The sequence below is a fragment of the Paenibacillus tianjinensis genome (genome assembly GCF_017086365.1).
Taxonomy (GTDB): domain Bacteria; phylum Bacillota; class Bacilli; order Paenibacillales; family Paenibacillaceae; genus Paenibacillus_AQ; species Paenibacillus_AQ tianjinensis.
Genome location: NZ_CP070969.1, coordinates 5,592,173 through 5,707,515, shown reverse-complemented (window position 1 = coordinate 5,707,515; position 115,343 = coordinate 5,592,173). Strand labels below are relative to the sequence as shown.

General features: G+C 47.3%; 113 protein-coding genes, 1 tRNA gene, 3 rRNA genes, 3 pseudogenes and 1 other annotated feature (2 of these 121 running past the window's edge). Of the genes and pseudogenes, 108 read left to right on the top strand and 12 right to left on the bottom strand.

Going from position 1 to position 115,343, the window contains the following annotated elements; all coding sequences use genetic code 11:
- Positions 1–852 carry the 3' portion of a UTP--glucose-1-phosphate uridylyltransferase GalU gene (galU, locus tag JRJ22_RS26600; protein ID WP_206102207.1) on the top strand. 39 nt of this gene lie to the left of the window's left edge, so 852 of the gene's 891 nt are visible here — the last part of the coding sequence; the start codon falls outside the window, past its left edge; the stop codon is at positions 850–852.
- A 119-nt stretch (positions 853–971) separates the two neighbouring features.
- On the opposite strand, the gene JRJ22_RS26595 is transcribed toward galU, so the two are convergent.
- The 4 genes from JRJ22_RS26595 to JRJ22_RS26580 all read right to left on the bottom strand — a co-directional run bounded on the left by JRJ22_RS26595 (position 972) and on the right by JRJ22_RS26580 (position 6,777).
- Entirely contained in the window at positions 972–3,428 is a 2,457-nt protein-coding gene (locus JRJ22_RS26595; protein ID WP_206102206.1) for an O-antigen ligase family protein, read from the bottom strand.
- Between the two features lie 191 nt (positions 3,429–3,619).
- Positions 3,620–4,174, bottom strand: coding sequence for a dTDP-4-dehydrorhamnose 3,5-epimerase (rfbC, locus tag JRJ22_RS26590; RefSeq protein WP_206102205.1), 555 nt, complete (start codon positions 4,172–4,174; stop codon positions 3,620–3,622).
- Positions 4,175–4,195: 21 nt separating this feature from the next.
- Positions 4,196–5,074, bottom strand: coding sequence for a glucose-1-phosphate thymidylyltransferase RfbA (gene rfbA / locus JRJ22_RS26585; RefSeq protein WP_206102204.1), 879 nt, complete (start codon positions 5,072–5,074; stop codon positions 4,196–4,198).
- A 407-nt stretch (positions 5,075–5,481) separates the two neighbouring features.
- Positions 5,482–6,777 carry an IS110 family RNA-guided transposase gene (locus tag JRJ22_RS26580; RefSeq protein WP_054940686.1) on the bottom strand — a complete coding sequence of 432 codons (1,296 nt, stop codon included), beginning with the start codon at positions 6,775–6,777 and terminating at the stop codon, positions 5,482–5,484.
- A gap of 547 nt (positions 6,778–7,324) precedes the next feature.
- On the opposite strand from JRJ22_RS26580, the gene JRJ22_RS26575 reads away from it, so the two are divergent.
- The 27 genes and pseudogenes from JRJ22_RS26575 to JRJ22_RS26445 all read left to right on the top strand — a co-directional run bounded on the left by JRJ22_RS26575 (position 7,325) and on the right by JRJ22_RS26445 (position 40,578).
- Positions 7,325–8,689 carry an ABC transporter permease gene (locus JRJ22_RS26575; RefSeq protein ID WP_206102203.1) on the top strand — a complete coding sequence of 455 codons (1,365 nt, stop codon included), beginning with the start codon at positions 7,325–7,327 and terminating at the stop codon, positions 8,687–8,689.
- 16 nt (positions 8,690–8,705) lie between these two features.
- A complete protein-coding gene (locus JRJ22_RS26570) occupies positions 8,706–9,929 on the top strand; it encodes an ABC transporter ATP-binding protein (RefSeq protein WP_206102202.1) in 1,224 nt (407 codons plus the stop codon).
- Positions 9,930–9,962: 33 nt separating this feature from the next.
- Positions 9,963–12,944: a glycosyltransferase gene (locus JRJ22_RS26565; protein WP_206102201.1), complete on the top strand. Its 2,982-nt coding sequence runs from the start codon at positions 9,963–9,965 to the stop codon at positions 12,942–12,944.
- A 4-nt stretch (positions 12,945–12,948) separates the two neighbouring features.
- Positions 12,949–14,211 carry a rhamnosyltransferase WsaF family glycosyltransferase gene (locus JRJ22_RS26560; RefSeq protein WP_206102200.1) on the top strand — a complete coding sequence of 421 codons (1,263 nt, stop codon included), beginning with the start codon at positions 12,949–12,951 and terminating at the stop codon, positions 14,209–14,211.
- 24 nt (positions 14,212–14,235) lie between these two features.
- Positions 14,236–15,975: a hypothetical protein gene (locus tag JRJ22_RS26555; protein ID WP_206102199.1), complete on the top strand. Its 1,740-nt coding sequence runs from the start codon at positions 14,236–14,238 to the stop codon at positions 15,973–15,975.
- A gap of 24 nt (positions 15,976–15,999) precedes the next feature.
- On the top strand, positions 16,000–16,383 hold the full coding sequence (locus JRJ22_RS26550) for a GtrA family protein (RefSeq protein ID WP_206102198.1): 384 nt from the start codon (positions 16,000–16,002) through the stop codon (positions 16,381–16,383).
- A 10-nt stretch (positions 16,384–16,393) separates the two neighbouring features.
- Entirely contained in the window at positions 16,394–17,959 is a 1,566-nt protein-coding gene (gene rfbH, locus JRJ22_RS26545) for a lipopolysaccharide biosynthesis protein RfbH (protein ID WP_206102197.1), read from the top strand.
- A gap of 16 nt (positions 17,960–17,975) precedes the next feature.
- Positions 17,976–18,773, top strand: coding sequence for a glucose-1-phosphate cytidylyltransferase (gene rfbF / locus JRJ22_RS26540; protein ID WP_206102196.1), 798 nt, complete (start codon positions 17,976–17,978; stop codon positions 18,771–18,773).
- Entirely contained in the window at positions 18,746–19,849 is a 1,104-nt protein-coding gene (rfbG, locus tag JRJ22_RS26535; protein WP_232380962.1) for a CDP-glucose 4,6-dehydratase, read from the top strand. Before rfbF ends, rfbG begins: the two co-directional genes overlap by 28 nt.
- A 49-nt stretch (positions 19,850–19,898) precedes the next feature.
- A complete protein-coding gene (locus JRJ22_RS26530; RefSeq protein WP_206102195.1) occupies positions 19,899–20,768 on the top strand; it encodes an NAD-dependent epimerase/dehydratase family protein in 870 nt (289 codons plus the stop codon).
- Positions 20,769–20,782: 14 nt separating this feature from the next.
- A complete protein-coding gene (locus JRJ22_RS26525) occupies positions 20,783–21,571 on the top strand; it encodes a transketolase (RefSeq protein WP_206102194.1) in 789 nt (262 codons plus the stop codon).
- A complete protein-coding gene (locus tag JRJ22_RS26520) occupies positions 21,568–22,479 on the top strand; it encodes a transketolase family protein (protein ID WP_206102193.1) in 912 nt (303 codons plus the stop codon). Before JRJ22_RS26525 ends, JRJ22_RS26520 begins: the two co-directional genes overlap by 4 nt.
- 23 nt (positions 22,480–22,502) lie before the next feature.
- Positions 22,503–23,432, top strand: a complete 930-nt coding sequence (locus JRJ22_RS29835) for a glycosyltransferase family 2 protein (protein ID WP_206102192.1) — start codon at positions 22,503–22,505, stop codon at positions 23,430–23,432.
- A gap of 3 nt (positions 23,433–23,435) precedes the next feature.
- Positions 23,436–23,594: pseudogene (locus JRJ22_RS26510) on the top strand (dTDP-4-dehydrorhamnose 3,5-epimerase family protein); the annotation flags it as partial.
- Between the two features lie 35 nt (positions 23,595–23,629).
- A complete protein-coding gene (rfbB, locus tag JRJ22_RS26505; RefSeq protein ID WP_206102191.1) occupies positions 23,630–24,652 on the top strand; it encodes a dTDP-glucose 4,6-dehydratase in 1,023 nt (340 codons plus the stop codon).
- A gap of 8 nt (positions 24,653–24,660) precedes the next feature.
- Positions 24,661–25,524: a dTDP-4-dehydrorhamnose reductase gene (rfbD, locus tag JRJ22_RS26500; RefSeq protein WP_206105318.1), complete on the top strand. Its 864-nt coding sequence runs from the start codon at positions 24,661–24,663 to the stop codon at positions 25,522–25,524.
- Positions 25,525–25,740: 216 nt separating this feature from the next.
- Positions 25,741–26,781: a glycosyltransferase family 2 protein gene (locus JRJ22_RS26495; protein ID WP_332461351.1), complete on the top strand. Its 1,041-nt coding sequence runs from the start codon at positions 25,741–25,743 to the stop codon at positions 26,779–26,781.
- Between the two features lie 163 nt (positions 26,782–26,944).
- Positions 26,945–27,898 carry a glycosyltransferase family 2 protein gene (locus JRJ22_RS26490; RefSeq protein WP_206102190.1) on the top strand — a complete coding sequence of 318 codons (954 nt, stop codon included), beginning with the start codon at positions 26,945–26,947 and terminating at the stop codon, positions 27,896–27,898.
- Entirely contained in the window at positions 27,895–29,295 is a 1,401-nt protein-coding gene (locus tag JRJ22_RS26485) for an undecaprenyl-phosphate glucose phosphotransferase (RefSeq protein ID WP_206102189.1), read from the top strand. The genes JRJ22_RS26490 and JRJ22_RS26485 overlap by 4 nt, the downstream gene beginning before the upstream one ends.
- Before the next feature lie 96 nt (positions 29,296–29,391).
- Positions 29,392–30,258, top strand: coding sequence for a phosphatidylinositol-specific phospholipase C/glycerophosphodiester phosphodiesterase family protein (locus JRJ22_RS26480; protein ID WP_206102188.1), 867 nt, complete (start codon positions 29,392–29,394; stop codon positions 30,256–30,258).
- A gap of 165 nt (positions 30,259–30,423) precedes the next feature.
- The gene (gene pcrB / locus JRJ22_RS26475) at positions 30,424–31,134 is read left to right on the top strand and encodes a heptaprenylglyceryl phosphate synthase (RefSeq protein ID WP_456299723.1); all 711 of its coding nucleotides are present in this window, start codon (positions 30,424–30,426) and stop codon (positions 31,132–31,134) included.
- 37 nt (positions 31,135–31,171) lie between these two features.
- Positions 31,172–33,532, top strand: a complete 2,361-nt coding sequence (gene pcrA / locus JRJ22_RS26470; RefSeq protein ID WP_206102186.1) for a DNA helicase PcrA — start codon at positions 31,172–31,174, stop codon at positions 33,530–33,532.
- Positions 33,533–33,692: 160 nt separating this feature from the next.
- The gene (gene ligA, locus JRJ22_RS26465) at positions 33,693–35,705 is read left to right on the top strand and encodes an NAD-dependent DNA ligase LigA (protein ID WP_206102185.1); all 2,013 of its coding nucleotides are present in this window, start codon (positions 33,693–33,695) and stop codon (positions 35,703–35,705) included.
- Positions 35,706–35,935: 230 nt separating this feature from the next.
- A complete protein-coding gene (locus tag JRJ22_RS26460; RefSeq protein ID WP_206102184.1) occupies positions 35,936–37,657 on the top strand; it encodes an alkaline phosphatase in 1,722 nt (573 codons plus the stop codon).
- Between the two features lie 29 nt (positions 37,658–37,686).
- Complete coding sequence (locus tag JRJ22_RS26455; RefSeq protein ID WP_232380961.1) at positions 37,687–38,388, top strand: ABC transporter ATP-binding protein; 702 nt, start codon at positions 37,687–37,689, stop codon at positions 38,386–38,388.
- A complete protein-coding gene (locus tag JRJ22_RS26450; RefSeq protein WP_206102182.1) occupies positions 38,385–39,632 on the top strand; it encodes an ABC transporter permease in 1,248 nt (415 codons plus the stop codon). The genes JRJ22_RS26455 and JRJ22_RS26450 overlap by 4 nt, the downstream gene beginning before the upstream one ends.
- A 13-nt stretch (positions 39,633–39,645) precedes the next feature.
- Positions 39,646–40,578 (top strand): hypothetical protein, encoded by a 933-nt coding sequence (locus tag JRJ22_RS26445; protein WP_232380960.1) that lies wholly within the window; start codon positions 39,646–39,648, stop codon positions 40,576–40,578.
- 82 nt (positions 40,579–40,660) lie between these two features.
- On the opposite strand, the pseudogene JRJ22_RS26440 reads toward JRJ22_RS26445, so the two are convergent.
- Positions 40,661–41,935, bottom strand: a pseudogene (locus tag JRJ22_RS26440) (molybdopterin-dependent oxidoreductase).
- A gap of 200 nt (positions 41,936–42,135) precedes the next feature.
- A pseudogene (locus JRJ22_RS26435) lies at positions 42,136–43,399 on the bottom strand (MFS transporter).
- Between the two features lie 458 nt (positions 43,400–43,857).
- On the opposite strand from JRJ22_RS26435, the gene JRJ22_RS26430 reads away from it, so the two are divergent.
- The 12 genes from JRJ22_RS26430 (at position 43,858) to pssA (ending at position 59,051) form a co-directional block, all read left to right on the top strand.
- Positions 43,858–45,405: ribosomal RNA gene (locus tag JRJ22_RS26430) — 16S ribosomal RNA — on the top strand.
- A 100-nt stretch (positions 45,406–45,505) separates the two neighbouring features.
- Positions 45,506–45,581, top strand: a tRNA-Ala gene (locus JRJ22_RS26425).
- Positions 45,582–45,777: 196 nt separating this feature from the next.
- A 23S ribosomal RNA gene (locus JRJ22_RS26420) occupies positions 45,778–48,703 on the top strand.
- 140 nt (positions 48,704–48,843) lie between these two features.
- Positions 48,844–48,960 (top strand): 5S ribosomal RNA (rrf, locus tag JRJ22_RS26415).
- Together the 16S, 23S and 5S rRNA genes with 1 tRNA gene alongside form the textbook arrangement of a ribosomal RNA operon.
- Positions 48,961–49,377: 417 nt before the next feature.
- Entirely contained in the window at positions 49,378–50,550 is a 1,173-nt protein-coding gene (locus tag JRJ22_RS26410; protein ID WP_206102181.1) for a GNAT family N-acetyltransferase, read from the top strand.
- A 406-nt stretch (positions 50,551–50,956) separates the two neighbouring features.
- On the top strand, positions 50,957–51,418 hold the full coding sequence (locus JRJ22_RS26405; protein ID WP_054943944.1) for a CtsR family transcriptional regulator: 462 nt from the start codon (positions 50,957–50,959) through the stop codon (positions 51,416–51,418).
- Between the two features lie 28 nt (positions 51,419–51,446).
- Positions 51,447–51,971, top strand: coding sequence for a protein-arginine kinase activator protein McsA (locus JRJ22_RS26400; protein WP_206102180.1), 525 nt, complete (start codon positions 51,447–51,449; stop codon positions 51,969–51,971).
- 28 nt (positions 51,972–51,999) lie between these two features.
- A complete protein-coding gene (locus tag JRJ22_RS26395; protein WP_206102179.1) occupies positions 52,000–53,064 on the top strand; it encodes a protein-arginine kinase McsB in 1,065 nt (354 codons plus the stop codon).
- Positions 53,065–53,100: 36 nt separating this feature from the next.
- Positions 53,101–55,572 carry an ATP-dependent protease ATP-binding subunit ClpC gene (gene clpC / locus JRJ22_RS26390; RefSeq protein WP_206102178.1) on the top strand — a complete coding sequence of 824 codons (2,472 nt, stop codon included), beginning with the start codon at positions 53,101–53,103 and terminating at the stop codon, positions 55,570–55,572.
- Positions 55,573–55,790: 218 nt separating this feature from the next.
- A complete protein-coding gene (radA, locus tag JRJ22_RS26385; RefSeq protein WP_054943948.1) occupies positions 55,791–57,158 on the top strand; it encodes a DNA repair protein RadA in 1,368 nt (455 codons plus the stop codon).
- 13 nt (positions 57,159–57,171) lie between these two features.
- Positions 57,172–58,248, top strand: coding sequence for a DNA integrity scanning diadenylate cyclase DisA (gene disA, locus JRJ22_RS26380; RefSeq protein WP_206102177.1), 1,077 nt, complete (start codon positions 57,172–57,174; stop codon positions 58,246–58,248).
- 65 nt (positions 58,249–58,313) lie between these two features.
- On the top strand, positions 58,314–59,051 hold the full coding sequence (gene pssA / locus JRJ22_RS26375; RefSeq protein WP_054943950.1) for a CDP-diacylglycerol--serine O-phosphatidyltransferase: 738 nt from the start codon (positions 58,314–58,316) through the stop codon (positions 59,049–59,051).
- A gap of 95 nt (positions 59,052–59,146) precedes the next feature.
- Here pssA and JRJ22_RS26370 read toward each other — a convergent pair whose 3' ends face one another.
- A complete protein-coding gene (locus JRJ22_RS26370) occupies positions 59,147–59,542 on the bottom strand; it encodes a nucleoside triphosphate pyrophosphohydrolase family protein (RefSeq protein ID WP_054943951.1) in 396 nt (131 codons plus the stop codon).
- Positions 59,543–59,754: 212 nt separating this feature from the next.
- Here JRJ22_RS26370 and JRJ22_RS26365 point away from each other — a divergent pair, with 212 nt between their 5' ends.
- The 25 genes from JRJ22_RS26365 to tuf all read left to right on the top strand — a co-directional run bounded on the left by JRJ22_RS26365 (position 59,755) and on the right by tuf (position 85,973).
- Positions 59,755–60,843, top strand: a complete 1,089-nt coding sequence (locus JRJ22_RS26365; RefSeq protein WP_206102176.1) for a PIN/TRAM domain-containing protein — start codon at positions 59,755–59,757, stop codon at positions 60,841–60,843.
- 97 nt (positions 60,844–60,940) lie between these two features.
- Complete coding sequence (ispD, locus tag JRJ22_RS26360; protein WP_206102175.1) at positions 60,941–61,633, top strand: 2-C-methyl-D-erythritol 4-phosphate cytidylyltransferase; 693 nt, start codon at positions 60,941–60,943, stop codon at positions 61,631–61,633.
- Between the two features lie 3 nt (positions 61,634–61,636).
- Entirely contained in the window at positions 61,637–62,125 is a 489-nt protein-coding gene (gene ispF, locus JRJ22_RS26355) for a 2-C-methyl-D-erythritol 2,4-cyclodiphosphate synthase (protein WP_206102174.1), read from the top strand.
- A gap of 50 nt (positions 62,126–62,175) precedes the next feature.
- Positions 62,176–63,639, top strand: a complete 1,464-nt coding sequence (gltX, locus tag JRJ22_RS26350; RefSeq protein ID WP_206102173.1) for a glutamate--tRNA ligase — start codon at positions 62,176–62,178, stop codon at positions 63,637–63,639.
- 497 nt (positions 63,640–64,136) lie between these two features.
- Positions 64,137–64,829: a serine O-acetyltransferase gene (gene cysE, locus JRJ22_RS26345; protein ID WP_206105315.1), complete on the top strand. Its 693-nt coding sequence runs from the start codon at positions 64,137–64,139 to the stop codon at positions 64,827–64,829.
- Positions 64,830–64,881: 52 nt separating this feature from the next.
- Positions 64,882–66,288 (top strand): cysteine--tRNA ligase, encoded by a 1,407-nt coding sequence (cysS, locus tag JRJ22_RS26340; protein WP_206102172.1) that lies wholly within the window; start codon positions 64,882–64,884, stop codon positions 66,286–66,288.
- Positions 66,285–66,722, top strand: a complete 438-nt coding sequence (locus JRJ22_RS26335; RefSeq protein WP_206102171.1) for a Mini-ribonuclease 3 — start codon at positions 66,285–66,287, stop codon at positions 66,720–66,722. Before cysS ends, JRJ22_RS26335 begins: the two co-directional genes overlap by 4 nt.
- 32 nt (positions 66,723–66,754) lie before the next feature.
- Positions 66,755–67,516 (top strand): 23S rRNA (guanosine(2251)-2'-O)-methyltransferase RlmB, encoded by a 762-nt coding sequence (gene rlmB / locus JRJ22_RS26330; RefSeq protein WP_054943957.1) that lies wholly within the window; start codon positions 66,755–66,757, stop codon positions 67,514–67,516.
- A 2-nt stretch (positions 67,517–67,518) separates the two neighbouring features.
- A complete protein-coding gene (locus JRJ22_RS26325) occupies positions 67,519–68,040 on the top strand; it encodes an NYN domain-containing protein (protein ID WP_206102170.1) in 522 nt (173 codons plus the stop codon).
- Positions 68,041–68,206: 166 nt separating this feature from the next.
- Positions 68,207–68,851, top strand: coding sequence for an RNA polymerase sporulation sigma factor SigH (gene sigH / locus JRJ22_RS26320; RefSeq protein WP_019908203.1), 645 nt, complete (start codon positions 68,207–68,209; stop codon positions 68,849–68,851).
- A 368-nt stretch (positions 68,852–69,219) separates the two neighbouring features.
- On the top strand, positions 69,220–69,369 hold the full coding sequence (gene rpmG / locus JRJ22_RS26315; protein ID WP_074086515.1) for a 50S ribosomal protein L33: 150 nt from the start codon (positions 69,220–69,222) through the stop codon (positions 69,367–69,369).
- Between the two features lie 20 nt (positions 69,370–69,389).
- Positions 69,390–69,581 carry a preprotein translocase subunit SecE gene (gene secE, locus JRJ22_RS26310; protein WP_189030943.1) on the top strand — a complete coding sequence of 64 codons (192 nt, stop codon included), beginning with the start codon at positions 69,390–69,392 and terminating at the stop codon, positions 69,579–69,581.
- A gap of 21 nt (positions 69,582–69,602) precedes the next feature.
- The gene (gene nusG / locus JRJ22_RS26305; RefSeq protein ID WP_020427084.1) at positions 69,603–70,136 is read left to right on the top strand and encodes a transcription termination/antitermination protein NusG; all 534 of its coding nucleotides are present in this window, start codon (positions 69,603–69,605) and stop codon (positions 70,134–70,136) included.
- Positions 70,137–70,210: 74 nt separating this feature from the next.
- On the top strand, positions 70,211–70,636 hold the full coding sequence (gene rplK, locus JRJ22_RS26300) for a 50S ribosomal protein L11 (protein ID WP_020427083.1): 426 nt from the start codon (positions 70,211–70,213) through the stop codon (positions 70,634–70,636).
- Between the two features lie 81 nt (positions 70,637–70,717).
- Positions 70,718–71,410 carry a 50S ribosomal protein L1 gene (gene rplA / locus JRJ22_RS26295; RefSeq protein ID WP_054943960.1) on the top strand — a complete coding sequence of 231 codons (693 nt, stop codon included), beginning with the start codon at positions 70,718–70,720 and terminating at the stop codon, positions 71,408–71,410.
- Positions 71,411–71,478: 68 nt separating this feature from the next.
- Positions 71,479–71,633: a sequence feature (ribosomal protein L10 leader region), on the top strand.
- 64 nt (positions 71,634–71,697) lie between these two features.
- Entirely contained in the window at positions 71,698–72,201 is a 504-nt protein-coding gene (gene rplJ / locus JRJ22_RS26290; protein WP_206102169.1) for a 50S ribosomal protein L10, read from the top strand.
- A gap of 65 nt (positions 72,202–72,266) precedes the next feature.
- The gene (rplL, locus tag JRJ22_RS26285) at positions 72,267–72,626 is read left to right on the top strand and encodes a 50S ribosomal protein L7/L12 (RefSeq protein WP_206102168.1); all 360 of its coding nucleotides are present in this window, start codon (positions 72,267–72,269) and stop codon (positions 72,624–72,626) included.
- A gap of 125 nt (positions 72,627–72,751) precedes the next feature.
- The gene (locus JRJ22_RS26280; protein WP_206102167.1) at positions 72,752–73,357 is read left to right on the top strand and encodes a class I SAM-dependent methyltransferase; all 606 of its coding nucleotides are present in this window, start codon (positions 72,752–72,754) and stop codon (positions 73,355–73,357) included.
- A 412-nt stretch (positions 73,358–73,769) separates the two neighbouring features.
- Entirely contained in the window at positions 73,770–77,315 is a 3,546-nt protein-coding gene (gene rpoB, locus JRJ22_RS26275; protein ID WP_206102166.1) for a DNA-directed RNA polymerase subunit beta, read from the top strand.
- Positions 77,316–77,429: 114 nt separating this feature from the next.
- Positions 77,430–81,041 (top strand): DNA-directed RNA polymerase subunit beta', encoded by a 3,612-nt coding sequence (gene rpoC / locus JRJ22_RS26270; RefSeq protein ID WP_206102165.1) that lies wholly within the window; start codon positions 77,430–77,432, stop codon positions 81,039–81,041.
- Positions 81,042–81,224: 183 nt separating this feature from the next.
- Positions 81,225–81,476, top strand: a complete 252-nt coding sequence (locus JRJ22_RS26265) for a ribosomal L7Ae/L30e/S12e/Gadd45 family protein (protein WP_206102164.1) — start codon at positions 81,225–81,227, stop codon at positions 81,474–81,476.
- Positions 81,477–81,610: 134 nt separating this feature from the next.
- Positions 81,611–82,030 carry a 30S ribosomal protein S12 gene (rpsL, locus tag JRJ22_RS26260; RefSeq protein ID WP_020427075.1) on the top strand — a complete coding sequence of 140 codons (420 nt, stop codon included), beginning with the start codon at positions 81,611–81,613 and terminating at the stop codon, positions 82,028–82,030.
- A 45-nt stretch (positions 82,031–82,075) separates the two neighbouring features.
- Positions 82,076–82,546, top strand: a complete 471-nt coding sequence (gene rpsG / locus JRJ22_RS26255; RefSeq protein ID WP_036652908.1) for a 30S ribosomal protein S7 — start codon at positions 82,076–82,078, stop codon at positions 82,544–82,546.
- Positions 82,547–82,594: 48 nt separating this feature from the next.
- Entirely contained in the window at positions 82,595–84,673 is a 2,079-nt protein-coding gene (fusA, locus tag JRJ22_RS26250; protein WP_206102163.1) for an elongation factor G, read from the top strand.
- Positions 84,674–84,782: 109 nt separating this feature from the next.
- Positions 84,783–85,973, top strand: coding sequence for an elongation factor Tu (gene tuf, locus JRJ22_RS26245; RefSeq protein WP_019908221.1), 1,191 nt, complete (start codon positions 84,783–84,785; stop codon positions 85,971–85,973).
- Positions 85,974–86,110: 137 nt separating this feature from the next.
- Here tuf and JRJ22_RS26240 read toward each other — a convergent pair whose 3' ends face one another.
- Positions 86,111–86,452 (bottom strand): cupin domain-containing protein, encoded by a 342-nt coding sequence (locus tag JRJ22_RS26240; protein ID WP_232380959.1) that lies wholly within the window; start codon positions 86,450–86,452, stop codon positions 86,111–86,113.
- 40 nt (positions 86,453–86,492) lie between these two features.
- The gene (locus JRJ22_RS26235; protein ID WP_232380958.1) at positions 86,493–86,909 is read right to left on the bottom strand and encodes a 4-vinyl reductase; all 417 of its coding nucleotides are present in this window, start codon (positions 86,907–86,909) and stop codon (positions 86,493–86,495) included.
- Positions 86,910–87,173: 264 nt separating this feature from the next.
- Here JRJ22_RS26235 and JRJ22_RS26230 point away from each other — a divergent pair, with 264 nt between their 5' ends.
- The 36 genes from JRJ22_RS26230 (at position 87,174) to rpsI (ending at position 106,874) form a co-directional block, all read left to right on the top strand.
- Positions 87,174–87,821 (top strand): Crp/Fnr family transcriptional regulator, encoded by a 648-nt coding sequence (locus JRJ22_RS26230; protein ID WP_206102162.1) that lies wholly within the window; start codon positions 87,174–87,176, stop codon positions 87,819–87,821.
- 208 nt (positions 87,822–88,029) lie between these two features.
- A complete protein-coding gene (locus JRJ22_RS26225; protein WP_206102161.1) occupies positions 88,030–89,355 on the top strand; it encodes a globin-coupled sensor protein in 1,326 nt (441 codons plus the stop codon).
- A gap of 236 nt (positions 89,356–89,591) precedes the next feature.
- Positions 89,592–89,900: a 30S ribosomal protein S10 gene (gene rpsJ / locus JRJ22_RS26220; protein WP_017692074.1), complete on the top strand. Its 309-nt coding sequence runs from the start codon at positions 89,592–89,594 to the stop codon at positions 89,898–89,900.
- A gap of 42 nt (positions 89,901–89,942) precedes the next feature.
- Positions 89,943–90,566: a 50S ribosomal protein L3 gene (gene rplC / locus JRJ22_RS26215; protein ID WP_074113289.1), complete on the top strand. Its 624-nt coding sequence runs from the start codon at positions 89,943–89,945 to the stop codon at positions 90,564–90,566.
- A 25-nt stretch (positions 90,567–90,591) separates the two neighbouring features.
- Positions 90,592–91,215, top strand: coding sequence for a 50S ribosomal protein L4 (rplD, locus tag JRJ22_RS26210; protein ID WP_042217906.1), 624 nt, complete (start codon positions 90,592–90,594; stop codon positions 91,213–91,215).
- Complete coding sequence (gene rplW, locus JRJ22_RS26205; protein WP_019908225.1) at positions 91,215–91,508, top strand: 50S ribosomal protein L23; 294 nt, start codon at positions 91,215–91,217, stop codon at positions 91,506–91,508. Before rplD ends, rplW begins: the two co-directional genes overlap by 1 nt.
- A gap of 27 nt (positions 91,509–91,535) precedes the next feature.
- Complete coding sequence (rplB, locus tag JRJ22_RS26200) at positions 91,536–92,366, top strand: 50S ribosomal protein L2 (protein ID WP_074113288.1); 831 nt, start codon at positions 91,536–91,538, stop codon at positions 92,364–92,366.
- Between the two features lie 75 nt (positions 92,367–92,441).
- The gene (gene rpsS / locus JRJ22_RS26195) at positions 92,442–92,720 is read left to right on the top strand and encodes a 30S ribosomal protein S19 (RefSeq protein ID WP_054943975.1); all 279 of its coding nucleotides are present in this window, start codon (positions 92,442–92,444) and stop codon (positions 92,718–92,720) included.
- Between the two features lie 35 nt (positions 92,721–92,755).
- Complete coding sequence (gene rplV / locus JRJ22_RS26190) at positions 92,756–93,088, top strand: 50S ribosomal protein L22 (RefSeq protein ID WP_019908228.1); 333 nt, start codon at positions 92,756–92,758, stop codon at positions 93,086–93,088.
- 14 nt (positions 93,089–93,102) lie between these two features.
- Positions 93,103–93,768, top strand: coding sequence for a 30S ribosomal protein S3 (rpsC, locus tag JRJ22_RS26185; RefSeq protein WP_054943976.1), 666 nt, complete (start codon positions 93,103–93,105; stop codon positions 93,766–93,768).
- 2 nt (positions 93,769–93,770) lie between these two features.
- Complete coding sequence (rplP, locus tag JRJ22_RS26180) at positions 93,771–94,205, top strand: 50S ribosomal protein L16 (protein ID WP_020427064.1); 435 nt, start codon at positions 93,771–93,773, stop codon at positions 94,203–94,205.
- Positions 94,195–94,392 (top strand): 50S ribosomal protein L29, encoded by a 198-nt coding sequence (rpmC, locus tag JRJ22_RS26175; RefSeq protein ID WP_019908232.1) that lies wholly within the window; start codon positions 94,195–94,197, stop codon positions 94,390–94,392. The genes rplP and rpmC overlap by 11 nt, the downstream gene beginning before the upstream one ends.
- 44 nt (positions 94,393–94,436) lie before the next feature.
- On the top strand, positions 94,437–94,703 hold the full coding sequence (rpsQ, locus tag JRJ22_RS26170) for a 30S ribosomal protein S17 (RefSeq protein ID WP_054943977.1): 267 nt from the start codon (positions 94,437–94,439) through the stop codon (positions 94,701–94,703).
- Positions 94,704–94,741: 38 nt separating this feature from the next.
- On the top strand, positions 94,742–95,110 hold the full coding sequence (gene rplN, locus JRJ22_RS26165; RefSeq protein WP_020427062.1) for a 50S ribosomal protein L14: 369 nt from the start codon (positions 94,742–94,744) through the stop codon (positions 95,108–95,110).
- A 59-nt stretch (positions 95,111–95,169) separates the two neighbouring features.
- Positions 95,170–95,523, top strand: a complete 354-nt coding sequence (rplX, locus tag JRJ22_RS26160; RefSeq protein WP_019908235.1) for a 50S ribosomal protein L24 — start codon at positions 95,170–95,172, stop codon at positions 95,521–95,523.
- Between the two features lie 29 nt (positions 95,524–95,552).
- Complete coding sequence (gene rplE / locus JRJ22_RS26155; protein WP_038597061.1) at positions 95,553–96,095, top strand: 50S ribosomal protein L5; 543 nt, start codon at positions 95,553–95,555, stop codon at positions 96,093–96,095.
- A 45-nt stretch (positions 96,096–96,140) separates the two neighbouring features.
- Entirely contained in the window at positions 96,141–96,326 is a 186-nt protein-coding gene (locus tag JRJ22_RS26150) for a type Z 30S ribosomal protein S14 (RefSeq protein ID WP_206102160.1), read from the top strand.
- A gap of 32 nt (positions 96,327–96,358) precedes the next feature.
- A complete protein-coding gene (gene rpsH, locus JRJ22_RS26145; protein WP_019908239.1) occupies positions 96,359–96,757 on the top strand; it encodes a 30S ribosomal protein S8 in 399 nt (132 codons plus the stop codon).
- Positions 96,758–96,787: 30 nt separating this feature from the next.
- A complete protein-coding gene (rplF, locus tag JRJ22_RS26140) occupies positions 96,788–97,330 on the top strand; it encodes a 50S ribosomal protein L6 (protein WP_039877389.1) in 543 nt (180 codons plus the stop codon).
- Positions 97,331–97,418: 88 nt separating this feature from the next.
- Positions 97,419–97,787: a 50S ribosomal protein L18 gene (gene rplR, locus JRJ22_RS26135; protein ID WP_206105312.1), complete on the top strand. Its 369-nt coding sequence runs from the start codon at positions 97,419–97,421 to the stop codon at positions 97,785–97,787.
- A 27-nt stretch (positions 97,788–97,814) separates the two neighbouring features.
- Complete coding sequence (rpsE, locus tag JRJ22_RS26130; protein ID WP_036652980.1) at positions 97,815–98,312, top strand: 30S ribosomal protein S5; 498 nt, start codon at positions 97,815–97,817, stop codon at positions 98,310–98,312.
- A gap of 14 nt (positions 98,313–98,326) precedes the next feature.
- Complete coding sequence (gene rpmD, locus JRJ22_RS26125; protein WP_019908243.1) at positions 98,327–98,512, top strand: 50S ribosomal protein L30; 186 nt, start codon at positions 98,327–98,329, stop codon at positions 98,510–98,512.
- A 40-nt stretch (positions 98,513–98,552) separates the two neighbouring features.
- Entirely contained in the window at positions 98,553–98,993 is a 441-nt protein-coding gene (rplO, locus tag JRJ22_RS26120) for a 50S ribosomal protein L15 (protein ID WP_020427058.1), read from the top strand.
- On the top strand, positions 98,993–100,291 hold the full coding sequence (gene secY, locus JRJ22_RS26115; RefSeq protein ID WP_206102159.1) for a preprotein translocase subunit SecY: 1,299 nt from the start codon (positions 98,993–98,995) through the stop codon (positions 100,289–100,291). Before rplO ends, secY begins: the two co-directional genes overlap by 1 nt.
- A gap of 98 nt (positions 100,292–100,389) precedes the next feature.
- On the top strand, positions 100,390–101,034 hold the full coding sequence (locus JRJ22_RS26110) for an adenylate kinase (protein ID WP_206102158.1): 645 nt from the start codon (positions 100,390–100,392) through the stop codon (positions 101,032–101,034).
- A gap of 4 nt (positions 101,035–101,038) precedes the next feature.
- Positions 101,039–101,791, top strand: coding sequence for a type I methionyl aminopeptidase (gene map / locus JRJ22_RS26105; RefSeq protein ID WP_206102157.1), 753 nt, complete (start codon positions 101,039–101,041; stop codon positions 101,789–101,791).
- 11 nt (positions 101,792–101,802) lie between these two features.
- Positions 101,803–102,111, top strand: a complete 309-nt coding sequence (locus tag JRJ22_RS26100) for a KOW domain-containing RNA-binding protein (protein WP_054943982.1) — start codon at positions 101,803–101,805, stop codon at positions 102,109–102,111.
- Between the two features lie 2 nt (positions 102,112–102,113).
- Positions 102,114–102,329 (top strand): translation initiation factor IF-1, encoded by a 216-nt coding sequence (infA, locus tag JRJ22_RS26095; RefSeq protein ID WP_018753971.1) that lies wholly within the window; start codon positions 102,114–102,116, stop codon positions 102,327–102,329.
- 53 nt (positions 102,330–102,382) lie between these two features.
- Complete coding sequence (rpmJ, locus tag JRJ22_RS26090; protein WP_003322638.1) at positions 102,383–102,496, top strand: 50S ribosomal protein L36; 114 nt, start codon at positions 102,383–102,385, stop codon at positions 102,494–102,496.
- A 19-nt stretch (positions 102,497–102,515) separates the two neighbouring features.
- On the top strand, positions 102,516–102,884 hold the full coding sequence (gene rpsM, locus JRJ22_RS26085; RefSeq protein ID WP_020427053.1) for a 30S ribosomal protein S13: 369 nt from the start codon (positions 102,516–102,518) through the stop codon (positions 102,882–102,884).
- A gap of 19 nt (positions 102,885–102,903) precedes the next feature.
- Positions 102,904–103,299 (top strand): 30S ribosomal protein S11, encoded by a 396-nt coding sequence (gene rpsK / locus JRJ22_RS26080; RefSeq protein ID WP_020427052.1) that lies wholly within the window; start codon positions 102,904–102,906, stop codon positions 103,297–103,299.
- Positions 103,300–103,430: 131 nt separating this feature from the next.
- Entirely contained in the window at positions 103,431–104,375 is a 945-nt protein-coding gene (locus tag JRJ22_RS26075) for a DNA-directed RNA polymerase subunit alpha (RefSeq protein WP_054943983.1), read from the top strand.
- Positions 104,376–104,417: 42 nt separating this feature from the next.
- Positions 104,418–104,783 carry a 50S ribosomal protein L17 gene (gene rplQ / locus JRJ22_RS26070; RefSeq protein ID WP_019908254.1) on the top strand — a complete coding sequence of 122 codons (366 nt, stop codon included), beginning with the start codon at positions 104,418–104,420 and terminating at the stop codon, positions 104,781–104,783.
- 225 nt (positions 104,784–105,008) lie between these two features.
- Positions 105,009–105,788 carry a tRNA pseudouridine(38-40) synthase TruA gene (gene truA, locus JRJ22_RS26065; RefSeq protein ID WP_206102156.1) on the top strand — a complete coding sequence of 260 codons (780 nt, stop codon included), beginning with the start codon at positions 105,009–105,011 and terminating at the stop codon, positions 105,786–105,788.
- A 235-nt stretch (positions 105,789–106,023) separates the two neighbouring features.
- Entirely contained in the window at positions 106,024–106,461 is a 438-nt protein-coding gene (rplM, locus tag JRJ22_RS26060; protein ID WP_042140128.1) for a 50S ribosomal protein L13, read from the top strand.
- 20 nt (positions 106,462–106,481) lie between these two features.
- Positions 106,482–106,874 carry a 30S ribosomal protein S9 gene (gene rpsI / locus JRJ22_RS26055; protein WP_206102155.1) on the top strand — a complete coding sequence of 131 codons (393 nt, stop codon included), beginning with the start codon at positions 106,482–106,484 and terminating at the stop codon, positions 106,872–106,874.
- 69 nt (positions 106,875–106,943) lie between these two features.
- Here the strand turns inward: rpsI and JRJ22_RS26050 are convergent, their stop codons facing one another.
- Complete coding sequence (locus JRJ22_RS26050) at positions 106,944–107,792, bottom strand: ImmA/IrrE family metallo-endopeptidase (RefSeq protein WP_206102154.1); 849 nt, start codon at positions 107,790–107,792, stop codon at positions 106,944–106,946.
- A gap of 132 nt (positions 107,793–107,924) precedes the next feature.
- Complete coding sequence (locus tag JRJ22_RS29365; RefSeq protein ID WP_232380957.1) at positions 107,925–108,311, bottom strand: helix-turn-helix domain-containing protein; 387 nt, start codon at positions 108,309–108,311, stop codon at positions 107,925–107,927.
- A 317-nt stretch (positions 108,312–108,628) separates the two neighbouring features.
- Between JRJ22_RS29365 and JRJ22_RS26040 the strand changes: the two genes are divergently transcribed.
- From JRJ22_RS26040 to JRJ22_RS26020, 5 genes are all read left to right on the top strand, one after another.
- Positions 108,629–108,985 carry a hypothetical protein gene (locus tag JRJ22_RS26040; protein ID WP_206102153.1) on the top strand — a complete coding sequence of 119 codons (357 nt, stop codon included), beginning with the start codon at positions 108,629–108,631 and terminating at the stop codon, positions 108,983–108,985.
- A gap of 150 nt (positions 108,986–109,135) precedes the next feature.
- Positions 109,136–109,828, top strand: a complete 693-nt coding sequence (locus JRJ22_RS26035; protein WP_206102152.1) for a phosphoadenylyl-sulfate reductase — start codon at positions 109,136–109,138, stop codon at positions 109,826–109,828.
- Positions 109,829–109,874: 46 nt separating this feature from the next.
- Entirely contained in the window at positions 109,875–111,047 is a 1,173-nt protein-coding gene (gene sat, locus JRJ22_RS26030) for a sulfate adenylyltransferase (protein WP_206102151.1), read from the top strand.
- An 83-nt stretch (positions 111,048–111,130) separates the two neighbouring features.
- Positions 111,131–111,877, top strand: a complete 747-nt coding sequence (gene cwlD / locus JRJ22_RS26025; RefSeq protein ID WP_206102150.1) for an N-acetylmuramoyl-L-alanine amidase CwlD — start codon at positions 111,131–111,133, stop codon at positions 111,875–111,877.
- A 90-nt stretch (positions 111,878–111,967) separates the two neighbouring features.
- Positions 111,968–113,077: an Mrp/NBP35 family ATP-binding protein gene (locus tag JRJ22_RS26020; RefSeq protein WP_206102149.1), complete on the top strand. Its 1,110-nt coding sequence runs from the start codon at positions 111,968–111,970 to the stop codon at positions 113,075–113,077.
- A 58-nt stretch (positions 113,078–113,135) separates the two neighbouring features.
- Here JRJ22_RS26020 and gerD read toward each other — a convergent pair whose 3' ends face one another.
- Positions 113,136–113,825: a spore germination lipoprotein GerD gene (gene gerD / locus JRJ22_RS26015; RefSeq protein WP_206102148.1), complete on the bottom strand. Its 690-nt coding sequence runs from the start codon at positions 113,823–113,825 to the stop codon at positions 113,136–113,138.
- A gap of 126 nt (positions 113,826–113,951) precedes the next feature.
- Between gerD and JRJ22_RS26010 the strand changes: the two genes are divergently transcribed.
- Positions 113,952–114,545 (top strand): KinB-signaling pathway activation protein, encoded by a 594-nt coding sequence (locus JRJ22_RS26010; RefSeq protein WP_206105311.1) that lies wholly within the window; start codon positions 113,952–113,954, stop codon positions 114,543–114,545.
- A gap of 200 nt (positions 114,546–114,745) precedes the next feature.
- Positions 114,746–115,343, top strand: the 5' portion of a protein-coding gene (locus JRJ22_RS26005; protein WP_206102147.1) for a PPK2 family polyphosphate kinase. The gene runs 224 nt beyond the window's last position; 598 of the gene's 822 nt are visible here — the first part of the coding sequence; it begins with the start codon at positions 114,746–114,748; its stop codon lies beyond the right edge, outside the window.

Genomic DNA, 115,343 nt, shown 5'->3' with positions numbered 1-115,343 from the left:
GGTACCCGCTTCCTGCCCGCCACTAAAGCGATGCCTAAGGAAATGCTGCCGATTGTAGACAAACCGACAATTCAATATATTGTCGAAGAAGCTGTTGCCTCCGGAATCGAGGATATTATCATCGTAACCGGGAAGGGCAAGCGCGCGATTGAAGACCATTTCGATAATTCGTTTGAGCTGGAGTTCAACCTGGCGGAGAAACAGAAGTGGGAACTGCTCGAATCTGTGCGCAAATCCTCCGAGATGGCCGACATCCATTACATCCGGCAAAAGGAACCCCGCGGTCTGGGACATGCCATCTGGTGTGCCCGCAAATTTATCGGCAATGAACCCTTTGCGGTTCTGCTGGGTGACGATATCGTCGAATCAGGCAAGCCATGCCTCAAACAGATGATTGAGGTCTATGACCAATATAAATCCTCCATCGTGGGTGTTCAGCCAGTGCCTTGGGAAGAGGTATCCCGTTACGGGCTGGTGGACGGCGCTGCCCTGGCAGACCGTGTCTACAAAGCTAACCGGCTGGTAGAAAAGCCAAAACGTGAGGATGCACCGTCCAACCTGGCTATCCTGGGACGTTATATCTTAACCCCGCGTATTTTTGATATGCTAGGTGAGCAGCAGGTGGGGGTAGGCGGAGAAATCCAGCTTACAGATGCCATCGCACGGCTAAGCGAAGTGGAACGGATCATCGCATATGATTTTGAAGGCAGACGCCATGACGTCGGCGAGAAAATGGGCTTTATCCAGACCACCATTCATTATGCGCTGCAGCATGAGGAACTTAAGGAAGGTCTGCTGGATTATCTTAAAGAGATTATTAACAGTGAGGCCGGTAAAGCCGCGAAGCTGTAAGACTGGAATAATAAACGGCATCCATTCAAGTGTACCGACTCATACCAAAAAGGGATCAGCTGCATTTCTCGCGGCTGATCCCTTTTGTGATTGTGTATAAGTTGTAGCGTAAAAGTCTTTTAGAATTGCTGCGCAACAATCGCATCAATCTGTGCCGCTTCCGCAGCATCAGCTGCAATCAGCAGATCGTATACAGCTTGATCCTGGCCTCCACTGCGTTTCAGTGCAGCCAGATACCACCGGGCAATCTCGCGGTTAGTGGCGTCTGTATAATCTTCAGTCAGACCGGTTTTTAGAGTAGCTGCCGCAGCTTCGTTATCGCCCGACATCAGCTGGAGTTTGCCGGCATTCAGTGCGATGCTAGGTGTAACGGAGAACGGACGTCCCTGCAGCTGTTCAGGAGGCAGAGTCTTCAGATGCTCAACTCCATCAACCACATGCTTGTAAGCCTCAAGGCCTGCTGCAAGATACTCCTGCTTCTTGGCATCATCCTTCTGATCATGGGCGGCGTATGCTAGTGCAAAGGAGCGGCTGATCAGAACGTCATACCATTCGATATCCCAGTTGAACTTATCCGCATTATCACGGTACACGGCATAGCTAAGATCACTTTGGCCCTTTAGATCATAGTAACCTACCAATTGCTTCAAAAGCTCTTTATTATAAGGTTCGTCCTCAAGCGCACGTGATACAACACTATAGGCTTCCTCAAGGTATTGCTCATCCTTCGTCTGATTAAATACCTGCTGGTCCATAGAGGAAAGGTAAAGCGCCGATTCCGGATGGAAAGGACGGTCCTTCAACGCTTCTACCAGAGGAGCTTTGATCTCCTCGTAAGACTGGCTCACACCGATCAGGTTCTTGGCTTTCATTGCAGCGTTGCTTGATCCGAGGTAGCCGATGGTCAGGAACAGCAGGAACAGAGTGCCAGCTGCAAGGATGGCGAAGTAGCCAATCCGCAGGCTTGATTTATTCCAGTTCCGGCGCAAGGGTCTGCTGTCCATCGCTACACTCATACCGGCAAGGCTGAGGAAGACCAGAATGCCCATAAAAGCATAACTCAAGTTGAAATCCAGCAAGCTGTGTACCAGGATGGACAACGCAATAATATAGAAGAAGTAGCCATTCGCAAAGTCGTCCTTGTCACGTTTCAGGTAACCGCGGATGTACTTGTAGAAAACATATCCGATAAAGCCGATAAACACGATAAAACCGACAATCCCAACCTCGATCAGATACTGCAGGAAAAAGTTATGCGCTTGGCGGCTTGTGTACGGGTTATTCTGATAGTGCTCATATAGCGATGCCCAGCCGCCGCCGCCGGCGCCGAGAATCGGATAATCCTTAACAACCTTTAAGGCATCTTTATAAAAAGTGAAGCGTTCCAGTACACTGTGCTGCTTAAAGTTGATGTTCTCGAGCCGGGTTTCGATGTTGGCAGGCAAAATACTGCGCACGCTTGTCCCAATCAGCAGGAAAGCAATAATACCGACTAGCACTAGTGAACCGAGCGGAAGCCACAGTCCAGTAAGCTTGCGGGAGCCCCAAGGACCAAGCTTTTGTTCCAGCCAAGGGGCTACAAACCGTTGTACCGCCCATCCAAGTCCTGCTACTACAATAGAAGCAATAATCAGGTAAGCCCAGCCTTTAACAGCAGCACCAGAGGTGAAGGCTGTATTGAGCTCCGTACCGAGAGTAGTCAGCGGGTTAGTGACTGCCAGAGCGGCAATGCCGGCAAGTGCCAAATGAATTATCCAGAGAATCTGCTGAGCGGGCTTAAGCAGGATCAATAGCAGGATGAAGACCACCGGCAGCATGACAAGTCCGCCACGGGACAAGGTCAGCAGCAGCGATACGATAATCGGTACCAGCATAAAGCCGTGCGTCAGTGTCCCGTACCACTTTTTGGAGCGGATCAGGGCAAAGACAGCAACAAACAGAAATGCCATCAGAAAGGCGGCATATGTATTCGCATATTGGAAAACAGAAGTCAGGCGCAGACCGTTAGAGTCTGTCATCACGGCATCTAAATATTTGCTGTCGCGCACGGTGTTAGAGAACCAGCCAACCAGAGCACCGGCAAATTTCGCCCCGCCAAGCCAGTTAATCAGCCCGAAAGCGACAATAAAATAAGAAACCGCAAGAATTGCGTTTTGAATGACAACATTTAGTTGCTTTTGCTTGAGCAGATATAACGCTATAATGAATATTGCGATATACATGGTCTGAATCAACAGCAGATTCATCGCCATATAATGCGAAGCCGCGCCAAAGAGCGACAAAGCATACGTGATGGGCAGCAGCAGAGATGCGACAACAACCAGGTCGCGCTGCTCCTCCAGCTTGAACTTTTTATAGTACAAGCCCATCCAGACCAGAAGTATAATGCCGCTAAGCAGGGAGGATACATAAATCGGCTTTTCAAAGTCCAGCTGCTGTCCGTTAAACAATGCCACCTGGAACGGTGTCCAGATCAAAAACAGGATGAACGCAGCAACCAATGCCCACACCGGGCTGGATATTTTTTCAACATTTCTCGACTGAGCTGCATTTTTACCGTATACTGGTTTCGACACGTTTTAATCTCCTTTTCCAAAAATACAAGAACTAAGAGTTATTTTAGCATACATTTATTAGCATAGTCTTGCGTTTATTAGAAGTAACACTTGCCAACGAAGTATTAATATAAGGAATACAAATATATTTGGCCTATGTCCTAAGTTCCATTACGGAGCCCTCAGGGACATAGGCCAATTTTTTAATGAATTCAGTAGATGAAATTTAAGATGGCATCCTTCAAAAGAGGAGCATGTTCATCTTTGGCAGATAATACCGGAACTACATCAATAGGCCACTCGATCCCGATATCAGGGTCGTTCCACAGAATTCCACCATCACATTCCGGTGCATACAGTTCATCACATTTATATTGAACTTCGACATCCTCAACCAGCGTCATGAATCCATGGGCAAAGCCCTTTGGAATCAATAATTGTTTTTTATTTTCCGCAGTTAATTCAATGCCAAACCATTGTCCGTAATTTGGACTCCCTTTGCGGATATCAACAGCAACATCGAAAATTGCCCCTTTAGTGCAGCGGACAAGCTTGCTTTGGGCTTTAGGATTTAGTTGATAATGAAGTCCACGAAGTGTTCCTTTGGTTGCGGAATAGGACTGGTTATCCTGCACGAAATTTAGATTAATGCCCTGTTCCTTGAATTTGCTGTCACTGTAAGTCTCCATAAACCAGCCCCGGTGATCACCGAAAACCTTAGGTTCAATTACCCAAACACCCGCTAACGCAGTTTCTGTGAATTTCATTGTTCCCACACTTTCTGTCATTTAATATTGAATCTTACCTGAGGCAACCTTCATAAGATATTGGCCGTAACCCGTTTTACTTAATTTTTGTCCACATTCCCATAGATGCTCTTTTGAGATCCATCCGTTAATATATGCAATTTCCTCCAAAGCTGCAATCTTGATGCCTTGGTGGTCTTCTATTGTTCTTACAAAGTTGGTGGCATCAACTAAACTCTGATGAGTCCCCGTATCCAGCCAAGTAAAACCACGGCCTAAAAGTTCAACATCCAATTCACCTAGTTCCAGGTATGCCTCGTTAATTGAGGTGATTTCAAGTTCTCCGCGGACAGATGGCTTCACATTTTTGGCGATATCAACTACACGGTTATCATAGAAATAAAGCCCAGTAATAGCGTAGTTGGATTTAGGCTGGGCGGGCTTTTCCTCTACACTAAGCACTTTGCCATCCGCATTAAATTCCACAACTCCAAAACGTTCTGGGTCTTGTACATGATAGCCAAATACTGTTGCACCCGCTTCCTTACTTGAAGCTCGTTGTAGCATTTTGCGAATACCGTTTCCATAATAGATATTGTCGCCGAGAATCATGGCAACTGAATCATTTCCGATAAAGGACTCACCTAGTATGAAAGCTTGTGCCAGGCCATCTGGACTGGGTTGGACAATATATTCAAGTGAAATCCCGAACTGTGATCCATCCCCGAGTAAATTAGAGAATCTAGGGGTGTCCTCTGGGGTGGAGATGATCAGAATTTCTTTGATTCCTGCTAACATTAAGGTTGATAGAGGATAGTAAATCATCGGTTTATCGTAAATCGGAAGCAACTGCTTACTGGTAACCATGGTCAAGGGGTACAAACGTGTCCCGCTGCCGCCTGCTAGTATTATGCCCTTCATTGTTTATTCCAACTCTCCCACTATAAATTAATATTTTCTCTCGTTTACTCACTCGTTCTTAGATTTTCAGCCATTGACTTGATGAGGGCTGGAGAAGTCATGTAAGGATGACAATATTTTCTGGTGGAGCCGGTGGCGGGAATAGAGATTGGGGAACCTTGTCCCCAGCCCATGGATACTTCCACTGATCGCACTTTGGATATCCACACCTTCTTTTGACGGCTTACCCTCCCATGTCACGCGGGGTCGTTGCCCTTACATTCCTTCGTTCTGCCTCTCAAAAGGTGGACGCCGTTTCTTGCTCCTTTACAGGGTCTTTGCCCTTATGGTGAAAAACCTACGGCTGCTCCGTGCTTCCATTGTCTTTGGTCATTTCAGTCCGGTGAGAAACGTGATTTCGGTTTTTCTTAAGCTGCCATCTGTAACTGGGCCTGACGTACCGGCCCTAAAACGTCGTTTGCATCGTACGGAATTTGCTTGGTGCCCAGCGTATGCAGGACACGTATGAGTTTCCCACACAACGCCACAATGGATTGCTTTTTCTTCAGTGGATTCTGACTTCGTTTGGTGAAGTACTGGTGCAGCGCCTTAAACTCGGCGTTCTTTGCTACCATGGGCATCACTGCCCGGAACAGCAGGGCCCTTAGCCTTGCGCGTCCACGTTTGGTAATGCTGGATTTGCCTTTTTTCTTTCCTGAACTGTTCTCTTTGAGATTCAGTCCGGCGAGCCGAATAATCTGCTGTCCATGCTCGTAACCGCTCAGATCCCCGACTTCCGCCAGGAACCCCGCCAAGGTGACCACGGCCACGCCCGGCACGGTGAGCATCTCCTCCGTTCCTGGGATTTGAGAAAGTAGACGCTCCACCTCGGCCAGAATCTCTTCGAGTTGTCTTGCGAACATTTCGTACTGTTCCAGAAGCATTTTAATCTCTATTTTTGCTGCAGGAAGTCCTTCGGTTAGACCGATGGAACTTCTCGCCGTTTCCATGAGGTACTGAGCTCGTTTGGCTCCTACGGCTCGTTTCACGTCTTTCTTCCACCGCTGTACAATGGCCTCTGTGCCCATCTCTACGACTTCACCTGGCGTTGGAAACTCGCCAAGCGTAATGCGTGAAGCCTTGCCTTCCCAGTCTTTAAATACCTGCGTGTACTCCGGAAAAAAGCGATCCAGCCAGTTCTGCACCCGCCTTTGCACCTGTCCGAAGTTCACCATGATTTTCTCCCGAAGATTCATGAGAATCCGCAGGTCGGCGTAAACGCTCGTCGGCAGTTTAGGTTCGCTGTACTTCCCGTTTCGCACCAAATCAGCAATGACTTTGGCATCTTTATAGTCGTTTTTGGTGGGTGAATTGTCTTCAAGTTCTTTACTTTTGTGTACGTGATGGGGATTCACAATGACCAAAGGAATGCCCTGCCGCCCTAAATATTCCGCCAGTGTAAACCAGTAGTGTCCGGTGGGCTCAATGCCGAAGAGGACGTCGCTCTTGGCATGCTCCCGCTGAAGCTCCTTCATCCACTGAACCAGTTGCTCTAGCCCGGTACGGGTATTGGAGAACACACAATCCTTCCCCAGTTCAATCCCGCGAAAATCGATAGCGCGGGCCACATGGGTTTCTTTGGCGATATCTGCGCCGACCACAAGGGTATTTTCGGAAATTCGAATGATTCGTTGATTCTGTTTCTTCGATTGTTTATACTTCATAGTGAGCGTACTCCTTTTAATTCGGGCATGAATGTGACTGCATTCGAGACCCAGCATACAGGAGGCGCTTTTTTTGTTCAAACCTCAATTTAATTCATTACAGGAATGGCTCCCTTTGTGAATAATGAATGTTATAATTAATGCTTGCTATGTAAACGAGGTAAAAGTAAACAAGGCTAGTTACATTTTACTCTGATTGGCAATAGCCTGTCTATTTACCCTTCGTCTTCGTCTTGGTATTTGCATTTTTATTTATTGATATTTCTTTTCAAAATTCATATTCCAATTTATGTTACTATAACCAATGGATATTATGTGATCGTGTTATAATCATTAAATGTGGAGTGTACATCAGGTATGTATATTATTCGTTAAATAATCCCACTTGTAAGGGACTGCTTACTGTAAATAGAATATAACCAACGAGTGATGCTAATTGAAAGGGGTATCTTTCCAACATTTCTCGACTGCATAGTATTTTTACCGTATACTGGATTCGACAATGTATTATAGACAAAAGCAGATGAATGAAGGGATCGTTTAATTAATGAAACACAAAAAAATAGTACTTGCTCTACTTTTAATAGCTTTTTCTTATATTTTCTTCGGTTTTGTGGAGTATTATCAAACTGGTAATACAAGAATTAATTTGAGTTTTCAAGTGAAATCGGATATTGCTGATGATTATCAGCTGTTCTATTCAACTACTCCTGAAGAAAGCTGGTCTGAGGGACAGTCAGTCCTTGTGGCGTACACTAAACCACAAGAATGGGAAACAGTAAAGCTTGCCTTACCTAATGCGACATCGGATTTGAGATTGGATTTTGGCACAAAGGCTGCGACTATTGAGATTAAGAATCTTAAGTTAATTGGAAATTCGACTGTAAAGCTAGATCCCAATTTATTCACATATAAAGAAAACCAATTATCAATTTCTGATAAGGATCAAATATCTTTAGTGCTTAAGACCGAGGAAGGGGATCCCTTTATTTCCTTTTCGGCTAGAACGTTAATAGGTGAGTCGATGGAAGGTACATCTGCTTTGAGATTTGGTATGAATATTGTACTGAGTTGTTTACTGGGTCTTCTAGTAAGCTTTGTTATGGTGTCAATTAAGGATATGCTTCAGTTTTTAAAGACTATTGTGTTAGGCAGAAACATGATTGTTAACCTGGCGAAAAATGATTTCAAGACAAAATATGCGTCTTCATATTTAGGAATAACATGGGGCTTTATTCAGCCTCTTATAACTATTGCTACGTATTGGTTTGTTTTTCAGGTAGGCTTAAGAAGCGGGAATATTTCGGATACACCGTTTATCCTGTGGCTATTAGTTGCCATCGTACCCTGGTTCTTTTTTTCAGAGGCTTTTTCCAGCGCTACAAATGTTTTTTCGGAGTATAGCTATCTTGTGAAAAAGGTCGTATTTAAAATCGAACTACTGCCGATGGTTAAAATTATGTCAGCCTTTTTCGTTCATTTATTCTTTTTACTATTTATATTTATAATTTACAGTATTTATGGATATTATCCTTCTATATTTAATTTGCAAATTTTATACTACGTCCTTTGCTCTATGGCTTTGGTAGTATCTTTGAGTATCCTTACTTCTGCACTGGTTCTTTTTTTCAAGGATTTAAATCAAATCATTATAATTATACTTCAAATCGGCTTCTGGTTTACTCCAATAGGCTGGTCCTATACTATGCTGCCTTCATTCTGGGCATATGTATTTAAACTGAATCCGATGTTTTATATTGTGGAAGGTTTCAGAGACACTTTCATTTCGCACATTGCCTTTTATAATCATCCATATCAGACCTTTTATTTCTGGTTATTTTGTTGTGTAACATTTGCCATTGGTGTAAAAACCTTTGGGAAATTGAAACCCCATTTTGCTGATGTCATATAAGAAGGGGAATTGAGTAATGAGCATCATGATTGAAGTTAAAGATGTTGTTAAGACATATAAGTTATATAGAAAACCTACAGACCGGTTAAAAGAGTCTGTCTTTCCTACGAAAAAACAGTATCATGAAAATTTCAATGCGCTAAATGGTATTTCCTTTGAAATCAATAAAGGTGATGCTCTTGGAATATTGGGGAGAAATGGCTCCGGTAAATCTACACTTTTGAAGCTAATAACAGGTGTATTATCGGCATCCAGCGGAACAATTAAGGTGAATGGAAGAATGTCGGCCATTTTGGAACTGGGCGCAGGCTTTAACCCCGAGTATACAGGTAGAGAAAATATATATCTGAACGGTCTTATGATAGGTTTAAACCGAAGTGAAATTGATACGAAAATGGATGGAATCATTGAGTTTGCTGATATCGGTTCGTTTATCGATCAACCCGTTAAGATTTATTCAAGCGGTATGTTTGCAAGATTGGCGTTTGCTGTAGCTATTAATGTTGATCCGGATATCTTGATTGTTGATGAGGCTTTGGCGGTTGGCGATGTACGCTTTCAAATGAAGTGTATAGAGAAGATGAAAGAACTTAAGGCAGGCGGAACTACGATTCTTTTTGTGTCTCATGCCACTGAACAAGTGAAAAGATTTTGTAATAGAGCGGTCTGGCTAAAAGATGGAGTAATTGAAGCTATTGGAGAATCTAGTGAAATTGTGGATTTGTACGAAGATTATATGAAATACAACAGTGGAGACAACGGAGAAAGCAATATGAAAACTGCAGACTCCAAAGTTAACGACGAAATTGATCCGGATATGATCCTTCCGAGCAATCCTGATATTGTTGCTTCAATTACAAAAGTAAATATTAATGAAACTAAATTCAAGACGTTCGATCAAGTGGAAGTACAGGTGGATTATGAGATTTACGATAAGATCATTCATGGATTGTTAATTGGCGTGGCCCTTTATACGCCTGACAGACAATATATTTTCGGGCCAAATACCTACCTGGAGAAAATTAATGTTCCAAATACGCATGGGAGACACCAAGTGAAATATGTAATTCCGAGGCTGCCTTTGCTTGGGGGCACATATAATATCGACGTTGGATTATTCAATAATGAAGGTATCGTATGCTTGGATTATAAACAGGAAGCTGCTGGATTTACGGTTGTTAACAAGTATTTTTCTGAAGGGCTTGTTTATATTGAGCATAATTGGGAAGTTTTACGCTAGACTTCACTGTACTAAGAATTGGAGTTGTTAAAGATGATAATACCATTTGACCAATACCAAAGATATATGCATGCTACAGACCTAATCAATGCGGTTCGTGAAGAGGGCCAAGTGTTTTCAATTCTGGAAGTAGGGGCCAATGAGCATAAAAACTTGGAGCGTTTTTTACTTAATGATAGAGTTACGTACTTAGATATTGTAGTGCCTGAGCATCTGAAACATGATCCTTCATATATTGAAGGGGACGCGACGAACATGCCTCTTGAAGATAATAAATTTGACTTTATTATTGCCCTTGATGTTTTTGAACATATTAGCGACCCGCTTAGAGGTGCTTTTGTTTCTGAATTAATGAGAGTTTCCAAATACGGCTTCATACTTGCCGCACCGTTTAATACACCAGGAGTTGAAGAATCTGAAATCAGAGCCAATAAATACTTTGAGACTATGTATGGTTTTAACTATCAGTGGCTTGAAGAGCACCGCGAAAATGGACTCCCTGAAATTCAAAAGCTGGTTAGCTTTTTAGAAGATAATCAATGGTCTTATTTAAATTTTTCACATGGTAGTCTTAAGGTATGGGAAAAGATGATTAAAATTCATTTTTTAGCTGCCGGTAGATCATCACTCTATGATTACCGTGCAACCATCGATGACTATTACAACAATTATATCTATAATGTAGATTATGATGAACCAAGCTACCGAAATTTCTTCTTTGTAAGTTCTAACCTTGAAAAATTGGCAAAGGCCAAAGCCTTTGTTACTGGACGCAGTAATCAAGGACTGGATCCTGCAGTATTTGATAAGCTTTCACAGCTTGAAAATGATCTGATTAATTTAAGCAGTTATGACTTGACTCATAGAGAATATATGGCTAAAAATGATGAACTGATTCAAAAGGAGAAACAAATAAACAGTATTAAAGATGAACTTAATATTCAAGTCAAAAGGGTAGAAGAGTTAAACGGAGAAGTTGAACGGCTTAGTCGGGAATTAGCTAATTCAGTTCGCGCTTTAAGAGCTGAAGAGGAGCAGAATACAATTAGTGTTAATACTGCCCAGCAAGAAATTGCTGGCTTGCAGGAGGAAGTGTCTAGCTTACAACAGTCATTAGCAGCTAGGGATAATTATATTGCTCAATTGGAGCATATTTCTCAACAACTGCGGATAAAGAACAGGGTGAAAAAATTAGTTCCTCAAGCAATCAGATCAAAGGCTAAGCTCAGTTTATCAATTATCAGAAAGCTGAAGCAGAACCCTTCACTGGCTAAAAAGGGAATTCGAGAAATCCGTCACAGTGGATTACGCTCGCTTAATAATAAAATCCAATCTGTAGTCACAGTTGAAGAATTAACCTCGGAATATGTATCTCAAGAAATCAGCATTGAGGATACTCAATATATGAAAGCTGAAATAGAACTGTTTCACAAAAAGCCGCTAATTTCTATTGTGATTCCTGTATACAACGTAGCTCCTAAGTGGCTGGATTTAGCGATTGAATCTGTTAAGAATCAAATCTATCCTTACTGGGAAATTTGCATAACCGATGATTGTTCAACCAATGAAGAAACTATACAATATCTGGAAGGTGTAGAAGATTCCCGCATAAACATAGTTAGACTAGAGCGAAATTCTGGAATCTCTAATGCTTCTAACAAGGCCGTTTCTATCGGGACAGGGGAGTACATTGCACTACTGGACAATGATGATGAGATTGCTGCAAATGCATTATTTGAGGTAGTGAGAGCGATAAACGAATGTGACGCTGATATTTTGTACTCCGATGAAGATAAAGTAGATATTCATGGCATTAAAAAAAATCCACTCCATAAACCGGATTGGTCTCCCGATCTGTTGAGATCGCAAATGTATATTGGACATTTCCTTGTATTTACAAGAGATTTATTCAATAAAGTGGGAGGATTTAGAGCGGAGTTCAACGGCAGTCAGGATTATGATCTTGTATTAAGAATGACTGAAATTGCCCGACAGATTCATCATATTCCAAAGGTACTCTATTCGTGGAGAGAACTTGATACTTCTACAGCCGCGAATCCATATGCTAAACCATATGCACACACTGCAGGTTTAGCGGCGCTGAATGAACATCTGACAAGAGTATTTGGCCCTGGGAATGCGTACGCGACTGAGGATGAGTATCTCTTCGTATATGACACCAGATATAGATCGGAATTGGTAAAAGTAAGTATTATTATTCCGACGAAAGATAAAGTTGAATTGTTAGAGCCATGCATATCAAGTATATTGCAGAAGACCAGCTACCCTGATTATGAAATTCTGATTATCAATAATAACTCAATAGAGAAAGAAACCTTTGATTGGTTTGAGCAGCAAAAATCCAGACCAGCTGTCCGTATCATTGATGCAAATTATGAATTCAACTGGTCCAAACTTAACAATCATGGAATCCGAGAGGCTGCCGGTGATGTTTATGTTTTCTTAAATAATGATACGTTAATAATTAGTGAAGACTGGCTAGAGCGATTAGTGGAAAAGACCCAGCGTGAGGATGTTGGGACTGTTGGCGGATTGCTTCTTTATGAGGACCATACCATTCAGCATGCGGGTGTTGTTATTGGGCTGGGCGGCTGGGCCGATCATATCTTTAAGGGGATGAAGCCCAACCATTTCGGATCCCCATATATATCGCCAATGGTTACTAGAAATGTTACGGCCTCTACAGGAGCTTGCCTTGCAATTTCCCAAAAGGCTTTAGATAAGATCGGATTGTTCAATGAAGAATTTATCATATGTGGAAGCGATGTTGAAATTTCCCTGCGCTCGCTTGAACATGGTCTTGTTAACATCTACGACCCTCATGTCAAATTATTTCATCTAGAATCTAAGTCGAGGTCTTCCTATATTCCGCCGATTGATTTTGAATTGTCCAAGTTCTTCTATGGTCCTTATTTGGAAAAAGGCGATCCGTATTTCAATAAGAACTTGAGTTTAAACAGTCTTGCACCAAAGTTATCTCAAGGAGATCGATAAGAAAATGTCTAAATTTATAGAGTTTATCGCGAGAAAAGCAAAAAATAATAAGACAATAAAAAAGGCATACCAATCTACGGTAAACTCATATTTGAACACACATATCGGAGAAATCACCCCATTTAATGCCAGAATCTCTGAAAACAGTGAGAGAAGAATCAATCTGCTTGTTCCATCCATAAATCAAGAGCATTTATTTGGCGGTATTTCCACAGCTCTTCATTTTTTTGATCGGTTCTACGAGTTGGATGAGAAAGCTGCAAGACGGATTATTACCACAGATGCTTCGCCGGGGAATGAAGATTTGAATAAATTTGGTGACTACACTGTAGTCTCATCCGAAGAGGATAGTAGGATAGAATCCCAAATTGTCCCGTTCAATGACAGATACAACAAAACGCTCCCTATTGGAAAAGAGGATGTATTTATTGCGACCTCCTGGTGGACAGCCTACTTTGCTCAAAGAATTGTCCGCTGGCAAGCTGAAGCCTATAATCAGATGCCCAAAAAAGTTATATATTTTATACAGGATTTTGAACCTGGATTCTATTCTTGGTCGAGTCAATATTCTTTAGCTTTAAGTACCTATCTTTATAAAGGCGAACAGTTGGCTGTGTTTAATTCCAGTTTGTTAAAAGAGTTTTTTAATAACCATGGTTTTAAGTTTTCTGAAGAATATTGCTTCGAGCCGAAGCTTAATGCTTCCTTGAAACAACATCTAGCGCCTTTTGAACAATTAAATAAGAAGAAAAAAATATTGCTTTATGGCAGACCTTCAGTCGCAAGGAATGCATTTACAGTTATTATTGAAGCTCTTAGAAATTGGGTATGGATTCAACCGGATTCCTTGGAGTGGGAGATTGTATCAGCAGGCGAGCAACATAACGATATCGATGTTGGCAACGGTGTGATTATCAAATCTCGGGGGAAAATGTCTCTCGAAGATTACGCTAATGAGTTAAAGGAAAGTGCTATAGGTATATCGCTAATGATTTCTCCACATCCAAGTTACCCGCCTTTGGAGATGGCTCATTTTGGTATGCTTGTGCTTACTAACTCTTATGAAAATAAAGATCTGTCCAACTTACATGATAATATTAGATCTATAGATGATATTAGTCCGGATATTTTAGCCGCTAAATTACAGAGCGTCTGTTCGGAATTCTTGACAAATAGTTCAATTGGCCGTGTGAAAGGGAATGATAACTATTTAAATGAAAGTGATCAGTTTCACTTCATAGAGTCATTAGTGAGAGGCACTAGGTAAGTCTATATAAACGGGGGAATTAACTTGCTGGAGAAGTTAGCAAATAATAAAAATCTTAAAGTGTATTTTGTCTTTATAATGAGTTTTCTTCTGTTATTGCTTTATCATAGAAATACAAGCTTCATGGATGAGGCGGATAATCTAGTTGCTGCTATATCAATTGTGAACGGGGGGGATATATATAAGGGTTTCTTCTCTCAGCATACCCCTTTTGTTTATTATTATATGTCTATTTTTTCTTTATTCGGTGTAAGAGACTATGAAACTTTTCGTTTATGTATGAGTTTTACTTTACTGCTTACCTGGATTTTTATGTTCTACCGTTATTCTGAATATTTTAACAAAACTGTAGTTCTTATTTTTATAGCGTTATATGCATTAACCGTAAATATAACTTGGGGTTATATGATTCTAAGCGATGTATTTCAGGGATACGCTGTTTTAATCTTATTGTTAGAAGCGCTTATCTTTCAAACCACCAAATCTTTGACAACAAAAAGTATGATTATTGTTTCGCTGGCTATTTTTATAGCATCTATGTCGGCATTTGTTAGTGTCTATCCTATTTTCATGATTGCATTGCTGTTCTTCCGAAATATTGTAGTGTTACCTTTCAATAAAATCCGTGTTGAGTTTAAAAATTACCTTAAACTGATTTTAGTAATAGCTATTCCGTTCGTGATATTGGTGACATGGTATCTCATTACAGGAAATCTCAAAAACTTTTTTGAGCAATCTTATCAATTTAATCGTCTATATTACAGCAAATATTTAGGGGGATTTGGGAGTAGTGCTATAGATATTTTCAAAAGCGTCCCTTTCAACTGGACTAGTCATATCAAAAACTCTCTTTTATCAATAAATCAGGATAATATTTTTAATGCACTTCTTGTTATATTTAATTTGCTTTACCTATATATACAATTTAACAGAAACAAGTTAAGCGGTATAATTCTCTTTTTCTTTCTTGGGTTTTGTGGAATCAGAGGATACGTTGACTTTCATTCATTGAATTACTATATAGTTTCTTTCTTTAGCGTTGCTTTTGTAGCAGATCATTATTACAAAAAAATCAATGAAATATCTGAACTCAAAAGTATTATAATTAAAGTTCTTGTATTCCTTGTATTTCTTGTCTCATTTAATAGCTATATACCAAATGCAGGAATGAACTTGACTAAGGGAAAAGGCATGCTGGCACAGAATATATACTATGATTCTTATATTCAGAAGCTAACAAATAAAGACGATCTGATATGGATAACCAATTTAACTACTCAATCTTATATAAATAACCATAGAAGACCTGCAGTTAGGGTAGCTACTTTAGTTCCTTGGTTTTATGATGCATATAAAACAGAAATGTTAGAGGATTTAAAGAGAAATAAACCTAAACTGATTATTTTTGAGAAAGATAACGAAGTTTGGGGACATGTTTACTCTCAGTTTGCCCCGGAAATATTTGAATACATTAACGAAAATTATATTGCCCTCAATGAAAATGATTCAACCGAAAAAAATATATATGTTGAGAAAGAAAACTATAATGAGATAAGCGCACAACTCTGGCCAGGGGTTTCACAGCTAAATGACGGAGATTTGGTATCAAATCAATCCAGGATATTCTTAATTGAAGACGGCTTGAAGCGACATATATCTAGTCCTGACGTCTTTAATTCCAAGGGATATAATTGGAACGCTATAAAAGAAATTGATGATGATACTATTTCGAAAATTAAAACTGGTCCAGAAATAACTAATTAATATACAGGTTAAAAGAGGTGGTTTATGTATACTCAAACATATAGATTTATTATTGTCGGCATTTTAAACACTATTGTTGGTTTTGGGGTTTATGCTATTTATCTTCATTTTATTAACAACAATTACTTGCAAGCACTAATTACTTCTCATATCATTGGTGTTGCTCATAGTTATATCTGGAATAATAAATGGACCTTTACCATGAACAAAATAAGTTTTAAAAGCATAGTTAGATTTATTTCCGTCTACGCAATCACTTTTTTTGTTAATTTATTACTATTATCTTTGTTTATTGATAGAATTGGTACGAACAAGCTGATTGGACAAGGGCTTGCACTATTTATAACTACTCTTGTTAGTTATACTGGTCATAAATATTGGAGTTTTGCTAATCCTAAAAAATCTTAAGGAGTGTAGTATGTTGAATATTGGAGATATCATTAAATTAAACGGTAATTCAAATCTTTACGCATTGATTTATGAAGAAAATAGTAACTCTTTTGGTGCCTACAATATATTTGAGGCATCCGCTTCACCATTTTCAGAAAAACACCATGTCGAAATTCAGATTCCAGAACTAGATAATACGTTAAGTGTAGACATTCGTTCAAAGCTATATTTGAACTCTGGGGACGGAACTTTATTTTCAACGATTTCACCGGAAAATATGGAAAAAATCCTCAGACTTGATATTTTGGCTAAGGTTGAAGGCTATTACGAAAAATTTCACGCAGACAAAAACAAAAACTTTGACCCGGAAGCAACTCCAGTATCCTATGGCGGCCGTGTTTACGATGAAAAAGAGATGCGGAGCCTTGTCGATTCTTCTCTGGATTTTTGGTTAACCGCAGGCCGGTACAATAAGCAATTTGAAAAAGAATACGCAGAGTTTCTTGGTGTACGATATGCGTTACTGACCAATTCAGGGTCTTCAGCTAACCTGTTAGCCTTTTCTGCGCTAACCTCCCCGAAACTGAAGGACCGGCAGATTAAACCGGGTGACGAAGTAATTACAGTGGCAGCCGGGTTCCCGACAACGGTTACGCCTATTGTACAGAACGGTGCTGTTCCTGTTTTTATTGATGTAGAATTGGGGACTTATAACATCATTGTAGATCGTATAGAAGAAGCGATCACGCCTAAAACCAAAGCTATTATGGTTGCCCATACTATGGGGAATCCTTTTGAACTGGATAAAGTTATGGAAATCGCTGCGAAGTATAATTTATGGGTAGTAGAAGATAACTGTGATGCGCTTGGGTCTAAATTCAATGGTAAATTGACGGGTACCCACGGCCACATTGGTACATCCAGTTTCTATCCTCCTCACCATATGACTATGGGGGAAGGCGGGGCCGTATACACCAACAACGCCTTGCTCAAGTCTATCATCGAATCTTTCAGAGATTGGGGCAGAGATTGCTGGTGCCCGTCGGGTTGCGATAATACCTGTAATAAACGCTTTGGATGGGAACTGGGTTCGTTGCCTTATGGATATGACCATAAATATACGTATTCTCACATTGGGTACAATCTGCGCGTAACTGAAATGCAGGCTGCTATCGGTGTAGAACAGCTTAAGAAAGTTCCAACATTTACTCAAGCACGCAAAGAAAACTTTAGACGCCTGTATGAGGGCCTAAAGGATCTAGGTGAGCACTTCATCCTGCCAAGGGCTACAGAAAATTCAGATCCTAGCTGGTTTGGATTTATGCTGACTGTGCAAGATGGTGCAAAGTTCACTAAAAATGAGATTGTAGAATATTTAGAGGCTAACCGCATTCAAACACGTATGCTGTTTGCGGGTAATTTGACACGCCAGCCTGCTTTTGTAGGTGTAAACTATCGCATTAGCGGTGACTTGAAGAATACGGATAAAATTATGCATGATACATTTCTTGTAGGGGTTTACCCTGGATTAACTCATGAGAAAATTGATTACGTAATTAGTAAGATCAGAAGTTTTGTGCTATCAAAAATTTAAACTCGGAGGCAATCATATGAAGGTAGTCATTCTTGCAGGTGGTTATGGAACACGAATCAGCGAAGAATCCCATCTTAGACCGAAACCGATGATTGAAATTGGGCAAAAGCCAATTTTATGGCACATTATGAAATTATATTCACATCATGGCTTTAATGATTTTGTTATTTGTTTAGGGTACAAAGGGTTTTATATTAAAGAATACTTTGCCCACTATTTCTTACATGAATCAGATGTCACCTTTGATTTCACTAATGAAAATCAGCTGGTGACTCATACGCATACCGCTGAGCCATGGAAGGTTACACTTGTAAATACAGGTGTAGATACAATGACAGGGGGAAGAGTAAAGAGAATCCAGAAGTATGTGGGAGACGAGCCATTCATGCTTACTTACGGCGATGGTGTTTCAGATGTGAATATATCTGAACTTGTTAGCCAGCATAAATTGCATGGACGCCTTGCAAGTGTAACTACTGTACAGCCAAGCGGACGTTTTGGTGCTCTGGATATTGCTGCAAATAATGAAGTCAGAGGTTTTCAGGAGAAGCCTAAGGGTGATGGTTCATGGATTAACGCCGGCTTTTTTGTTCTTCAACCCGAGGTTTTTGATTATATTGCAGATGAAGATAGTACCGTGTTTGAAAAAGAACCTTTAGAGCGCCTGGCTAGTGACGGGGAACTTGTTGGATACAAACACGAGGGCTTTTGGCAGCCGATGGATACTTTAAGAGATCGCAATTATCTTGAAGAACTTTGGAAGTCGGGCAATGCTCCGTGGAAAACATGGAATATGGAGTCGGTGAATATATAATGGCTGATCAGGTGTTTTGGAAGAATAAGAAGGTTTTTGTAACCGGGCATACAGGATTTAAGGGTTCTTGGCTTTGTTTATGGCTGACATCCATGGGAGCGGAAGTTTCAGGCTATTCTCTAGCTCCTAATACGAGCCCAAGTCTATATGAACTTTGCAATATTAATAGCTTGATGAAAGAAAGTGTAATCGGAGATATAAGAGATGGGGAAAGATTGAAGCTGGCGCTTCAATCTTCTCGGGCTGAGATTGTTTTTCACTTGGCAGCCCAGCCGTTAGTAAGAGAATCGTATAATATTCCTGCAGAAACTTATGCTACAAATGTAATGGGAACTGTTAATATTCTTGAAGCAGTCAGAAGCTGCGATACAGTTACCAGCGTTATAAATGTAACGACGGATAAATGTTACGAGAATAAAGAATGGGTTTGGGGGTATAGAGAAACAGAACCGTTAGGCGGGCATGATCCGTATTCGAGCAGCAAAGCATGTTCGGAACTTGTGACAAGCGCTTACCGGAACTCGTTTTTTAACTGTATGCCTAACGGCAGAAAGGTATATTTGGCCTCAGCCAGAGCCGGGAATGTGATAGGCGGTGGCGATTGGGCAGCTGATCGATTAATCCCTGATTGCATAACCTCGCTTTTAGATGAGGAATCCATAAAAATACGCAATCCATTTTCAATCAGACCCTGGCAGCATGTTCTAGAGCCGCTAAGCGGTTATTTGCTACTGGCAGAGAAGTTATATCAGGATGGAGAGGCTTACGCCGATGCATGGAATTTCGGCCCTCAAGATGTTGATGCCAAGCCGGTGGAATGGATTGTAAAGAAATTATGTGCGAAATGGGGAGCAACTGCAGATTATGTGGTCGATCCCAATCCTCAAGTGCATGAAGCAAAGTATTTAAAGCTGGATTGTTCAAAGGCGGTATCTGAATTAGGCTGGAGTGCCCGGTGGAATCTTGAAACGGCATTAGATAAGATCGTGGAATGGAACAAAGAGTATGAGCAACACAGTAGTATAATTGATGTTTGTTATCGTCAGATCGAGGAATATTCCTTGGCAATGCGGTGAGTTATACTTCACAAATCTTTACTATTATATAGCGAGGCAGGTAGAAGGAATGAAGGTTCTCGTTACCGGGGCGACAGGCTTTGTTGGTTCAAATCTAGTTAGGGGAATACTCGATCATACAGACTATGAGGTAAGTATTACTGCCAGAAAAAACTCCGATTTTAGGCGGATCGAAGATGTACTGGGACAAGTAACTGTTTATTATGAGGATCTGAGAGAGCCGAAGGAAGTAGCAAATTTAATTCAGAGTGCAAAGCCTGATATCATTTATCATGTTGCAACCTATGGCGGTTTTCCCAGTCAAGTCGATAAAGAACTAACGATTGCTACTAACCTGACAGCCACAATTAATCTTATTGATGAAGCTGCTAAAAATAATGTGAAGCAATTTATCAATACAGGAAGTTCGTCGGAATATGGAATAAAGGATCAGCCCATGCGGGAAACAGATCTTTGTGAACCAGTGAATCTTTATGGAATCACGAAGTTAGCAGCCACAAACTATTGTAAAATGGTCAGCCAGACTACTGAGATGAAGATCTGCACCCTTCGTTTGTTTTCGCCATATGGAAAATATGAAGATTCCACAAGGCTGTTTCCTAGTATCATAAGTGCGCTGGAGAATAATGAAAGTGCAAAGCTTTCACGGCCATCTTCAGTGAGAGATTTTTTACCGATTGAAGATGTCATTGATATCTATTTAAGTCTAATTAAACTTAATTATAATTCTGGTGAAATTATAAACGTAGGTTCTGGAAAACAACAGACTATTGAAGAGTTTTATTGGTATTTAGCTGAGAAGAGCGGTAAAGCCCATATTCAGCCTACGTGGAGCGCTGCGCCTCCACGTTTACATGAGCCTAAAGTTTGGGAAGCTGATATTACCCGGTTGAAGGAAGTCATGCGCGGAAACTTATAACTTAGGAGAATATAATGATCACAAATAATATAAGAAAGTCAATATTGCATATGGTTCATTATTCTAAGTCTTCTCATGTAGGGACCTGTTTGTCCATTGTAGATATTCTATATGTGTTATATTTCGAAAAGCTTAATATTGATCCGTTGCAGCCGTTAATGAGCCACCGGGACAAGTTCATTTTAAGTAAAGGTCATGGGGGGGCAGCACTATATGCTACGCTTGCGGAAAGAGGATTCTTTCCAAAAGAGCATCTGGATCAGTATTATGTGAATAATGGCATGCTCCCTGGACACTTGGATATGGAAGCAGTTCCGGGAATTGAAGCCTCGGCAGGCTCTCTTGGGCACGGACTTTCCATTGGAGTCGGGATGGCTGTTGCCAACCGGCAAAGCGGAAATCCCGGTGAGGTTTTTGTACTGCTGGGAGATGGGGAATGTAACGAGGGCTCAGTGTGGGAGGCCGTTATGCTTGCAGCTACGCTACAGCTTAAGAACTTAACGGTAATCATTGATTATAATAAGCTGCAAAGCTTTGGTTGGACAAACGAAGTGATCGACCAGTCCAACATGGCAGAGCGCTGGCGCTCCTTCGGTTGGGAAACCTATGAAATTGATGGACATAATCTTGCGGAAATTAGAGACGTACTCAGCATTGAGCAAACAAAACCTAAAGCTGTTATCGCGCACAGCATCAAAGGGAAAGGCGTTTCTTTCATGGAGAACAAATTAGAGTGGCATTATAAGTCGCCGAATGGCGATGAACTTAAAATAGCTTATGATGAATTAGGTGATTTCTTATGAGAGATACGTTCATTACTGAATTGGTTCGGCAGGCCGAAATGGATGATAGAATCTTTTTAATTACGCCGGATATTGGGTTTTCTGTTCTGGAGAAGTTTAGAGACCGGTTCCCGGACAGGTTTTTAAATGTCGGAATTGCCGAACAGAATGCGGTTGGAGTAGCGGCTGGGTTGGCTCTGTCGGGTAAAATCGTATATGTATACAGTATTGTCCCGTTTGTAACCATGCGATGTTTTGAACAGGTTCGGGTTGATTTAGCTTATATGAATACGAATGTAAGAATGGTAGGCGTAGGAGCAGGATTTTCATATGGTCCAGCTGGAGCAACCCATCATTCCATTGAGGATATTGCAATAATGAGATGTCTTCCCAACATGACAGTATGCTGTCCGGGTGATCCTGTTGAGGTGGAAGCGATCATTAGCCAAAGTGTAAATCATTCAGGGCCGATGTATATTCGTTTGGGGAAAAATAGGGAGCCGAAAATTCATTCCCAAGAAGCCGTTCTAACAATTGGGAAGGCTGTTGAAGTTGTTGAAGGTCAGGATGTATGTATTTTTACAACCAGCAACATGCTTGAATTAGGCCATAAATGGACAAAGGAATTAGCACTAAGGGGAGTTTCAAGTTCATTAATTAGTATGCATACGATGAAACCTTTCGATACCCAGGCAGTATTAGACGTAATTAATCTGGGGATGCCTATAGTTACACTAGAAGAACATAATGTTATTGGCGGATTGGCATCTGCGGTATCTGAAGTAATTGCGGAAAGCGGCAAAGGCGTGAAATTCAAAAAAATCGGAATTCCGGATGTCTTTTCTCATGTTGTTGGGGATCATGAATTTGTAAGAAACAAAATTATCTTGAACGGAGATAAAATTCAAGAACTGATTGACTGGTTATAACTTGTAATTAGGAGAATTCATTAATGAAAACAATTAGTATAGTAACACCTTGTTATAATGAAGAAGAAAACGTATTGGAACTATACACACAGGTGAAGGCAGTTTTTGCAGAAATGCCGGAATATACTTATGAACATATTTTCATCGACAACGCCTCTAAAGACAAGACCGTGACTATTCTAAAGGCAATTGCCGAAAATGATTCCAATACTAAAATTATCGTGAATTCACGCAATTTTGGACACATACGCTCTCCTTATCATGCGTTGTTGCAGGCTAAGGGTGATGCTGTTATTTTGCTGGTAGCTGATTTGCAGGATCCTCCTACAATGATTAGAGACTTTGTAGCAAAGTGGGAAGAGGGATACAAAGTAGTATTAGGCGTAAAAACACAAAGTCATGAAAGTCCTGTAATGTTTGCGATTAGAAAGATGTATTATAACTTTATAAATCGTGTTTCTGAAATAGAGTTAACTAAAAATAATACGGGATTTGGACTTTATGATCAGCAAGTTATTCAAATTTTAAAGGAAATTGATGATCCGTATCCTTACTTTAGAGGACTTATTTCAGACATTGGATTTGAAAGTTATAAGATTGAGTATACGCAACCTGCAAGAAAACGAGGAATAACTAAAAATAATTTTTATACATTATATGATATTGCGATGCTTGGTATTACGAATCACTCCAAAATCCCATTAAGATTAGCTGCAATGCTTGGATTTGGGATGTCTGCATTAAGCTTGCTGGTTGCTTTGGGTTATTTGCTTGCTAAGTTGATTTTTTGGAATTATTTTTCTTTAGGAACAGCCCCGCTTATTATCGGGTTGTTTTTATTTTCCTCTGTCCAGTTGTTCTTCATAGGTATACTTGGAGAATATATTGGCTCTATTCATACCCAGGTTTTAAAGAGGCCATTGGTTGTAGAGAAAGAGAGAATAAACTTCTAATAAATTTACAAAGTGGACGAATATTATTCCCCCGAGAATGATCGCGGCATATTATGGAATGATCCGGCGCTTGGCATCGACTGGCCGGTGTCCAGTCCTGTGCTGTCTGACAAGGATCAGCGTCATCCGCTGCTTAAGGATGCCGAACTGAATTTCGATTAACTCTTATTCATATAACATAAAGGTGGGCTAAACAAATGAAACTGCTCGTTACCGGCGGAGCCGGCTTTATCGGCAGCAACTTCGTAATATACATGCTGCAGCAGCATCCGGAATACAAGATCGTCAACGTGGACGCGCTGACGTATGCAGGGAACCTAGAGAATTTGAAGTCTGTAGAAGGAAACCCGAACTACACGTTTGCCAAAGCAGACATTACGGATGTGCAGGCGATGGATGCGCTGTTCAGCCAGGGCGTTGACGTAGTGGTCAATTTTGCGGCGGAATCGCATGTGGACCGGAGTATTTTGGAGCCGGATGTGTTTGTGAAGACGAATGTGCTGGGGACGCAGGTGCTTTTGGATGCAGCGAAAAAATACAGCGTGACGAAGTTCGTCCAGGTCTCCACGGATGAAGTATACGGAACGCTGGGCGCGACGGGTCTCTTTACCGAGGAAACGCCGCTGACTCCGAATAGCCCTTATTCCGCGAGCAAAGCGGGCGGGGATTTGCTGGTGCGTGCTTACCATGAAACCTTTGGCTTACCGGTTAATATTACACGCTGCTCCAATAACTATGGCCCTTACCAGTTCCCGGAGAAGCTGATCCCGCTGATGATCTCACGTGCGCTGGCGGATCAGGCGCTGCCGGTGTATGGCGATGGAATGAATATCCGTGACTGGCTGTATGTTGAAGACCACTGCAGCGCAATTGATCTGGTAATTCATGAAGGGGTAAACGGCGAAGTCTATAACATTGGCGGGAATAACGAGCGCACCAACGTGCATATTGTGAACACAGTGCTCCAGGAGCTGGGTAAACCAGATTCATTAATTACCTATGTGCAGGACCGTCCTGGTCATGACCGCCGCTACGGCATCGATCCAACCAAGATCACAAACGAACTGGGCTGGAAGCCGAAGCATACGTTTGAGACAGGGATTAAGGAAACGATTCAATGGTACCTGAACAACAAGGAATGGTGGACCCGTATCCAGTCCGGAGAATACCAGAAGTATGCCGCGCTTCAATACGGCAGCCGCTTGGGGGATTCGCTGTAATGTCTAACATGAGAGTACTTGTTACAGGTTCAGCCGGCCAGCTTGGGCAGGACCTTGTGCTACTGCTGCAAAAGCAGGGACATGAGGTGCTTGGCTGCGACCGTCAGGAAATGGACATTACGGATCTGGATCAGTGTATAGAGATCATCTCCGGCTTCCGTCCGGATGCAGTCATTCATTGCGCTGCCCATACTGCTGTCGATGCGGCGGAGACTGACATTGATGCAGCTTATGTAATCAATGCTACCGGTAGCCGAAATGTGGCCCTTGCTGCCGAAAAGGCAGGAGCTAAGCTGGTGTACATTAGTACGGATTATGTTTTTGACGGTATGGGCACCCAGCCTTATCATGAATATGATAATACCGATCCTAAGAGCATTTACGGCAAATCGAAACGGGCTGGAGAAATTCTGGTGCAGTCCCTTTCCTCTAAGTATTTTATTGTCCGTACCTCCTGGGTGTATGGTAAATATGGTAACAACTTCGTGAAAACTATGCTGAAGCTGGGACAGGAAAAGCCGCTATTGCAAGTGGTGAATGACCAAACTGGTTCTCCGACCTATACCGTAGATTTGGCTAACTTCCTGCTGGAGCTGATTCAGACTGAAAAGTATGGTGTGTACCACGCCTCTAACAGTGAATCCTGCACCTGGTTTGAATTTACACAAGTAATCTTCGCGGAAGCGGAAGAGCTTCTTGGCCTTAAATTTACGGCGAAGCTTGAACCTTGTGCCACAGAACAGTTTCCGCGTCCGGCGCCGCGCCCCCGCTACTCTGTTATGGAGCATTTATCCATCCGTACAAACGGGTTCCAGGATATCCGGCCATGGCGCGAAGGGCTGAGAGACTTTTTGTTGGAGCTTAAGGAGTAGGATTCTTAATCCTTATACGAAAATATAACTTTAGAACTCCTGGGCCGTTACGTGGCTTGGGAGTTTTTTGTAGGAGGACGAACTTTCTAATTAGGTTGTTTAAGCATGAACCTGCGAATAGCGGGCTTATCCCATTTTCGTTATAATGGTGAGAGTCAGCTTACGATGCATTGACTTAAGCTTAATATTGAATTCAAGATTCGGGGTAGTTATGACATGATGAACCACAATACAGTCAGTGTACATATCGTTACCTATAACAGCGCGGAGGATATCGCAGAATGCCTTGCAGCAGTGCTTGCCCAGGATTACCCGATTGAGCAAATTGTCGTAGTGGATAATGCCTCAGTGGACGGTTCTGCCCAAACCGTGAGTGGGTTTTACCGCGGGATGGAGGAAGAATTTCGTGCAGCCAACCAGGGAGGGTTTAGCAGCACTGGCGCCACCCTCGACAACTCTGAAGGTGTTCTCCGTGCATATCTGCCTAAACTCATGCTCCTGGAAAATAACCTCAATACTGGCTTCGCCCCTGCCCATAACCAGGCTATTGCCGCTACGAATACTGATTATGTGCTGGTGCTGAATCCGGATTTGACGCTAGCACCCGATTATGTATCAAGGCTCGTCAAACATATGGAAGACAATCCCCGGATCGGGAGTGCGACAGGCAAACTATTGCTGAAGGCAGATCCCTCACTTGTAGACAGCACAGGACTAAGAATGAATAAGGCCCGCCGGGCGTTTGACCGTGGCGCAGGAGAGCCTTCGGTGAATTGGATGGAGTCGGGGGCCGTATTCGGAGTATCCGGTGCCGCAGCAATGTATTCCCGGCGGATGATTGAGGATATCAGCGTAGGCGGCGAATTTTTTGACGGAGATTTCTTTGCCTATAAAGAAGATGTTGATGTGGCGTGGCGGGCAGAGCTGTTCGGGTGGCTGGCATACTTTGATGCTGAAGCGATTGGCTTTCATGAACGCGGCTGGAAGACAGCCGGACGGGGCGGGAAGTCGATGTTTATCCGGAGAATCTCTTATATTAACCGCTATAAAATGATTTATAAAAACGAACGTGCCCGGACGTTACTGCTGACTTTGATCTGCTCCCTGCCGTATGAGATTGCTGCACACGGATATATGCTGCTCAAAGAACCTAAGCTCATCTCAGCCTGGTCATCCTACCGGGAACAGCGTGCGGACTTGAAGCGCAAACGCCGGTATATACAAAAGATGGCTGCAGAGAGACAGCGCCACAAGTAACCGTGGGTAACCCGCAGTGTAATTATCCGCGTCATCTAATTTATATTTTGGAATCACAGAATCATAAATGTAAAAACCTCCCTAACAGCCTCTGCCTACCAGGGAGGTTTTTGTGCTATAATAATTGTCGATAGATTACTATATTTGTCAGGAGCGTAGTGCAGTGAATGTAGATGTTAGTATATTAATCCTCAATTACAACACATGCCGCCTGACGCTTGACTGCATTAGGTCGGTATATGAATCGGATACGAACTATTCCTATGAGATCATTTTGATAGACAATCATTCGCATGATGATTCGGTAGAGAAGATCAGCGCAGAGTTTCCGGATGTGCTGCTGATCGCTAATGGCGAGAATGTCGGATTCGCCCGCGGCAATAACCAAGGGATGGAGGTTGCCTCCGGACGTTATGTGCTGCTGCTTAATTCCGATACGGTGATCCGCCGGGATACACTGGAGACCATGGTTTCCTTCATGGATAGCCGTCCGGATCTCGGGGCTTCGGGCTGTAAGGTGATTTTGCCGGATGGTTCGCTGGATAAGGCCTGCAAGAGAGGATTCCCCACGCCTTCCGCATCGTTCTATTATGCTTTTGGCTTCAGCAAGCTGTTTCCGGACAACCCCAAATTTAATGGATATCAGTTAGGCTACTTAGATCCGGATCAGGCATACCCCGTTGATTGTTTAGTCGGGGCATTCATGCTGCTCCGGCGGAAGACGATTGACCAGGTGGGCGGGCTTGATGAAGAGTTTTTTATGTACGGTGAAGACTTGGACTGGTGCTACCGGATTAAAGAAGCCGGCTGGGGAATCTACTACTATCCGCAGACATCGATCATTCATCTGAAGGGCGGCAGTGCGCGGCGCAGGCCGTTTAAGATCGTGTATGAGTTTCATAGAGCGATGATATTATTTCACCGCAAGCATTATAGCAGGCAATACAACAGTATAATTAATGGAGCGGTATATGCCGGAGTGGGTGTGAAATTTATGTTGTCGCTGCTGCGTAATGCGCTGATTATCCCGCGCGCAGTACCGTCTCCGGCACAGAGCTTAACGGTTTCCGGAGAAGCCGGACCACAGATTGAATCGAAGGCTGAGGTGAGATTATGATCCGCCGTAATCAGAAGTTTTTGACCCAGCTGTATATGGTTACCGACTTTCTGGTAATTCAGCTGTCTTTTCTGGCAGCGTGGTGGCTGAAGTTTAAGAGCGGTTTGCTGGAATCCTATAATACGCTTCCGGTAGAATCGTATGCTTATTGGAGCATAATGTACGCCGTGATTGCTGTGTTGATCGGGATTGTGCTGTCTCTGTATCTGCCGAAGCGCAAGAAACGTTTTGTCGATGAATTCCTCAAAATTTTTCAAGTGCACGTGATGGCTATCTTCATCCTGCTTGGCGTGATGTTTTTCCTGAAGGAAATCGATGTTTCCCGTCAATATCTGGCCATTTATATGGGCTTCAATATTTTATCCATCATGCTGTACCGTTATGTGCTGAAGTCAATGCTGAAATCGCTACGGGAAAAAGGCTACAACCGCCAATTTGTCCTGATTATAGGGGCCGGTACTCTGGGTAAAAGATTCTATAATAATCTCGTGCAATACCCGGAGCTGGGATATGAGACGATCGGGTTCCTGGATGACTACCACAAATGGGACGGTATCGAAGAACAGCGCTTTAAGCCGATTCTGGGTACGGTCGATGAGCTTCCAGGAATGCTTGAGATGCTGCCTGTGGATGAGGTGATCCTGGCGCTTCCGCTGGATGCCCACTCCAAGTATCCGGCAATTATTGCCGCCTGCGAAAAGGCGGGTGTGCGGACGCTAATCATCCCTGATTTCTTCGACTACCTGCCGGCCCGTCCTTACTTCGACAATTTTGCCGGGATGCCGATGATCAATGTGCGGGATATTCCGCTGGATATGACGGGGAATAAGCTGGCCAAGCGGGCGTTTGATATTGTATTCTCGCTGTTCGCCATAATTATGATGTCTCCTGTAATGCTTATTGTAGCACTGGGTGTGCGGGTTACCTCACCTGGACCGGTTATCTTCAAGCAGGAGCGTGTAGGACTCAACCGGCGCAACTTTATGATGTACAAATTCCGTTCGATGAAGATGCAGACGGATGGGGAAGAGGATACCGGGTGGAGCACGAAGGAAGATCCCCGCCGCACCCGGTTCGGAACCTTTATCCGCCGGACCAGCCTGGATGAGCTGCCGCAGTTCTTTAATGTGCTGCTGGGGCAGATGAGTGTGGTGGGTCCGCGGCCCGAACGTCCGTTTTATGTAGAGCAGTTTCGTGATGAAATTCCGAAATATATGGTCAAGCATCATGTGCGCCCGGGAATTACCGGCTGGGCACAGAGCAATGGCCTGCGCGGCGATACTTCGATTGAAGAGCGGATCAAGCATGATATTTTCTATATCGAAAACTGGTCGCTGCTGTTCGATATCCGGATTATTGTCAGAACGATCCGCAACGGCTTCAAAAATGCCTATTAATTTTATATCTTCCATAGAAACGGTTGCCATCCTTCTATAAGGCTACAGCCGTTTTTGCTTTTTCTACACTACACCCGGCAAAGGAAACCCTCTATTATGGATAAAAGAAAGCTAACAGCGTCAGTCATCATGGTTGCTGCACTTATACTTTTACTCGTGATTACCCTATGGCCCAAGGAAGAAGAACCGGCAACCGGCTTTACAGCATACCGGATCATTGCCCATGCGATGGGCGGGATTAACGGTCATACGTATACGAATACCCTCGATGCTTTTGTTGCTAATTATGAGCAGGGAAGCAGGCTGTTTGAAACGGATTTACTGCTTACAACAGACAATAAGCTGATTGCCCGTCATGAGTGGACCGGCAATATGAGTAAGCTGCTCGGTCAGCTTGATGTGCTTCCTGCAGCCAAACAAGGTACGGTGCTTAGTTACAATGAAGTAATGGACAGCCCGATCCTTGAACTGTATTCTCCGCTAGACATTGATAAGATTATGGATCTGATGATTGCTTACCCGGATGCTTATATTGTGACGGATACAAAGGAGCATGACCCCGAGCTGGTAACCAGACAGTTTAGACTTATTGTTGAAGCTGCTAAGCGCAAAGATCCTTCGCTGCTGGAGCGGATTGTTCCGCAAATTTACAGCCGTGACATGCTGGACGTAGTAAATAAGGTATATGCTTTTCCGGAGGTGATTTATACTCTGTATCAATCCCAGGATAGTGATGAACAGGTGCTTGCTTTCGTTAAGGATACGGGGGTGGAGATTACGATGCCGGTTACCAGAGCCTCCAAGAGCTTTGTCCGGAAGCTGAAACGGGCCGGAGCCCGCGTATATGTGCATACGCTCAATGATGAACAGGAGATTACAAAGCTGTCCCGGATGGGTGTGGACGGATTTTATACCGATTTTGTCTCGGAGGATGACTTGGACGGGATTCGGGGATTGCGCTAATGGATCCTCAAAACGCGAAAAAATGTTCGTATTTTTCCCTGCTTTAAATTGACACTCCCCTTTGTGCTGGCATAGACTAGAGTTACGGTTTTTGCGGTGGCGGGAGTGTTTTTGGCTTGGCATCAGTCTAGATAAATTGGTGAGGATGGACGATGGATGAATGAAATACGGCAATCAATACAGCCGTGGCGGCATGTATTCAAGCTGGACCCGGACCGTGAGCTTGGTGATCAGGAGCTGGAAGCCATTTGCTGTTCCGGTACCGATGCCATTCTCGTAGGCGGGTCCACTGGCGTTACTTATGAGAATACCACCCGGCTGCTTGCCAGAGTGCGGCAGTATGAGCTTCCCTGTGCACTGGAGGTTTCAAATCTGGAAGCGGCCGTGCCGGGATTTGATTTATATATGATTCCTATGGTACTGAATACTTCTGACACGGAGTGGATTTTCGGACACCACCGCAAGGCGATAGAGCGTTTTGGCAGCCTGATCCCGTGGGAGTTGCTGCTTACAGAAGGGTACATTGTCTTGAATGAGGACTCATCTGTAGCCCGTCTTACGGGCGCAGACAGCCGCTTAAGCGCGCGCGGGGCTGCGGCGTATGCGCAGATCGCGGACAAGCTGATGCAGCTGCCGGTCGTTTACATCGAATATAGCGGGACGTTCGGCAATATGGAGACGGTGCGGGAAGTCAGGGAGACGGTGGAGAACAGCCAGCTTTTTTACGGAGGCGGAATTACCGGCGAGGCTGAGGCTGAGCAGGCGGCTGCCCTTTGCGATACCGTCGTTGTAGGCAATATTATTTACCGGGATGTGCAGCAGGCGCTGTTCACCGTGCAGGCTGTTAAGCAGACACCGAAGATTCAATTAGATTAGCTATATAAAGCTTATATTGGAAAGGAGCATGTCACACATGCAACTTATTAACATACAGGACGCCGTAAGCCGGCTCAATCCCCCACAGCGCCAGGCTGTAGAAACCACCGAAGGACCTCTCTTGATTATGGCCGGAGCGGGCAGCGGTAAGACGCGCGTGCTTACCCACCGCATTGCCTGGCTGATTGCGAACCGTAAAGCGCCGCCTTGGGCGATCCTGGCGATTACCTTTACGAATAAAGCAGCCCGCGAAATGCAGGAGCGTGTCTCCAAGCTGGTCGGCCCGGAGGGGCGGGATATCTGGGTATCCACCTTCCACTCGATGTGTGTGCGGATTCTGCGCAAGGATATTGAACGGATCGGGTTCACCTCCAATTTTTCTATTCTCGATTCTACGGACCAATTGTCTGTTATCCGCAACTGTATGAAGGATCTGAATATCGACACCAAGAAGTTTGAGCCCAAAGCGGTCCAGGCAGTAATCAGTACGAACAAGAATGAACTGATTACACCGGCACAGTATGAGCAGAAGATCGGAGATTATTTCGAAGGGCTTGTCGCTAAGGTGTATACCAAGTACCAGCAGCGGCTGAGAAGCAACAACTCGCTGGATTTTGACGACCTGATTATGAAGACGATTCAATTGTTCGAGGAAGTGCCTGAGGTGCTTGATTTCTACCAGAAGAAATTTAAGTACATTCATGTCGATGAGTATCAGGATACGAACCGGGCGCAGTACATGCTCTGCCGCATGCTTGCGGACAGCCATCACCGGATTTGCGTCGTCGGAGACAGCGACCAGTCCATCTACCGCTGGCGCGGAGCGGATATTACCAACATTCTAAACTTTGAAGAGGATTATCCGGAAGCCACGACCATTCTGCTGGAGCAGAACTACCGCTCGACCTCCAATATTCTGAACGCCGCCAATGGCGTTATTGCGCTGAACACCGGCCGTAAGCCGAAGAAGCTGTGGACGGATTCGGACGAAGGAGCCAAGATCAAGGTGTTCCGCGGGGATTCCGAGCATGATGAGGGATATTTTGTTACCGGTGAAATCAGCAAGAACGTTAAGCAGGGCCAGGCCTATCAGAATCACGCAATTCTATACCGTACCAATGCCCAATCCCGTGTAATAGAAGAAATTCTGATCAAATCGGATATTCCGTATCAGATTGTCGGCGGGATTAAGTTCTATGACCGTAAAGAAATCAAGGACCTTCTGGCTTATCTGCGACTCTTGTCCAATCCTGATGATGATATCAGCTTGGCGCGGATTATCAATGTACCTAAGCGCGGTCTGGGAGATACTACAATCGGCAAGCTTGCTGTAGCGGCAGCAGAACGCGGTGTTTCGATATTCCGGGTACTGCAGACAGTGGACGATCTCGGCTTTGCCGGCCGGACGCGGAATGCACTGGTGGAGTTTTACGATATGATCGAAGCGCTGCACCGGATGGTAGAGTTCCTGTCAGTGACCGAACTGACTGAGAAAATTCTGGAGATGTCGCAATACCGGCTGGAGCTGCAAAATGAGAACACCCTCGAATCCCGCTCCCGCCTGGAGAATATCGATGAGTTCCTGTCGGTGACGATGGAGTTTGAGAAAAATAATGAAGACAAGTCGCTGGTCTCCTTCCTTACTGATCTGGCGCTGATTGCGGATATTGACAGTGTGAATGATGATGAGGAACGCAGCGATGCCGTGGTACTGATGACCATGCACAGCGCGAAGGGGCTGGAGTTCCCGACAGTCTTCATCATCGGGATGGAAGAAGGGGTATTCCCGCATAGCCGTGCTTTCCAGGACAATGATGAATTGGAAGAGGAACGCCGGCTGGCTTATGTAGGCATTACACGTGCGGAGAAGCAGCTGTTCCTCAGCTGCGCAAGAATGCGCACGCTGTTCGGACGGACGACCGCCAATGCGCCGTCCCGCTTCCTGGAGGAGATTCCGGAGGAGCTCAAGGAAGATACCGCCCGGGAATCGGACCGCTTCCGGCGCGGCGGCGCGGAGGTTGGCGGTGCCTATGGCGGCCGCGGCTTCGGCGGCGGCGGCCGGGGGAACTTCGGCGGCCGCGCTACAGGCGGTGCCGGCACTGCGCCGGCTGGCGGGCAGAGCGCCAGCCTAGGCGGCAGTACCGCGTCCGCTGTGCCTGGCGCAGGACGCGTGACCGTGACGACCGGAGCAGGCGCGCAGCGCGCTACGGGAGGGGCGGCCGCGGCGGCCGGTGACTACAAGGCGGGCGACAAGGTGGCCCACGGCAAATGGGGCACCGGCACCATTGTGTCCGTCAAGGGCAGCGGCAACGATACGGAGCTGCAGATCGCTTTTCCGGCACCGGTGGGTGTGAAGCGGCTGCTTGCCGGGTTCGCCCCGATCACCAAGGTCGAATAATCCGGCCAGGGATAGCGAATGCATTTTTAGAATATAAAGAGTAGTAGATGTGTCATTCACATGCTGTAGAACGTGAACTTAAGAATGTGATCTAGCTCCGCTGCTTCATTCTTAAGTTCATCTTGTAGATATTATCCTTATGACGGAGGGATACGCCCGGATGGACGTTATGCATACCATGGAAGAGCTCGTGGCAGAGCTGAATCAGTACAATTACCACTATTACACCTTGGATGCGCCGCAGATCAGCGACAAGGAATATGATGTTCTATATGATAAGCTGGTTCAGCTTGAAGCAGAGAGCGGCATTGTGCTCCCTGATTCTCCAACCCAGCGTGTAGGAGGCGAGCTGCTGAAGGGATTCACCCCGCACCGGCATCTTGCGCCTTTATGGAGCCTGGATAAGGCGCAGAACATCGAGCAGCTGCGTAGCTGGAATGCCCGGGTGCTGAAGCTGGTGAACGATTATAATACGAAGAATCCTGAGACACCGCTGCCGGAGCCTTGCTATGCGGTAGAACTGAAATTCGACGGGTTGACCCTTAATCTGACCTATCGTGATGGTGTGCTTGTACAGGCTGCAACCAGAGGTAACGGGGTGACGGGTGAAGGGATTCTCGCTCAGGTGAAGACCATCAAATCGGTTCCGCTCACCATTCCCTTCAAGGAGGGCCTGATTGAAGTCCAGGGTGAAGGGATCATGAATCTGTCCGTGCTGGCCGACTACAATACCCGTGCAGCCGAGCCGCTGAAGAATGCCCGTAACGGAGCCGCAGGTGCACTGCGCAATCTGAATCCGAAGACTACAGCAGAGCGCAGGCTGAATGCTTTCTTTTATAATGTGGGTTATGCCGAAGGGGTACAGTTTGCCGACCATCAGGAGATGATGGCTTTCCTGCGGAGCAACCGTTTCAAGGTGAACCCTTATCTCACCTATTTCGATCAGTTCGATGAGGTTACCGAGCAGCTGGCCGAGATTGAAGCGAGCCGTTCCGGCCTTGATTATCTGATCGATGGTGCGGTTATCAAAGTGACCGACTTCCGGATCCGCGAAGCGCTGGGTTACACGGATAAGTTTCCACGCTGGGCAGTGGCCTACAAGTTCGAGGCGGAAGAAACGACAACCATTTTGGAGTCGGTCAGCTGGAATGTAGGCCGTACCGGCAAAGTCACTCCGCTTGCGCGTGTAGAGGCAGTCGAACTGGCAGGTGTTACCGTCCAGAACTGTACACTTAACAATGTGGGAGATATCGAACGCAAGAATCTTAAGTACGCGCTGGGGACACGGGTCTTTATCCGGCGCTCCAATGATGTCATTCCGGAAATTCTCGGCAAAGTAACCGAAGAAAGTGACGGCGGGGAGATCATCTTCCCGGAAAATTGTCCTGCCTGCGGGTTCCCGCTGGAAATGCGCGGAGCGCATCTGTTCTGCAACAACAAGCTGGACTGTAAACCGCAGATTATCAGCCGGATTACCCATTTTGCTTCCCGTGATGCAATGGATATTGAGACGTTCAGCGAGAAGACTGCCGGACAGCTGCATGAGGAATTAGGTGTACGTGAGCCGGCTGATTTATATGAGCTGACCTTCGAGCAGCTGGTGAAGCTGGACCGCTTCGGGGAGAAGAAAGCAGATAATCTGATCAAAGCGCTGGAGGAAAGCAAGGGGCGTGATCTCGCTTCATTCCTGTACGCTCTGGGTATCCCGAATACCGGCAAAGCGACAACCCGGATGCTGGCCGAGCATTACCGCAGTTTGGAAGCAGTAATGAATGCAACCGCAGAGGATCTGGCGGGTCTGCCGGATATCGGCGGAATTGTGGCTGAGAGCATCGTGAACTTTTTTGCGGATCCGTTTGTGGCCACCAGCATCAACCGTATGCTGAACCTGGGCGTAGAGGCTAAGGCTCCTGAAGCCCCGCGCCAGGTCAATACCAACTCCTTCTTCAGCGGCAAAACGGTCGTCTTAACCGGTTCGCTGCAGAAGCTAACCCGGGAGGAAGCGGCTGAACGTCTGGAGGCACTGGGTGCCAAGGTATCCGGAAGTGTCTCCAAGAAGACAGACCTGGTCATTGCCGGGGAAAAGGCGGGCAGTAAGCTGGCCAAGGCACAGCAGCTCGGTATAGAGGTTATTGAGGATGAAGAGGAACTGATCCGGCTGCTTGAAATGTAAGCTGGCCAGATTATTGAGCATACAAATGCACGAAAAGAGTCCTGTGATCCATTCGCTTTGCGGCGAAGGGACACAGGGCTTTTTTGTACATATCAGAAGTCATCTGTTTATTTAAAAGCGATATATGAACAACTGATAATTTAATACAACCCATTACTTATTTTGACAATTCGTTAACCTTTCCAAGGTAAGCTTGGTTAAGAATCATTATAACCAGGAAGGGGTATACAATGAAGAAGCTTATGAAGGGCATCGTTTTTGGAGGATTGGCTGCAGCTGTAGTTTCGGGGGCAACTCTTGCGGGAGCAGCACAAAGTACAACTAAAGCAGGGGTAACGCCCAAAGCCCAGTCTCAAAACCTCATCGTTCTGATTGGCGACGGTATGGGTCCGGCACAAGTTTCTGCGGCAAGATATTTTCAGCAATACACCAAGGGTGTCAATCATCTGAACATCGATCCATATTATGTAGGACAAGCAACTACATATGCAGACCGTGGAGAAGACGGCGGGAAAGTCGTTTCGGGTATCGTCACGGACTCCGCTTCAGCCGGTACTGCATTTGCTACAGGTCATAAAACATATAATGCGGGGATCAGTGTGTCCAACGAGGATGTAGCTAAACCGTTTGCCTCCATTATTGAAGCTGCCGAGAGCAGCGGCAAGGCAACCGGGCTTGTGACCACAGCTCGTATTACCCATGCCACACCAGCCGTTTACGCTTCCCATGTCCGCAGCCGCGATAACGAATCAGCGATTGCCTCACAGTATCTGGAGAGCGGCGTAGATGTCCTAATGGGCGGCGGCAAGCAGTTTTTTGTAACCAAGGATGAGAAGGGTAAACGTACAGACAAGAACCTTCTCCCTGACTTTAAAGCCAAAGGATACACTGTGGTTGAGAATACTTCGGCTCTAAATGCGCTCACCTCCAAAAACTCCAAGGTTCTGGGCCTGTTCGGCAGCTCGCATGTTGCCTATGTTCCGGATCGTACGGCCGAAATTCCGAGTCTGGCGGCAATGACCTCCAAAGCGCTGAATATTTTGTCTACGGATAAAGACGGCTTTGTCATGATGATTGAAGGCGGACGTATCGACCATGCCGGTCATGCTAATGATCTTCCTACACTTGTTCAAGAGACACTAGACTTTGATGCCGCATTTAAGACGGCGATTGAATTTGCGAAGAAAAACGGCAACACTTCCGTGGTAGTTACAGCAGACCATGAAACCGGCGGCCTGTCCCTCTCCCGCGACAATATCTACGAAATCAACATCGATCTGTGGAACAAGCAAAAGCACTCCTCCGAAAGCCTGGCAGCAAGTCTTGAAGCGGCGCAGACACCGGAAGAGATCCGCAGTATCGTAACGGCGAATACATGGATTACAGATCTTTCCGATGAGGAAGTTACCCAGATCATGAATGGCGACGGTTCCTCTTATAAACGTGAAGGCGCGTATAATGCGGTGATTTCCAAGCGACTTCTGGTAGGCTGGTCCGGTCACGGACACTCTGCAGTGGATGTCGGAATCTGGGCATATGGTCCAATCGCAGACAAGGTAAAGGGTCAGGTGGACAACACGCAAATTGCAAAAGCGGGCGCAGGCATCCTGGGTCTGAATTTGGAGAAGAGCTCAGCAGAGCTGCAGTCCAAATATTTATATCCGAAGTTTAAAATCAGCCGCGACAACGAGGTCCTCTATCCGGCCGGGGCACTGGCCAAAGCACTTGGGGGAACTTATAAAGGGGATACAGCTACTGCAAAGCTGAGCCTTGCGAAGAATACCATTGAGGTTAACCTTACGGATAAAACAGCTAAATTGAACGGCAAAACTGCTGCTTATACAGTGGATGTTGATAATGGCGTACTGTATCTCCCGCTTAACGCATTCAGTCAGCTGAAGGGCACAACCTTAACCTGGGATGCTTTGTCCGAACGGATCATACTGAGATAGGAGTGGCCTGGTTGCTCCAAATTCGAGATTTGAAGAAACAATTTAAGGTTGACGGAAGAGTTGTACGGATTCTGGATATACCAGAGTGGACAGTTGATAAAGGAGAGCGTGTAGCCATTACCGGACCCAGCGGGTCCGGTAAAAGCACGCTTCTGCATCTGGTTAGCGGAATTCTGCGGGCAGACAGCGGTGAAATAGTGGTGAACGGCCAGCCGCTTCACAGTTTGGCAGAGGCGAAGCGCGATGCCTTCCGTGCTTCCTCTATCGGCTATGTGCTGCAGGACTTTCATCTCATTCCTTCACTGACAGCCAGGCAGAATGTAGAGATTGCGATGACCTCCCGGCTTTCGCGCAAGGAGAGAAAGCAGGTGGTTGACCATTGGCTGGAGCAGGTGGGACTCTCCGATAGAGGCCAGCATCTGCCTTCCCAGCTGTCACGCGGCCAGCAGCAGCGGGTCGCGATTGTACGGGCACTGGTTAATCAGCCGCCGCTTCTGCTGGCGGATGAGCCTACAGGCAGTCTGGATTGGGAGACAGCGGACGAGATTTCCTCGCTTTTGCTGGATTTAAGCGAAGCCCATGGACATACCTTAATCGTTGTAACTCACGACCTTAACATGGCGGACCGCTTTCCGCACTGCTTGAACATTCAGGATATCAATCAAGTGTGCCGTGAAGCATTGCCTAAGCAGAGGGTTCTCCGCGTGAAAAGAGAAGAGGTAACGATATGAGTCTGTTCAGACTGACTCTCCGGAACGTGCTGCACCGGCGGTTCTTATCCTTGCTTACCGTATGTGCAGTTGCCATTACGGTTGCTTTTATTGTTCTGCTGACTTTGTCCCGGGAGAGCGTGGAGCAGGGTGCCAAAAAAGGCTACGGTCCATTCGACCTGGTCATTGGGGCTGCAGGCAGTGAGACTCAGCTTGTGCTAAATACCTTTTACCATATCGGTGCGCCAACCGGAAATATTCCGCTTGCTGTTCTGGATCAGGCGAAGCAGGATAAATCCGTCGATCAGGCCTTTGCCATGACAACAGGTGACAATTTCAAGGGGTTCCCGATCGTCGGGATGGATTCCGGTTATTTCTTTACCCGCTATGGGGACAGCAAGCTGCAGGAAGGTGTTATGTATACCCGTACCGGTGAAACCATTGTTGGCGCGTATGTCGCCGAGTCTCTGGGACTGAAGGTAGGGGATACCTTTTCGGGGGCGCACGGGCTTGTGCAGGAACAGGCCCACGAATCAGCAGAGGCAGAGCATGGAGAGAATCATGGGTCTGGAGAGCACGATGAAGAACATGATGAAGAACATGCCCATGAGAGCTTCCACTACACTGTAGCAGGCATTCTTCCTGAACTCCACACCCCGGATGACCGTGCCGTATTTACAACTGTGGACTACGCCTGGGCCGTGCATGAACTTGCACCTGAGGATCGGGAGATTACGGCGGTGCTGGTCAAACCGGCCAGTCTGTTAGGAGCCCACGATCTGAAGCAGGCACTCGATGGAAACAATGGGGTTCAGGCGGCTTATACAAGCAAGGCGGTCTCAGATGTGCTGAATGCGGTAGATCAGGGTTCCAGGCTGCTAAGCGTGCTGACGGCTATCTGTGTGCTGCTGGCCGGCATTGCGATTCTGTTGTCTCTGATTGCAGCTGTCGGGGAGCGCACCAAGGATGTAGGACTCTTACGTCTTCTCGGAAAATCCAGGGTTTATGTATGGCTTACATTAACCAGCGAAGGTCTGCTGGTGACGGCTGCTGGACTCATATTCGGTCTATTGCTCGGCCATCTCGGAGCTTATCTGCTGAAGGATGCGTTATTCGCACAGGCAGGTATCCAGATAGAACCTTATCATTGGACACCGGAGCATTGGCTCATTGTTGCAGGCGCACTCTCCATAGGTTTGCTGTCCTCGCTGGGACCGGCCTTCCGGATGTACCGGATGCATCCGCTCTCTTTGTTCAAATCATAGGAGGGACATACACTTGATACGATTACAGGGAAGACTGATCCTGATGTCGGCAGCCGTTATCTGTATGCTGCTGCTTCAGGCATGCGGTCAGGACAAGGCAGATGAAGGCAGCGGGGAATCCTTTGCTGCCGTGGCAGAAGCTTCGGGCAGCTCTGACACATTGGCCGCTGCTGCAGCGACTGCTGCTCCGCAAGCTTCTGCAGAAGCCTCTCCCGCGGTGGAGAATTCTCCGGCAGTAGAAAGCGCGGCTGTCACTCCCGGCCCTGCCGTAGCTGAGGCGCCAGCTGCAGTACTATCCGAAGCCACAGCCACAGCCGCTGAAGACAAGGTACCGGCTTCGTCCAAGCCTTCATCTAGACCTTTTGCATCTGCAGCGGCTGTTACACAGAAGCCTACCAAGAAGACTGCAGGCTCCATTCCGGGCGCTGCCTCTCCTTCTCCTGTACAAGGTGCTAGTCCGGAAGAGGTTAAGGACGCGGAGAAGAACAGCGCCGAAGCGGAATCAGCGAAAGCCGGCTCCGTCCAGGCCGCCAGCCCGTCTCAGCCCGCCCGGGTATCAAATCCAAAGGCGGCATCCTCCACAGGGAACACGGAGATTGATTGGAACGGTTTTTTCGACGGCACTGACCAGACCCGCCCTTCAGAGCGTTTCTGGGATCTTACCGGCAGCAAGGTTACGATAAAAGGCTTTATGGGCGAAGTCCTTTCCTTTGAGAAGAACTGGTTTCTGCTCATTCCGGAGCCGGGCGCAGAATGTCCGTTCGATAACGGCGATGAGACCTACTGGAACAAGATTATGATTGTGTTTGTGCCTGAAGGCAGCAAGCTCCGCTATACCTCGGGTCCTCTGGAAATTTCGGGACGCCTGGATGTCGGGATCAAGATTGACGAGTCCGGCTACAAAACCATGTTCCGCTTGTACGATGCGTCCTTTAAAAGCTTATAGTACCTAAACGGCAAAAGCCTTCTTATCCTTGACGGGAAAGAAGGCTTTTGCCATTCAAACTATAAGATGACACTCGCAGCTCTTATACCCGTTTCGCACCGGGCACCCAGGCGTCTTTATCGTAACCCCGCTGTTCCCAGTATCCGACATGGTCTTCTTCGATTAATTCGATCCGGTTCAGCCATTTGACTGATTTGTAAGCATACATTTGCGGAGTAATCAGGCGTACCGGTCCGCCCAGCTGATTAGGGATGGGCTGTCCGTCATGCATAACTGCGACCATCACGTCTTCCATCCGGGCTTGAGCAAGGGTAAGAGAGTCGGTATAAACACCGTCACCGGAGTGAAATTTGACCGTTGTGGCTTTGTTTTGTACGCCGGCCATATCGAGCAGACTGTAGAGAGGGAGCCCCTCCCATGTGTTTTTATAGACGGACCAGCCGGTAACGCAGTGAAAATCACTAACCTGCACCTCGCGCTGCAGCCTGACGAACTCTTCCCAGTTCCAGGTGAAGGCCTTATCCACCAGACCGTTGATCGTAAACGACCAGTTGGAGTTATCGAAGGCGGGAATGTCCGTTACGGTATACACCCGGAAGTGCCCCTCGGCACCGCCGCCTATCGGCGGGGAGGAATCAGCTAGCGGCACGGGATCCGGGAGCAGGGCATTGGCGTTATTGGCCGCATACTCTGCAGACCCGGGAAGCTGAAACGACTTGCCTATCCACCTCACAAAGGTGGGGCCGACCGTTATCGCGAGACCGGCTCCCACTGCAAGCTTAATGAAACCGCGCCGGGAATACACAGGCTGGGGTCTACCGGTATCCGCAGGACGTTGTTGCCCGCCTGAAGCCCCCCCATTTTTGCCAGTATCCAGTTCAGGGACGACAGAACGCTTCTTAGGCTCCTTCAGCCATTTAACCCGGGTAATGGAGTGAAAGATAATGACAGGAAGCCCGATCCAGGTGAGGAGATCATGGACCAAAAGCGCCATATTGGCTGCCCTCGGTCCGGCAAGTCTGAATTGCCAGAGCACAATACCCGATACAATTCAGCCGACAAGGAGAATAAGCACGAAGATTACATTTGTCTTTTGGGCGGTTTTTCCCTGCAGCCTCTTCCAATGCTTGGCGGCGAGCAGCAAATAATAGATGACCGGAATAAGCAGAACCAGTCCAAAAGCGATATGAGCCCATTTTAGCCACACTCTGCCTTCGCCCAGCAGTTCACGCCAGAAGCCGCCCACCAGCAGCAGCCCGCTCAGAGCCAGAAACAGTACCAGCCATGCATTCCACATATGAATAGAGACCAGCTTTTTTCCGTACCCTTTGCGGATATTCCCCAACATCTTTTTCAAGCGATATCCCTCCTCGAGCCTCCGGAGCTGTACCGGTTATTTCAAGTTTGAATTAATTGTACCGCAAAAAACAGCAGTTGAATAATTTTGCTGTTCAGCAGGCATGTCGTCGCTGGAGAATGTGCCAAAAAGCCCATCATTCTCTGTACCAGAAAAGGATGGACCTTACGGCGTAACTTGTTATGAAAGAAGACTGGCAGCTATTCAGCCGCCCATTGCTCCAGCTTCTTATCACCAGGCAGCAAGAGCGCAAGCAGACCGAGCAGCGGAAGGAAGCCGCAGGCTACGAACACTGTTGTGATGCCAATCCGGTCAATGAGCTCGCCGATTACTACGGAGCCGATACCGCCGAGTCCAAAAGCCAGACCGGTAATAAGCCCCGAAACTGTGCCGATATTGCCAGGGTACAGCATCTGCGCATAGATTACTGTTACCGAAAAGCTGGACAGCAGTACGAAGCCGGAGATTACGAGAAGAACTGCAGCCCAGAAATGGTCCACAAAAGGAAGCGCAAGCGCAAACGGCACCGTACCTACCATGGAGATCAGAATAAGATTACGCCGCCCAAAACGGTCAGCAAGCGGGCCGCCAAAAAAAGTACCTACGGCACCGGCTGCCAGATATATAAAGATGTAGACTTGGGCATCATCCAGCTTCATTCCGTAATTATCCATTAAGTAGAAAGCATAATATCCGCCGATGGAGGCGCCATACCAGGAACGGACAAAAACGATAAAGACGAGAATAACTGTGGCCATCAGGACGCTTTTACGGCGGGCGGGATCAATTGTGCCTCCTGAGGACTTCTTACGGAACGTGTACCCGGCATTTAGCATCTCACGGTACCACCTGGCAACATAGGTCTGAACGGCGATTTCCGGCAGCGGCGAAAACCGTGAACCCGAGCGCACCAATCTGTCCGAATGGAATGAACACCCACTTCATGAGCAAAGGTCCTAAGGATTGTCCGGCGTTACCGCCTACCTGGAAAATCGACTGGGAGAGTCCTTTTCGCTGGCCTGCCGCCATGTGAGCGACACGCATTCCTTCCGGGTGGAAGGCTGCTGACCCGAACCCTACGAGCATGACAGAGAAGATAACCAGTGCATAATTGTCTGCAAAAGCTAAAAGGAACACCCCGGCGAACGTACAGCACATGCCAAGCGGCAGGAGGATCGGGCGGGGTTTGCGGTCGGCCGCATAACCGATCACCGGCTGGATCACCGAAGAGGTGATGTTTAAGGCAAAAGCAATCCAGCCCACCTGGCTGAAGGACAGCAGCAGATTATCCTTCAGCGTAGGAAACATCGCCGGAATAAGCGCCTGAATGGAATCATTGAATAAATGAACAAAGCTGACAGCCAGCAGAATCCTGTATATTGTAGCCTGCTGCAGATTACGCTGCTCCTGGATTTCCAAAACAGGTGAAGGAGTATCCGTGGGATAGTTACTATTACTGTTCATCTGAACTCCTTTCCAAGCAGATATAATAGGAATGAATCGGAGGGATTCAATAGATCCTATTTTAGCCACAACCAAAGCGTTATGGAACTCAATTTGTGCCCCGGATAGTCCAAATATACACCGGATTATTATTTTGTAAAAAAAGCTTGCAAACATCTGACCAGCATGATATATTATCTCTTGTGCTTATGAGACATCAACGCCGAGTGATCGGCTGAGAAAAAAATAAGTTGACAAGTAATGAAGAAACATGATATGCTCTAATTCCTGTGCGAGAGACGAAATGTTGAAACGCTGGGAGCAAGTTCTTTGAAAACTGAACAAATGGAACGCGTTAATTTTTACAAGATTCATTTAATGAATCGTCAGTTTCAAAATGAGCAATCGCTCTTTTCAATAACTTTTCGGATGGTTATTTTCTCGGAGTAATCCGGGTGAAGTAACCACTCGAAAAAACCTAATTGGAGAGTTTGATCCTGGCTCAGGACGAACGCTGGCGGCGTGCCTAATACATGCAAGTCGAGCGGAGCTTATCCTTCGGGGTAAGCTTAGCGGCGGACGGGTGAGTAACACGTAGGCAACCTACCCCTCAGACTGGGATAACTACCGGAAACGGTAGCTAATACCGGATAATTCCTTTCCTCTCCTGAGGAGAGGATGAAAGGCGGAGCAATCTGCTACTAAGGGATGGGCCTGCGGCGCATTAGCTAGTTGGTGAGGTAACGGCTCACCAAGGCGACGATGCGTAGCCGACCTGAGAGGGTGAACGGCCACACTGGGACTGAGACACGGCCCAGACTCCTACGGGAGGCAGCAGTAGGGAATCTTCCGCAATGGGCGAAAGCCTGACGGAGCAACGCCGCGTGAGTGATGAAGGTTTTCGGATCGTAAAGCTCTGTTGCCAGGGAAGAACGTCCGGTAGAGTAACTGCTACCGGAGTGACGGTACCTGAGAAGAAAGCCCCGGCTAACTACGTGCCAGCAGCCGCGGTAATACGTAGGGGGCAAGCGTTGTCCGGAATTATTGGGCGTAAAGCGCGCGCAGGCGGCTATTTAAGTCTGGTGTTTAAACCTTGGGCTCAACCTGGGGTCGCACTGGAAACTGGATGGCTTGAGTACAGAAGAGGAAAGTGGAATTCCACGTGTAGCGGTGAAATGCGTAGATATGTGGAGGAACACCAGTGGCGAAGGCGACTTTCTGGGCTGTAACTGACGCTGAGGCGCGAAAGCGTGGGGAGCAAACAGGATTAGATACCCTGGTAGTCCACGCCGTAAACGATGAGTGCTAGGTGTTAGGGGTTTCGATACCCTTGGTGCCGAAGTTAACACAGTAAGCACTCCGCCTGGGGAGTACGGTCGCAAGACTGAAACTCAAAGGAATTGACGGGGACCCGCACAAGCAGTGGAGTATGTGGTTTAATTCGAAGCAACGCGAAGAACCTTACCAGGTCTTGACATCCCTCTGAATCCTCTAGAGATAGAGGCGGCCTTCGGGACAGAGGAGACAGGTGGTGCATGGTTGTCGTCAGCTCGTGTCGTGAGATGTTGGGTTAAGTCCCGCAACGAGCGCAACCCTTGACTTTAGTTGCCAGCAGGTAAGGCTGGGCACTCTAGAGTGACTGCCGGTGACAAACCGGAGGAAGGTGGGGATGACGTCAAATCATCATGCCCCTTATGACCTGGGCTACACACGTACTACAATGGCCGGTACAACGGGAAGCGAAGCCGCGAGGCGGAGCCAATCCCAGCAAAGCCGGTCTCAGTTCGGATTGCAGGCTGCAACTCGCCTGCATGAAGTCGGAATTGCTAGTAATCGCGGATCAGCATGCCGCGGTGAATACGTTCCCGGGTCTTGTACACACCGCCCGTCACACCACGAGAGTTTACAACACCCGAAGTCGGTGGGGTAACCCGCAAGGGGGCCAGCCGCCGAAGGTGGGGTAGATGATTGGGGTGAAGTCGTAACAAGGTAGCCGTATCGGAAGGTGCGGCTGGATCACCTCCTTTCTATGGAGAATCGTTTCCTGCAATGGAAACATTCAAATCGGAAGCTCAGCTTCCAAGATACTTAACGCGTATCCATTTGTTCGGTTTTGATGGAATTTGCGGGGCCATAGCTCAGCTGGGAGAGCGCCTGCCTTGCAAGCAGGAGGTCAGCGGTTCGATCCCGCTTGGCTCCACCAACAAACTTCATCAAATGTAGTACCTTGATCCTTGAAAACTGGATACCGAAACGAATTTGCGTTTTAGAACATCTTTTAGCTGAAACTTGTGTAAACAAGTTGAAATAGTTATTAGTTGATACGAATTTTTCTGTGAAGGAAATGAAGATCTTGAATTTATTCAATGGTCCGATATTTCTCCTCCGGAGAAAATCGAGGTTAAGCTAATAAGAGCACACGGAGGATGCCTAGGCGCCAGGAGCCGACGAAGGACGTGGCGAACAACGAAACTGCCTCGGGGAGCTGTAAGCAAGCTTTGATCCGGGGGTGTCCGAATGGGGAAACCCAGCTGTGGTAATTCGCAGTTACTCACACCTGAATACATAGGGTGTGCAGAGGCAGACCAGGGGAACTGAAACATCTAAGTACCCTGAGGAAGAGAAAACAATAGTGATTCCGTCAGTAGCGGCGAGCGAACGCGGAACAGCCTAAACCAAGGGGCTTGCCCCTTGGGGTTGTGGGACGTCTCACATGGAGTTACAAAGGAATATGGTAGGTGAAGAGGTCTGGAAAGGCCCGCGATAGAGGTAAAAGCCCTGTAACCTAAACTGTGTTCTCTCCGAGACGGATCCCGAGTAGTGCGGGGCACGTGAAACCCCGTATGAATCCAGCAGGACCATCTGCTAAGGCTAAATACTACCTGGCGACCGATAGTGAAACAGTACCGTGAGGGAAAGGTGAAAAGCACCCCGGAAGGGGAGTGAAATAGAACCTGAAACCGTGTGCTTACAAAAAGTCAGAGCCCGTTTTAGGGGTGATGGCGTGCCTTTTGTAGAATGAACCGGCGAGTTACGTTTAACATGCAAGGTTAAGGTGAGAAGCCGGAGCCGCAGCGAAAGCGAGTCTGAATAGGGCGACTAAGTATGTGGACGTAGACCCGAAACCGTGTGATCTACCCCTGTCCAGGGTGAAGGTGCGGTAACACGCACTGGAGGCCCGAACCCACGTATGTTGAAAAATACGGGGATGAGGTGGGGGTAGCGGAGAAATTCCAATCGAACTCGGAGATAGCTGGTTCTCCCCGAAATAGCTTTAGGGCTAGCCTCGGTGAATGGAGTGGTGGAGGTAGAGCACTGATTGGGTGCGGGGCCCGCAAGGGTTACCAAGCTCAGTCAAACTCCGAATGCCATTTACTTCTTGCCGGGAGTCAGACAGTGAGTGCTAAGATCCATTGTCAAAAGGGAAACAGCCCAGACCATCAGCTAAGGTCCCCAAGTGTGTGTTAAGTGGGAAAGGATGTGGAGTTGCACAGACAACCAGGATGTTGGCTTAGAAGCAGCCACCATTGAAAGAGTGCGTAATAGCTCACTGGTCGAGTGACTCTGCGCCGAAAATGTAACGGGGCTAAACACACCACCGAAGCTATGGCTAGATGCTTTGCATCTGGGGTAGGGGAGCGTTGTATGTGGGTTGAAGGTGTACCGTAAGGAGCGCTGGACAGCATACAAGTGAGAATGCCGGTATGAGTAACGAAAAGATCAGTGAGAATCTGATCCGCCGAAAGCCCAAGGTTTCCTGAGGAAGGCTCGTCCGCTCAGGGTAAGTCGGGACCTAAGGCGAGGCCGAAAGGCGTAGTCGAAGGACAACAGTTTGAAATTACTGTACCACCGTAATCCGCTATGAGCGATGGGGTGACGCAGGAGGGTAGTGACGCGGACTGATGGATGTCCGTCTAAGCAGTGAGGCTGGTGTGTAGGCAAATCCGCACATCGTAAGGCTGGGCTGTGATGGGGAGCGAAAATTATAGTAGCGAAGGTCATGATCTCACACTGCCAAGAAAAGCCTCTAGTCAGGAGAAGGTGCCCGTACCGCAAACCGACACAGGTAGGCGAGAAGAGAATTCTAAGGCGCGCGGAAGAACTCTCGTTAAGGAACTCGGCAAAATGACCCCGTAACTTCGGGAGAAGGGGTGCCTCGGTAGGGTGAATAGCCCGAGGGGGCCGCAGTGAAAAGGCCCAAGCGACTGTTTAGCAAAAACACAGGTCTGTGCGAAGCCGCAAGGCGAAGTATACGGGCTGACGCCTGCCCGGTGCTGGAAGGTTAAGGGGAGTGGTTAGGGGCAACCCGAAGCTATGAACCGAAGCCCCAGTAAACGGCGGCCGTAACTATAACGGTCCTAAGGTAGCGAAATTCCTTGTCAGGTAAATTCTGACCCGCACGAATGGCGTAACGACTTGGGCGCTGTCTCAACGAGAGATCCGGTGAAATTTTAATACCTGTGAAGATGCAGGTTACCCGCGACAAGACGGAAAGACCCCATGGAGCTTTACTGCAGCTTGATATTGAATTTGGGTACGATCTGTACAGGATAGGTGGGAGCCGTAGAGGCAGGAGCGCAAGCTTCTGCGGAGGCGCCGTTGGGATACCACCCTGATCGTATCTAGGTTCTAACCTGGTACCCTAAGCGGGTACGGGGACCGTGTCAGGCGGGCAGTTTGACTGGGGCGGTCGCCTCCTAAAGAGTAACGGAGGCGTTCAAAGGTTCCCTCAGAATGGTTGGAAATCATTCGAAGAGTGCAAAGGCATAAGGGAGCTTGACTGCGAGACCTACAAGTCGAGCAGGGACGAAAGTCGGACTTAGTGATCCGGTGGTACCGCATGGAAGGGCCATCGCTCAACGGATAAAAGCTACCCTGGGGATAACAGGCTTATCTCCCCCAAGAGTCCACATCGACGGGGAGGTTTGGCACCTCGATGTCGGCTCATCGCATCCTGGGGCTGAAGTAGGTCCCAAGGGTTGGGCTGTTCGCCCATTAAAGCGGTACGCGAGCTGGGTTCAGAACGTCGTGAGACAGTTCGGTCCCTATCTGTCGTGGGCGCAGGAAATTTGAGAGGAGCTGTCCTTAGTACGAGAGGACCGGGATGGACGTACCGCTGGTGCACCAGTTGTTTCGCCAGAAGCATGGCTGGGTAGCTACGTACGGACGGGATAAGCGCTGAAAGCATCTAAGCGTGAAGCCCCCCTCAAGATGAGATTTCCCAATACGTAAGACCCCTTGAAGACGACGAGGTAGATAGGTTGGAGGTGGAAGTGCAGTAATGCATGGAGCTGACCAATACTAATCGGTCGAGGGCTTATCCAAATTTCGAAGAACGCAGATTTGTTTCGGATTCAGTTTTCAGGAATTAAGGTTCCTGAACGATTTTAAGCTGCATGTCCTTTATGAGGATTGATATTTTGCAGGAGTGATCCCGCAGAAGTCAACGCAGTGCAAAAATCATGTTTGGTGGCGATAGCGGAAGGGTTCCACGCGTACCCATCCCGAACACGACCGTTAAGCCTTCCAGCGCCGATGGTACTTGGACCGAAGGGTCCTGGGAGAGTAGGACGCCGCCAAGCACATGAAGCCATTGTTGAGTCATTGACAATGGCTTTTTTGATTTGTGCAGGGCTGTGGAAAACTTGTGGATAATTTTCAGGAGTTGCTGAAAAATTACGCACATGTGGATATAATTTTTGCAGAAAGCAATCCCTTGTTTATGTGGATGATGGACATATTATTGTGGATTCGTCAAGCAAAACTCCAAGTAATACACGGATTTTGTGGATAAAAAGTGGATTTTGTGGATAGCGCTTGCAAAACAGTGGATAAGTTTTTTGGGCCGGGAAGAATTCTTTCCGGCTTTTCGTGTTGCTGTGCTTTAAGTTGTGGATAACTCGCTTGAATTCTTTTATTTCTGCTCCAAATTAGCATACTATTTCTTGACTTGATATACTCAAATTAAGTACCAAATTCATGTTGATGAGGTGAGCCGAGTGGAAATAAGACAGCTGCAGGTAGAGGAATTCGAGCCAAGTCTTACCCTGTCCGAGTATGCATTTAAGTATACAGTGTCCGGTGAAGACCGGTTAAAGCAAGAACAGAAGTTTAAGCCGGAGAGAGTGTGGGGGATTTTTGAGGATGGGAAACTGAGCGCCAAGCTGACTTTGCTTCCTCTACAGGCTTATATTCAGGGACAAGCAATCTCCATGGGAGGCATTGCCGGAGTAGCAACTTGGCCGGAGAATCGCAGACAAGGCTATGTTGCTAAGCTTTTGAAGCATATTCTGCAAGTAATGAATGAGAACGGGCAGACGTTATCGATGTTGCATCCGTTTCTGATTCCCTTTTACCGCAAGTTCGGTTGGGAGATTTACTGTGAGTATAAGAAATACACGATTCCCGTGGCTAAATTCCCGTTAAAAACGGACATCGAGGGCAGCGTCCGGCGGGATAGCGCAAATCTGGAAGTATTGGACCAGTTGTATAATCAGTTCGCTGCCCAATACAGCGGCACGTTGCTGCGAACCAAGGAATGGTGGCAGAATAATGTGCTGGATAAGGATACGCATCACAGTGTGTTTTTTTCAGAGCAGGGTGAAGCGGAAGGGTATGTGCTGTATAAGCTGGAGAATAATCAACTGGTTATCGATGAGTTTGTCTTTTTGAATGAGAAGGCGCGCCGGGGATTATGGACTTTTCTTGCTAACCACGATTCAATGGTCACCGGTGCGGAGCTGAAGCTGGTGCCATCCGATGATATCCTGCCGTTTTTGCTGCCGGATCCTCGAATTCCGCAGGAGAATTATCCTTATTTCATGGCGCGGATCGTAAATGCCCAGGCTTTTGTGGAAGCATTTTCTTTCAATATGTTAACAGAAACGGTGAAGCACACCGTATATATTCAAGATGAGCAGGCCCCATGGAACGAGGGGGTATGGGAGTGGACAGTGAACAATCAGGGGGCTGGTTCGCTTACACGCTTAGACTCAACAGACATGCAAGCTGACCTGAGCTGCAGTATTGGCACACTGACGGTGCTGTTAATGGGATATAAGCGTCCCCAAGAGCTGGCCCGGTACGGAAGGATATCCGGAAGTGCGGAAGCCGTGAAGTGGCTGGAGGAGATAACACCGCAGGCGAAGACAGCTTTGTTCGACTTTTTCTGATTGCTGCCAAGCTCTACCTTATGCTTCTAAGCGGGTAGAGCTTTATTTTACATATAAAAATACTGGATGTACCAGGGGATGTCCGAATACAATGGCGGTAAAAAGTAAAAAATAAGAGGAACCACTTGGAATTCAGTGAAAATATGTTATAATATGAAAAAAGTCAAAGAAAGTCAAAGTCAACGAACCCGCGGAAGCTTTATTTTAAGCTTTATTAGTTGAAGTTACCGGAGTCGATGGTTGAACTGCTTAATTGTCGGGTGCATGATTGCACGCAGTTGGTATTCTTTTGCAGCCGGTCAGCATGGATTCGTGCTTTCGCTCTTGGGTTAAGTTCATTAGAGATCACTCCGGACGGATTCACAGCAGGACGTACAATACAGCATTAAACACTGGAGGATGAGTGATGCGTAATATCTCTGATATTATCGAACAATATCTGAAGAATATTTTGCATGAAAGTCCCGAAGGTACGGTGGAAATCCAGCGCAATGATCTGGCGGACCAGTTCTCATGCGTGCCGTCACAGATCAATTATGTCATCAGTACACGCTTTACTTTGGAAAAGGGCTATGTGGTGGAGAGTAAGCGCGGCGGCGGAGGTTATATCCGGATTCAGCGTTTTGAGCTGCCCCAGAATGTGGCGCTGTATGCTCATCTCAAATCTACAATAGGAAATGATATTGATCAGAATTCCGCCGAAGGGCTGATTTATCAGCTTGAGGAAGCCCGCTTTCTAAGCAAGCGTGAAGCGTGCCTCATGCGCGCCGCTGTTTCCCGGGAATGCCTGACGGTTCATCTGCCGTACCGGGATGAGATTCGTGCCAAGATTATGAAGGCCATGCTAATCTCTTTGTTGGGCAAATAATTGTCATCATAAGGGAGGGACTCCGCTTATGCTTTGCCAGGAATGCGGCGTCAAACCGGCAACCCTACATTTCACTAAAATTGTGAGTGGAGAGAAGACGGAATTTCATATTTGTGAAAGCTGTGCACGTGAGAAGGGGGAACTGATTCCCGGAACGGCGGGAGGTTTCTCGATACACAGCCTGTTGTCCGGCCTGCTTGATCTTGAAGGGGCCGGCAAGGAGAAGTCAGCAGCGACCAAGAATGTCCAAGGTTTGCATTGCGAGAATTGCGGTATGACGTATTCCCAGTTCAGCAAGCTTGGACGTTTCGGCTGCAGCTCCTGTTATAAATATTTTGACAGCACGCTGGACCCGCTCTTTAGGAGGGTTCATGGCAGTACCGCGCATGTAGGTAAGCTGCCGAAGCGGGCCGGTGCACAGATTATGTGTAAACGGCAAATCGATGAGTTGAAGCACGAGCTGCAGGAAAGCATCATGCATGAAGAGTTCGAAACCGCAGCCGAGCTGAGGGACAGAATACGCAAACTTGAAAAAGAAATGGCACAAGAGTAAAGTCTTTCATATATAGGGGGGATACGACATGTCAAGTCTCCGGTTTACCGAGCAAGCACTTAGTGACTGGATGCGCTGCGGCGGCAGCCATTCTGAGATTGTAATCAGCAGCCGTATGCGTATCGCCCGCAATCTGGAGCACCTGCCTTTTCCACTGCTGGCTTCAGCCGAACAGGCGGAGGAAGCATTGGAACAGCTCGCCCCTGTATTTCAGGGGGAGGCAACAGAAAGTTTTGGCACCTTTGAACTGCTAAGGCTGGATGAGCTTACTGAGCTGGACAAAAAAGTACTGGTGGAGAAGCATCTGATCAGTCCCAACCTGGCCAATGATTCCCGGGGCGGCGCAGTTATCCTGAACGAGGATGAGTCGGTCAGCATTATGATCAATGAAGAAGACCATCTCCGTATCCAGTGTTTATTTCCCGGCCTGCAGGTGAAAGAGGCTTGGAGTAGGGCGACGGCGATAGATGATATTTTTGAAGCTTCTGTCAATTATGCATTTGATGACAGAAGAGGATATTTAACCAGTTGTCCCACTAATGTGGGCACCGGCCTCCGGGCTTCAGTGATGCTTCATTTACCGGCTCTCGTGATGACCCATCAGATTAACCGGATTTTATCCGCCGTGAACCAGGTGGGGCTGACTGTAAGAGGAATTTATGGTGAGGGCAGCGAAGCAGTAGGGAACATCTTTCAGATTTCCAATCAGATTACACTGGGTCAGACGGAAAATGAAATCATTGAGAATCTTCACGGTGTGGTTACCCAGATCATTGAGCATGAACGAAATGCCCGGGAACGCCTGCTGACAGATTCGGCACTGCGGATTACCGACCGGATCAAACGCTCGTATGGGATCATGGCTTATGCCGCTGTGATGGAGCTTAAGGAGTCGGCTCAGCGCCTCTCGGATTTACGTTTAGGAGTGGATCTTGGGATTCTGGAAGGGCCGCCGATTTCAGTGCTCAATGAGCTGAACGTCAAGACACAGCCTGGTTTTCTGCAAAAAATGTTCGGAGACGAGCTTTCAGCCACCGAACGAGATATGTACCGGGCGAAACTGCTCCGGGAGACACTGGGATTACAACATTAATTATAGATATTTATTATCCGTGGAGGTGCATGAGATATGATGTTTGGAAGATTTACGGAACGCGCACAAAAAGTGCTGGCGCTGGCGCAGGAAGAAGCTGTCCGTTTGGGACATAACAACATCGGTACAGAACATATTTTGCTCGGTCTGATTCGTGAGGGAGACGGCATTGCCGCCAAGGCATTAATCGGCCTCGGTCTGGGTCTGGAGAAAATTCAAGACGAAGTGGAGACGCTGATCGGCAGAGGACAAGAACAGCCTACCAACATCGCGTATACTCCACGTGCAAAAAAGGTTATCGAGCTGTCGATGGATGAAGCCCGTAAGCTGGGTCATACTTACGTCGGAACAGAGCATATCCTGCTCGGACTGATCCGTGAAGGCGAGGGCGTTGCAGCCCGTGTGCTTAACAACCTCGGCATCAGCCTTAACAAAGCCCGTCAGCAAGTACTGCAGCTTCTGGGCAGCAGTGAGGCAACCTCAAGCCACAGCGGTACGCCCACTAATGTAAGCACGCCTACGCTGGATGGTCTGGCCCGCGATTTGACGGCTTATGCTAAAGACGGCAACCTTGATCCGGTTATCGGCCGCAGCAAAGAAATCGAACGTGTAATCCAGGTACTGAGCCGCCGGACCAAAAACAATCCGGTGCTGATTGGTGAACCTGGGGTTGGTAAAACAGCTATAGCTGAAGGACTGGCCCAAAAAATCATCAACAATGAAATCCCGGAAACGCTGCGTGATAAACGTGTTATGACCCTTGATATGGGATCTGTCGTAGCCGGAACCAAATACCGCGGTGAGTTTGAAGACCGTCTCAAAAAAATCATGGATGAAATTCGTCAGGCCGGCAATATCGTGCTCTTCATCGATGAGCTGCACACCCTGATCGGTGCAGGCGGTGCGGAAGGTGCGATTGACGCCTCCAACATCCTGAAACCGGCTCTTGCCCGTGGTGAGCTGCAGTGCATTGGTGCCACTACCCTGGATGAATACCGCAAATATATTGAAAAAGACGCAGCCCTGGAGCGCCGCTTCCAGCCGATTACGGTGGATCAGCCTTCTCCGGAGGAAGCAGTACAGATCCTGTACGGACTGCGTGACCGTTATGAAGCCCATCACCGGGTGAAGATTACGGATGAAGCGATCGTGGAAGCTGTGAAGCTGTCCGACCGCTACATTCCAGACCGGTTCTTGCCGGACAAAGCGATTGACCTGATTGATGAGGCAGGCTCTAAGGTAAGACTCAACTCTTACACGATTCCGCCGAATCTGAAGGAACTGGAAATGCGTCTCGATGATATCCGCAAGGAGAAGGATTCTGCTGTACAGAGCCAGGAGTTTGAGAAGGCAGCTGCACTGCGGGATACCGAGCAGAAAATCCGTGAGGAGCTCGATACAACCAAGAACCAATGGAAAGAAAAGCAGGGTCGCACTGACTCCCAGGTTACGCCGGAGGATATCGCTCAGGTGGTTGCCAGCTGGACCGGTATTCCGGTCAGCAAGCTGAAGGAAGAGGAGACAGACCGTCTGCTCAACATGGAGGCTCTGCTGCACGAACGCGTAATCGGCCAGGATGAGGCTGTGAAGGCTGTCAGCAGGGCGCTGCGCCGGGCACGTGCAGGTCTTAAAGATCCAAAGCGTCCGATGGGCTCCTTTATCTTCCTAGGACCAACCGGTGTAGGTAAAACTGAGCTTGCCCGTGCACTTGCTGAGGCCATGTTCGGCGATGAGAACGCGGTAATCCGTATCGATATGTCGGAGTACATGGAGAAGCACTCCACGTCCCGCCTTGTAGGGGCGCCTCCAGGGTATGTAGGGTATGAAGAAGGCGGACAGCTGACCGAGAAGGTACGCCGCAAGCCATATTCCGTAGTATTGCTGGATGAGATCGAGAAGGCTCACCCTGAAGTATTCAACATCCTGCTGCAGGTGCTGGAAGACGGACGTCTGACCGATTCCAAAGGACGCGTAGTCGATTTCCGCAACACATTGATTATCCTGACTTCGAACGTAGGGGCACAGGCGATCAAGAAGAATTCGACACTCGGCTTTACCGCTGTACAGGATGCCGGAGCAGATTACAGCAACATGAAGGGCAAAGTTATGGAAGAGCTGAAGAAGAGCTTCCGCCCAGAGTTCCTGAACCGGATCGACGAGATCATCGTCTTCCATTCCCTGGAGGAGAAACACATTGCCGAGATCGTTACACTCATGTCCGACGAGCTGCGCAAGCGGCTGCGTGAGTACGACGTTGACTTTGTGCTTACTGACGGCGGAAAAGCCTTCCTGGCCAAAGAGGGCTATGATCCGGCCTTTGGTGCACGTCCGCTCCGCCGTGCGATTCAGAAGCATATTGAAGACCGTCTCTCTGAAGAACTGCTGAAGGGCAACATCAAGAAAGGCGATTCCCTCAAGATTGACGAGGTGAATGGTGAACTTGTAGTTACGACAGTAGATGTTCCGGCTGCACCTTCGCTGGAAAAAGAAGTAGAGGCTGAACAATAATATCAAGTGAAACAAAGCTTCCGCTCCTCCGTACTTAAGGAGCGGGGGCTTTTTTTTACATTTCCGATGGTTAATTGGGCTCTGAATCAGGCAGGTTATAGATAACACGCCAAAAACTAGATCTTTAGTGACCTTTCGTTCAAGGTGCAGAAATGGTAAACTTTGAATAAGAGAAAATTATCCGCAATTTTAGCAAGTACGGACTGTAAGGAGACCACATGGCTAAACCAAAAACTAAATTTTTCTGTACCGACTGCGGCTACGAATCCCCAAAATGGTTCGGCAAATGCCCGGGCTGCCAGGCATGGAACACCATGGTGGAAGAAACGGAAAGCGTAGTCAAAACTCAAGGAATGAATGCACCTATTTTTCAGAGTAAAGAAAAGGCGCAATCGATCATAAATATAGAGAGTGACAAAGAGCCCCGTATCTTGACAGGCATTGGAGAACTTAACCGTGTGCTCGGCGGAGGCATCGTACCAGGATCCCTGGTGCTGGTCGGTGGCGATCCCGGAATCGGCAAATCAACCCTCCTGTTGCAGACCTCGCATGCATTGACGACCCAAGGATTGCGTGTACTGTATATCTCGGGAGAAGAATCGGTGCGCCAGACCAAGCTCCGTGCCGACCGCCTCGGGGCGTTGTCTGCAGAACTGTATGTGCTGTGTGAGACGAACATGGAGAGCATTGAAGAGGCAATTGAGCATATTCAGCCACAGTTCCTCGTAATTGACTCCATTCAGACCGTATTTATGCCGGAAGTGACGAGCGCTCCGGGGAGTGTGACGCAGGTCCGGGAATGTACGACAAGATTTATGCGCATCGCCAAAATCCGCGGTATTGCTACAGTGCTTGTAGGCCATGTTACCAAAGAGGGAGCCATAGCCGGGCCGCGGATGCTGGAACATATGGTGGACTGTGTGCTGTATTTCGAAGGGGAACGTCATCATACTTACCGACTGCTGCGTGCGGTGAAGAACCGCTTTGGTTCTACCAATGAGATCGGGATCTTCGAGATGGGCGAGATCGGTCTTACGGAAGTGGAGAATCCTTCAGAGCTATTCCTGTCAGAGCGCCCGCTGGGTGTAGCCGGCTCTGCTGTTGTAGCAAGCATGGAGGGAACAAGACCGGTGCTGGTCGAGCTTCAGGCACTTGTTGCAGCCACTCATTTCCCTTCTCCGCGGCGGATGTGCACAGGGATGGATCATCAGCGCATGGCGCTTATTATTGCTGTACTTGAGAAACGGATGGGCATGTTCCTGCAGAATCAGGATGCCTACCTCAATGTTGCCGGCGGTGTGAAGCTGGATGAACCGGCCATCGACCTGGCGGTTGCGGTCAGCATTGCCTCAAGCTTTCGTGATATATCCACAAAACCCTATGATGTCTTCTTTGGCGAGGTTGGACTTACCGGTGAGGTCAGGGGCGTCTCACGCGCAGAAACGCGGGTCAAGGAGGCGGCAAAGCTTGGCTTCAGAAGGGTAATTATGCCCGAGAAGAGCATGAAAGGCTGGAAGCATCCGCAGGATATCCAGATTATTGGCGTCAGCACCGTAGCAGATGCATTAAAGGTCGCGTTAGATTAGGGGGCATAGGAACATGAAAGAATATAATCAATTAGATAATATGAACGATCTGCTGAGGATGGCGGCGCCGGGCACACCGTTTCGCGAAGGTCTGGAGAATGTGCTCCGCGCGAAGACAGGGGCACTGATCGTAGTAGGTTACAGTCCTGAGGTGATGGAAGTTGTTGACGGCGGCTTTTCCATTAACTGCGATTTTTCGCCCAATTATTTGTATGAGCTGGCGAAGATGGACGGGGCCATTATTTTGAGCGAGGATCTCAAGCGGATTCTGTATGCGAATACCCAGCTGATCCCTGACTCGTCGATCTCATCGATCGAGACAGGAATCCGCCACCGGACAGCAGAACGGGTTGCCAAGCAAACTGGAAAATTGGTCGTTTCGATTTCCCAGCGGCGGAACATCATTACCTTATACCAAGGCTCTATCCGCTATGCGCTCAAAGAGATCGGGGCCATTCTGGCCAAGGCCAATCAGGCGATCCAAACCCTGGAGAAATACAAAGCGGTGCTTACCCAGGGGCTGACTAACCTCTCTGCATCTGAATACGAGGGGATTGTTACCGTCGCAGAGGTCGTTGGTGTCATTCAGCGTGTGGAGATGGTGCTGCGGATTAAGATGGAAATCAAACGGTACATCAATGAGCTGGGCAATGAAGGCCGCTTGATCAGCATGCAAATGGAAGAACTGGTCGGAAATACAGAGGAAGAAGCTTGGCTTCTCTACAGAGACTATGCAAGAGAGGAGCAGGAAGACAAAATCCGCGAGATCATTGCCGGCCTCAAGCGAACCAGTGACGATGAGCTGATGGATGATAATCATATCGCACGTCTTTTGGGATATTCTTCGACAGCAATTGCCTCAGAAGAAATAGTTACTCCGCGCGGCTACCGCCTGCTGAACAAGATTCCGCGGCTGCCGAATGTGATCATCCATAATCTGGTTGAACGCTTCGAAATGCTGCCTAACCTGATGACGGCCAGCATAGCGGAACTGGATGAAGTGGATGGAATCGGCGAGGTTCGGGCACGCAACATTCAGGACGGACTCAAACGGCTGCAAAAACAAGTTCTTATTGACAGACAAATGTAAATATCATACAATCACGTAATATTGATGGCCCTAAGTTTCAAAAGTAAGCAAATAGAGGTGAAGAAATGATACAAAAATCAATTCCGAGTCTTTTTACCATTGGTAACCTGATGCTTGGAATGTTTGGTATCATGATGGCGTTTGACGGCAAGCTTAGCATGGCCGCTATCATGGTGATTATTGCTATGCTTTTAGACGGACTGGATGGCCGGGTTGCGCGTGCGCTTAAATGCGAAAGTGAATTTGGTAAGGAACTGGATTCTTTATCCGACGTGGTCTCTTTTGGGGTAGCACCGGCACTGATTATGTATTTGACTAGCCTGCAGGACCTGAATTCTGCGCTTGGCTGGACGGTTACGGCGATTTTCCCGGTATTCGGGGCACTGCGTCTGGCACGTTTTAATGTCCGTCCGGGAATTCCCGGGTATTTTGTCGGATTGCCGATTCCTGCAGCTGGTGGCGTTCTGGCCACGCTGGCTCTTTTTCATAAAGATGTTTCCGCTCCGTTTATGATTATCGCAACACTGCTCTTATCTTATCTGATGGTCAGTACGATGAAATACCCTAATTTTAAAAAGATCGGTCTGCCTAAAAAAGCTGTAATCGGCGCACCCGTAGTCATTGTTGTCGCGGTTGCAGTAGCGGTTATTTTTCCGGAACAGATCGCCAAGATGATCTTTGTGCTGCTTGGGCTATATGCGCTGTACGGCTTTAAGCAGAATATTGACCGGTTGAATGCACGCCGCCGTCACCGCCGCAGAAGACGTTCGGAAGACAAGGTTTATCATTCTAAGAACGGCTAGAATTAGCTGTTATCACCAAAAAGGCTTTGCCCTCACTGAGACCAGTGAACGGCAAAGCCTTTTGCTTTGAACGGATGAAAGAATGGACGTTACCATCAGGACAGATTAAATAATCCGAGTGTAGCGCATTTCTGCGACTCCTTTGCCACAACCTCGTCCATATTAATGTCAAGCAGATTGCATAGTGCAGACATATAGAACAGTTCGCGTCCCAACTCAGAAGCAATGACCTCGCGGCAGTTCTCGCACAGCTCACCTTCCAGATGAGTGCCTGCCAGCTCCTTAGCTTCTTCAAGACCAAGAGCCGGCTCGAATACCTGCTTGGTGGCGTGCAGCTGGATGCATCCGCATTCCGTGATGGCCTTAACGACAGCCCGATTAACAGAAGCGCTGCTTTGGCCGTTTTTGGACATGACATCCAGAAGACTACGGTGACGGAGCAGCAGTTCGGAGACTTGATCCTGAAAAGCCTGTAAACTTGGTGCACTCATTATCCATTCACCCCTGGGTTCTTAATTGAGTTCATTATATGCCAGTACCCCCCTGTTTTCAACGGGAATAGGAGTTCTTGGTAACCCTTACATTGCCGGTAACTATCGTTATCAGAAAAAATAACGCATGCTGCGATTACCGTCCTAAAAATTGGAACATACTGGTGAGGTATAGATCATTTTAGGATGAATAAAAGGAGGTGCGTAAGGTTATGTGGAAAAAGGTGGTTTTGACGCTCGCCGGGTTACTCGGTGCCTGGTCCGGCTTTTCGCTATACCATACGGCAGAAAGAGGATTCCCTGAAGGGATGGGAAAACTGGGAGAAAGTCTGCCTGTGGAAGGAAGCATTTTATTTACGGTGCTGGGTGCCATTATTTTTTTGTTTGCGGGGACTTTATGCGCGGATTGGGGAGGTTCAAAGCTGCGGGAGGCGGTCTTGTACTGTTCGCGTATACCGATGAATGAAATGGCCGCAGGTGCCGCTGGTCTGACAGGAGGACTGCTGCTGTCCCTGCTGCTTCATCCCGCTATGGATTGGCTTGGCAAAGCCGGAGACCTGCTGCAAGTGGCTGTTACACTGGCACTGGGTTATATGGGGCTGCGGATCGGGCTGGAGAAGAAAGATGAGCTGGCTTCACTCTGGGCCACAGGACGCTGGGGACAGCCGGACGAGCCGGAGGGCCGAGGGCTGGAAGAGCATAAGATTCTGGATACCAGCGTCATCATAGACGGGCGGATCGCCGACATCTGCAAAACAGGGTTTATTGAAGGGACGATTGTCATTCCGGAATTCGTGCTTGAAGAGCTGCAGCATATTGCCGATTCTTCCGATCTGCTGAAGCGCAACCGTGGACGGCGGGGGCTCGACATCCTTAACAAGATTCAGAAAGAGCTGGATGTGAAGGTACTTATCTACGAAGGAGATTTCGAGGAAATTTCCGAGGTGGACAGCAAGCTGGTCAAGCTGGCTAAGGTACTCCGCGGCAAGGTCGTCACCAATGACTTCAATCTTAACAAGGTATGTGAGCTTCAGGGCGTGTCCGTACTCAATATTAATGATTTGGCTAATGCGGTTAAGCCGGTCGTGCTGCCTGGGGAAGAAATTATTGTGCAGGTGATTAAAGACGGCAAGGAGCATGGCCAAGGGGTGGCATATCTTGATGACGGGACGATGATTGTCGTTGAGGGCGGACGCGAGTACATCGGGACAACGATGGAAGTGCTTGTGACAAGCGTGCTGCAGACTTCAGCAGGCAGGATGATTTTTGCTAAACCGAAACTTCTGGAAAAAGCGCAATAAGACCTTAGAGCCGTTCTCCAAAATGTCTTGTAGGCTTGGAAATGCCCGCCAAACACGTTATGATGGGGGTATACATGAAAGACAGGAGCCTAAAAGAATGTCAAACAGTGTAGGCGCCGTGATTGTAGCGGCAGGCAGAGGGACAAGAATGGGGACCGCAGAGAGCAAGCAGTATTTGCTGCTGCAGGACAAACCGATTATCGTGCATACGCTGGAGGTGTTCCAGCGGCATGAGCTCATCTCCGAGGTTGTACTGGTTACCGGTGAAGAGGATATCAACCGCTGCCGGGAATGGGTACAAGTCTACAAGCTGGATAAAGTGAAGGCCGTAGTTCCCGGAGGCTCTGAACGTCAGCATTCTGTGTATAAGGGACTGAAATCGCTGGGAACCGAATGGGTTATGGTGCATGATGGTGTCCGCCCGTTTGTACAGGCCAGTGAAATCAATGCCTGTTATGAGAAGGCCAGAGAGACCGGAGCTTCCGTACTCGCTGTGCCGGTGAAGGATACGATCAAGCAGGTGGACGGCACAGGCAAAGTGCTTTCCACGCCGGATCGGCGAAGTCTGTGGGCGATTCAGACCCCGCAGACTTTTCGTCTGTCTGAGCTGCTGGCAGCCTATGACGCGGCGGAGCGGGACGGGTTCCTGGGTACGGATGACTCCAGCCTGGCGGAGCGCAGCGGCATTCCGGTCTCTGTCGTGGAAGGAAGCTACCGTAATATTAAGCTTACGACACTGGAGGATCTCGATTTTGCGGAGTTCACAGAAAGAAACAGGGGAGAGGATTAACACATGATAGCTGTAGGACAGGGTTTTGATGTACACCAGCTGGTGGAGGGCAGACCGTGCATTATTGGCGGCGTGACGATTCCTTACGAAAAGGGGTTGTTGGGCCACTCTGATGCTGATGTGCTGCTCCATGCAGTCAGTGACGCGATACTGGGAGCCTTGGGGCTTGGCGATATCGGCAGGCATTTTCCCGATACCGATCCGGCGTTTAAGGATGCAGACAGCCTGAAGCTGCTGGAGCATGTATGGGGTCTTGCCCGCGAACGGGGCTACAAGCTTGGGAATATCGATTCCACGATTATTGCACAGAAGCCCAAGATGGCTCCTTATATCCCGGAGATGACTGAGATTATTGCCAGGGCCCTGGGCGCAGAGGTCTCGAAGGTTAATGTAAAAGCAACGACAACCGAGTGGCTCGGCTTTGCCGGACGCGGTGAAGGAATTGCAGCTCAATCTATTGTCTGCCTGCTCCAAGATGTGATATCATCTTGAGATGGCTGTATGCGGCCTAATTTTATCCATTATGAAGCGGAGGGAATACCATGGCTGATCAAGTCCGGGTGCGTTACGCACCGAGCCCTACGGGACATTTACATATCGGAAATGCCAGAACAGCACTGTTTAACTATCTGTTTGCCCGTAATCTGGGCGGGAAATTTATTATCCGAATCGAAGACACCGATGTTAAGCGCAATGTTGCCGGCGGTGAAGAAAGCCAGCTGAAGTATTTGAAATGGCTGGGAATGGACTGGGATGAGAGCATTGATGTCGGCGGAGAATACGGCCCGTACCGCCAGACCGAACGTCTGGATTTGTACCGTGTATACTGGCAGGAGCTGCTCGACCGCGGTCTCGCCTATCGCTGCTACTGCACTGAAGAGGAGCTGGAAGCAGAACGTGAAGAACAGACTGCGCGCGGTGAAACTCCCCGTTATTCCGGCAAACACCGGAATCTGACGGAAGAGCAGCGTCTTGCTTATGAAGCAGAAGGACGCATTGCCAGCATCCGTTTCCGGGTACCTGAAGACCGGACGTATACCTTTGATGATATTGTTAAAGGCAGTATCTCTTTCAACAGCAAGGAAATGGGCGACTTTGTCATCGTGAAGAAGGACGGAATACCGACCTATAACTTTGCGGTTGCCGTTGATGACCACCTGATGGAGATTTCCCATGTACTGCGCGGGGAAGATCATATTTCCAATACACCCCGCCAGTTGATGATTTATGAATCACTGGGCTGGGAAGCTCCACTGTTTGGCCATATGACGCTGATTGTCGGTGATGACCATAAGAAGCTGAGCAAGCGTAACGAATCTATTATTCAATTCATCGAGCAGTACGAGCAATTGGGCTATCTGCCGGAAGCTCTATTCAACTATATTTCACTGCTGGGCTGGTCTCCGGAAGGTGAAGAGGAAATATTCAGCAAGGAAGAGCTTATTTCTATCTTTACAGCGGATCGTCTCTCCAAAAGCCCCGCAGTGTTTGATAAGAACAAGCTGGCCCATTTAAACAATCACTATATCAAGCATGCTGATCCGCAGCGGATTGCGCGTCTGGCTATTCCTCATCTTCAGCAGGCGGGCAGACTGCCGGCTGAACTGAGCGCGGAGCAGCAGATCTGGGCTGAAAGCCTTGTTGCGCTGTACCAGGAGCAGTTAACTGCGGCTTCGGATATCGTAGGGCTGTCTGAGCTGTTCTTCCGGAGCCATTTGGAGCTGGAGACAGAAGCGGCACAGGTGCTTGCAGAACCCCAGGTTCCGGAGGTGCTGGCTGCATTTTTGGCTAAGATCGAGAGCACAGAAGACTTCACGGCAAGCAATATGGCTGTGCTGATCAAAGAAGTGCAGAAGGAAACAGGCCATAAGGGTAAAGGGCTGTTTATGCCGATTCGTGTCGCCCTGACAGGACAGACACACGGCCGTGATCTTAACGTGACCATTGCCCTCTTGGGGCGCAGCCTGGTTATCGAACGTCTGAAATCTCAAATTAAAGGGGCTTAAGACACCAAAGGCTGCTGTCCAACCCTTGTCAGTCCATTATCTTTTCGCTAAGATAGAAGAATATTATAATAGCTGTGATCAGGAAAAGTACGCGTATCTAAGGACAATTGCCAGAGAGAATAACCGCGGAGGAAATCTTTCTTCCAGGCTGGGAGTTATTCATTTGTCCGGCGCGGAACATGCGCCTGTGAGCTGTGCGGCTGAGCGCACCCGTCCGGGAGCGTTAGGCCGTGCCGGGACGTTACCGTTATTAACGCCAAGAGGGATGGGCGCAATCGCAGGCCGGAATAGGACTACGGCGATGACGCATTATCCAAGGCAGAGTGGAACCGCGGTTACACGCCTCTGCAGCTTTATGCTGCAGAGGCGTTTTTTGTTGGAATTATAATTTATACACGGCATATCTAAGTGAAGGAATTAGAAAGTGGGCTGGACAATACCTTCCCTTGGCGCATCTGTTAACAGGAGGCGGGGAAGTGAAGAAGAGGGGAAACGTGATGTTTAAGCATATCAAGTCGGACATCCGGGCTGTATTCGACAACGATCCCGCAGCCCGCAGCAGATTCGAGGTTGTTTTCACCTATGCCGGACTTCACGCGATATGGGCTCATAGAATAGCCCATTCCCTTTACACCCGCCGATGGTTTACGCTGGCGCGGATCGTCTCCCAGGTCAGCAGATTCATGACCGGTGTGGAGATCCATCCCGGCGCCCGGATCGGCAACAGATTATTTATCGACCACGGGATGGGAATTGTCATCGGCGAAACCTGTGAAATTGGCGATGATGTCATCATCTATCAGGGGGTGACCCTTGGCGGAACCGGGAAGGAAAAGGGCAAACGCCATCCGACTGTAGGGAATAATGTGGTAATAGGTTCAGGCGCCAAAGTACTGGGATCGTTCCGGATCGGCGATAATTCCAATATCGGCTCCAATGCGGTCGTGCTGCGTGAAGTACCGAATAACAGTACAGTGGTCGGCAATCCCGGCCGTGTGGTCAAACGCAACGGGGAGCGGGTATCGGACCGGCTGGATCATACCAAAATGCCGGATCCGCTGGTAGATTCCCTGCGCTTTCTGCAGAAAGAAATTGAGGAAATTCGCGAGCAGCTAGGCAATGAAGACAAGCAAAAGGCAGAGCAGCGGCGTCTGGAAAGCCAGCAGTACATCGGCGACTATGAAATTTAAGCTTACCGGTACTCGAAAGAATCCGGGGACAACAGAAAGGATTGGGAACAGCATGTCTTTGCAAATTTACAACACTATGGCACGCGCTAAGGAAGTATTCGTGCCTCAGGAGCCAGGTAAGGTAAAAATGTACGTATGCGGACCAACCGTTTACGGTTATATGCATATCGGGAATGCGAGACCGGTTATCGTATTTGATATGGTCCGCAACTACCTGGAAGCACTCGGCAATGAGGTCATCTATCTGACCAACTTCACCGATGTGGATGACAAAATGATCCGTAAAGCGGAAGAAATGAACATCACTGTAGCTGAGGTTGCGGAAATGTTCATTGCTGCCTACCAGGAGGATCTGATCGGGCTTGGCGTAAAGCCGGCCACGATGAATCCGCGGGTGACGGAGAGTATGGATAAGATTATTGAGTTCATCAAGGAGCTTGAAGAGAAGGGATATGCTTATGAGAACGGCGGGGATGTGTTTTACCGTACCGGCAAGTTTGCCGATTACGGCAAACTGTCCCGCCAGAACCTGGAGGAGCTGCGCTTCGGCATCCGTGTCGAGGTAGATCCCCGCAAGGAAAACCAGGAGGACTTTGTGCTCTGGAAGGCAGCCAAACCGGGTGAGGTACACTGGGCCAGCCCTTGGGGAGAGGGACGTCCCGGCTGGCATATAGAGTGCTCGGCAATGGTCCGCGAATATTTGGGTAAGACGATCGATATCCATGGCGGCGGAGAGGATCTAAAGTTCCCGCACCATGAATGCGAATGTGCACAGACAGAAGCACTGACAGGTGCGCCGCTGTCGAATTATTGGATGCATAACGCGTTTTTGAATATCGGTGATGAGAAAATGTCGAAATCTCTGGGGAACGGCCTGCTTGTAAAGGATATCCGTGCACGCTTTAAAGCGGGGACTATCCGGTATTTCATGCTCTCCAGCCATTACCGCAATCAGCTGAACTTCACGGAGGAGGCGCTGCTGTCCGCCGAGAAGAGTACCGAGCGGATCGCGCTCGCAGAGAGCAATGTAAAACATCGGCTTGAGCTTAACCCGGAAGGTACGGGTGAAGCGGCGAGTAGCGCTGTTGCAGAACGTCTGACGGCGATCTTAAGCAATTTCCATGCCAGAATGCAGGATGATTTCAATACACCAGATGCGATTACAGCGGTATTTGACTGGGTCAGCCTTGCCAATCAGACCCTTGCTAAAACTGACGCTTCGTCCGCAGATTTTGCGGCGCTGCTGAATACCTTTGCGGAGATGAATGCTGTGCTGCGTCTGACCCCTGAACTTGAGGCTGAGGTTGCGAGTGAGGAAGTCGAACGTCTTATCGCGGAGCGGGCAGAGGCCCGCAAGAATAAGAATTGGAGCCGCTCCGATGAGATCCGCGACGAGCTGAACAGCCTGGGCATCCTTCTGGAAGATACTCCACAGGGAATGCGGTGGCGGCGGAAATGAGCGGTGAATTCAATGTAAACGAAGCCTGGTTTCCATATGAGCCGTCCAAGCCGGCCCGCCTGCTCTCACCGATTGTACTGGCTTATGCGGGGGATGCTATTTATGAGGTGGCTGTGCGCCAGTATCTGATTTCACTGCCCAATCTTCGCCCGAATCATTTGCACCGCACAGCTACGGGGCTGGTCTCCGCCAAAGCGCAAAGCACGATTCTGGCCTATCTTGAGCCTATGCTTACTGACGAGGAGAAAGATATTGCCCGTCAGGGGCGCAATGCCAAATCGGGTACGGTCCCCAAAAATGCGGATGTGCTGGAATACCGCCATGCCACTGCTTTTGAGTGTCTGATCGGCCACCTCTATTACACGGGGCAGCAGACAAGAATCCAGGAACTCGTCCACAGCAGTATTGAGTATATGATGAACCGGCCTAAGTGAGGCCGCGAGCTGATAGAACAGGAGGCATGAACATGGAAGAATTAAAGACAGAAGAGGAAATACTGGCCGGTAAGCATTCGGTGCTTGAAGCACTTCGTGCCGGCCGCACGCTGAACAAGATCTGGATCGCTGAAACTGCGCAGAAGCATTTAACCGCGCCGATTATTGCCGAAGCGCGCAAAGCCGGGATCGTTATCCAGCATGTTGACAAACGGAAGCTCGATCAGCTTGCACCGGGAGTGCAGCATCAGGGGGTAGTAGCACAAGCGGCACCGTTCGCTTATGCCGAGGTTGCAGATATTCTGGCTGCTGCAGAGGCAAAGGGGGAACCTCCGTTTCTTATCCTGTTGGATGAAATTGAAGACCCGCATAATCTGGGTTCCATTCTGCGTACCGCAGACTGCACAGGAGTTCATGGTGTAATTGTACCGAAACGGCGGTCGGCGCAGATTACGGCTACTGTCTCCAAAACATCAGCCGGTGCAGTAGAATATGTTCCGGTAGCACGGGTCACCAACCTGGGTCAAACGATAGACCGGCTTAAGGAACTGGGTGTTTGGGTAGTAGGAACGGATGTTGCGACCGATCAGAATTTGTACGAATCGGATATTTTCACAGGACCTGTTGCGGTTGTGATCGGCAATGAGAATAAAGGGATCGGCCGGTTAATCCGCGAAAAATGCGACATCCTGCTGAAGCTACCAATGGCCGGTAAGATTAATTCGTTGAATGCATCCGTCGCCGCCGGGGTAATTATGTATGAGGTGCTGCGCCGCCGGCATCAGCAGGGATAGTTATGGCTGACTGGCGCGATGTGCTGCTTGTGGATGGATACAATATGATCGGCGGCTGGCCGGAACTCGCTGCGCTTTCGCTGACCGGCATGCAGGGCGCTCGCGACCGGCTGCTGGATATGCTGGCCGATTATCAGGCATTCACGGGGCGGCGCGTTATCGCCGTATTCGATGCTTACCGTGTTCCGGGGCTTGGCCGTTCGTTTGTGCAGGGGAAAGTCCAGGTGGTTTTCACCAAGGAAAAAGAAACTGCAGACGAATGCATCGAGCGGCTAGTGGGAGAGTTCAGCCACCGCCGCAGGCAGATTTATGTGGCAACAAGCGATTTTGTGGAACAGCATGTAATATTTGCCCAAGGGGCGCTGAGGATTTCCGCCAGAGAACTGAAGCTTGAAATTGAAGAAAATCAAAAACAGGTTAAAAAAGCGATCGAACCCGAGATCATCAGCTCTAAGCGCCATTCCCTGGAAGAGAAGCTTCCTCCCGAAATGCGCAGACGTCTTGAAGACTGGCGCCGGCAATGAAAAAACCTATGAATAATCAAGAAGCATTGGCAAAATGCCATAAAATGCTATTGAAGATTGATTTTGGTCAATAATCGGTTGACGGTATAAGGTAACATAATATATACTGTTCCTATATTTTAGCGAAGTAACGATGTGTCTTGCGTTGCAGCCGGGGGGATTCTTGGTGAGTGTCGACCTCAAGGAAATAATGCTTTCCGAGTATGATTTCATAAGTGATGAAGAAATTGTCGAGATCTTCCGTGGTGGCGACAGTGGCGCATTGGAACATTTAATTAACAAGTACCGTAATTTTGTACGCGCTAAGGCACGTTCTTATTTTCTGATTGGAGCGGACCGGGAAGATATCGTACAGGAAGGCATGATTGGCCTGTATAAGGCGATTCGTGACTTCAAAGGTGACAAGCTCTCTTCCTTCAAAGCGTTTGCTGAGCTCTGCATTACCCGTCAGATTATAACTGCTATCAAGACTGCTACCCGTCAGAAGCATATTCCGCTTAATTCTTATGTATCTTTGGACAAGCCTATCTATGATGAGGACTCAGACCGGACACTGATGGATGTGATCTGCGGTACACAGGTGCTGGATCCCGAAGAACTGATTATCAACCAGGAAGAATTTATCGGACTGGAAGATAAGATGGCGGAGATTCTTAGCGACCTAGAACGCAAAGTTCTGATGCTCTACCTGGATGGAAGATCCTATCAGGAGATTGCAGAAGACTTGAAGCGGCATGTGAAATCGATTGATAATGCATTGCAGCGGGTTAAACGCAAATTGGAAAGATATCTGGAAGTGCGTGACAATTAATGATATACTACTACTTGAAAGGCTCGGACATCGAGTCTTTTTTTAGTGTTTTGGAAATTTCTGTATCATAATGATCTGGGATTTCAGTCGCTAGTTGGTAAGGACAGGTTTATACACAGTCGGAATGCTCCATAATGATAGAGAAAGACAGCGTGCAACGGGCAAAAAGGCAGAACCAAAGACAACGTGCAGCACACGACTACAGAACCCGAAATTACCCGATGCGGATGGGCAAATCTTTCGTTGACACAGACGTTGACATTATGCTAAAGTGTTTTAGGTAGGCCTAAATTCGCGGGTTTTTTTAGGATCAATATTTGCGTCTTCTAATTTGATAATTAGAAGGACGTCTTCGGGAGGTGCACATCATGCGGGTAATTATCACTTTGGCTTGTACAAGTTGCAAACAAAGAAACTATGCGACAACCAAAAACAAGCGAAATCACCCCGACCGCTTGGAGATGAAGAAATTTTGCAAGTTCTGTAACGAGCAAACTCCTCATCGCGAAACCAGATAGTCTTTGGAGGTGTAGTCGGCGTGAAACGTAGTTTCAAGTCTTTGTTTTCCTTTTTCACTGAGAGCTGGAGTGAACTCAAAAAAGTTCGCTGGCCTAGTCGTAAAGAACTGAAAAACTATACGTTGATCGTTCTTGGCACAATTGTTGTTGTTGCTCTTTACTTCTGGGTTCTGGACATCGGTATTTCCGCTGTGATCGAAAGGATTATTTAGAGAGGTCCCAGGTGGCTTGGTATGGAAAAAAGATGGTATGTTGTTCATACCTATTCCGGGTATGAGAATAAGGTTAAGGCCAATTTGGAAAAACGCGTTGAGTCCATGGGCATGGAAGACAAAATATTCCGTGTTCTTGTTCCTATGGAAGAAGAACTGGTAAACAAGGACGGTAAGAAAAAAACCGTCATGCGTAAAGTTTACCCTGGTTACGTTTTGGTGGAAATGGTTCAGACTGATGATTCATGGTATGTTGTCCGCAATACGCCGGGCGTTACCGGATTTGTCGGTTCGACAGGTTCCGGGTCCAAGCCTACCGCTTTGCTTCCGGAAGAGGTTGAACAAATTCTGAAGCATATGGGCATGGTTGAACCTAAAGCGAAGATTGATTTCGAAATTAAGGAATCCGTACGTATTATGGTTGGTCCCTTTGCGAATTTTGTGGGCTCCGTGGAAGAAATTTTGGCTGATAAGAGCAAGATCAAAGTGCATGTCAACATGTTTGGACGGGAAACCCCGCTGGAGTTGGATTTCACTCAAGTGGAGAAAATATAACAGTAGCAAGGGTTTCTTGTGGGAGAATGCAATAAGCATTCGAATACCACTATTTTTGCAAGGAGGTGTCACTCATGGCTAAAAAAGTTATTAAAATGGTGAAACTGCAGATTCCTGCAGGGAAAGCGAATCCAGCGCCTCCAGTAGGTCCGGCGTTAGGTCAAGCAGGTGTCAACATCATGGCATTCTGTAAGGAATTCAACGCTCGTACAGCTGACCAGGCTGGCCTGATCATCCCGGTTGAAATTACAGTGTTTGAAGACCGTTCCTTTACTTTCATCACTAAAACTCCTCCGGCTGCCGTTCTGCTTCGCATTGCTGCTAAAGTAGAAAAAGGATCCGGTGAACCAAACAAGAAAAAAGTAGCGAAACTCGGCCGCGCAGCGGTTCGTGAAATCGCCGAAACAAAAATGCCCGATCTGAACGCTGCATCTATCGAAGCTGCAATGCGTATGGTTGAAGGTACTGCCCGCAGTATGGGCATCACTATCGAAGACTAATAAGTATTCGATGAAACGGTCATTCATGACCGCAATATGTGGGAGGAATTTCCGCTAACACCACAAAGGAGGAACATTTTCATGGCAAAACATGGTAAGAAATACCAAGAATCTGCTAAGCTGATTAACAGCGAAGCAACTTACGAGCCTTCAGAAGCTGTAGAGCTTGTGAAAAAGGCGGCAACTGCCAAATTCGACGAAACCGTTGAAGCAGCAGTTCGTCTGGGTGTAGACCCGCGTAAACAAGACCAAGCTGTTCGTGGTGTTGTTGTCCTGCCTCACGGCACAGGCAAAACACAACGCGTGCTTGTATTTGCAAAAGGTGAAAAAGCGAAAGAAGCGGAAGCTGCTGGCGCGGATTTTGTAGGCGATCAGGATATGATCAACAAGATCCAACAGGGCTGGTTTGAATTCGACGTCTGCGTAGCTACACCTGATATGATGAGTGAAGTCGGTAAACTCGGCCGTCTGCTCGGTGGTAAAGGCCTTATGCCTAACCCTAAAGCCGGTACAGTTACTTTCGACGTTACCAAGGCTGTGCAAGAAATCAAAGCCGGTAAAATCGAATACCGTCTCGATAAAGCAGGTCAAATTCACGCGCCTATCGGCAAAGTGTCCTTTGCTCCTGAACAATTGAACGAAAACCTTAAAGCCCTCATTGACGCTTTGAACCGTGCGAAACCAGCTGCTGCTAAAGGTGTATACCTTAAGGGCATCGCAATTTCGTCTACTATGGGACCTAGCGCTCGTGTGAACGCAGCTGCCTTCAGATAAATAAAGGTTGACTCTGAGAGTCATCTTTGATATTCTGTAACAGTTGTGAACATTAAGGTGATCATTCTTGAACTTGAATATGCTTACCGTAGACAGTAGGTGCCGCAAGGCTTAATTTCCTACCGAGGTGTTGTGATAGAAATAAGAAGTGCTAGGCGCTTGCCTGAGTAACTTTCCTTTTATCAAGCCTTCGTGAATCTGCGGAGGCTTTTCTAATGCCTGCGTAGGAACGGCGGGGATTTTTCGGAAGAGACGCCGTCACATAAATTTCCAGGAGGTGTATACAATTGGCAAATGCAAAAGTAATCCAAGCTAAACAGGATGCGGTGGATGTTGTGACCGGCAAACTGCAGAACAGTGTTTCCACTGTTGTTGCGGACTACCGCGGATTGAACGTTGCCCAAGTGACTGAACTGCGCAAGCAGCTTCGTGAAGCTGGCGTTGATTTTCAAGTCCTGAAGAACACATTGGTTCGCCGCGCAACTGCTGCGGCTGAATTGACTGATCTGGACGCTGTCCTGACTGGTCCTACAGCAATCGCGTTCAGTGAAACTGATGCGGTAGTAGCAGCCAAAATTTTGAACGACTTCGCTAAGAAGAACGACGCTCTGAAACTTAAAGGCGGCGTTGTAGAAGGCAAAGTTATCGATGCGGACCAACTGAAAGCACTGGCTGAACTGCCATCCCGCGATGGCTTGCTCTCCATGCTGCTTAGCGTACTTCAAGCTCCAATCCGCAACTTCGCGCTTGCAGTTAAGGCTGTTGCTGAGAAGGAAGAACAAAGCGCGTAAGCCTTTGATTCTAGTGTCATAATCATTACCACAAATAAATTTAAATATAAAATGGAGGTTCAATCATGAGCAAAGAAACAATCTTGGAAGAAATTAAAGGCATGAGCGTGTTGGAACTGAACGAACTGGTTAAAGCAATCGAAGAAGAATTCGGCGTAACTGCAGCAGCTCCAGTAGCAGCTGGCGGCGCAGTAGCAGCAGTAGAAGTAGAACAATCCGAATTCGACGTAATCTTGACAAGCGCTGGCGCTTCCAAGATCAACGTTATCAAGATCGTTCGCGAAATCACAGGCCTGGGCTTGAAAGAAGCTAAAGACCTCGTAGACAACGCTCCAAAAGCAATCAAAGAAAAAGTAAGCAAAGAAGAAGCCGAAGCTACCAAAGCAAAATTGGAAGAAGCAGGCGCAGTTGTAGAAGTGAAGTAATTCGCTTCCATAAAGGAATGCCCCGGAAGGAAGAAGTTCTTTTCGGTTCTAGCAACCCCCTTGAACTTGTTCAAGGGGGTTGCTTTATAAAGAGTTGTTACTTTGATAAGAAGGGAGGGCAATGAATGTCGCAGCACTATTACTCCCAGCAGCCGGATGCGCGCCATGACAGACGGACGCTAAACACAGTACTGAGAGGTAAAAGCTTAAAGTTTATAAGTGATGCCGGTGTTTTTTCAAAAGGAGATATTGATCACGGAAGCCGTGTTCTGATTGAAGCGATGGAAATTCCGGATGGTTCTGCTGTTCTCGATGTAGGTTGCGGATATGGCCCCATTGGGATCAGCGCGGCGGTTCTTACTCCTAAAGGACATGTCACAATGATTGATATCAATGCTCGTGCGGTCCAGCTTGCCCGGGAAAATGCCCAGAATAACGGAATTCGTAATGTTACTGTTATGGAAAGTGATGTACTTGCTGCGGTGCAGGGTCAGAAGTTCGATGTGATTCTCACGAATCCTCCGATCCGTGCAGGTAAAGCCGTAGTGCATCAAATTTTTGAACAGGCGTATGAGCATCTGAATGAGGGTGGGACGCTGTGGATTGTTATTCAGAAGAAGCAAGGCGCACCTTCTGCGGTGGCTAAACTGGAAAGCTTGTTTTCGGTTGTGGAAGAAGTGGGGAAAGACAAAGGTTATCGCATTATTCGGGCACAGAAAACAGTTGATTAGTCATTGACATGTGCTCCGGATAGTGTTATTATTATAAAATGTCAGTATTAAGATAGGCTCCATGTCTTTAGTTTGCTGAAATGTCAAGTGATATATTGTCGCCGGCAAGCGCAAGCCGTTCGGCAAGTTTGTGCGAATTCCGTTGTCTATGTTACTGTCACGGCGAAGGTCGCCGGGATAATAGGTAATAGCGCATAAACTGTTGCTTGGTGACGTATAATACGTACTTTTTGGGCAAATCTACTGGATAAGGAGTATTTTGGCCATGGATAGATGCGCTCTTTTTTCGAAGATTTCGATAAGGGCTTTTCTTTATTTATGGTCGAATCCTTATGTTATGGTTCCATTATACGGGTCCAAACAAGGGTTCGCAATCAATTTTTAAGTGAGTAGACATGAGGGGTGAGTAAAGTTGGCAGGACATCTTGTTCAGTATGGTCGACGCACTCGGCGGAGCTATGCGAGAATTAACGAGGTACTCGAGGTCCCGAACCTGATCGAGATCCAACAAAAATCTTACGATTGGTTTTTGGAGGAAGGATTACGGGAAATGTTCCAGGACATCTCGCCGATCCAGGATTTCACAGGTAATTTGGTGCTTGAGTTCATTGATTACAGCCTGGGTGAACCGAAATATACGGTTGACGACGCTAAAGAGCGGGACGTGACTTATGCGGCTCCTCTGCGGGTGAAGGTACGGCTCATTAATAAGGAGACTGGTGAGGTCAAAGAGCAGGAAGTGTTCATGGGAGATTTCCCGCTGATGACGGAGACCGGCACTTTTATTATCAATGGTGCGGAACGGGTTATTGTCAGCCAGTTGGTTCGCTCTCCAAGCGTCTATTTCAGCACGAAAGTGGATAAGAACGGCAAAAAAACCTACACCGCCACAGTAATTCCGAACCGCGGAGCCTGGCTGGAGCTTGAGACGGATGCTAAGGATATCATGTATGTCCGTATCGACCGTACACGTAAAATTCCGGTTACTGTGCTTTTGCGCGCTCTTGGTTTCGGTAGTGATGCCGAGATTCTGGAACTGCTTGGTAATGATGAATATATTCGCAATACGCTGGATAAAGACAACACGGATTCTACGGAAAAGGCGCTTATCGAAATTTACGAGCGCTTGCGTCCGGGTGAACCTCCTACCCTTGACAATGCCAAGAGCCTTTTGGTTGCGCGCTTCTTTGATCCAAAGCGCTATGACCTGGCCAACGTTGGCCGTTACAAAATCAACAAAAAACTGCACATCAAGAATCGTCTGTTCAATCAGCGACTGGCTCAGCCATTGGTTGATGAATCCACAGGAGAAATCCTGGCGGAATCCGGTCAAATGGTTGACCGCCGTCTGCTTGATGAGCTGATTCCTTACTTCGAAAAGAATGTTGCTGCTAAGAACTACCGCGTAACAGGCGGAGTTATGGACAGCGAAGATATCCCGCTGCAGACGATCGACGTCTTCTCGCCGATTGAAGAAGGCCGGGTTATCAAGCTGATTGCCAACGGCAACATCGACAAGTCGGTCAAGCATATTACCCAGGCTGATATTATCTCCTCAATCAGCTACTTTATTAATTTGCTGCACGGTATCGGCAACACCGATGATATCGACCACTTGGGTAACCGCCGCCTGCGTTCGGTAGGTGAGCTGCTGCAGAACCAATTCCGTATTGGTTTGTCCCGCATGGAGCGCGTTGTGCGCGAGAGAATGTCGATTCAGGATGCCAACGCGATTACGCCGCAGGCACTGATTAACATACGTCCCGTTATCGCCTCCATCAAAGAGTTCTTCGGCAGTTCGCAGCTGTCCCAGTTTATGGACCAGACGAACCCGCTTGCTGAACTTACGCACAAACGCCGTCTATCGGCACTCGGACCCGGCGGTCTGACCCGTGAACGCGCAGGCTTTGAAGTCCGCGACGTACATCACAGTCACTATGGCCGTATGTGTCCAATTGAAACACCGGAAGGTCCGAACATCGGTTTGATCAACTCCTTGTCCACCTTTGCCCGCATCAATGAGTATGGCTTTATCGAAGCTCCGTACCGTTGGGTGGATCCAAAGACCGGTAAGGTTACTGAACAGATTGATTATCTGACCGCGGATGAAGAAGATAACTATGTAGTTGCCCAGGCGAATGTACTGATCGATGAAGATGGTTCTTTCAAGGAAGAACAGGTTATCGTTCGTTACAATAAGGACTCGGACAACATTACTACAATGCCTAGTAATCGTGTTGACTACATGGACGTTTCGCCAAAACAGGTTGTATCAGTCGCTACGGCGCTCATTCCGTTCCTTGAGAATGATGACTCCAACCGCGCACTGATGGGATCGAACATGCAGCGTCAGGCCGTTCCGCTCCTGATTCCGAAGGCTCCGCTTGTCGGCACAGGTATGGAACATAAATCCGCTAAAGATTCCGGCGTATGTATTGTTTCCAAGTATGACGGTATTATCGAACGTTCGTCGGCCAATGAAATTTGGCTGCGCCGTGTTGAAACTGTCGAAGGCAAGGAAGTTAAAGGCGATATCGTTAAATATAAATTACACAAATTTATGCGTTCGAACCAAGGTACCTGTATTAACCAACGTCCACTGGCTAAAAGAGGGGATATTGTTAAGAAAGGTGACATTCTGGCAGACGGTCCTTCCACAGAAATGGGCGAATTGGCTCTGGGTCGTAACGTAGTCGTTGCATTCATGACGTGGGAAGGTTACAACTACGAGGATGCCATCCTGCTGAGTGAGAAGCTGGTTAAGGAAGATGTATACACTTCGATTCACATCGAGGAATACGAATCCGAAGCCCGCGACACGAAGCTGGGACCTGAAGAGATCACGCGTGATATTCCGAATGTGGGCGAAGAAGCTCTGCGCAATCTTGATGAGCGCGGCATCATCCGCATTGGTGCGGAAATCAACGCCGGCGACATTCTGGTTGGTAAAGTTACTCCGAAGGGCGTAACAGAACTGACTGCTGAAGAACGCCTGCTGCATGCAATCTTTGGTGAGAAGGCTCGTGAAGTGCGTGACACCTCGCTGCGTGTTCCTCACGGTAGTGATGGTATTATCGTTGATGTTAAGGTATTCACACGTGAGAACGGCGATGAGCTGCCTCCTGGCGTGAATCAGCTGGTTCGCGTCTACATCGCTCAGAAACGTAAGATCTCTGAGGGGGATAAGATGGCCGGACGTCACGGTAACAAGGGTGTCGTTGCCCGCATCCTGCCAGAAGAAGATATGCCGTTCCTTCCGGATGGTACTCCGGTACAGGTTGTCCTGAACCCGCTGGGCGTACCATCGCGTATGAACATCGGCCAGGTGCTGGAGGTTCATATTGGTATGGCGGCACTGCAGCTCGGTATTCACGTAGCTACTCCGGTATTCGATGGAGCCCGTGAGAACGACGTGTTTGACACAATGGAAGAAGCCGGCATGCAGCGAAATGGTAAGACTGTGCTCTATGATGGCCGTACAGGCGAACGCTTCGAGCGTGAAGTTACTGTCGGTGTCATGCACATGATCAAACTGGCGCACATGGTTGACGATAAGATTCATGCCCGCTCCACAGGACCTTACTCACTCGTTACGCAGCAGCCACTCGGCGGTAAAGCCCAGTTCGGTGGACAGCGCTTCGGGGAGATGGAAGTATGGGCGCTTGAAGCTTACGGTGCTGCATATACACTGCAAGAGATTTTGACTGTGAAGTCCGATGACGTGGTCGGCCGTGTGAAAACATACGAATCCATTGTCAAAGGTGAAAATGTTCCAGAACCGGGTGTTCCGGAATCGTTCAAAGTACTCATCAAGGAACTGCAGTCGCTCGGTATGGATGTCAAAATCCTGAGCGGCGACGAGCAGGAGATCGAGATGAAGGAACTGGATGATGAAGACGAGACTTCAGGCGACAAGCTGAGCCTCAATTTGGAAGGCGCGGAAGTCGGAATCGAGTAGTTGATAAGCACACACACAAATTTTATTTAAAAAGGACCGTGCCCTCTTTTGATCTGACGATCAAGGGAGGGCCTCCGGTACTAAATCAGGATATAGGTTAAGGAGGGTTGCTCCTTGTTGGACGTTAACAATTTTGAATTTATGAAAATCGGGCTTGCTTCTCCGGAAAAAATTCGTTCTTGGTCCCGCGGAGAAGTGAAAAAACCGGAAACCATTAACTATCGTACGTTGAAACCGGAAAAAGAAGGCCTTTTCTGCGAGCGCATTTTTGGACCGCAAAAAGACTGGGAATGTCACTGTGGTAAATACAAACGCGTCCGTTATAAGGGCGTTGTCTGCGACCGCTGCGGTGTGGAAGTTACCCGCGCTAAAGTCCGCCGCGAACGTATGGGCCATATCGAGCTGGCAGCTCCGGTATCTCATATCTGGTACTTCAAGGGTATTCCTAGCCGTATGGGTCTGGCTCTGGACATGTCCCCAAGATCGCTGGAAGAGATTATCTACTTCGCATCTTATGTTGTAACTGATCCGGGTGAAACACCGCTGGAGAAGAAACAGCTGCTGTCCGAGAAAGAATACCGCAGCTACCGTGAGAAATACGGCTACGGATTCCAGGCGGGTATGGGTGCTGAGGCAGTTAAAAAGCTGCTTCAGGATATCGACATCGAAAAAGAATTGGAATTCCTCAAGGAAGAGCTGCGTACGGCTCAAGGCCAACGCCGCAACCGGGCAATCAAACGTCTGGAAGTCATTGAAGCGTTCCGCAATTCCGGCAACAAGCCTGACTGGATGATCATGGATGTGCTTCCGGTAATTCCTCCGGAACTTCGTCCAATGGTTCAACTGGATGGCGGCCGTTTTGCTACGTCTGACCTTAATGACTTGTACCGCCGCGTAATTAACCGGAACAACCGTCTGAAGAGACTGCTGGATCTGGGTGCTCCTGATATTATCGTGCAGAATGAAAAACGGATGCTTCAGGAAGCTGTCGATGCACTGATCGACAACGGGCGCCGTGGCCGTCCTGTAACAGGTCCTGGTAACCGTCCGCTTAAATCACTCAGCCACATGCTGAAGGGTAAACAAGGGCGCTTCCGTCAGAACTTGCTCGGTAAACGTGTTGACTACTCCGGACGTTCCGTTATCGTTGTGGGACCATATCTGAAGATGTACCAATGCGGACTTCCGAAGAAAATGGCTCTGGAGCTCTTCAAACCGTTCGTAATGAAAGAACTGGTTAACAAAGGCCTTGCCCATAACATCAAGAGCGCAAAACGTAAAGTTGAGCGTGTAAGTCCTGAAGTATGGGATGTACTTGAAGAAGTAATCAGAGAGCATCCGGTTCTGCTGAACCGTGCCCCTACGCTGCACAGACTCGGTATTCAAGCCTTTGAACCGATCCTGGTAGAAGGTCATGCTATCCGTCTTCACCCGCTCGTATGTACGGCTTACAACGCCGACTTTGACGGTGACCAAATGGCGGTGCACGTTCCTCTGTCAGCCGAAGCTCAAGCTGAAGCACGTCTCCTGATGCTGGCATCCGGTAACATCCTTAACCCTAAGGACGGCAAGCCGGTTGTTACTCCTTCCCAGGATATGGTCCTTGGAACGTTCTATCTGACGATGGACAACAAGGAAGAAAAGGGCACAGGCATGATTCTGCGTACCGTGAACGAAGCTGTTTCAGCTTACCAGCGCGGAACTGCGGGATTGCACGCACGTGTAGCTATTCCGGTTAAAGCCTTGGGTAAGACCAGCTTTACGGAAGCGCAGCAAGGCGCAATGCTAATCACAACTATCGGTAAAATTATCTTTAACGAAATTTATCCGAGCAGTTTCCCTTATATCAACGAAGCTACCAAAACGAACCTGCTGCAAGGTACACCTGAGAAATACTTTATCTACGAAAAAGGTGCGGATATCCGTGAGGCTATCGTGAATGCTCCGGATGCAAGCGCGGTAGGTAAGGAATATCTGGGTCTAATCATTGCACGCTGCTTCGAGACTTACCATACAACCAAGACATCCATGATCCTGGATAGAATCAAGCAGCTCGGCTTCACGTATTCCACACGGTCCGGTGTTACTGTTGCCGTATCCGACGTTATCGTGCCAGAAGAGAAGGCTACTATTCTGAAAGAGTCTGAAGCTAAGGTTGATGTGGTTGCCAACCAATATCGCCGTGGTCTGATTACCAATGACGAGCGCTATGACCGCGTTATTGAAATCTGGTCGAAGACAAAGGATGATCTTACCAATGTCCTGCTGAAATCGATGGACCGCTTTAACTCTATCATGCTCATGGTTGATTCCAAGGCGCGTGGTAACAAATCGCAGATCACCCAGCTGGGCGGTATGCGTGGACTGATGGCAACACCTTCAGGCCGGATTTTCGAGTTGCCAATCAAAGCGAACTTCCGTGAAGGTCTGACGGTCCTCGAGTACTTTATCTCCACCCACGGAGCGCGTAAAGGTCTGGCCGATACAGCGCTGCGTACTGCGGATTCCGGTTACCTTACACGTCGTCTCGTAGACGTGGCCCAAGACGTAATCGTCCGTGAAGAAGATTGCGGAACAGATAAAGGGTTTACCGTTAGCCGAATTCAGGATGGTAAAGAAGTTATCGAAGATCTGTATGACCGTATTGAAGGCCGTTACTCCTTCGAAACAGTCCGTCATCCGGAAACGAAGGAAATCATCGTTCACCGCAACGATCTGATTGACTCCGACAAGGCTGAAGAGATTGTTAACGCTGGTGTAACCAAGCTGCAAATCCGCTCTGTTCTGAGCTGCCGTGCCCGTCACGGGGTCTGCAAAAAATGCTACGGACGTAACCTGGCAACAGGTAAATTCGTGGAAATCGGTGAAGCTGTCGGCATTATCGCCGCCCAATCCATCGGTGAACCGGGAACCCAGCTTACCATGCGTACATTCCATACCGGTGGTGTTGCCGGTGATGACATCACGCAAGGTTTGCCGCGTATCCAAGAGTTGTTTGAAGCCCGTAACCCTAAAGGTCAGGCGACAATCAGTGAAATTGACGGGGTAATCAAGGAGATCCGCGAAACCAAAGACCGCCGCGAAATCGAGGTTCAAGGTGAAGCTGAGTCCAAGACCTACTCCATCACTTATGGTTCGCGTCTGCGTGTCAGTGAAGGCCAGGAGATTGAAGCTGGGGATGAACTGACAGACGGCTCGATCGACCCTAAAGAAATGCTGCGTATCAAAGGGATCCGTGGGGTACAGAACTACATTCTGCAAGAAGTGCAGCGTGTATACCGTAACCAGGGCGTAGAAATCAATGATAAGCACATTGAAGTTATGATCAAGCAGATGCTGCGCAAAATCCGTATTATCGACGCCGGGGATACCAATCTCCTGCCAGGAGCTTTTGCGGACATTCATGAATATGAAGCAGCCAACAAAGAAGCAATTCTTTCTGGTAATGAACCTGCGGTGGCCAAACCGGTATTGCTGGGTATCACCAAGGCATCCCTGGAGACAGACTCCTTCCTGTCTGCGGCATCCTTCCAAGAAACTACACGTGTCTTGACCGATGCAGCAATCAAGGGTAAAGTCGATAAGCTCCTGGGACTGAAAGAAAATGTTATCATCGGTAAACTGATCCCTGCAGGTACGGGGATGAACCGCTACCGTAATGTAAAGCTGAGCGATCCGAATGAACAGAGCGAGCAAGAAGCTCTAGAGACGGTTCCAGCTGAATAATTAAATAATCATAGCAGGCAGATTCCGCATCACGGCTCTTAATCGCCCGTGATGCGGCTGAATGCTGTGAATATTAATAATTTCTTTTGCCGATTATCTTGACATCAATTGCTGATAATGCTAATATGTCTAAGGTGCGTGAGTGGCCTTGTCATTCTTGTTCATTGGAGGTAATGATTTATTATGACTGATGATAGAGGACTGCAGGATGCTCAGGTCAAGATCGGTACCAAACAAACCGTTAAGGCGGTAGAGTTGGGCCAAGCCGCAGAAGTCTATGTGGCAGAGGACGGAGATCAACGGCTTACTTCCAGAATTGTTTTGCTTTGTGACAAACAAGGCGTGAAGGTCACTTATGTGGACACGATGCTGAATTTGGGCAAAGCTTGCGGTATAGAAGTTGGTGCTGCTATGGCAGCCGTCTTAAAACAATAGCGTGAGAAACGTTTTTGTACCGGGGGTACACTTCGGCAGCAAAGACTTTTCATTTGTCTTTTTATGAACCACCTGGGTCTGTGGACTTAATGTTCGTAAATGGATTATCATTTCAGGAAGGGGGTGGCACAACAATGCCAACTATTAATCAACTGGTTCGTAAAGGCCGTCAAGCCAAAATCGAGAAATCCAAGTCTCCTGCTCTTCAAAAAGGGTTCAACGCCCTGAAGCGTGAGGCAACAAATTTGAGCGCCCCGCAAAAACGCGGTGTGTGCACTCGTGTAGGCACAATGACTCCACGTAAACCAAACTCAGCGCTTCGTAAGTATGCCCGTGTTCGTTTGACGAACCGTCTTGAGGTGACTGCTTACATTCCGGGTATCGGACACAACCTTCAAGAGCACAGTGTAGTATTGCTGCGCGGAGGTAAAGTTAAGGACCTTGCAGGAGTTCGTTACCACATCGTGCGTGGCGCTCTAGATACTGCAGGCGTAGCTAACCGGATGCAAGCTCGTTCCAAGTATGGTGCGAAACGTCCTAAGGCTAAGAAATAAGATTACAATACCTGAATAATAAACATTTAAGAAAGGGGGATATCCATGCCACGCAAAGGTCCAGTTACTAAGAGAGATGTATTACCAGATCCATTGTATAATAGCAAGTTGGTTACCCGTTTGATCAACCGTATTATGCTGGGTGGTAAAAGAGGTGTCGCTCAAAGCATTCTGTACAATTCGTTTAAATTGATCCAAGAACGTACTGGCAAAGATCCGATGGAAGTTTTCGAAGCTGCCATCAAGAATATCATGCCGGTATTGGAAGTTAAGGCTCGTCGTGTCGGCGGTGCTAACTACCAAGTGCCTATCGAGGTTAAACCTGAGAGACGTACTGCTCTGGGATTACGTTGGCTCGTGAACTACTCACGTAACCGCGGCGAGAAGACTATGGAAGAACGTTTGGCGGCTGAAATCATCGACGCTTCCAACAACACAGGCGCTTCTGTTAAGAAACGTGAAGACACGCACAAAATGGCTGAAGCGAACAAAGCGTTTGCTCACTACCGCTGGTAGGATTTTAAGCCGTTCAAATAACTTATATTTTGAAGGGAGACCCATTTCATGGCAAGAGAGTTCTCCTTAAAAAATACACGCAACATCGGGATCATGGCACATATTGATGCTGGTAAGACGACTACCACTGAGCGGATTCTATTCTACACAGGCCGTACGCACAAAATCGGTGAAGTTCACGAGGGTGCAGCTACAATGGACTGGATGGAACAAGAACAAGAGCGTGGAATTACCATTACTTCCGCCGCTACAACCGCTGCTTGGAAGGGTCACCGCATCAATATCATTGATACCCCAGGACACGTTGACTTCACTGTTGAAGTTGAACGTTCCCTGCGTGTATTGGATGGAGCAGTTGGTGTTTTCAGTGCGAAAGAAGGCGTTGAGCCTCAGTCTGAAACTGTATGGAGACAGGCTGACCGGTATGGCGTTCCCCGCATCGCATATGTAAACAAAATGGATATCATCGGCGCGGACTTCCTTAACGTTGTAGAAAGCATGCGTGATCGCTTGCAAGCCAATGCAGTTGCAATTCAACTGCCAATTGGCGCCGAAAACGACTTCGTGGGTATTATTGACCTGGTTGAGCAAAAAGCTCACATCTTTAAAGATGATCTGGGCCAAAACATTGAAGTAACGGACATTCCGGCTGAATATCTGGAACAAGTTGAGACTCTGCGTCTTGAGCTGATCGAGAAAGTTGCAGAACTTGACGAAGACCTGACTATGAAGTATCTGGAAGGTGAAGAGATTACAGTTGATGAGATCAAAGCTGCTCTGCGCAAAGGCGTTGTAGAAGTTAAAATCTTCCCTGTAATCGTTGGATCCTCCTACCGCAACAAGGGTGTTCAGCTGATGATGGACGCTGTCGTTGATTACTTGCCATCCCCATTGGATGTACCGGCTATTCAAGGTCATCTGGATGACGGAACTGAAGCGGTTCGTCACTCTTCGGACGAAGAACCATTCTCAGCACTGGCATTTAAAATCATGACTGACCCTTATGTTGGTAAACTTACGTTCTTCCGCGTGTATTCCGGTATTCTGGAATCCGGTTCTTATGTAGTTAACGCTACTAAGAACAAACGTGAGCGTATCGGCCGTATTCTGCAGATGCACGCTAACAGCCGTCAAGAAATCTCCATCGTTTACGCTGGTGATATCGCAGCAGCTGTTGGTTTGAAAGATACAAGTACAGGCGATACACTTTGCGATGAGAAACATCCAGTAATCCTGGAGTCGATGAACTTCCCTGATCCGGTTATCGAAATCGCAGTTGAACCAAAAACCAAAGCCGACCAAGATAAATTGGGCGTTGCTCTCGGTAAGCTGACTGAAGAAGATCCTACTCTTCGTGCGCATACTGATGAAGAAACTGGCCAAACCATTCTTGCAGGTATGGGTGAGCTTCACCTTGATATTATCATCGACCGTATGCGCCGCGAATTCAAAGTAGAAACCAATGTGGGTAAACCACAGGTTGCTTACCGCGAAACATTCAAAGCACCAGCACGTGTTGAAGGTAAATTCGTTCGCCAGTCCGGCGGTCGCGGTCAGTACGGTCACGTATGGGTTGAATTCGAACCTCTCGAGCCAGGTACTGGCAGCCAATTCGAAAGTAAAGTTGTCGGTGGTTCTGTACCTAGAGAATACATCGCTCCTGCACTTGCCGGTATTGAAGAGCAAATGAAAAACGGCGTCATTGCAGGCTTCCCGCTTGTAGACGTTAAGGCAACCATTGTTGATGGTTCTTATCATGATGTTGACTCCAACGAAATGGCGTTCAAAATTGCCGGCTCGATGGCACTCAAAGCAGCTAAAGACAAGTGTAAGCCTGTCCTGCTTGAGCCAATCATGAAGGTGGAAGTAACTGTTCCTGAGGAATATATGGGCGATGTTATGGGTATGCTGAACTCCCGTCGCGGTAGAATCGAAGGTATGGATTCCCGTGGTGGTGCGCAAATTATCCGTGCTAAGGTGCCTCTTTCCGAAATGTTCGGATACTCCACAACTCTCCGTTCCGGTACTCAAGGACGCGGTGTATTCTCAATGGAGCTTTCTCACTATGAAGAAGTTCCTAAATCCATTGCAGAAGAAATCGTTTCTAAGAATAAAGGCGTAGAATAGTCACCGTTTTTAACTCGCCGTTCGGATATTATCACTCAGTCATCTAAGAATTGCATGTAGACGGGCGGCTCAAATATAAGGAACCCCACAATAAGGAGGAACTGTTCAAATGGCAAAGGCAAAGTTTGAACGTAACAAACCACACGTTAACATCGGTACTATCGGTCACGTCGACCATGGTAAAACGACTCTGACTGCTGCAATCACAACTGTATTGTCCAAAAAATACGGTGGTGCCGCTGTAGCTTTCGACCAAATCGACAAAGCTCCTGAAGAACGCGAACGTGGTATCACTATTTCCACAGCTCACGTTGAATATGAAACTCCTAACCGTCACTACGCTCACGTAGACTGCCCTGGACACGCCGACTATGTTAAAAACATGATCACTGGCGCAGCGCAAATGGACGGAGCTATCCTGGTTGTATCCGCAGCTGACGGCCCTATGCCACAGACTCGCGAACACATCCTGCTGTCCCGTCAAGTAGGTGTTCCTTACATCGTCGTATTCCTGAACAAATGCGATATGGTTGAAGACGAAGAGTTGCTTGAACTGGTTGAAATGGAAGTTCGCGACCTGCTGAGCGAATACGACTTCCCAGGCGATGATACTCCAATCATCCGTGGATCTGCTCGTGAAGCTCTGCAAAACCCTGATGGCGACTATGCACAGAAGATCGTTGAAATGTTCGAAACGATCGACACGTACATCCCGCTTCCAGAACGTCAAACTGACAAACCATTCTTGATGCCTGTCGAAGATGTATTCTCCATCACTGGCCGCGGTACTGTGGCAACTGGTCGCGTAGAACGCGGAACAGTTAAAGTCGGAGAAGAAATCGAAATCGTTGGTATTCACGAAGAAAAGAAAAAATCCGTTGTTACAGGCGTTGAAATGTTCCGTAAATTGCTCGATTCCGCTCAAGCGGGCGACAACATCGGCGCATTGCTGCGTGGTGTAGACCGTAACATGATCGAGCGTGGCCAAGTATTGGCTAAGCCGAACTCCGTTAACCCACACACTGAGTTCACTGCTCAGATCTACGTTCTGACTAAAGAAGAAGGCGGACGTCACAAACCATTCTTCACTGGTTACCGTCCACAGTTCTACTTCCGTACAACTGACGTAACAGGTATCATCAACCTGCCAGAAGGTACTGAAATGGTTATGCCTGGTGATAACATCACTGTAACCGTACAACTGATCTCCCCAATCGCGATTGAAGAAGGTACTAAATTCTCCATTCGTGAAGGCGGACGTACAGTTGGTGCAGGTTCCGTAGCTTCTATCCAAAAATAATTCGGTTCTATCCATTAGGATAGCATCGGATCATAAAGCAGGGGTTCTTCTTCGGAAGAGCTCCTGTTTTTTTGTATATAAAAACTCTATCCATAGAGAATATCCTCCGTGGATAGAGTTTTAAGAGATAGATCTTATTAGATTTCTTTAGCATAGGCTGGGCTGGGAAGCTTGGATATTACAACATGAAGACTCGCAGGGGAAGTGCTGGTGTTATGATAGGCGAAGGAATCATCCTCAGCAACATAGATAACTTCCTCTTCACTGAATTCCTGCGCTACATCATTTACTGTGATGGTGCCGCTCCCTTTTAGAGCATAGATATAGACATCTGCACCGGGATGCTTATGCACGGGCAACTGCTGGCCAGGCATAAAATTGAGGACAAAGACAACGCTATCCCCCTTTTGAAACAGTATTTTCTTGGTGAACCGATCTTCTTGATACTGTATGGCTTCTGTTATTATTTTCTTTTCCAAATCTATATACCTTCTTTCCATAAATATTCCCATAGGGGGATTAGAGTTTTACTTCATATTCGCAATGTTCATGCCCGGTAGCATTACATTTTACTTCTTTAACACTAACTCTGTGACCCATGATTTTAGTTAGTGCTCCCTCCAGAATTGCACCTTCTAAATCGCAGATCATTTTCTCTTCCTCTAGTGTAGGCAATCCTTTGCAAAAACAGTCATCGACAGCAATATGGATCCTGGACTCCTCTGAAAAAATAATACGCGGGATTCCAATCTTCAGTTCTTCAAATAGCTGCAGCAATTCATCCACACTGTTCACCGGCAGACTTTCGCCTATTTTTCGGCCTACAGTCAATGTAGTTCCTTTACCGCCCATAGGCAAGCCCTGGTTTAATCCAATGAGTCGTATGGTACGGAATAACTCAAGTGGAACCATATTACCTAGTATGGCTCTGTCCATCTTTTGCATGTCTTCAAATGTATATTGCAGTATAGGCACATCCTCTCCTGTAAATTCTCTATAAGAGTATTTTGAAGGAAAACGAACGAAGAATCCTTGATACAGATCAAGTTTTTAAAATATTGTGAGTGTTGTCACTAGGCGGCTTCCAGATCCTTGATATGTTGTCATCAGGTGAATAGGAAGGAAAGTGGCAACATGAATAAGAGTTGTAGCGCATGCCATAACAATCCGTGTATACGGCAGGTACCTGTATTTCAGAGCTTGTCTGATCATGATCTGCATATAGTTGAGTCTATTATAGAATCTAATTATTATACAAAGGGGAATCTGGTATTTAGAGAGGGAGAGCAGTCTGAATCACTGTTTATAGTAAATAACGGCCTGATTAAACTGACTCAGAATAATAAGGAAGGGAAGCAGCATGTTCTTCGCTTTCTTTTCCCGGGGGATTACTTTGGGCAATTTGCCTTGCTACATAATAAGAGGCATTATGCAACTGCAGAGGTGGTGGAGGGCGGACTTGTGTGCCGGATGCATCGTAAAGATTTTCTACCCTTAATCGAAAAAAATACGGCTCTTGCCTTCAGCTTCCTGATGTCTATGAGCGAACAGTTACAACAGGCCGATGAACTTGCGGGGTCACTGCATATTTTGGAGGCGGAGAAGAGATTAGCAAGACTCCTGCTTCATCTATCTTCCAAAAACAAGCAGGAGTATGGTACCGAACCGGTATGGTCCCAGATTCATCTGCCAGCAGCCAAAAAAGACTTTGCAGCGATGATAGGAACAACACCTGAAACACTCAGCAGAAAGCTGAATAAGCTTGAAACGATGAAGATTATAGAAGTCAGTAAAAGGACCGTTGTTATCTTAGATGTCAAGGCACTCTATCAAATTGCAGAATATTGAATGGAAAATCGTATATATCTTTTATTTATTCGACATTTTACGACACTAAACATCATTAAAATCTATATATTCTACAAAATTCAACAAGAAACTACATAAAATTCTTTACATTTTACGTTCTCCTAAGTTAGAATGATTCTATATTATCATTGTTAATATTTAGGAGTTTAGGGAGAGTGGAAATGTGCGGAAATGTCCTTTTTCTTTTATGCATGGTATTCAGTCACGTAACATTAATGAGGCGACTCCCGACAAGCACTCCAAGGACAGCGAGAATCATGCACCTGCTATCACGGCAACCGTTCATTCGCTCCAAGGGCATGAAGAGTTGAACGAACAAATGCGGATGATTGACTTGACTGAAGAGGATCTGGATCTTTTACGGATGATGAAACCTATTGTCGAACGTGAGATTAACTACATCACTGATCAATTCTACAATACAGTCCTTGGTGTAAATAAGCTGGAGAGCATCATTCTAGAGCACAGCAGCATTGAACGCCTCAAGGGAACTTTGAAGCAACATATTATTGAAATCTTTGACGGCAAAGTGGATGAGCAGTACATAGCCAAACGCTTGACGATAGCTAAAATTCACAAAAAAGTCGGTCTAGAACCCAAATGGTACTTATCAGCTTTTCAGAATCTACAGAATGTATTTATTACGGTAATGTACAATGAAACGTATAAAGACAATGAGCGGTTAAAGGTAGTGCAGACTGTAACCAAACTTCTAAATCTTGAACAGCAACTGGTGCTCGAAGCCTATGAGAAGGAGAACATCCGGGAGAAGGAAGAACAATACCTGGTTGTTAAAAATGAACTGAAACAGAAAATCGCTGAGTTCAGCGGAGAGCTAATAGATCTGAGCATGGATACTAACGCGGCTGTAGAGCAGCTGGTGGCGAGCAGCAATGAAGTGAACAATTCATTCCGTCGCACTGCATCCACCGCTCTTGGGTCGCAGGAGATGGCTAAGGACGGACAGGGACATCTTGGCAGCCTCAGCGGTCAGATTAATCTTATCTATGAGAGTACGAATGAAATGGAACGGTCGGTAAAAGAGTTAAGCAGCTCTTCTTTGCAAATCCAGAAGATTGTGGCTGCTGTACAGGATATAGCGGATCAGACCAAAATCCTTTCTTTAAATGCTACAATAGAAGCCGCCCGTGCAGGTGAATTTGGCAGAGGCTTCAGTGTCGTTGCCAGTGAGGTCAGCCGGCTTGCAGAAGACACCAAGAGCACTGTAGTACGTATCGGAGACTTAACTCAAAAATCGGCTGCGCTGACAAGTCAGGTAGTCAAGGAAATCCGTAAAGTGCAGGAACTGACGAAAAGCGGAAAAGAGCAGTCCGTAGAGACGAGCAGACTGTTCAGCGATATCGTGGATTCGATGCAGACTAGTACACAGGAAATAGTAACTGTTGAGGAAGAGATCAGAGTATTAATTCATACTATTGAAGGAATTGGTGCTACAACGGCACAAACTGCAGCTTCGGCTGAGTTTTTCAAGTCTGCAACGGATAATCTTTAAGCGGAAAATGGATAATTGTAAGAGAAGAGAACAACGTATAAAAAAAATATGCGTTGTTTTTCATTTTTGCTTGCAAAGTATCTGCCTATTATATATAATAATAAATGTTGTTCTGAGACGTTGCGATGATGTGAGAGGTTACTGACACACCCGGCCCCTTTGCCATGAGGTCGACGTCAGAAAATTTTCACGGAGTATGTCCGATAATAAATTGGGCGATAGAAGGAGGGACTAAAATGGCAAAGCAAAAAATTCGTATTCGCTTGAAAGCATACGACCACAGAATTCTTGATCAATCCGCAGAGAAAATCGTTGAAACAGCAAAACGTTCGGGTGCTGGTGTATCCGGGCCGATCCCGCTGCCAACTGAGAAGCAAATCATTACTATTCTCCGTGCGGTACACAAGTACAAGGATTCCCGTGAACAGTTTGAACAACGGACTCACAAACGTTTGATCGATATTGTGAATCCTACACCACAAACTGTGGATGCCTTGATGCGCTTGGATCTACCGTCCGGTGTAGATATCGAAATCAAATTGTAATTCTACCATTAAGCAACTAGGAAAAGAAAAGAGGTGTCAACATTGAAAGGTATCTTAGGAAAAAAACTCGGTATGACTCAAGTGTTTACTCCAGAAGGTAACGTGATCGCTGTATCGGTTATCGAAGCTGGCCCTTGTGTAGTACTGCAAAAGAAAGACCTGAATATCGACGGATATGAAGCAGTGCAGTTGGGCTTTTCTGATAAGAAAGAAAGTCGCTCCAACAAGCCTGAACAAGGTCACGCCAAAAAGGCAAATGCAACACCTAAGCGCTACGTTCGTGAAATTCGCGGTGTTGACCTCGGGGCACTCGAGGTTGGACAAGAGCTGAAGGCTGATATCTTCGCTGAAGGCGAATTTGTTGACGTAACTGGCACTAGCAAAGGTAAAGGTTTCCAAGGTAACATCAAACGTTGGGGACAAAGCCGCGGACCAATGGCTCACGGATCGCGTTATCACAGAAGACCGGGTTCCATGGGTTCCATTCAAGCTAACCGCGTTCCTAAGGGCAAACGCCTTCCAGGACACATGGGTCACACGACCGTAACGGTTCAGAAGCTTGAAATCATCAAAGTTGATGTTGAACGTAACGTATTGCTGGTTAAAGGCGCTATCCCAGGTCCTAAGAACAGCTTCGTGAAAGTTAAAGAAACCGTTAAGAAATAATTACCTAAGAAAGGAGGAACATGAAATGCCAAAAGTAACACTTTTTAATATCAGTGGTAACGAAGTTGGCGAAGTTGAACTGAGTGATTCAGTATTCGGTATTGAACCGAACGTGCATGTCCTGCACGAAGCTGCACTTATGCAAAGAGCTTCCCTTCGTCGTGGTACACACAAAGTAAAAGGACGTTCTGAAGTACGTGGCGGCGGACGTAAGCCTTGGAAACAAAAAGGTACAGGTCGTGCTCGTCAAGGCTCCATTCGTTCTCCACAATGGAAAGGCGGCGGCGTAGTCTTCGGACCAACACCACGCAGCTATTCCTGGAAACTGCCTAAGAAGGTTCGTCGTTTGGCCATCAAATCCGCGCTGTCTTCGAAAGTGCTTGAGAATGACATCATCGTATTGGATAGCCTGACAATGAATGCTCCGAAGACGAAAGAATTCGCAGCTATTCTGAACAACCTGAAGGTTGGTACTAAAGCTCTGATCGTAGCTCCTAGCTATGACGACAATGTAGCACTTTCCGCTCGTAACATCCCAGGGGTGAAATTCGTAGCGGCTGACGGCATCAATGTTCTTGACGTACTGACGTACGACAAACTGATCATCACTAAAGAAGCAGTTCTGAAGGTAGAGGAGGTGTTCGCGTAATGAAAGATCCTCGTGATATTATCAAACGTCCGGTGATTACGGAACGCACATCCGAATACATGAGCGAATTGAAGTACGCTTTTGAAGTGGATATCCGTGCTAACAAGACCGAAATCAAAAAAGCTGTCGAGGCTATTTTTAAAGTTAAAGTAGTTAGTGTGAACACAATGCGCGTACCTGGTAAACTGAAACGTTATGGCAAATACTCCGGATACACTCCAGAGTGGAAAAAAGCCATCGTAAAGCTTAGCCCGGACAGCAAGCCGCTCGAATTCTTTGAAGCGGTAGAATAATACTCTTAAAGTAAGGAGGGAACTATAGTGCCAATCAAAAAGTACAAACCGACCTCTCCGGCAAGACGCGGTATGTCCGTGTCTACGTTTGAAGAAATTACAACAAACCAGCCTGAGAAATCGTTGCTTGCGCCGCTGAGCAAAAAAGCGGGCCGTAACAACCAAGGTAAAATTACGGTTCGTCACCACGGCGGCGGACACAAACGTAAATACCGTATTATCGACTTCAAGCGGACCAAAGACGGCATACCAGGTAGCGTTGCTACAATCGAGTATGACCCGAACCGCACATCTAATATTGCTTTGATCCACTATGCCGATGGAGAGAAACGTTACATCATCGCTCCTAAAGGACTTAAAGTTGGGGATAAAGTAGAGTCAGGCCCTACAGCCGACATCAAAGTTGGTAACAGTCTTCCACTGGAGAACATCCCGGTAGGTACAGTTATCCACAACATCGAGTTGAAACCAGGTAAGGGCGGACAATTGGTTCGTGCTGCTGGTACAGAAGCTCAATTGCTTGGTAAAGAAGAAAAATACGTATCCGTTCGTTTGAACTCCGGTGAAGTTCGCAGAATCTTGAGCGTTTGCCGTGCAACAATCGGTTCCGTAGGTAACGAAGATCACGAATTGATCAAAATCGGTAAAGCCGGACGCAGTCGCTGGCTTGGCCAACGTCCTGAAGTTCGCGGGGTAGTAATGAACCCTAACGATCACCCACACGGTGGTGGTGAAGGCCGCGCTCCAATCGGACGGAAATCGCCTATGTCTCCTTGGGGCAAACCAACCCTCGGCTACAAAACGCGTAAGAAAAACAAGGCATCTGATAAATATATCGTTCGCCGCCGCACAAAATAAGACGCTTCAGGCATGTTAGCAAGCGCGAAGCGTCGATTCGCGGTTTGAAGAACCGGATGAAGGGAGGATTCACACATGGGTCGCAGTTTAAAGAAGGGGCCGTTCATCGATGGCTACCTGCTGAAAAAAGTTGAGGAATTGAACGCGGCAGAGAAGAAAGTCGTAGTTAAAACCTGGTCCCGTCGCTCAACAATTTTCCCTCAGTTTATCGGACATACGTTTGGTGTATATGACGGCCGCAAACACGTGCCAGTATACGTAACGGAAGATATGGTAGGTCACAAGTTGGGCGAGTTCGCGCCAACACGTACTTACAAAGGCCACGCGGGTGACGATAAGAAAACAAGAAGATAATTAAAAAGGTCTTCGTTCGAGAGGAGGGAAAATAAATGGAAGCAAAAGCACATGCTAGATCGGTGCGGATTTCTGCTCGTAAAGCGAAACTGGTTGTTGACTTGATTCGCGGCAAGCAAGTGGGGGAAGCTATTGCAATTCTTCGCCACACTCCAAAATCCGCTTCTCCGGTAGTTGAAAAACTGCTTAACTCGGCGATTGCCAATGCTGAGCACAACTACTCCATGGACGTGAACAGTTTGTTCGTTAGCGAAGTTTTCGTTAACCAGGGTCCTACTATGAAACGTTTCCGTCCGCGCGCCATGGGTCGTGCAAGCCGGATCAATAAACGTACCAGCCACATTACTTTGGTGGTATCTGAGAAATAAGGGAGGGATAACACGTGGGTCAAAAGGTAAATCCAATCGGACTCCGAATCGGCATTATTCGCGATTGGGAATCGAAATGGTATGCAGGTAAAGATTTCGGTACTCTTTTAATGGAAGACGTCAAAATCCGTGAATACCTTAAAGGCAAGTTGAAAGATTCCTCTGTTTCCCGCATCGAGATTGAAAGAGCGGCAAGCCGAGTGAATGTTACAATTCATACTGCTAAACCAGGTATGGTAATTGGTAAAGGTGGAGCAGAAGTAGAAGTACTTCGCAGCGCTGTTACAGCAATTGCCGGTGGCAAAAAAGTCCACATCAACATCAACGAAATTAAGCACCCTGAATTGGATGCAATTCTTGTTGCTGAAAGCATTGCACAACAATTGGAACGTCGTGTATCGTTCCGTCGTGCTCTGAAACAAGCGATTCAAAGAACTATGCGTTCCGGCGCAAAAGGAATCAAAACTCAAGTTGGCGGACGTCTTGGCGGCGCTGAGATTGCCCGTTCAGAAGGTTATAGCGAAGGAACAGTTCCACTTCATACGCTTCGTGCCGATATCGATTACGGAACGGCTGAAGCACATACTACTTATGGCCGTATCGGCGTAAAAGTATGGATCTACCGTGGAGAAGTTCTTCCCCCAGCTAAGAAACAAGCTGCTCAGGAAGGAGGCAACTAATCATGTTGGTACCAAAACGCGTTAAACACCGCAAGCAACAACGCGGTCACATGAAGGGTATGGCAAAAGGCGGTACTGAGCTGAACTTCGGCGAATTCGGCCTGCAGGCATTGGAACCATCTTGGATCACTAACCGTCAGATCGAAGCTGCCCGTATTGCAATGACACGTTACATCAAACGTGGTGGTCAGGTTTGGATCAAGATTTTCCCAGATAAGCCTATTACTCAAAAGCCTCTTGAGGTTCGTATGGGTAGTGGTAAAGGTAACGTTGAGAAATGGGTAGCCGTAGTTAAACCGGGCAAGATTATGTTCGAACTCGGAGGCGTGTCGGAAGAAATCGCTCGTGAAGCGATGCGTCTTGCCGCTCACAAGCTGCCTGTAAAGACTAAGTTTGTGAAACGTGAAGAATTGGGTGGTGAAGCAAATGAAAGCTAATGAACTTCGCAACTTAACCACTGCCGAGATTGAACAGAAGATCGCTGGATTCAAAGAAGAACTCTTCAATCTCCGTTTCCAATTGGCTACTGGCCAACTGGATAACCCGACTCGGATTCGTGATGTGCGTAAGGAAATAGCTCGTGCTAAAACCGTTATCCATCAAAGAGTACTTGGGATTAGTTAAGTGACGGCGGATCACTAGATCCGTAATCAGGAAGGAGGCTAACTATGAGCGAAGAACGTAATGCACGTAAAGTGCTGATCGGTAAAGTAGTCAGCGATAAAATGGATAAAACCATCGTAATTGCTGTTGAAACCTATAAAAAGCACAACTTGTATCACAAACGCATCAAGTCCACGAAGAAATTCAAGGCACATGATGAGGAAAACGTTGCGAAAATCGGTGATGTTGTTAAAATCATGGAAACTCGTCCGTTGTCCAAGGACAAACGCTGGAGACTTGTTGAAGTGGTAGAAGCAGCGGTTATCATCTAAGATAATCAGGAAGTTTTTCCGGAAGGAGGAAATTAATAATGATTCAACCATTTACACGTTTGCATGTGGCTGACAACTCTGGTGCGAAGGAACTGATGTGTATCCGCGTACTGGGTGGTACTGGACGCCGTACAGCAGCAATCGGTGATCTGATCGTTTGTTCCGTTAAACAAGCAACACCAGGCGGCGTTGTCAAAAAGGGTGATGTTGTTAAAGCGGTGGTTGTTCGTACTAAACGTTCTGTTCGCCGTAAAGACGGTTCTTACATCTCTTTCGACGAAAATGCAGCTGTTGTTGTTAAAGACGACAGAAGCCCACGCGGAACACGTATCTTCGGACCAGTTGCTCGCGAACTTCGCGATAAAGACTACATGAAGATCGTTTCCTTGGCACCGGAAGTAATCTAATAAGTTACTTATGAAGTAACGTGAAGTTCTGAGAAGGTTAGTCATAGGAGGTGTAATAAATGCCTAGAGTGAAAAAAGTTCTGGAATCCCATAACAATAAACTGCACGTTAAAAAAGATGATGTGGTACTTGTGATCAGCGGGAAAGACAAAGGTAAAAAAGGCCGTGTCATCGCTGCTTATCCTCGTGAAAACCGTGTCCTGGTAGAAGGCGTGAACATGGTGAAGAAACACCAGAAGCCGAACCAGTTGAATCCGCAAGGCGGAATCATCGAGCAGGAAGCTTCGATCCATGTGTCCAATGTAATGCACATTGATCCGAAGAGCGGTAAAGTTACTCGTATCGGTTACAAAGTGCTCGATAACGGTAAAAAGGTTCGGGTAGCTAAGAGATCCGGAGAGATTATCGACTAATTAGTCCTAAAGAAAGGAGGTAAATCTTCATGGCAGCAAGAATGAAAGAACGTTATTTGAATGAAATTACACCTGCTCTGATGCAGAAGTTCAACTATACAACTGTTATGCAAGTGCCTAAGATCGAGAAAGTTGTCATCAACATGGGTGTGGGTGACGCTGTTCAAAACTCCAAAGTGCTTGACGCTGCAGTTAACGACTTGCAACTGATCGCTGGTCAAAAGCCAGTAATCACTAAAGCCAAAAAATCCATCGCCGGTTTCAAACTGCGCGAAAACATGCCGATTGGGGTTAAAGTAACACTGCGCGGCGAGCGTATGTATTACTTCCTGGACAAATTGTTCAACGTAACGCTTCCACGCGTACGTGACTTCCGTGGTGTTTCCACAAAAGCCTTCGACGGCCGTGGTAACTACACACTTGGTCTTAAAGAACAACTGATCTTCCCTGAAATCGAGTATGACAAAGTGGATAAGGTCCGCGGTATGGACATCGTTATCGTAACGACTGCAAAGACGGACGAGGAATCCCGCGAGCTGCTGAATCAGCTGGGAATGCCTTTCGCTAAGTAAGAATCATCCATTTCTCCGAAACTGTTTAGGAGGTGTCAGGCTAAAGTGGCAAAAACTTCGATGAAAGTTAAACAACAACGCGAACCTAAGTTCAAAGTACGTGCATATACACGTTGCGAGCGTTGCGGTCGTCCACATTCGGTACTGCAAAAGTACAAAATTTGCAGAATTTGTTTCCGTGAGTTAGCTTATAAAGGCCAGATCCCTGGCGTGAAAAAAGCAAGTTGGTAAGAAGTTTATAAACGGGAAGGAGGTTTACACACATGACTATGTCTGATCCTATTGCAGATATGCTTACTCGTATTCGTAACGCCAACACTGTGCGTCACGAGACAGTAGAAATGCCTGCTTCTACTATGAAAAAACAAATCGCGGACATTCTGAAGCGTGAAGGCTTCATTCGTGATGCTGAATTCGTTGAAGATAGCAAACAAGGGATTATCCGTATCTTCTTGAAATACGGCCCTAACCAAGAGCGCGTTATCTCTGGTCTGAAAAGAATCAGTAAACCAGGCCTTCGCGTTTACACGAAGAGCAATGAAGTTCCTCGTGTACTCGGCGGCCTTGGAATCGCGATTATCTCCACATCTAAGGGAGTTATGACCGACAAAGAAGCTCGTCAATCAAAATCGGGCGGAGAAGTTGTCTGCTACATTTGGTAATAAACGTCACAAGATAAGGAGGTGCAACACATGTCTCGTATTGGTCGCAAACCAATCGCAGTACCTAGCGGTGTAGATGTCACTTTAGACAACGCCGTTATTACAGTAAAAGGTCCTAAAGGCACTTTGACTCGTGAGCTTCATAAAGACATGAAGGTTACAGTTGAAAATAACGAAATCACCGTTGTTCGCCCGTCGGACAACAAATTGCATCGTTCACTTCACGGCACAACCCGCTCCGTTGTCAGCAACATGGTAAGCGGTGTGACTGAAGGTTTCTCGAAATCTCTGGAGCTGGTTGGGGTCGGATATCGTGCAAGCAAATCCGGAGATAAAATCGTTCTGAACGTTGGTTACTCCCACCCGGTTGAAATCACACCGGAAGCGGGCATCGAGTTCGAGGTTCCTGCGAACACGAAAATCATCGTTAGAGGTATCGATAAAGAACGTGTTGGCGCTTATGCTGCCAAAATCCGTTCCGTACGTGAACCAGAACCGTATAAAGGTAAAGGTATCAAGTATGAAGGCGAGCGTATCATCCGTAAGGAAGGTAAAGCCGGTAAGAAGAAATAATCGGCTTACTCTTCTTCATAGTAAGATACCCCGTGCATCGTAAAGTGAAGCTGCTATGCAGCAAACTGAAGGGAGTGAAATGGAAGTCATGATTACAAAAGAGGACAAAAACAAGGCTCGTCTCAAAAGACACCTGCGGGTTCGTAAGAAGATCCAAGGAACTACTGAGCGTCCACGTTTGAACGTGTTCCGTTCTTCGAAGCACATCTACGCTCAACTGATCGATGACGTGACAGGCGTTACTATCGTATCCGCCTCGACACTTGATAAAGAATTGAGCGCTACAATCGGCAATGGCGGCAGCGTTGAAGCTGCAAGCAAAGTGGGTCAATTGATCGCTGAGCGCGCTAAAGCTAAAGGTTATGCAGTGGTTGTATTTGACCGCGGTGGATACTTATACCATGGACGGATTCAAGCTTTGGCTGAAGCAGCTCGCGAAGCTGGTCTTGAATTCTAGAATATTTCTTAAAAGGAGGTTAACGACTTGCGTGTAGATCCGAACAGTTTAGAGCTGACAGAAAGAGTTGTACACATTAACCGTGTAGCAAAAGTTGTAAAAGGCGGACGCCGTTTCAGCTTTAGCGCACTTGTTGTTGTGGGCGATGGCAACGGCTACGTCGGTGCAGGTATCGGTAAAGCCGGCGAAGTTCCGGATGCCATCCGTAAAGGCATTGAAGACGCCAAGAAAAACCTGATTCACATTCCGATCGTAGGAACTTCGATTCCCCACTTGGTTACTGGACATTTCGGCGCAGGACGCGTTCTGCTGAAACCAGCATCCGAAGGTACTGGCGTTATCGCTGGCGGACCAGTTCGTGCGGTATTGGAATTGGCAGGCGTTGGCGACATTTTGACAAAATCTTTGGGTTCTTCGAATTCCATGAACATGGTCAATGCAACTTTGGAGGGTCTTTCCCGTCTGAAGCGCATTGAAGAGGTCGCGAAGCTTCGCGGCAAATCTGTCGAAGAATTGCGCGGTTAAGGAGGGGAACGTCAATGGCTAAATTGCAAATTACCCTCGTACGCAGCGTAATCGGACGTCCAGAAACACAACGTGTTACTGTTAAGACGCTCGGCCTGCGTAAAACCAACTCGTCCGTGGTTCACAATGACACTCCTGCAATTCGCGGAATGATCAACAAAGTGAGCCACTTGCTTTCCGTTACTGAAATCGAAGGTTAAACGCCTTGCATAAATTAACAAACATAAGGAGGTGCAAACGATGAAGTTACATGAACTTGCTCCAGCTCCTGGATCCCGTAAAGAACGCAACCGCGTTGGTCGTGGTCCAAGTAGCGGGAACGGTAAAACTTCCGGACGCGGTCACAAAGGTCAGAACTCCCGTTCCGGTGGTGGTGTTCGTCCGGGCTTCGAGGGTGGACAAAACCCACTCTATCGTCGTCTGCCTAAACGTGGTTTCATCAATCCTACCCGTAAAGAGTATGCGATTGTGAACCTGGAAGATCTGAACAGCTTTGCTGAAGGAACTGAAGTGACTCCACAGTTGCTGATTGAAACTGGTGTTGTCAAGAATTCCAAGAGCGGCATCAAGATCCTCGGTAATGGCGAACTAGCCGTTAAATTGACTGTACAAGCAAATAAGTTCTCTCAATCTGCGGTAGAGAAAATCGAGGCTGCCGGCGGTAAAACCGAGGTGATCTAATGTTCAAGACGCTTAAGAATATATGGCATGTTGAAGATTTGCGCAAAAAGATCCTGTTTACCCTGTTCGTTCTGATCATTTACCGCATCGGTTCGTTTGTACCGGTTCCCGGTGTGAACAAAGAAGTACTGGAATCAACAAATCAAAGCGGCGACGCTTTGATGGGTCTTTTGAACACCTTCTCGGGCGGAGCGCTCAAAAACTTCTCGATTTTTGCGATTAGTATTTACCCGTACATTACAGCTTCCATCATAGTGCAATTGCTCTCGATGGATGTTATCCCTAAGTTTGCCGAATGGGCTAAACAAGGGGAACACGGGAAAAAGCAACTGGCGCAAATCACCCGGTACGGTACGGTTGTACTCGGTCTGATTCAAGCGTTTGCCACGTCAATCGGGTTTAACCGAATTTATGGCACTGAGATGATTCCAAATGCTACCTTTGCGGATTACCTGCTTATTGCGATCATACTGACTGCAGGTACATCGTTCTTGATGTGGCTCGGTGAGCAGATCACTGAAAAGGGAATAGGAAACGGGATTTCGATCCTGATTTTTGCGGGAATCGTCGCCGCCATACCGGGATATATCACGACTACGGCGCAGTCAAGCTTTATTCAGCCGGATCAGGTGTTCCTGAATATTCTTAAAGTCGTTATTGTACTGATTGTGATTGTGGCGATTATTACAGGGGTTATCTTTGTACAACAAGGTATCCGTAAAATTCCTGTACAATATGCCAAACGCGTAGTCGGTAACAAAATGTACGGTGGACAGAATACGCACATTCCGCTTAAAATCAATGCGGCAGGTGTAATTCCGGTTATCTTCGCCGTATCACTGCTTCAATTTCCAATTGTAATTTCCAGCTTCTGGGCCAGTCATGAATGGGCTAAATGGGTCACTGCTAATCTTTACTATGATAAGCCGCTCGGCATGCTACTTTACGTAGTGATGATCATCGGATTTACGTTCTTCTATACGTTCGTTCAGATGAATCCGCAGCAAATGGCTGACAATATGAAGAAGAACGGCGGCTACATCCCAGGTATTCGTCCAGGTAAAGCTACAGAGAAGTATCTGACTCGGGTAATGTCCCGTCTGACTATGTCCGGCGCGATTTTCCTGGCTCTGATCTCTGTACTGCCGGTATTCTTTGGGAACTTGTCCGGACTACCCCGTTCCGTGAAGATTGGCGGTACTTCACTGCTGATCGTCATCGGTGTAGCCCTGGATACGATGAAGCAGATCGAGAGCCAATTGATCAAACGCCATTACAAAGGCTTCATCAATAAATAGGCGATAGGTTCCGGCGAAGCTTAAGGTCTGCTTACTTCCCGGCACCTATTGTGCTGTTTCTTGCTTGGTGGCGAACTTTTGGGGGGAGAAGAGAAATCGTGAACATTTTATTCATGGGCCCTCCTGGGGCAGGCAAGGGAACGCAAGCGGCTGTAATCGTAAAAGAACTTGGCATTCCGCATATCTCAACAGGTGATGCCTTCCGCTTGGCAATCAAGCAGGGGACTCCGGTTGGGCTGAAAGCCAAATCTTATATAGATCAAGGTTTGCTTGTACCTGATGATGTGACCATTGGAATCGTAGAAGAACGGCTCCAGCAGTCCGATTGCGAAAAAGGTTTCTTATTGGATGGTTTTCCAAGAACCCTTTCGCAAGCGGAAGCGCTGGAAGAGCTTTTAAGCCGGGCTGGCAGTTCCCTTGATCATGTGATCAACTTGAATGTGGACCGTGGACTGCTGATGGCGCGCCTTACCGGTCGCCGGATCTGCAAAGTTTGCGGTGCATCCTACCATTTAATTTTCAACCCGCCGAAGCAAGAAGGCATTTGCGACATTGATGGCGGCGAACTGTATCAACGTCCGGATGACAACGAAGAGAGTGTAGGCAAACGTCTGGATGAGTATGATAATAAGACAGCGCCATTGCTTGCATTTTATGAGAATAAAGGTCTTTTGCGTCAGGTAAACGGAGAGAACGAAATCGACGTCGTTACTTCCGAAATCGTATCTTTGCTGCGGGGTTAATGTAATGATCATTTGTAAATCCGAACAGGAACTTGCCTTCATGAGGGAAGCTGGTCGAATTGTTGCCGAAAGTCACCGTCTGATTGCCCAGGCCATCGAGCCGGGGATCACAACCGGTGAGCTCGACAGAATCGCCGATCAATACATTCGCAGTCAAGGTGCTGTGCCGTCTTTCAAAGGTTACAACGGTTTTCCTGCCAGCATTTGCGCTTCAGTCAACGAACAATTGGTGCATGGATTTCCGGGGAAACGCAAACTGATTGAAGGCGACATTGTTACGCTGGATATTGGTGCAGAGTACCGCGGGTATCACGGTGATTCCGCTTGGACCTACGGAGTGGGCAGCATTTCCGAAGATGCTCAGCGTTTGCTGGATGTCACGGAAGGCTCCTTGTACGCAGGACTGGCGTTAGTCAAACCGGATGTGCGCTTGTTTACAATCTCCCATGCGATCCAAACATACATCGAGGACGCCGGATTCTCCGTCGTACGCGAGTATGTAGGCCATGGCATCGGGGCAGAACTGCATGAAGAACCGCAAATTCCGAACTATGGCATAGCGGACCGCGGACCACGTCTGAAACCGGGTATGGTACTCGCGATTGAGCCGATGGTGAACGCAGGGGACAGATATGTCAGAACTCTGGAAGATAACTGGACGGTCGTTACGGTAGACGGATCACTCTGTGCTCATTTTGAGCATACAGTAGCAGTTACACCGGACGGCATGGAAATTTTCACAAAACTGAATGCGTAGGTGATCTTCACGTGAATACTGGGAGCAGCCCGCAGGTTGGTCAAATCGTGAGAATTCTCAAAGGCAAAGATGCCGGAGAGGCTGCCGTTGTTATCGCAGTTGTTGATAGCAGATTTGTATATATTGCTGATGGAGACAAACGAAAGTTTGATGGGCCGAAAAAGAAGAATATCGGACATTTGGAGCTCATACCTTTCATAAGCAGTGAGGTTGTAAATAGTTTGGAAGAAACCGGCCGGGTAACCAATGGAAAGCTGCGTTTCGCAGTGATGAAATATGGAAGTCCCGCTGGAATAAGTGCTGATGAGAAAGGAGACTAACTGTGGCTAAGGAAGATGTCATTGAAGTGGAAGGAACGGTCATTGAGCCGTTGCCTAATGCAACGTTTAAGGTTGAGCTTGAGAACGGTCATCAAATACTTGCCCATGTGTCCGGGAAATTGCGGATGCACTTTATCCGTATCCTAACCGGAGACAAAGTGGTCGTGCAGTTATCGCCTTACGATTTATCTAAGGGCCGTATAACTTACCGTAAATAGATGGGAACTACAACGAAAGTTTTGCTTCGCAAAACTTTGAGGAGGTAATTAACATGAAGGTAAGACCTTCTGTGAAGCCCATTTGCGAAAAATGCAAAGTCATCCGCCGCAAAGGGACTGTTATGGTAATTTGCGAAAATCCGAAACACAAACAAAAACAAGGTTAAGAAGGGGGTGTAGCGTAAAATGGCTCGTATAGCTGGAGTGGATTTGCCACGTGACAAACGCGTTGAGATCGCCTTGACTTATATTTTCGGAATCGGTAAAACGACTTCCCAGAAAATTCTTAATGAAACAGGCATTGACGTTAACACACGTGTCCGTGATTTGACGGAAGATGAAGTCAGCAAACTGCGTGAAATGATCGACAAATCGGTCAAGGTTGAAGGTGACCTGCGTCGTGAAATTTCCTTGAATATTAAGCGTCTTACTGAGATCGGCTGTTACCGCGGTGTTCGCCACCGTCGTGGATTGCCTGTTCGCGGTCAACGTACTAAAACAAATGCCCGTACCCGTAAAGGCCCGCGTCGTACGGTAGCAAACAAAAAGAAATAAGAAGAGGTGATAAGAGACAATGGCTAAACCGAAAAAAGTCGTACGTACTAAACGTCGCGACCGGAAAAATATCGAGTCTGGCGTGGCACACATCCGTTCCACGTTCAACAACACTATCGTTACGATCACGGATCCTCACGGAAATGCAATTTCCTGGGCGAGCTCCGGTGGTCAAGGATTCAAAGGTTCCCGTAAATCGACTCCATTTGCAGCGCAAATGGCAGCCGAAACAGCTGCTAAAGCAGCTATGGAACACGGCATGAAGTCCGTTGAAGTTATGGTTAAAGGACCGGGCGCGGGCCGCGAAGCAGCCATCCGTTCCCTTCAGGCCGCAGGCCTTGAAGTAAACCTCATTAAAGACGTAACTCCGGTTCCTCACAATGGATGCCGTCCGCCGAAACGTCGCCGCGTATAGTGAAATCAGAATTGTGATTGTGGTATAATTCTGACGCATCTGCTAATAATAGGTGTTTAGGCATACTACATGATGCACCTGATGGGGTGACAGTTTCATATAGGAGCGACGTTTGAAGGAGGGGTACACTCGTGATAGAAATCGAAAAGCCGAAGATTGAGACCGTAGAAGCCAATGATGAAGGAACCTATGGGAAATTCGTAGTTGAACCGCTGGAACGTGGATATGGCACGACTCTGGGGAACTCGCTTCGCCGGATCCTGCTTTCCTCCCTTCCGGGAGCCGCAGTGACTTCGGTCCAAATTGACGGCGTTCTGCATGAGTTCTCGACCGTTCCTGGCGTAATGGAAGATGTGACGGAAATCATTCTGAACCTTAAGGCTCTTTCCCTGAAGATCCATTCAGATGAAGAGAAAGTGTTCGAGATTGATGCTGAGGGTGAAGGCATCGTTACCGCAGGTGATATCCGTGCGGACAGCGATGTTGAAATCCTCAATCCGGATCTTCATATTGCAACGCTGGGACCTGGCGCGAGACTTCACATGCGTATTTTTGCAGGCCGTGGTCGCGGCTATGTCCAAGCAGACCGGAACAAACGCGACGATCAGCCAATCGGTGTTATTCCAGTTGACTCTATCTACACTCCTATCTCCCGTGTAAACTACGGCATCGATAATACTCGTGTCGGTCAAGTGACGAACTATGACAAGTTGACGCTGGAAGTTTGGACAGATGGAAGTATCAGACCGGAAGAGGCTGTAAGCCTCGGAGCCAAAATTTTGAACGAGCACCTCGTTTTGTTCGTAGGACTTACGGATGAAGCGAAAGACGCCGAAATTATGGTCGAAAAAGAAGAAGACAAAAAAGAAAAAGTACTTGAGATGACAATCGAAGAACTTGATCTTTCTGTCCGTTCCTACAACTGCCTCAAACGTGCTGGTATCAATACCGTACAAGAGCTGACTACGAAAACTGAAGAAGATATGATGAAGGTTCGTAACCTGGGCCGCAAATCTTTGGAAGAAGTTCAAGAAAAGCTCGAGGAACTTGGTTTGGGTCTTCGTACAGAAGAATAGTTATCAGATTACTTGAGTACTTGAGTGAAGGAGGGAAAACAAATGGCATACCAAAAATTGGGCCGTGATTCCAGTGCGCGTAAAGCGTTGTTCCGCGACATGGTAACGGATCTGTTCCTATACGAACGCATCCAGACAACGGAAGCCAAAGCGAAGGAAGTTCGTTCCATCGCTGAGAAACTGATCACTAAAGCGAAAAAGGGCGATCTTCATGCTCGCCGTCAAGTAGCTGCTTTTGTTCGTCGTGAGACTGTAGACGGTGAGCAAGATGCAATCCAAAAATTGTTCTCTGATATTGCTCCTCGTTACACAGAGCGTCCAGGCGGATACACTCGTATCCTGAAGCTGGGACCTCGCCGTGGCGATGCTGCGCCTATGGTTTATCTTGAACTGGTAGACCGCGCGTAAGTATACAAGTCATGATTTCCGATTTGACTCTTTAAGTTCATGATCTCCGGAGATTGAGCAGTAAGTATTATTGTTATTGTGCCGCAGGGGCGTTTAGGCCCTGCTGTACCAATAACCGCGGGAATCACCTTGTAAAGAGTAGAAGGAGCTCCCGCCGGGGCTCTTTTTTTTTGAAGAAGATGGATGGTTAGTGCAACTGAGCAACAGGGTGAAAGGAAGAACGGAATGCGCAATCTATTGATGAAAGTCAATTATGACGGAACCCATTATGATGGCTTTCAGACCCAGCCTCAGGGCAATACGATTCAGGATCGGCTGGAACAGGCAATTCTTCATTTGACCGGCGAGACGCTGAAAATAACAGCCTCTGGGCGGACAGATGCAGGTGTTCATGCTTATGGCCAGCCGTTTAACTTCATTACTTCCTCGCAGATTCCGTTGGAACGCTGGTGTCTGGCGCTTAACGCCAGATTACCGCAGGATATCGTGGTTACTGAGGCTAAAGAGGTTCCGCTCTCGTTCCACTCCCGTAGAGGGGCTAAGCGCAAAACCTACCGATACACGATTAACGGCAACCGGTTCCCGGATCCGTTTCAGCGGCGACTGCAGTACCATCACCCGGTGAAGCTCGATATCCCGGCCATGCAGCAGGGACTTGCACATCTTCTGGGCACCCATGACTTTACTTCTTTTGCCTCGCGGAAGTCTACGAAGACCTCCCATGTGCGGACGATTTTTGAAGCTTCTATGGAGATTGACCGTAGTATGTGCCGTCCGGGTTCGTCTGACCAGGGGGTTATTCATACTTATATTACCGGCAGCGGATTTTTGCAGCATATGGTTCGCATCATTATGGGAACGCTGATTCAGGTGGGTGAGCACAAGGTTCAAGCGGATAAAGTTGCGGAGATTCTGGCAGCATGCGACCGTGCAGCTGCTGGACCAACGGCTGTAGCTAATGGACTCGCGCTGTGGAGTGTGGAATATGACCAGGACAGTTTGTGATGATCTGGAAACTATGTATTTCATGAAAAATATAGACTTTCTATTTAAAAATCACTTGCACTTGTCATGTTTATGCTGTAATATAAAAGTTGTGTTTTCTTGATGGCTATCCCACAGCCCCGATCAGGAAAATGCCAACAAACAAGCTTTTCTTAACTCACATAATCGTAATTCCAATGAGAAATTAGATATACGAAACAGATGATTTTCGTACGAGAACAAGGAGGAAACATTCATGCGTACCACCTATATGGCGAAGCCGAACGAAGTTGAACGCAATTGGCACATCATTGATGCCGAAGGCAAAACACTTGGTCGTTTGGCAAGCGAAGCCGCTGCTTTGATCCGTGGCAAACACAAACCGCAATTCACCCCACACGTTGATACAGGGGATTTCGTAATTGTTATCAACGCTGAGAAGATTCACCTGACAGGCAAGAAAATGCAAAACAAGAAATACTACCGTCACTCGATGCACCCAGGTGGCTTGAAAGTCACTGTTGCAGAAGACCTGATCAAAACTAAGCCTGAGCGCATGATTGAATTCGCGGTTCACGGTATGATTCCTAAGACTCGTCAAGGGGATCACATGAAGTTGAGATTGAAAGTTTATGCAGGCGCTGAGCATCCACATGCAGCACAAAAACCTGAAGTTTACGAACTTCGCGGATAAGAATAGAGGAGGACAGTTTCATGGCACAAGTACAATACTATGGGACAGGTCGTCGTAAACATTCGGTAGCACGTGTTCGCCTTGTACCGGGTGAAGGACGCATTGTCATTAACAAACGTGAGATGGATGAATACTTCGGTGTAGAAACATTGAAGATGATCGTAAAACAACCTTTGAACCTGACTGAAACACTGGGCAACTACGATGTAATCGTTCTTGCACATGGTGGTGGTATCTCCGGTCAAGCTGGCGCAATCCGTCACGGTATCGCCCGTGCTCTGCTGAAAGTTGACCCTGAATATCGCGGCGCTCTGAAAAAAGCCGGCTTCCTGACTCGTGACCCACGTATGAAGGAACGTAAGAAATACGGCCTCAAAGCTGCTCGTCGTGCTCCACAGTTCTCGAAACGTTAATATTCCTTACAAGGAAATCAAGCCTCTGGCCCTTTGGGTCAGGGGCTTATATTATTTCATCGCCTCATCTTAATTAAACCTCTGTGTTAATCTCTGGTCTGTTTCAATAATCTGTTCAACGTCCCGCATATGCACTACAAAGGTACTCTTGGAAAATCCATATCTGAAGACCAGCCGGTGAATTTGCAAAGTTAATTGCCCGTCGAAACAAATGATATCCCCGCTAATAGTGGGTTCAACAGCAAGATCTTTCAATGCCTCCCATTCAATCTCCTGGAAACGTTCATCTCTGGGGATAGGCAGTTCATATTGTGTAGTCAAAGTTTCATAATCCAGACTTACAATTAACTGGTCAGGACCTTCAAAGGTGCTGTGAGGGTCATAATAGGCGAATATTTTTGTCTTATCGGAAAACTCATTTTGTTGCTGATTGCCCGCAAAATAGGATATGTGATTGAATAACCCACTCGTTAGCTCGCCCTCATATTCGCGTCGTAAAATTTGGTCAAATCGAGTCTTTGCCAACTCTCTCGGAACACCGAAGGTGCCGGATAACTGCTGGATTGTCTGATTGTAATCCTCCGGCAGCTGCTGAAAATTAATCATAAAGTAAGGCATAGAGGCATAAAGGACAAATTTTTCGGCATCGATCTCCTGGGCTTTAATGAAAAAGTCCGGCATAATGAGCTGATTGCCTGCATGTCTGAGGACATGGCAAAGCTCATGTAAAAAATCAAGCCGCTGCTTCATTGGAGGAAGACGGCTGTCGAGCAGAATGCAGCGCATACCTGAATCAGACTCATAGGCGCGGCTGCTGATGGGGGAATATTGAACATGAATATTAAGGGCCTGAGCAAGCACCTGGATTGTAATTTGTTCGGGAAGTGCAATGTGATGCTCTATGTAAAGCTGTTCCACAAACTGTTCAAGCTGTGTTTTCTTGTAATGGTTAATCATTAGGAACCTCCTAACGGGAATGTTTGTTCGTATATATAGGTGCGTGAAATCAGCTCGTTAGCTGAAACCACGATAATGCGAATCATCAGTATTTTATTGCTTGTCCTCTGTTTTTTTCTTCTCAGCATCTTTAATAAAGTTCCAAAAGGTGAGCATTTCCCGCTTCCGTTCTTCTGGAGCACCAAGGTAATCTTTAAAGAACAAACTGTGCTCTGGATTGTTGATAAAGGCCTCGAATTCGGCAAAATCCTGCTGAAGGGAAGTAGCCTCCTCAGGTCTGAATGCCAAGCGATCCATTTCTTCTGTGGTTATCCCTAACGCCCGGCAAACCTTAGTTACATTATCCACTGATGCTCCACCCACACCGCGCATTAACATCGATCTGAGAGTAGTATAGGGAATTCCTGCTTTTTCTGCAAATGCCTTTGTGTTCAGGCCGGTTTCCTCAATCAGCTTTTTTAAGACTTCAGCCCTCCGCACATATAGCCCTCCTCTGAGCATAGCAAATATACGTTATTTCGCATTACCTCTCCATTATAATAACACTAAAAAAGATTGTAAATGTTCAATATCGTATTTTTATAACGTTTTACATTTGACAAAGTACGCAACTGAGTATATTATGGATAAAAAATACGCAATTGAGTACTACGGATTCAATGGATCATTCTAGGAAAGGGGGTTGAATATTTAAAAATTGGACAGCCTCTGAATTTTCATGAATATTCCTCTCGAATTGTTCTTGATTTCGTACGACATGAGCGACACGACTAAACATAGAAGGGAACGATGAGATCATGCCTATACAAAAATCGCAAACGATGGAAGACCAGCTGCAAAAATTGACGGAAGCGTTTACCAAGCTGTCTGCAGAGAATATGAGCTCGGACACCAAATTTAAGCTGTTAGAAGAGAATGTTAACCGCCAAGAAGACCACATAAAGCGGATTACTGAATCGATCAGCGAAATGAAACGACAGTTTAACATTATTACGGGAAAATTTAATCAGATCGAGAACAGAATTTTTATGCTCCTGCAGCAATCGGGAAAAGAAAATCAGGCAGAGCGCAAGTTTTGGATGGATCTCTTGAAATATGTACTCGGTGGAACGATCTTTGTGATTATCGGATACATTTTTATAGGCGGGGGATAAGATAGCGTTAAAAAGTGTGTGCATCAAACTTTCAACCAAAATGGAAAAAACCATTGACTTCGGCCCTAGATGCCTTATACTATTCCATATAAGAATAGTTGGAATTGACGGGATTGGATGTTTTTAATACCAGGATGGAGGAATAGAATTATGAATCTGCTTGAGAAAGAAGATTTGATCAAAGTTAAGGCTGAGGAATTGGAGAATGCTTCACCGGAAGATATTATCCGCTGGGCAGTAGAGACCTTCCCTAATATAACCTTTGCCTGCAGCTTCGGTGCCGAAGATGTAGTGCTTGTTGATATGCTTCAGAAAATTAGTCCGTCCACGGATGTGTTTTACCTGGATACAGATTATCACTTCAAAGAAACTTACGAGACAAGAGATATTATGGCTGATAAATACGGAATGGAATTTGTCCGTGTCTCGCCGCAGATCTCTGTTGAGGAACAAGCGCTGCAATATGGAGAGGCACTTTGGAATGTGGATCCGAACCAATGCTGCGCAATCCGTAAGGTAGAGCCGCTCACCCGTATTCTTTCCCAGTATGAAGCATGGATTACCGGCATCCGCCGGGATCAGGCACCAACCCGTGCCAATGCCAAAAAGGTAGAGTACGACTATAAATTCGGCCTAGTGAAATTTAACCCGATTGCGAACTGGACGTCTGAGGATGTGTGGAACTATATTCGTGAGAACAATGTAGTGTATAACCCGCTGCATGACCGTAACTTCCCGAGCATCGGCTGTGAACAATGCACCCGTGCTGTAATGCCTGGTGAAGATCCGCGTGCCGGCAGATGGGCCAATTCAGAAAAAACGGAATGCGGCCTTCATAAGTAAGCAGCTACTCATATAAAGTGTATAGACACAGGAGGAGAGAAATTAGATGACGTCAATACTTCCACACGGAGGAACACTGATTCAGCGTATTGTGGAGGGAGCGCAGCGGGAACAGTTGCTGCAGCAAGCTTCTGGCAACAAATCAATTGCAATTAATACTTGGACAATATCCGACCTGGATCTCATTGGTGTAGGGGCATTTTCTCCGCTCACCGGCTTCCTGAATGAAGGAGACTATCATTCGGTAGTTACTAATATGCGCCTTTCCGATGGTACAGTATGGAGTATTCCGGTTACGTTGGCTGTTGAAGACAAAGTGGCTTCCGGTCTTGCTGTTGGCGACACTGTCTCGCTGGTTGGTGAAGAAGACGGCATCATCTACGGTTTGCTGGATATCGAGAGCATCTACAGTGTGGATCAGCAGGTCGAGGCTCAAAATGTGTTCAAAACCACAGATCCTGCACACCCGGGTGTCAGCAAGCTTCTGGCTCGCCCAACGACTTATGTCGGAGGCCCGATTACAGTCCTTAACCGTCCGCAGCCGGCGAAGTTCGGAGAGTTCTATTTCGATCCTGCAGAGACGCGTAAGATCTTCGCTGATAAGGGCTGGAGAACCGTTGTAGGCTTCCAGACACGCAACCCTGTCCATCGTGCCCATGAGTACATTCAGAAGTGTGCTATGGAGGTTGTAGACGCGCTGTTCTTGAACCCTTTGGTCGGTGAGACCAAATCTGATGATGTTCCGGCCAATGTGCGGATGAAGAGCTATTTGGCACTCCTGAAGAACTATTATCCAGGAGACCGTACCTTCCTGGGTGTCTTCCCGGCAGCAATGCGTTATGCTGGACCAAGAGAAGCGATTTTTCATGCAATGGTGCGTAAGAATTATGGTTGCACCCACTTTATAGTCGGCCGTGACCATGCCGGTGTAGGTGACTACTACGGTACGTATGAAGCTCAGGAGATTTTTAGCAACTTCACTGCTGAGGAACTGGGGATTACCCCATTATTTTTCGAGCACAGCTTCTTCTGCATCAAATGCGGAAATATGGCGTCCAGTAAGACATGCCCGCATCCAGCCGATCAGCATTTAACTCTGTCGGGTACAAAGGTACGTGCGCTGCTGCGTGACGGTAAGTGCCCGCCTCCTGAATTCACCCGCCCTGAGGTTGCGGAGATTCTGATTGAAGGCATGTCCCAGGAAGTTACTTCCCAATAACCAATAATTTCAGAGCCAGTACTAATTGGCCCCCTTGTCCCATATAGATGAGTAGAATCTATCGGGACGAGGGGGTCTTTGTTATGTCTGGCCGAAAGGAAGATAAGGTCTCGGTCTGGATCGCTTGGAGCAGCGTTAAAAAAAGTATTCTGGGAGCCCTGCTTCTGGCTGTGATGATCGGTATCATAGCTTATGATATGCCTACAGCCAAGACGCTGAATTATTGGAGCCTGCCGTTGTCCGGTAAAATTATTGCCATTGATGCCGGACATGGAGGCCCTGATGGGGGGGCGGTCAGCCGGGAGGGATTGATCGAGAAGGATATCAATCTCTCGGTTTCCCTTTATTTGCGTGACTATTTGCAGCAGGCGGGAGCGATTGTGGTCATGACACGGGAGGGGGATTATGACCTTGCCCAGGAGGGAACTAAAGGGTATTCCAAACGCAAGACAGAGGACCTGAAACAGCGGGTCAGAAGTATTGAAGAGGAAGGGGCAGACCTTTTTATCAGTGTGCATATGAACAGTGTGCCTTCGAACCGGTGGAGCGGAGCACAGACCTTTTACTTTCCCAACAACGAAGGCAACAAAGCATTGGCCGGATTCGTCCAGGATGAGCTGCGGACCACTCTTGAGAATACGGACCGTGTAGCGAAAACTGTGAATACCTTGTATCTTCTCAAAATGCTGAAAATGCCGGCTGCCCTGGTTGAGGTGGGCTTCCTGTCGCATCCCCAGGAGTCAATCCTGCTTGGTGATGATGTGTATCAGCGGAAAGTGGCAACTGGCATTTACCGGGGGATTTTGCGGTACTTATCGGAGAAGCCCTGAGCGGGGACTACTCATCTGTAGAAGGGTAATGCTATAATAGACAAAAAAACCGGAGCCTTACCCGTCCGGAACGAAACAGAGGTGCTATCCATGCTGACCAAGGAACAAATTCAGGAACTTTTGCAGCCGCTCACAGACCCGGAATCCGGTAAAAGCCTTATTGATTTGCAGTTGATCCGCGACATTATGGTCAAAGAGGATAGAATATCGTTATCTGTCATATGTCTTGAAGAAGATGAGAAAAGCCGGATGGAGCTGGAGCAGAGGGTACGTGACCTGCTTACAGCAAGCGGGGTCTCAAATGTCCATATCCGGCTGCGCAATGCGACCGCCTATGAGCGTTCTATCTTGCGTGGAGAGAGCACTGAGGACGAGCCTGACACTGAACAGGGGGAAGGGCTGAAAGGGCATGCAGCAGGCCTTGAGGACCATGATTTGATCAATGAGAAGTCCGGGGTGAACTTCATTGCTGTAGCCAGCGGTAAAGGCGGTGTAGGGAAATCAACCGTGACGGTTAACCTCGCGGTGGCACTGGCCCGTAAAGGCAAGAAGGTTGGGCTGATCGATGCCGATATCTATGGCTTTAGTATTCCTGATATGATGGGAATCGAGGAAGGGCCGATAGTTGAAGAAGGTACAATAATTCCTGTAGAACGTTTCGGAGTCAAAGTCATGTCCATGGGCTTTTTCATCCGTGAGAATAGTCCGGTAATCTGGAGAGGGCCGATGCTCGGTAAAATGCTCCGCCAGTTCTTTAGCGATGTGGGCTGGGGTAAGCTTGATTACATGCTGCTGGACCTTCCTCCTGGAACGGGCGATGTAGCGCTGGATGTACACCAGATGCTTCCGCACAGCAAAGAGATTATTGTAACCACCCCGCATGCTACAGCGGCCTTTGTGGCCGCGAGAGCAGGCTCTATGGCGCTGCAGACCGACCATGAGGTTCTTGGTGTTATCGAGAATATGGCTTATTATGAATGCTCATCCTGTGGCAAAAAGGATTATATCTTTGGCCGCGGGGGCGGAGCAAGGCTGGCGGAGACGCTGCATACGGAGCTGCTTGCCCAGGTACCGCTTGGCGCACCGGACAATCATATCTCTGAGCCTGACTTTTCGCCGTCTGTATACAAAGCAGAAACACCGACTGCACAGCTGTTTGCCGAGGTCGCCGATAAGCTAATTGCCAAATATGAACAATAAGCAAAGCAAAACGCATAAAAAAGAGGCATCCCCTTATGTTGGGGTATGCCTCTTTTGCTTAAGACCCGGAATCGCCGCCTCCGCCTTCCTGCTCACCGCCGCCTCCGCCTGACTCACCCTCTTTTCCTCCGCCTTTTTTCTGCACCTTAGGCTGTAGCTCATCCTGTACAACTGTTTTTAGCAGGCCCAGCACTTCCATGCGAAATAATGGGTTTTGCATGGCTTCCTGCATAATGGTCATGGATTGCTTACGGTAGTCTGAGGTCTTAGTAAGGTCTAGAAACATTTTCATCATTTCAGGTGATTTCATGATTTCTTCAATGGATTTTTGATAAGTGGGATCCTTGATCAGCTGAAGATGAAGCTCTTTACTCTGGCTATTGATGGCTTTGGCGAATTCTCCGGCGAAAGTCGGATCGGTCATGATTTTTTCGATTTCTTTTTGATATTCCGGTGCAGTGATGGTATCTTTGACCGCTATCCGAATCTGTTCCGTGGTTTGGAGCGGCATCATTTTCATGCTCATTCCGCTGCCGCTGCCTCCTTCGGAGCCGGAGCCGGAGCTTGAGCTCAGCGCTTCTTCAACCGCCTTTTTTCCTTCATCGCTTTTTAATATATCGACAACCATCGTCTTCATTTCCTTATATCCCATCTGGCTGGAAGAACTGCTCTGTTCCCCTCCGCAGGCTGTTAAGGCGAAAACCAAGCTTAATGCCAAGCTCCCTGACAACAAACTCCTCCACTTCATTGGCGCTGCCCTCCTTTATAGGAATCCTGATTGTAGTATGCCGCACGGTCACTCAGGTTATGTTACAGCGCAATGGTTTTTTGACGGCAACCTTGGTAAAATAAATCACACAGGGGGGTGGAGTGGCTGAGTATAAGAAAATGGTATCATTTGTTCTGGACCACACTTTTAATTGGTGCTGCCACGGCTGTTCTGGCCGGATTGCTGCTACAGGCTGCAAATGGCGGAATTGAATTTAAAAGCACTGCAGATCTGCTCATTTACCCGCTAATTCTTCTTGGTTACGGGATGCTTGTTAGCGTTTACGCGCAGCTGGGGTTTTTCGCCTATCTGATTCTCAACTACATGGGCATCGGCGTATTTCCCCGCAAAGCTTGGCAGTACATACAATTAGTATTGGCTGTTCTGGCATTGCTTGAACTGGTCTTTCTGCGTACCTTTGTTGGGGGAGACAGGAATGGTGTATCTGATCTTATCCTGGGAATTGGGATTCTGCTCACAGCCCTTATAGTGTCCTACTTCAAAGTACGGAGCACGAACGCAACTGCAGCAGTTCCGACTTTTTTCTTTATGACAGCCATCACCATTGTAGAGACGGTGGGTGTACTTCAGATAGGCGTTGACAGTGCGACTGTTTTTATTGTCGTTCCGCTGATTGCCTGCAATGCATTCCAGATTTTAAGATTGCACCGCATTCTTAAGCCGAAGCAGCCGTTATAATCAAAATTCAGCGAAAAACCCCGATACTCCAAGGAGCCGGGGTTTTTGTTCAAATATAAGTTTTTCTTGTTCATTCCAGCAGCGATTAAAATGAAAACAAGAAGGTTAATCTTAAGGAACAGCTTACATAACATGCACCTGAGATTTCACAGCTGGTCTTGTCAGGAATGCGGCCGGCAAAACTTTGAGGAGGGGCATATATGAACATTAAGCGCTATATGATAAAAGACACAAGTGATAAAATCCTGAGCAAGCTCGATCCGGATGAAAGCGGCGAATTTAATTCCAAAGAGGAAGCTGAGGCAAAAATGGAGAAGCTCAAGAAGCGCCTTGCCGAGCTGCAGGATATTCTGTTCGCGCAGAAGAAGCACTCCCTGCTCGTGATTCTTCAAGGGATGGATTCAAGCGGGAAAGACGGAACAGTAAAGCATATTTTCTCAGGTATTAATCCGCAGGGCTTTATCGTTACGAGCTTCAAAAAGCCCTCACTGGAGGAGGAGGCTCACGATTTCCTGTGGAGAGTGCATATGAAGACTCCGCCGAAAGGCTACATCGCTGCCTTCAACCGCTCCCACTATGAGGATGTGCTGGTGCCCCGTGTACACGGAAGTCTGAAAAAGGATGATATGAAGCGGCGGTTCCGCTACATCCGCCAGTTCGAAGAAATGCTGGTGGAAGAGGAGACGACGATTATCAAGCTCTTTTTGCATATCTCTAAGGAGAAGCAGCTTGAGAAAATTCAGGAGCGGCTTCAGGATCCGACCAAACATTGGAAATTCGATGTCAGTGATCTGCAGG

Bases quoted from the DNA above. Each gene is read 5' to 3' on its own strand.
- map (WP_206102157.1), top strand. From the start codon at position 101,039: ATGATCATTTGTAAATCCGAACAGGAACTTGCCTTCATGAGGGAAGCT.
- JRJ22_RS26480 (WP_206102188.1), top strand. From the start codon at position 29,392: ATGGATAAAAGAAAGCTAACAGCGTCAGTCATCATGGTTGCTGCACTT.
- JRJ22_RS26370 (WP_054943951.1), bottom strand. From the start codon at position 59,542: ATGAGTGCACCAAGTTTACAGGCTTTTCAGGATCAAGTCTCCGAACTG.
- JRJ22_RS26280 (WP_206102167.1), top strand. From the start codon at position 72,752: ATGTCGCAGCACTATTACTCCCAGCAGCCGGATGCGCGCCATGACAGA.
- rpmC (WP_019908232.1), top strand. From the start codon at position 94,195: ATGAAAGCTAATGAACTTCGCAACTTAACCACTGCCGAGATTGAACAG.
- rpsS (WP_054943975.1), top strand. From the start codon at position 92,442: ATGGGTCGCAGTTTAAAGAAGGGGCCGTTCATCGATGGCTACCTGCTG.
- ispF (WP_206102174.1), top strand. From the start codon at position 61,637: ATGATAGCTGTAGGACAGGGTTTTGATGTACACCAGCTGGTGGAGGGC.
- gerD (WP_206102148.1), bottom strand. From the start codon at position 113,825: ATGAAGTGGAGGAGTTTGTTGTCAGGGAGCTTGGCATTAAGCTTGGTT.
- JRJ22_RS26560 (WP_206102200.1), top strand. From the start codon at position 12,949: ATGTCTAAATTTATAGAGTTTATCGCGAGAAAAGCAAAAAATAATAAG.
- JRJ22_RS26040 (WP_206102153.1), top strand. From the start codon at position 108,629: ATGCCTATACAAAAATCGCAAACGATGGAAGACCAGCTGCAAAAATTG.
- rfbF (WP_206102196.1), top strand. From the start codon at position 17,976: ATGAAGGTAGTCATTCTTGCAGGTGGTTATGGAACACGAATCAGCGAA.
- JRJ22_RS26020 (WP_206102149.1), top strand. From the start codon at position 111,968: ATGCTGACCAAGGAACAAATTCAGGAACTTTTGCAGCCGCTCACAGAC.
- clpC (WP_206102178.1), top strand. From the start codon at position 53,101: ATGATGTTTGGAAGATTTACGGAACGCGCACAAAAAGTGCTGGCGCTG.
- JRJ22_RS26450 (WP_206102182.1), top strand. From the start codon at position 38,385: ATGAGTCTGTTCAGACTGACTCTCCGGAACGTGCTGCACCGGCGGTTC.
- rplO (WP_020427058.1), top strand. From the start codon at position 98,553: ATGAAGTTACATGAACTTGCTCCAGCTCCTGGATCCCGTAAAGAACGC.
- JRJ22_RS26400 (WP_206102180.1), top strand. From the start codon at position 51,447: ATGCTTTGCCAGGAATGCGGCGTCAAACCGGCAACCCTACATTTCACT.
- rlmB (WP_054943957.1), top strand. From the start codon at position 66,755: ATGGAAGAATTAAAGACAGAAGAGGAAATACTGGCCGGTAAGCATTCG.
- rplQ (WP_019908254.1), top strand. From the start codon at position 104,418: ATGGCATACCAAAAATTGGGCCGTGATTCCAGTGCGCGTAAAGCGTTG.
- JRJ22_RS26395 (WP_206102179.1), top strand. From the start codon at position 52,000: ATGTCAAGTCTCCGGTTTACCGAGCAAGCACTTAGTGACTGGATGCGC.
- rfbD (WP_206105318.1), top strand. From the start codon at position 24,661: ATGAGAGTACTTGTTACAGGTTCAGCCGGCCAGCTTGGGCAGGACCTT.
- JRJ22_RS26035 (WP_206102152.1), top strand. From the start codon at position 109,136: ATGAATCTGCTTGAGAAAGAAGATTTGATCAAAGTTAAGGCTGAGGAA.
- rplN (WP_020427062.1), top strand. From the start codon at position 94,742: ATGATTCAACCATTTACACGTTTGCATGTGGCTGACAACTCTGGTGCG.
- pssA (WP_054943950.1), top strand. From the start codon at position 58,314: ATGATACAAAAATCAATTCCGAGTCTTTTTACCATTGGTAACCTGATG.
- rpmD (WP_019908243.1), top strand. From the start codon at position 98,327: ATGGCTAAATTGCAAATTACCCTCGTACGCAGCGTAATCGGACGTCCA.
- JRJ22_RS26575 (WP_206102203.1), top strand. From the start codon at position 7,325: ATGAAACACAAAAAAATAGTACTTGCTCTACTTTTAATAGCTTTTTCT.
- JRJ22_RS29835 (WP_206102192.1), top strand. From the start codon at position 22,503: ATGAAAACAATTAGTATAGTAACACCTTGTTATAATGAAGAAGAAAAC.
- JRJ22_RS26335 (WP_206102171.1), top strand. From the start codon at position 66,285: ATGAGCGGTGAATTCAATGTAAACGAAGCCTGGTTTCCATATGAGCCG.
- rfbA (WP_206102204.1), bottom strand. From the start codon at position 5,074: ATGAAGGGCATAATACTAGCAGGCGGCAGCGGGACACGTTTGTACCCC.
- JRJ22_RS26460 (WP_206102184.1), top strand. From the start codon at position 35,936: ATGAAGAAGCTTATGAAGGGCATCGTTTTTGGAGGATTGGCTGCAGCT.
- rplK (WP_020427083.1), top strand. From the start codon at position 70,211: ATGGCTAAAAAAGTTATTAAAATGGTGAAACTGCAGATTCCTGCAGGG.
- cysE (WP_206105315.1), top strand. From the start codon at position 64,137: ATGTTTAAGCATATCAAGTCGGACATCCGGGCTGTATTCGACAACGAT.
- rpsG (WP_036652908.1), top strand. From the start codon at position 82,076: ATGCCACGCAAAGGTCCAGTTACTAAGAGAGATGTATTACCAGATCCA.
- sat (WP_206102151.1), top strand. From the start codon at position 109,875: ATGACGTCAATACTTCCACACGGAGGAACACTGATTCAGCGTATTGTG.
- nusG (WP_020427084.1), top strand. From the start codon at position 69,603: ATGGAAAAAAGATGGTATGTTGTTCATACCTATTCCGGGTATGAGAAT.
- rfbC (WP_206102205.1), bottom strand. From the start codon at position 4,174: ATGAAATTCACAGAAACTGCGTTAGCGGGTGTTTGGGTAATTGAACCT.
- truA (WP_206102156.1), top strand. From the start codon at position 105,009: ATGCGCAATCTATTGATGAAAGTCAATTATGACGGAACCCATTATGAT.
- rfbG (WP_232380962.1), top strand. From the start codon at position 18,746: ATGGAATATGGAGTCGGTGAATATATAATGGCTGATCAGGTGTTTTGG.
- JRJ22_RS26485 (WP_206102189.1), top strand. From the start codon at position 27,895: ATGATCCGCCGTAATCAGAAGTTTTTGACCCAGCTGTATATGGTTACC.
- rpmJ (WP_003322638.1), top strand. From the start codon at position 102,383: ATGAAGGTAAGACCTTCTGTGAAGCCCATTTGCGAAAAATGCAAAGTC.
- rpsI (WP_206102155.1), top strand. From the start codon at position 106,482: ATGGCACAAGTACAATACTATGGGACAGGTCGTCGTAAACATTCGGTA.
- JRJ22_RS26570 (WP_206102202.1), top strand. From the start codon at position 8,706: ATGAGCATCATGATTGAAGTTAAAGATGTTGTTAAGACATATAAGTTA.
- JRJ22_RS26580 (WP_054940686.1), bottom strand. From the start codon at position 6,777: ATGAAGTATAAACAATCGAAGAAACAGAATCAACGAATCATTCGAATT.
- rplW (WP_019908225.1), top strand. From the start codon at position 91,215: ATGAAAGATCCTCGTGATATTATCAAACGTCCGGTGATTACGGAACGC.
- rpsL (WP_020427075.1), top strand. From the start codon at position 81,611: ATGCCAACTATTAATCAACTGGTTCGTAAAGGCCGTCAAGCCAAAATC.
- rplF (WP_039877389.1), top strand. From the start codon at position 96,788: ATGTCTCGTATTGGTCGCAAACCAATCGCAGTACCTAGCGGTGTAGAT.
- JRJ22_RS26405 (WP_054943944.1), top strand. From the start codon at position 50,957: ATGCGTAATATCTCTGATATTATCGAACAATATCTGAAGAATATTTTG.
- JRJ22_RS26365 (WP_206102176.1), top strand. From the start codon at position 59,755: ATGTGGAAAAAGGTGGTTTTGACGCTCGCCGGGTTACTCGGTGCCTGG.
- rplV (WP_019908228.1), top strand. From the start codon at position 92,756: ATGGAAGCAAAAGCACATGCTAGATCGGTGCGGATTTCTGCTCGTAAA.
- JRJ22_RS26225 (WP_206102161.1), top strand. From the start codon at position 88,030: ATGCATGGTATTCAGTCACGTAACATTAATGAGGCGACTCCCGACAAG.
- JRJ22_RS26495 (WP_332461351.1), top strand. From the start codon at position 25,741: ATGATGAACCACAATACAGTCAGTGTACATATCGTTACCTATAACAGC.
- rplA (WP_054943960.1), top strand. From the start codon at position 70,718: ATGGCAAAACATGGTAAGAAATACCAAGAATCTGCTAAGCTGATTAAC.
- rfbH (WP_206102197.1), top strand. From the start codon at position 16,394: ATGTTGAATATTGGAGATATCATTAAATTAAACGGTAATTCAAATCTT.
- JRJ22_RS26235 (WP_232380958.1), bottom strand. From the start codon at position 86,909: ATGGACAGAGCCATACTAGGTAATATGGTTCCACTTGAGTTATTCCGT.
- ligA (WP_206102185.1), top strand. From the start codon at position 33,693: ATGGACGTTATGCATACCATGGAAGAGCTCGTGGCAGAGCTGAATCAG.
- rplL (WP_206102168.1), top strand. From the start codon at position 72,267: ATGAGCAAAGAAACAATCTTGGAAGAAATTAAAGGCATGAGCGTGTTG.
- rplP (WP_020427064.1), top strand. From the start codon at position 93,771: ATGTTGGTACCAAAACGCGTTAAACACCGCAAGCAACAACGCGGTCAC.
- rpsJ (WP_017692074.1), top strand. From the start codon at position 89,592: ATGGCAAAGCAAAAAATTCGTATTCGCTTGAAAGCATACGACCACAGA.
- rplX (WP_019908235.1), top strand. From the start codon at position 95,170: ATGCCTAGAGTGAAAAAAGTTCTGGAATCCCATAACAATAAACTGCAC.
- disA (WP_206102177.1), top strand. From the start codon at position 57,172: ATGAAAGAATATAATCAATTAGATAATATGAACGATCTGCTGAGGATG.
- cwlD (WP_206102150.1), top strand. From the start codon at position 111,131: ATGTCTGGCCGAAAGGAAGATAAGGTCTCGGTCTGGATCGCTTGGAGC.
- tuf (WP_019908221.1), top strand. From the start codon at position 84,783: ATGGCAAAGGCAAAGTTTGAACGTAACAAACCACACGTTAACATCGGT.
- JRJ22_RS26520 (WP_206102193.1), top strand. From the start codon at position 21,568: ATGAGAGATACGTTCATTACTGAATTGGTTCGGCAGGCCGAAATGGAT.
- rfbB (WP_206102191.1), top strand. From the start codon at position 23,630: ATGAAACTGCTCGTTACCGGCGGAGCCGGCTTTATCGGCAGCAACTTC.
- rplD (WP_042217906.1), top strand. From the start codon at position 90,592: ATGCCAAAAGTAACACTTTTTAATATCAGTGGTAACGAAGTTGGCGAA.
- JRJ22_RS26325 (WP_206102170.1), top strand. From the start codon at position 67,519: ATGGCTGACTGGCGCGATGTGCTGCTTGTGGATGGATACAATATGATC.
- ispD (WP_206102175.1), top strand. From the start codon at position 60,941: ATGTCAAACAGTGTAGGCGCCGTGATTGTAGCGGCAGGCAGAGGGACA.
- JRJ22_RS26265 (WP_206102164.1), top strand. From the start codon at position 81,225: ATGACTGATGATAGAGGACTGCAGGATGCTCAGGTCAAGATCGGTACC.
- rpmG (WP_074086515.1), top strand. From the start codon at position 69,220: ATGCGGGTAATTATCACTTTGGCTTGTACAAGTTGCAAACAAAGAAAC.
- gltX (WP_206102173.1), top strand. From the start codon at position 62,176: ATGGCTGATCAAGTCCGGGTGCGTTACGCACCGAGCCCTACGGGACAT.
- rpsQ (WP_054943977.1), top strand. From the start codon at position 94,437: ATGAGCGAAGAACGTAATGCACGTAAAGTGCTGATCGGTAAAGTAGTC.
- JRJ22_RS26530 (WP_206102195.1), top strand. From the start codon at position 19,899: ATGAAGGTTCTCGTTACCGGGGCGACAGGCTTTGTTGGTTCAAATCTA.
- rpsH (WP_019908239.1), top strand. From the start codon at position 96,359: ATGACTATGTCTGATCCTATTGCAGATATGCTTACTCGTATTCGTAAC.
- JRJ22_RS26565 (WP_206102201.1), top strand. From the start codon at position 9,963: ATGATAATACCATTTGACCAATACCAAAGATATATGCATGCTACAGAC.
- rplE (WP_038597061.1), top strand. From the start codon at position 95,553: ATGGCAGCAAGAATGAAAGAACGTTATTTGAATGAAATTACACCTGCT.
- fusA (WP_206102163.1), top strand. From the start codon at position 82,595: ATGGCAAGAGAGTTCTCCTTAAAAAATACACGCAACATCGGGATCATG.
- JRJ22_RS26525 (WP_206102194.1), top strand. From the start codon at position 20,783: ATGATCACAAATAATATAAGAAAGTCAATATTGCATATGGTTCATTAT.
- radA (WP_054943948.1), top strand. From the start codon at position 55,791: ATGGCTAAACCAAAAACTAAATTTTTCTGTACCGACTGCGGCTACGAA.
- cysS (WP_206102172.1), top strand. From the start codon at position 64,882: ATGTCTTTGCAAATTTACAACACTATGGCACGCGCTAAGGAAGTATTC.
- rpsM (WP_020427053.1), top strand. From the start codon at position 102,516: ATGGCTCGTATAGCTGGAGTGGATTTGCCACGTGACAAACGCGTTGAG.
- rpsK (WP_020427052.1), top strand. From the start codon at position 102,904: ATGGCTAAACCGAAAAAAGTCGTACGTACTAAACGTCGCGACCGGAAA.
- rplR (WP_206105312.1), top strand. From the start codon at position 97,419: ATGATTACAAAAGAGGACAAAAACAAGGCTCGTCTCAAAAGACACCTG.
- JRJ22_RS26550 (WP_206102198.1), top strand. From the start codon at position 16,000: ATGTATACTCAAACATATAGATTTATTATTGTCGGCATTTTAAACACT.
- pcrA (WP_206102186.1), top strand. From the start codon at position 31,172: ATGCAACTTATTAACATACAGGACGCCGTAAGCCGGCTCAATCCCCCA.
- rplM (WP_042140128.1), top strand. From the start codon at position 106,024: ATGCGTACCACCTATATGGCGAAGCCGAACGAAGTTGAACGCAATTGG.
- secY (WP_206102159.1), top strand. From the start codon at position 98,993: ATGTTCAAGACGCTTAAGAATATATGGCATGTTGAAGATTTGCGCAAA.